Origin of the sequence: Streptomyces sp. NBC_01314 (genome assembly GCF_041435215.1) — a bacterium.
In the GTDB taxonomy this organism is placed as follows: domain Bacteria; phylum Actinomycetota; class Actinomycetes; order Streptomycetales; family Streptomycetaceae; genus Streptomyces.
This window is the reverse complement of record NZ_CP108394.1, coordinates 4484480-4597666: the sequence shown is the minus strand read 5'-3', so window position 1 is coordinate 4597666 and position 113187 is coordinate 4484480. Positions and strand designations below refer to the sequence as shown.

113 protein-coding genes, 4 tRNA genes and 1 pseudogene (2 of these 118 only partly in view) are annotated in these 113187 nt (G+C 69.1%); 86 read left to right on the top strand and 32 right to left on the bottom strand.

Translation table 11 applies throughout. From position 1 onward, the window contains the following. From OG622_RS20165 to OG622_RS20140, 6 genes are all read right to left on the bottom strand, one after another. A protein-coding gene (locus tag OG622_RS20165; protein WP_371577817.1) for an SCO6880 family protein crosses the window boundary here: on the bottom strand, positions 1-676 show its 5' end (the start). The gene continues 818 nt to the left of window position 1, outside the view; the window shows 676 of its 1494 coding nt (coding positions 1-676); it begins with the start codon at positions 674-676; its stop codon lies beyond the left edge, outside the window. 103 nt (positions 677-779) lie between these two features. Next, the gene (locus tag OG622_RS20160; protein ID WP_371577816.1) at positions 780-1967 is read right to left on the bottom strand and encodes a hypothetical protein; all 1188 of its coding nucleotides are present in this window, start codon (positions 1965-1967) and stop codon (positions 780-782) included. Position 1968: 1 nt separating this feature from the next. Continuing rightward, complete coding sequence (locus OG622_RS20155; RefSeq protein WP_371577815.1) at positions 1969-2742, bottom strand: hypothetical protein; 774 nt, start codon at positions 2740-2742, stop codon at positions 1969-1971. A 23-nt stretch (positions 2743-2765) separates the two neighbouring features. Continuing rightward, on the bottom strand, positions 2766-3059 hold the full coding sequence (locus tag OG622_RS20150) for a hypothetical protein (RefSeq protein ID WP_371577813.1): 294 nt from the start codon (positions 3057-3059) through the stop codon (positions 2766-2768). Between the two features lie 216 nt (positions 3060-3275). Beyond that, positions 3276-3548 (bottom strand): hypothetical protein, encoded by a 273-nt coding sequence (locus OG622_RS20145; RefSeq protein ID WP_371577811.1) that lies wholly within the window; start codon positions 3546-3548, stop codon positions 3276-3278. A 13-nt stretch (positions 3549-3561) separates the two neighbouring features. Beyond that, the gene (locus OG622_RS20140; protein WP_371577809.1) at positions 3562-4098 is read right to left on the bottom strand and encodes a DUF6668 family protein; all 537 of its coding nucleotides are present in this window, start codon (positions 4096-4098) and stop codon (positions 3562-3564) included. Positions 4099-4331: 233 nt separating this feature from the next. Here OG622_RS20140 and OG622_RS20135 point away from each other — a divergent pair, with 233 nt between their 5' ends. The 5 genes from OG622_RS20135 to OG622_RS20115 all read left to right on the top strand — a co-directional run bounded on the left by OG622_RS20135 (position 4332) and on the right by OG622_RS20115 (position 10441). Next, the gene (locus OG622_RS20135) at positions 4332-5318 is read left to right on the top strand and encodes a peptidoglycan DD-metalloendopeptidase family protein (RefSeq protein ID WP_371584154.1); all 987 of its coding nucleotides are present in this window, start codon (positions 4332-4334) and stop codon (positions 5316-5318) included. A 74-nt stretch (positions 5319-5392) separates the two neighbouring features. After that, complete coding sequence (locus OG622_RS20130; RefSeq protein ID WP_371577807.1) at positions 5393-6154, top strand: hypothetical protein; 762 nt, start codon at positions 5393-5395, stop codon at positions 6152-6154. Between the two features lie 8 nt (positions 6155-6162). Continuing rightward, positions 6163-7242 carry a tetratricopeptide repeat protein gene (locus OG622_RS20125; protein ID WP_371577806.1) on the top strand — a complete coding sequence of 360 codons (1080 nt, stop codon included), beginning with the start codon at positions 6163-6165 and terminating at the stop codon, positions 7240-7242. A 522-nt stretch (positions 7243-7764) separates the two neighbouring features. Beyond that, positions 7765-9816 (top strand): hypothetical protein, encoded by a 2052-nt coding sequence (locus OG622_RS20120; protein WP_371577804.1) that lies wholly within the window; start codon positions 7765-7767, stop codon positions 9814-9816. Continuing rightward, the gene (locus OG622_RS20115) at positions 9806-10441 is read left to right on the top strand and encodes a hypothetical protein (protein ID WP_371577802.1); all 636 of its coding nucleotides are present in this window, start codon (positions 9806-9808) and stop codon (positions 10439-10441) included. The genes OG622_RS20120 and OG622_RS20115 overlap by 11 nt, the downstream gene beginning before the upstream one ends. Before the next feature lie 51 nt (positions 10442-10492). On the opposite strand, the gene OG622_RS20110 is transcribed toward OG622_RS20115, so the two are convergent. From OG622_RS20110 to OG622_RS20100, 3 genes are all read right to left on the bottom strand, one after another. Then, positions 10493-11449 carry a M28 family metallopeptidase gene (locus OG622_RS20110; protein WP_371577800.1) on the bottom strand — a complete coding sequence of 319 codons (957 nt, stop codon included), beginning with the start codon at positions 11447-11449 and terminating at the stop codon, positions 10493-10495. A gap of 118 nt (positions 11450-11567) precedes the next feature. After that, the gene (rarD, locus tag OG622_RS20105; RefSeq protein ID WP_371577798.1) at positions 11568-12527 is read right to left on the bottom strand and encodes an EamA family transporter RarD; all 960 of its coding nucleotides are present in this window, start codon (positions 12525-12527) and stop codon (positions 11568-11570) included. 270 nt (positions 12528-12797) lie between these two features. Beyond that, positions 12798-13652: an SDR family oxidoreductase gene (locus OG622_RS20100; protein ID WP_371577796.1), complete on the bottom strand. Its 855-nt coding sequence runs from the start codon at positions 13650-13652 to the stop codon at positions 12798-12800. 91 nt (positions 13653-13743) lie between these two features. On the opposite strand from OG622_RS20100, the gene OG622_RS20095 reads away from it, so the two are divergent. Beyond that, a complete protein-coding gene (locus OG622_RS20095) occupies positions 13744-14160 on the top strand; it encodes a winged helix-turn-helix transcriptional regulator (protein ID WP_371577794.1) in 417 nt (138 codons plus the stop codon). Between the two features lie 126 nt (positions 14161-14286). Here OG622_RS20095 and OG622_RS20090 read toward each other — a convergent pair whose 3' ends face one another. The 5 genes from OG622_RS20090 to OG622_RS20070 form a co-directional block, all read right to left on the bottom strand. Continuing rightward, on the bottom strand, positions 14287-15411 hold the full coding sequence (locus OG622_RS20090; protein ID WP_371577793.1) for a 2-oxoacid:ferredoxin oxidoreductase subunit beta: 1125 nt from the start codon (positions 15409-15411) through the stop codon (positions 14287-14289). Beyond that, on the bottom strand, positions 15404-17341 hold the full coding sequence (locus OG622_RS20085; protein WP_371577792.1) for a 2-oxoacid:acceptor oxidoreductase subunit alpha: 1938 nt from the start codon (positions 17339-17341) through the stop codon (positions 15404-15406). Before OG622_RS20085 ends, OG622_RS20090 begins: the two co-directional genes overlap by 8 nt. A 384-nt stretch (positions 17342-17725) precedes the next feature. Next, the gene (locus tag OG622_RS20080) at positions 17726-18385 is read right to left on the bottom strand and encodes a response regulator transcription factor (RefSeq protein WP_319066409.1); all 660 of its coding nucleotides are present in this window, start codon (positions 18383-18385) and stop codon (positions 17726-17728) included. 549 nt (positions 18386-18934) lie between these two features. After that, positions 18935-20266, bottom strand: a complete 1332-nt coding sequence (locus tag OG622_RS20075; protein WP_371584153.1) for a sensor histidine kinase — start codon at positions 20264-20266, stop codon at positions 18935-18937. A 420-nt stretch (positions 20267-20686) separates the two neighbouring features. Beyond that, on the bottom strand, positions 20687-21928 hold the full coding sequence (locus OG622_RS20070; protein ID WP_371577790.1) for a sensor histidine kinase: 1242 nt from the start codon (positions 21926-21928) through the stop codon (positions 20687-20689). A 288-nt stretch (positions 21929-22216) separates the two neighbouring features. Here OG622_RS20070 and OG622_RS20065 point away from each other — a divergent pair, with 288 nt between their 5' ends. The 12 genes and pseudogenes from OG622_RS20065 to OG622_RS20010 all read left to right on the top strand — a co-directional run bounded on the left by OG622_RS20065 (position 22217) and on the right by OG622_RS20010 (position 34639). Further along, positions 22217-22612 (top strand): NADH-quinone oxidoreductase subunit A, encoded by a 396-nt coding sequence (locus OG622_RS20065; RefSeq protein ID WP_371577789.1) that lies wholly within the window; start codon positions 22217-22219, stop codon positions 22610-22612. Beyond that, the gene (locus OG622_RS20060; RefSeq protein WP_371577787.1) at positions 22603-23364 is read left to right on the top strand and encodes an NADH-quinone oxidoreductase subunit B; all 762 of its coding nucleotides are present in this window, start codon (positions 22603-22605) and stop codon (positions 23362-23364) included. Before OG622_RS20065 ends, OG622_RS20060 begins: the two co-directional genes overlap by 10 nt. Then, positions 23361-24863 (top strand): NADH-quinone oxidoreductase subunit C, encoded by a 1503-nt coding sequence (locus OG622_RS20055; RefSeq protein WP_371577785.1) that lies wholly within the window; start codon positions 23361-23363, stop codon positions 24861-24863. Before OG622_RS20060 ends, OG622_RS20055 begins: the two co-directional genes overlap by 4 nt. Further along, entirely contained in the window at positions 24860-25828 is a 969-nt protein-coding gene (locus tag OG622_RS20050) for an NADH-quinone oxidoreductase subunit H (RefSeq protein WP_371577784.1), read from the top strand. The genes OG622_RS20055 and OG622_RS20050 overlap by 4 nt, the downstream gene beginning before the upstream one ends. Before the next feature lie 116 nt (positions 25829-25944). After that, complete coding sequence (locus OG622_RS20045) at positions 25945-26613, top strand: NADH-quinone oxidoreductase subunit I (protein ID WP_371584152.1); 669 nt, start codon at positions 25945-25947, stop codon at positions 26611-26613. Beyond that, positions 26610-27201, top strand: a pseudogene (locus tag OG622_RS20040) (NADH-quinone oxidoreductase subunit J); the annotation flags it as partial. The gene OG622_RS20045 and the pseudogene OG622_RS20040, both read left to right, overlap by 4 nt. A 376-nt stretch (positions 27202-27577) precedes the next feature. Continuing rightward, a complete protein-coding gene (gene nuoK / locus OG622_RS20035) occupies positions 27578-27994 on the top strand; it encodes an NADH-quinone oxidoreductase subunit NuoK (protein ID WP_371577782.1) in 417 nt (138 codons plus the stop codon). Beyond that, positions 27991-30036, top strand: coding sequence for an NADH-quinone oxidoreductase subunit L (locus OG622_RS20030; protein WP_371577780.1), 2046 nt, complete (start codon positions 27991-27993; stop codon positions 30034-30036). Before nuoK ends, OG622_RS20030 begins: the two co-directional genes overlap by 4 nt. Before the next feature lie 6 nt (positions 30037-30042). Next, complete coding sequence (locus OG622_RS20025; protein WP_371577778.1) at positions 30043-31617, top strand: NuoM family protein; 1575 nt, start codon at positions 30043-30045, stop codon at positions 31615-31617. Further along, positions 31614-33230, top strand: a complete 1617-nt coding sequence (locus OG622_RS20020) for an NADH-quinone oxidoreductase subunit N (protein ID WP_371577776.1) — start codon at positions 31614-31616, stop codon at positions 33228-33230. Before OG622_RS20025 ends, OG622_RS20020 begins: the two co-directional genes overlap by 4 nt. A 162-nt stretch (positions 33231-33392) precedes the next feature. Then, a complete protein-coding gene (gene htpX / locus OG622_RS20015) occupies positions 33393-34256 on the top strand; it encodes a zinc metalloprotease HtpX (RefSeq protein ID WP_371577775.1) in 864 nt (287 codons plus the stop codon). Next, positions 34253-34639 (top strand): YccF domain-containing protein, encoded by a 387-nt coding sequence (locus tag OG622_RS20010; protein ID WP_371577773.1) that lies wholly within the window; start codon positions 34253-34255, stop codon positions 34637-34639. Before htpX ends, OG622_RS20010 begins: the two co-directional genes overlap by 4 nt. A 28-nt stretch (positions 34640-34667) precedes the next feature. Here the strand turns inward: OG622_RS20010 and OG622_RS20005 are convergent, their stop codons facing one another. Then, positions 34668-35924, bottom strand: a complete 1257-nt coding sequence (locus tag OG622_RS20005) for an APC family permease (RefSeq protein ID WP_371577771.1) — start codon at positions 35922-35924, stop codon at positions 34668-34670. A 228-nt stretch (positions 35925-36152) separates the two neighbouring features. On the opposite strand from OG622_RS20005, the gene OG622_RS20000 reads away from it, so the two are divergent. After that, the gene (locus tag OG622_RS20000; protein WP_371577770.1) at positions 36153-36419 is read left to right on the top strand and encodes a GlsB/YeaQ/YmgE family stress response membrane protein; all 267 of its coding nucleotides are present in this window, start codon (positions 36153-36155) and stop codon (positions 36417-36419) included. Between the two features lie 153 nt (positions 36420-36572). Here OG622_RS20000 and OG622_RS19995 read toward each other — a convergent pair whose 3' ends face one another. Then, positions 36573-37061 (bottom strand): YajQ family cyclic di-GMP-binding protein, encoded by a 489-nt coding sequence (locus OG622_RS19995; protein ID WP_371577768.1) that lies wholly within the window; start codon positions 37059-37061, stop codon positions 36573-36575. 166 nt (positions 37062-37227) lie between these two features. On the opposite strand from OG622_RS19995, the gene OG622_RS19990 reads away from it, so the two are divergent. Then, a tRNA-Tyr gene (locus OG622_RS19990) sits at positions 37228-37309 on the top strand. A 119-nt stretch (positions 37310-37428) separates the two neighbouring features. Then, positions 37429-37635 (top strand): hypothetical protein, encoded by a 207-nt coding sequence (locus OG622_RS19985; protein WP_371577766.1) that lies wholly within the window; start codon positions 37429-37431, stop codon positions 37633-37635. A gap of 52 nt (positions 37636-37687) precedes the next feature. Here the strand turns inward: OG622_RS19985 and OG622_RS19980 are convergent, their stop codons facing one another. After that, positions 37688-38344 (bottom strand): NAD(P)H-binding protein, encoded by a 657-nt coding sequence (locus tag OG622_RS19980; protein ID WP_371577764.1) that lies wholly within the window; start codon positions 38342-38344, stop codon positions 37688-37690. Positions 38345-38466: 122 nt separating this feature from the next. Here OG622_RS19980 and OG622_RS19975 point away from each other — a divergent pair, with 122 nt between their 5' ends. Beyond that, positions 38467-39546 (top strand): hypothetical protein, encoded by a 1080-nt coding sequence (locus tag OG622_RS19975; protein WP_371577763.1) that lies wholly within the window; start codon positions 38467-38469, stop codon positions 39544-39546. A gap of 560 nt (positions 39547-40106) precedes the next feature. On the opposite strand, the gene OG622_RS19970 is transcribed toward OG622_RS19975, so the two are convergent. Further along, positions 40107-41375, bottom strand: a complete 1269-nt coding sequence (locus tag OG622_RS19970) for an amidohydrolase family protein (RefSeq protein ID WP_371577761.1) — start codon at positions 41373-41375, stop codon at positions 40107-40109. A 351-nt stretch (positions 41376-41726) separates the two neighbouring features. On the opposite strand from OG622_RS19970, the gene OG622_RS19965 reads away from it, so the two are divergent. From OG622_RS19965 to OG622_RS19940, 6 genes are all read left to right on the top strand, one after another. Next, positions 41727-41799, top strand: a tRNA-Thr gene (locus OG622_RS19965). A gap of 46 nt (positions 41800-41845) precedes the next feature. Then, a tRNA-Met gene (locus OG622_RS19960) sits at positions 41846-41918 on the top strand. A 91-nt stretch (positions 41919-42009) separates the two neighbouring features. Continuing rightward, the gene (gene rpmG, locus OG622_RS19955) at positions 42010-42174 is read left to right on the top strand and encodes a 50S ribosomal protein L33 (protein WP_046706212.1); all 165 of its coding nucleotides are present in this window, start codon (positions 42010-42012) and stop codon (positions 42172-42174) included. A 115-nt stretch (positions 42175-42289) separates the two neighbouring features. Then, positions 42290-42742: a MaoC family dehydratase N-terminal domain-containing protein gene (locus tag OG622_RS19950; protein ID WP_371577760.1), complete on the top strand. Its 453-nt coding sequence runs from the start codon at positions 42290-42292 to the stop codon at positions 42740-42742. A gap of 7 nt (positions 42743-42749) precedes the next feature. After that, positions 42750-43178 (top strand): MaoC family dehydratase, encoded by a 429-nt coding sequence (locus tag OG622_RS19945; RefSeq protein ID WP_371577759.1) that lies wholly within the window; start codon positions 42750-42752, stop codon positions 43176-43178. Between the two features lie 76 nt (positions 43179-43254). Then, entirely contained in the window at positions 43255-44310 is a 1056-nt protein-coding gene (locus tag OG622_RS19940; protein WP_371577757.1) for a UDP-N-acetylmuramate dehydrogenase, read from the top strand. Here the strand turns inward: OG622_RS19940 and OG622_RS19935 are convergent. Next, entirely contained in the window at positions 44300-45358 is a 1059-nt protein-coding gene (locus OG622_RS19935) for an adenosine deaminase (protein ID WP_371577755.1), read from the bottom strand. The genes OG622_RS19940 and OG622_RS19935 overlap by 11 nt on opposite strands. A 136-nt stretch (positions 45359-45494) precedes the next feature. Continuing rightward, complete coding sequence (locus OG622_RS19930) at positions 45495-46721, bottom strand: pyridoxal phosphate-dependent aminotransferase (protein ID WP_371577753.1); 1227 nt, start codon at positions 46719-46721, stop codon at positions 45495-45497. A 251-nt stretch (positions 46722-46972) separates the two neighbouring features. Between OG622_RS19930 and OG622_RS19925 the strand changes: the two genes are divergently transcribed. The 19 genes from OG622_RS19925 to OG622_RS19835 all read left to right on the top strand — a co-directional run bounded on the left by OG622_RS19925 (position 46973) and on the right by OG622_RS19835 (position 71745). Further along, a tRNA-Trp gene (locus OG622_RS19925) sits at positions 46973-47045 on the top strand. A 114-nt stretch (positions 47046-47159) separates the two neighbouring features. After that, positions 47160-47447, top strand: a complete 288-nt coding sequence (gene secE / locus OG622_RS19920) for a preprotein translocase subunit SecE (protein ID WP_371577751.1) — start codon at positions 47160-47162, stop codon at positions 47445-47447. A gap of 77 nt (positions 47448-47524) precedes the next feature. Continuing rightward, on the top strand, positions 47525-48376 hold the full coding sequence (gene nusG, locus OG622_RS19915; RefSeq protein WP_371577749.1) for a transcription termination/antitermination protein NusG: 852 nt from the start codon (positions 47525-47527) through the stop codon (positions 48374-48376). A 180-nt stretch (positions 48377-48556) separates the two neighbouring features. Continuing rightward, on the top strand, positions 48557-48991 hold the full coding sequence (rplK, locus tag OG622_RS19910) for a 50S ribosomal protein L11 (protein ID WP_006383482.1): 435 nt from the start codon (positions 48557-48559) through the stop codon (positions 48989-48991). 103 nt (positions 48992-49094) lie between these two features. Beyond that, the gene (gene rplA, locus OG622_RS19905; protein ID WP_371577746.1) at positions 49095-49820 is read left to right on the top strand and encodes a 50S ribosomal protein L1; all 726 of its coding nucleotides are present in this window, start codon (positions 49095-49097) and stop codon (positions 49818-49820) included. A gap of 377 nt (positions 49821-50197) precedes the next feature. Next, on the top strand, positions 50198-51094 hold the full coding sequence (locus OG622_RS19900; protein WP_371577744.1) for a hypothetical protein: 897 nt from the start codon (positions 50198-50200) through the stop codon (positions 51092-51094). Positions 51095-51386: 292 nt separating this feature from the next. Next, positions 51387-51917 carry a 50S ribosomal protein L10 gene (rplJ, locus tag OG622_RS19895; protein WP_371577742.1) on the top strand — a complete coding sequence of 177 codons (531 nt, stop codon included), beginning with the start codon at positions 51387-51389 and terminating at the stop codon, positions 51915-51917. A 126-nt stretch (positions 51918-52043) separates the two neighbouring features. Further along, positions 52044-52427: a 50S ribosomal protein L7/L12 gene (gene rplL, locus OG622_RS19890; RefSeq protein WP_037694059.1), complete on the top strand. Its 384-nt coding sequence runs from the start codon at positions 52044-52046 to the stop codon at positions 52425-52427. A gap of 648 nt (positions 52428-53075) precedes the next feature. After that, positions 53076-56561 carry a DNA-directed RNA polymerase subunit beta gene (gene rpoB / locus OG622_RS19885; RefSeq protein ID WP_371577740.1) on the top strand — a complete coding sequence of 1162 codons (3486 nt, stop codon included), beginning with the start codon at positions 53076-53078 and terminating at the stop codon, positions 56559-56561. Between the two features lie 94 nt (positions 56562-56655). Beyond that, positions 56656-60555, top strand: a complete 3900-nt coding sequence (locus OG622_RS19880; RefSeq protein WP_371577738.1) for a DNA-directed RNA polymerase subunit beta' — start codon at positions 56656-56658, stop codon at positions 60553-60555. A gap of 176 nt (positions 60556-60731) precedes the next feature. Further along, entirely contained in the window at positions 60732-61277 is a 546-nt protein-coding gene (locus OG622_RS19875) for a DUF1707 and DUF4190 domain-containing protein (RefSeq protein ID WP_371577736.1), read from the top strand. A 288-nt stretch (positions 61278-61565) separates the two neighbouring features. Next, entirely contained in the window at positions 61566-61937 is a 372-nt protein-coding gene (gene rpsL, locus OG622_RS19870; RefSeq protein ID WP_003948652.1) for a 30S ribosomal protein S12, read from the top strand. Positions 61938-61939: 2 nt separating this feature from the next. Then, on the top strand, positions 61940-62410 hold the full coding sequence (rpsG, locus tag OG622_RS19865; RefSeq protein WP_005481264.1) for a 30S ribosomal protein S7: 471 nt from the start codon (positions 61940-61942) through the stop codon (positions 62408-62410). A 39-nt stretch (positions 62411-62449) separates the two neighbouring features. Next, positions 62450-64579 (top strand): elongation factor G, encoded by a 2130-nt coding sequence (gene fusA / locus OG622_RS19860; protein WP_371577734.1) that lies wholly within the window; start codon positions 62450-62452, stop codon positions 64577-64579. A 143-nt stretch (positions 64580-64722) separates the two neighbouring features. After that, positions 64723-65916 carry an elongation factor Tu gene (tuf, locus tag OG622_RS19855; protein WP_371577731.1) on the top strand — a complete coding sequence of 398 codons (1194 nt, stop codon included), beginning with the start codon at positions 64723-64725 and terminating at the stop codon, positions 65914-65916. A 195-nt stretch (positions 65917-66111) separates the two neighbouring features. Beyond that, entirely contained in the window at positions 66112-66663 is a 552-nt protein-coding gene (locus OG622_RS19850) for an RNA polymerase sigma factor (RefSeq protein ID WP_371577729.1), read from the top strand. Then, positions 66660-67265, top strand: coding sequence for a hypothetical protein (locus tag OG622_RS19845; RefSeq protein WP_371577727.1), 606 nt, complete (start codon positions 66660-66662; stop codon positions 67263-67265). Before OG622_RS19850 ends, OG622_RS19845 begins: the two co-directional genes overlap by 4 nt. Before the next feature lie 168 nt (positions 67266-67433). Next, on the top strand, positions 67434-70574 hold the full coding sequence (locus OG622_RS19840; RefSeq protein WP_371577725.1) for a glycosyl hydrolase 115 family protein: 3141 nt from the start codon (positions 67434-67436) through the stop codon (positions 70572-70574). 25 nt (positions 70575-70599) lie between these two features. Beyond that, positions 70600-71745 carry an endo-1,4-beta-xylanase gene (locus tag OG622_RS19835; protein WP_371577724.1) on the top strand — a complete coding sequence of 382 codons (1146 nt, stop codon included), beginning with the start codon at positions 70600-70602 and terminating at the stop codon, positions 71743-71745. Between the two features lie 12 nt (positions 71746-71757). Here OG622_RS19835 and OG622_RS19830 read toward each other — a convergent pair whose 3' ends face one another. From OG622_RS19830 to OG622_RS19820, 3 genes are all read right to left on the bottom strand, one after another. Further along, a complete protein-coding gene (locus OG622_RS19830) occupies positions 71758-72357 on the bottom strand; it encodes a Uma2 family endonuclease (RefSeq protein ID WP_371577722.1) in 600 nt (199 codons plus the stop codon). A 49-nt stretch (positions 72358-72406) separates the two neighbouring features. Beyond that, on the bottom strand, positions 72407-73300 hold the full coding sequence (locus tag OG622_RS19825) for a helix-turn-helix domain-containing protein (protein WP_371577720.1): 894 nt from the start codon (positions 73298-73300) through the stop codon (positions 72407-72409). A gap of 165 nt (positions 73301-73465) precedes the next feature. Beyond that, positions 73466-74026, bottom strand: coding sequence for an ATP-binding protein (locus tag OG622_RS19820; RefSeq protein WP_371577718.1), 561 nt, complete (start codon positions 74024-74026; stop codon positions 73466-73468). Positions 74027-74181: 155 nt separating this feature from the next. On the opposite strand from OG622_RS19820, the gene OG622_RS19815 reads away from it, so the two are divergent. Next, a complete protein-coding gene (locus OG622_RS19815) occupies positions 74182-75057 on the top strand; it encodes a helix-turn-helix domain-containing protein (RefSeq protein ID WP_371584151.1) in 876 nt (291 codons plus the stop codon). After that, positions 75054-75263: a DUF397 domain-containing protein gene (locus tag OG622_RS19810; RefSeq protein WP_371577716.1), complete on the top strand. Its 210-nt coding sequence runs from the start codon at positions 75054-75056 to the stop codon at positions 75261-75263. Before OG622_RS19815 ends, OG622_RS19810 begins: the two co-directional genes overlap by 4 nt. Here OG622_RS19810 and OG622_RS19805 read toward each other — a convergent pair. Continuing rightward, positions 75203-77227 carry an ATP-binding protein gene (locus tag OG622_RS19805; protein WP_371577714.1) on the bottom strand — a complete coding sequence of 675 codons (2025 nt, stop codon included), beginning with the start codon at positions 77225-77227 and terminating at the stop codon, positions 75203-75205. The two genes, OG622_RS19810 and OG622_RS19805, sit on opposite strands and share 61 nt — an antisense overlap. Before the next feature lie 162 nt (positions 77228-77389). On the opposite strand from OG622_RS19805, the gene OG622_RS19800 reads away from it, so the two are divergent. Beyond that, positions 77390-78220 (top strand): hypothetical protein, encoded by an 831-nt coding sequence (locus OG622_RS19800; protein WP_371577712.1) that lies wholly within the window; start codon positions 77390-77392, stop codon positions 78218-78220. Positions 78221-78225: 5 nt separating this feature from the next. Here the strand turns inward: OG622_RS19800 and OG622_RS19795 are convergent, their stop codons facing one another. Beyond that, complete coding sequence (locus OG622_RS19795; protein WP_371577711.1) at positions 78226-81012, bottom strand: poly(A) polymerase; 2787 nt, start codon at positions 81010-81012, stop codon at positions 78226-78228. Positions 81013-81018: 6 nt separating this feature from the next. After that, positions 81019-82761, bottom strand: a complete 1743-nt coding sequence (locus tag OG622_RS19790; RefSeq protein WP_371577709.1) for an RNA ligase family protein — start codon at positions 82759-82761, stop codon at positions 81019-81021. 951 nt (positions 82762-83712) lie between these two features. Between OG622_RS19790 and rpsJ the strand changes: the two genes are divergently transcribed. From rpsJ to truA, 31 genes are all read left to right on the top strand, one after another. Continuing rightward, positions 83713-84021, top strand: coding sequence for a 30S ribosomal protein S10 (rpsJ, locus tag OG622_RS19785; RefSeq protein WP_003948644.1), 309 nt, complete (start codon positions 83713-83715; stop codon positions 84019-84021). A gap of 17 nt (positions 84022-84038) precedes the next feature. Further along, on the top strand, positions 84039-84683 hold the full coding sequence (gene rplC / locus OG622_RS19780) for a 50S ribosomal protein L3 (protein ID WP_020118531.1): 645 nt from the start codon (positions 84039-84041) through the stop codon (positions 84681-84683). Positions 84684-84690: 7 nt separating this feature from the next. Continuing rightward, positions 84691-85350 (top strand): 50S ribosomal protein L4, encoded by a 660-nt coding sequence (gene rplD / locus OG622_RS19775; protein ID WP_371577707.1) that lies wholly within the window; start codon positions 84691-84693, stop codon positions 85348-85350. Further along, complete coding sequence (rplW, locus tag OG622_RS19770) at positions 85350-85769, top strand: 50S ribosomal protein L23 (RefSeq protein WP_371577705.1); 420 nt, start codon at positions 85350-85352, stop codon at positions 85767-85769. Before rplD ends, rplW begins: the two co-directional genes overlap by 1 nt. Before the next feature lie 49 nt (positions 85770-85818). Continuing rightward, positions 85819-86655, top strand: a complete 837-nt coding sequence (gene rplB, locus OG622_RS19765) for a 50S ribosomal protein L2 (RefSeq protein WP_037694116.1) — start codon at positions 85819-85821, stop codon at positions 86653-86655. Between the two features lie 12 nt (positions 86656-86667). Beyond that, a complete protein-coding gene (gene rpsS / locus OG622_RS19760) occupies positions 86668-86949 on the top strand; it encodes a 30S ribosomal protein S19 (RefSeq protein WP_013001415.1) in 282 nt (93 codons plus the stop codon). 41 nt (positions 86950-86990) lie between these two features. Continuing rightward, positions 86991-87338 (top strand): 50S ribosomal protein L22, encoded by a 348-nt coding sequence (gene rplV, locus OG622_RS19755; protein ID WP_004571827.1) that lies wholly within the window; start codon positions 86991-86993, stop codon positions 87336-87338. Beyond that, positions 87338-88174, top strand: a complete 837-nt coding sequence (gene rpsC, locus OG622_RS19750; protein WP_046704426.1) for a 30S ribosomal protein S3 — start codon at positions 87338-87340, stop codon at positions 88172-88174. The genes rplV and rpsC overlap by 1 nt, the downstream gene beginning before the upstream one ends. A 5-nt stretch (positions 88175-88179) precedes the next feature. Continuing rightward, the gene (rplP, locus tag OG622_RS19745; protein WP_004927269.1) at positions 88180-88599 is read left to right on the top strand and encodes a 50S ribosomal protein L16; all 420 of its coding nucleotides are present in this window, start codon (positions 88180-88182) and stop codon (positions 88597-88599) included. Next, a complete protein-coding gene (rpmC, locus tag OG622_RS19740; protein WP_030831683.1) occupies positions 88599-88823 on the top strand; it encodes a 50S ribosomal protein L29 in 225 nt (74 codons plus the stop codon). The genes rplP and rpmC overlap by 1 nt, the downstream gene beginning before the upstream one ends. Beyond that, a complete protein-coding gene (gene rpsQ, locus OG622_RS19735) occupies positions 88823-89110 on the top strand; it encodes a 30S ribosomal protein S17 (RefSeq protein ID WP_046704425.1) in 288 nt (95 codons plus the stop codon). Before rpmC ends, rpsQ begins: the two co-directional genes overlap by 1 nt. 100 nt (positions 89111-89210) lie before the next feature. Beyond that, entirely contained in the window at positions 89211-89579 is a 369-nt protein-coding gene (gene rplN / locus OG622_RS19730) for a 50S ribosomal protein L14 (RefSeq protein WP_003992364.1), read from the top strand. Positions 89580-89581: 2 nt separating this feature from the next. Continuing rightward, complete coding sequence (rplX, locus tag OG622_RS19725; RefSeq protein WP_371577698.1) at positions 89582-89905, top strand: 50S ribosomal protein L24; 324 nt, start codon at positions 89582-89584, stop codon at positions 89903-89905. Next, the gene (rplE, locus tag OG622_RS19720; protein ID WP_005481216.1) at positions 89905-90462 is read left to right on the top strand and encodes a 50S ribosomal protein L5; all 558 of its coding nucleotides are present in this window, start codon (positions 89905-89907) and stop codon (positions 90460-90462) included. The genes rplX and rplE overlap by 1 nt, the downstream gene beginning before the upstream one ends. A gap of 5 nt (positions 90463-90467) precedes the next feature. Next, a complete protein-coding gene (locus OG622_RS19715; protein WP_003948630.1) occupies positions 90468-90653 on the top strand; it encodes a type Z 30S ribosomal protein S14 in 186 nt (61 codons plus the stop codon). Between the two features lie 214 nt (positions 90654-90867). Then, positions 90868-91266, top strand: coding sequence for a 30S ribosomal protein S8 (gene rpsH, locus OG622_RS19710; RefSeq protein ID WP_371577696.1), 399 nt, complete (start codon positions 90868-90870; stop codon positions 91264-91266). Positions 91267-91290: 24 nt separating this feature from the next. Next, positions 91291-91830, top strand: a complete 540-nt coding sequence (gene rplF / locus OG622_RS19705) for a 50S ribosomal protein L6 (RefSeq protein WP_371577695.1) — start codon at positions 91291-91293, stop codon at positions 91828-91830. Positions 91831-91833: 3 nt separating this feature from the next. After that, positions 91834-92217, top strand: coding sequence for a 50S ribosomal protein L18 (gene rplR / locus OG622_RS19700; RefSeq protein WP_326578659.1), 384 nt, complete (start codon positions 91834-91836; stop codon positions 92215-92217). 39 nt (positions 92218-92256) lie between these two features. Then, complete coding sequence (rpsE, locus tag OG622_RS19695; protein WP_037694140.1) at positions 92257-92862, top strand: 30S ribosomal protein S5; 606 nt, start codon at positions 92257-92259, stop codon at positions 92860-92862. Further along, the gene (rpmD, locus tag OG622_RS19690; protein WP_046704421.1) at positions 92862-93044 is read left to right on the top strand and encodes a 50S ribosomal protein L30; all 183 of its coding nucleotides are present in this window, start codon (positions 92862-92864) and stop codon (positions 93042-93044) included. The genes rpsE and rpmD overlap by 1 nt, the downstream gene beginning before the upstream one ends. A 2-nt stretch (positions 93045-93046) precedes the next feature. Continuing rightward, positions 93047-93502 carry a 50S ribosomal protein L15 gene (gene rplO, locus OG622_RS19685; RefSeq protein ID WP_371577692.1) on the top strand — a complete coding sequence of 152 codons (456 nt, stop codon included), beginning with the start codon at positions 93047-93049 and terminating at the stop codon, positions 93500-93502. 241 nt (positions 93503-93743) lie between these two features. Then, complete coding sequence (gene secY / locus OG622_RS19680) at positions 93744-95057, top strand: preprotein translocase subunit SecY (RefSeq protein WP_371577690.1); 1314 nt, start codon at positions 93744-93746, stop codon at positions 95055-95057. Then, entirely contained in the window at positions 95057-95719 is a 663-nt protein-coding gene (locus OG622_RS19675; RefSeq protein WP_371577689.1) for an adenylate kinase, read from the top strand. Before secY ends, OG622_RS19675 begins: the two co-directional genes overlap by 1 nt. 128 nt (positions 95720-95847) lie before the next feature. Beyond that, a complete protein-coding gene (gene map, locus OG622_RS19670) occupies positions 95848-96684 on the top strand; it encodes a type I methionyl aminopeptidase (RefSeq protein ID WP_371577687.1) in 837 nt (278 codons plus the stop codon). A 287-nt stretch (positions 96685-96971) separates the two neighbouring features. Beyond that, a complete protein-coding gene (infA, locus tag OG622_RS19665) occupies positions 96972-97193 on the top strand; it encodes a translation initiation factor IF-1 (protein WP_003948620.1) in 222 nt (73 codons plus the stop codon). 72 nt (positions 97194-97265) lie between these two features. Then, a complete protein-coding gene (rpmJ, locus tag OG622_RS19660; protein ID WP_003998809.1) occupies positions 97266-97379 on the top strand; it encodes a 50S ribosomal protein L36 in 114 nt (37 codons plus the stop codon). Between the two features lie 213 nt (positions 97380-97592). Further along, positions 97593-97973 carry a 30S ribosomal protein S13 gene (gene rpsM, locus OG622_RS19655; protein WP_371577685.1) on the top strand — a complete coding sequence of 127 codons (381 nt, stop codon included), beginning with the start codon at positions 97593-97595 and terminating at the stop codon, positions 97971-97973. A gap of 68 nt (positions 97974-98041) precedes the next feature. Continuing rightward, positions 98042-98446 carry a 30S ribosomal protein S11 gene (rpsK, locus tag OG622_RS19650; RefSeq protein ID WP_003956432.1) on the top strand — a complete coding sequence of 135 codons (405 nt, stop codon included), beginning with the start codon at positions 98042-98044 and terminating at the stop codon, positions 98444-98446. 134 nt (positions 98447-98580) lie between these two features. Then, positions 98581-99603 (top strand): DNA-directed RNA polymerase subunit alpha, encoded by a 1023-nt coding sequence (locus tag OG622_RS19645; protein WP_371577683.1) that lies wholly within the window; start codon positions 98581-98583, stop codon positions 99601-99603. A gap of 223 nt (positions 99604-99826) precedes the next feature. Next, positions 99827-100333, top strand: a complete 507-nt coding sequence (gene rplQ, locus OG622_RS19640; RefSeq protein ID WP_371577681.1) for a 50S ribosomal protein L17 — start codon at positions 99827-99829, stop codon at positions 100331-100333. A 148-nt stretch (positions 100334-100481) separates the two neighbouring features. Continuing rightward, positions 100482-101345, top strand: a complete 864-nt coding sequence (gene truA, locus OG622_RS19635; protein WP_371577679.1) for a tRNA pseudouridine(38-40) synthase TruA — start codon at positions 100482-100484, stop codon at positions 101343-101345. A gap of 21 nt (positions 101346-101366) precedes the next feature. Here truA and OG622_RS19630 read toward each other — a convergent pair whose 3' ends face one another. Further along, positions 101367-102248 (bottom strand): hypothetical protein, encoded by an 882-nt coding sequence (locus OG622_RS19630; RefSeq protein ID WP_371577677.1) that lies wholly within the window; start codon positions 102246-102248, stop codon positions 101367-101369. Positions 102249-102697: 449 nt separating this feature from the next. On the opposite strand from OG622_RS19630, the gene rplM reads away from it, so the two are divergent. The 3 genes from rplM (at position 102698) to glmM (ending at position 105339) form a co-directional block, all read left to right on the top strand. Then, positions 102698-103141 carry a 50S ribosomal protein L13 gene (gene rplM, locus OG622_RS19625; protein ID WP_371577676.1) on the top strand — a complete coding sequence of 148 codons (444 nt, stop codon included), beginning with the start codon at positions 102698-102700 and terminating at the stop codon, positions 103139-103141. Positions 103142-103184: 43 nt separating this feature from the next. Next, entirely contained in the window at positions 103185-103721 is a 537-nt protein-coding gene (gene rpsI / locus OG622_RS19620; protein ID WP_371577674.1) for a 30S ribosomal protein S9, read from the top strand. 259 nt (positions 103722-103980) lie between these two features. Continuing rightward, on the top strand, positions 103981-105339 hold the full coding sequence (gene glmM / locus OG622_RS19615; protein WP_371577672.1) for a phosphoglucosamine mutase: 1359 nt from the start codon (positions 103981-103983) through the stop codon (positions 105337-105339). A gap of 115 nt (positions 105340-105454) precedes the next feature. Here glmM and OG622_RS19610 read toward each other — a convergent pair whose 3' ends face one another. Both OG622_RS19610 and coaA read right to left on the bottom strand, forming a co-directional pair. Beyond that, positions 105455-106396, bottom strand: coding sequence for a DUF389 domain-containing protein (locus OG622_RS19610; RefSeq protein WP_371577670.1), 942 nt, complete (start codon positions 106394-106396; stop codon positions 105455-105457). Positions 106397-106477: 81 nt separating this feature from the next. Beyond that, positions 106478-107467 (bottom strand): type I pantothenate kinase, encoded by a 990-nt coding sequence (gene coaA, locus OG622_RS19605; RefSeq protein ID WP_037694172.1) that lies wholly within the window; start codon positions 107465-107467, stop codon positions 106478-106480. 272 nt (positions 107468-107739) lie between these two features. Between coaA and OG622_RS19600 the strand changes: the two genes are divergently transcribed. After that, on the top strand, positions 107740-107901 hold the full coding sequence (locus OG622_RS19600) for a hypothetical protein (RefSeq protein ID WP_371577668.1): 162 nt from the start codon (positions 107740-107742) through the stop codon (positions 107899-107901). A 51-nt stretch (positions 107902-107952) separates the two neighbouring features. Here OG622_RS19600 and OG622_RS19595 read toward each other — a convergent pair whose 3' ends face one another. The 3 genes from OG622_RS19595 to glmS form a co-directional block, all read right to left on the bottom strand. Next, complete coding sequence (locus OG622_RS19595) at positions 107953-109395, bottom strand: NAD(P)H-hydrate dehydratase (protein ID WP_371577666.1); 1443 nt, start codon at positions 109393-109395, stop codon at positions 107953-107955. 304 nt (positions 109396-109699) lie between these two features. Then, on the bottom strand, positions 109700-110071 hold the full coding sequence (locus tag OG622_RS19590; protein WP_371577664.1) for a holo-ACP synthase: 372 nt from the start codon (positions 110069-110071) through the stop codon (positions 109700-109702). Positions 110072-110197: 126 nt separating this feature from the next. Further along, positions 110198-112045, bottom strand: coding sequence for a glutamine--fructose-6-phosphate transaminase (isomerizing) (glmS, locus tag OG622_RS19585; protein WP_371577662.1), 1848 nt, complete (start codon positions 112043-112045; stop codon positions 110198-110200). A 399-nt stretch (positions 112046-112444) separates the two neighbouring features. On the opposite strand from glmS, the gene alr reads away from it, so the two are divergent. Further along, on the top strand, positions 112445-113187 hold the 5' portion of the coding sequence (alr, locus tag OG622_RS19580) for an alanine racemase (RefSeq protein ID WP_371577660.1). It continues 418 nt past the right edge of the window; 743 of the gene's 1161 nt are visible here — the first part of the coding sequence; the start codon lies at positions 112445-112447; its stop codon lies beyond the right edge, outside the window.

Below are 113187 nucleotides of genomic sequence, written 5' to 3'. Positions count from 1 at the left end.
GGTAGCGCTCGACGACCTCCTCCATCACGGCGCGGGCCGCGGCGGGGGCGTCGGGCGCGATACGGGGCAGGACCTCCGCGGCGAGCCGGGTGCCGGTGTCCGGGGCTGTCTCGACGACGACCTGGGCGCCGCGCAGACCGGGCTCGTGGGACAGCCGGGCCAGCCAGTCGCCCCAGGCCGCCACCCAGACGTCGACCTGCTCGGGGTCCACCAGCGAGCCGCCGTCGGGCTCACAGGCGAGCACCACGGTGTAGAGGTTGCGGCCCGGGTGGTGGATCACGCCGAACGGGCGGTCGTAGGCGTCCCGGCCTTCGTACATCTTGGTACGGGCGAGCAGGCCGGGCGGCTGGAAGCGGCCTCCGGGGCGGTGGGAGAGCGGTCCGGAGACGTACGTGGTCGAGCCGCTCGCCTTCCGCCTCATCCAGCCGATGCGCACGGCGAGGAGCTGGTAGACGTTGCGGCCGTCCAGTGTGCGCAGAGCGAGAGGAGCGAGGAAGAGCCCCACCGGCACGAGCACGACGACGGCTGCCATGAGGGAGACCAACGAGGCCAGCAGCGCCACCAGGAGTCCGCCGAAGGCGACGACGGTACCGAGGAGGCCCAGTGGACCGAGTCCGGGGCGGCGAGGGCGCCGCCAGTTCCCGTACGTGGGACGCGTCATGGCGTCGCTGGACATGGGTTCTTCCTTCTTCCGCTTGCACGGGCTCATGGCCTGGCAGGTGAGGGACAGCCGGGCCGGGGGGTCCCCCGGCCCGGCCCGGTGTCGGGGGTTCGACGGGTTACTGGTTGTGGCCCTTCATCCCGTCGTTGTCGTCGAGGGAGTTCATGACCTCGGTGGCTGCGGCGAGTTGGGTCTGTGCGGCGACCGCGGCGACTTGCAGACCCACGGCGGCGCCACCCGTGGCGGCCCCCGCAGCGGCTGTTCCGCCTGCGGCTCCGGCGCTTCGGGCTCCCGACCCTCCGGCGGCCCCCGCACCGCCGGCCGGGCTGCCGGCGCCTGCGGACGGGGAGCCCTGCGGACCGGACGAGGCGCTTTTGCCGCCCCCGCCCCCGCCGCCCCCGCCGCCCCCCGCGATGCTGACCGCGCCGCTGGCCACGTTGTTGGCGACGTTGAGGGCGACCGTGCCGCCTGACGTGCCGCCGAGTGCCGCGGTGGCTGGGACGATCAGTTTGAGCAGGGCGGGCAGGGCGAAGACGGCCATGGCCAGCATGGCCATGCCGGCGATGACCTGGCCGAGGTCGTCGGTGTTCTGCGTCATCGAGGTGGCGGAATAGATGATCAGCGCGGCCGCCGGCTTATAGAGCAACCAGGCTGCCAGCCAGCCGACGTGCTTTTTCCACCAGCCCTCCCCCCACCCGGTCATCGAGGACACGGCTGCGAGCGGAAGGGTGCCGATCAGCATGATCATGACGCCGATGCGGATGTACATGAGACAGATCTGCACGATGGTCGAGAGCATGACGAGCAGACCGAAGATGAGCATGAGGCCCGGTTGATCCAGCACCAGGACGCCCAGGATCGTGTTGGCGGTCTCGTCGAGTTTGGCCGCCCTGTAGACGTCTCTGGCATAGGTGTCCGATGCCGCTGTGAGCGCTTGGACCACGGGGACCGCGACCGCGCCGACCAGAAGTACCTTCCACATCCCCATGAACGCGGCCTTCATGGACTGGCCTCGCCGGTCGAGGGCCATCCGGATGCAGGCCACCAGCAAAGAAGCCACGGCCACATAGCCGACCAGCCAGTTGTTCGCCTCCATGATGTTGGTCATGGCGGATCCGGCGTCGGCACCCGCGTCGACGTTGAGCCAGACACTGTTGAGCGATGCGAGAACCGATTCCGTGGCCTCGCCGATGGCCTTGGCGAAGGCCACGACGCCTCCGGCGGCGAGGGCCTCGCCGCCGGAGTTCAGGGCCCACTCCAGGCCCGCCCCGAGGCAGTCGATCACCAATGTCGTGCAGTCCGCCATGTCACGCCTCCCAGGTGACGAAGCCCGTGGTGCCGCTTACCTGTGCCATCCCGGAATAGATCGTGCCGTCCGGCTCGGGGTCGAGCTTCCAGTCGCCGTCCTGCCACCGCACGTTCACCGAAGCGGTGCCGTACACCCCCGCGCTGGGGCCGCGAATCAGGAACATCACCGTCGCCCAATCCTTGTTGTAGGCGAGCACCGAGAATCCGGAGTATCCGCTGGCGTCGGCCTTGCCCGAGGGGGACCGGTCCTTTTCCTGGGTACGGTTGGCGATCAGAGCGTCGCGTCCCTTCCCCGGAACGACCTGCCGTTCCACGACCTCGCGCCAGCCCGCGTAGCCGAGGTGGTCGGTGATGGAGTGGACGGCGAGTACCGCTCCCATCGGGGTGTGCGCGTAGCAGTACCAGACGGGGCCGTCGTATTTCAGCGGGCCCGCGGTCTTCGAGACGGGCACGAGAGTGGTGCCGTCCACCTTCCACCGGAAGTCCTTCGGGGCCTCCGTGGGCTTGTCCTGCTCGCTGTCGTCGGTGCGGCAACCCGCTGGGCGAGCATCCGCTGCTCCGCCTCCGGCCTGTGTGGTGGTCGGGCTCGGGCTCGGGGCCGGGGACGAGTCGTCGTCCACCTGCGTCTGGCTGTTGCCGCCGCCGACAAGAGCCACCGCACCCATGAAGACGAGAACCAGCAGGAAGCCGGCGGATATCATCCATCCCCGCTGCTGCCAGAACGGCTTCTCCCACTCCCCGCTGCCGCCCCGGGATCGGCCGGAGTTCAGCATGATCGAGATTCCTCTCGCTTGCTCTAGAAGACGAAGTTGACGATCGGACCGGCCGTGGCCACCAGGACGCAGCCGCCGAGAACCATGCCGAGGCGGCCCATGTGCTCGGATCCCTCTCCCCTTCGCATGGAGATCGCCATCATGGCCCCGGTGATCAGGACCCCGGCGACTCCGGCCGCGGTGCCCACCCAGGCGACAAGTCCGAGGACGGTGTCGACCTTCGCGGTGAGCTCCGGCGGCGCGTCCTTGGTCGGGTCCGGGACGCCGCCATCCGCCAGGAACACGTTGTGGGCCTTGGTTGCGAGCGAGTTGAGCATGCTTTCTCCCCGATGTGGTCGGCCCCTGTCGGCCGGTGTCTTAACTGGTGACGAAGTGAGCTTGGCGTTCCGGGCGCCGGTTCCCCAAGCGATGTAGGGAACCGGGACCCCTGAATGACATGTTCGTGACATTGCGGCGCATCATCGTCGGACGTGGCTCGGCGTCGCCTGTCGGATTCCGAGTCGACGTGATGTCCCCTCAGTTGGTGGAGCCGTTCAGCCGTTCAGCAAATAGCTGACGACCGGTCCCGCGGTGGCGCCGAGCACGCAGGCACTCATCACCATGAGGAACTCCCGCACGTGTTCGTCCCGATCGCCGTTTCGCACGGCGATCGCCATACGGATCCCGACGATCAGCAGACCCGCGACCCCCGCGGCGGTGACCAGCCAGGCCATGATGTTGAGGACATAGTCGAGGTTGGCGGTCACGCTGGGGCTGATCTCGATGGGCGGGGGTGGACCGTCATCTTTGGGTGGGGGCGTCGGCACTGGTCACTCCTCGTCAAGGCCTTTCCGGTGGACGTGGTGCGTCCGTGAGCAGCCGGCCCAACGCCGCCGTCTCGCGCGGCACGGGAGCGGTCAGGTCGCCGGTCCGCCAGGCGGGCACCCAGGGCACCCGGTGGACGTCGACGGCCGAGCCGATCACCTTGATGCGCTGGAGCAGTTGACGGGGAAGGCGTCCGGGCGCGTCCGCCACCAGGGCCACGGCGACGAGGGTGAGCCCCGGCGGGTGCTCACCGCGCCGGAAGAGGTCGAGTGTCTGTGACACCGCCAGTAGTCCGGCGGCGTGCGTACGGGCCACCAACAGGATGGAGCCCGGCTCCCCTTGATCGGGCCGGGGCCAGGAACGGCCGACGTCGACGCCGCCGAAGACGGCTGCCAGCGTCGACGTGCCCGCTCCACCGTGCACGGCCACCCAGGCCAACCGGTCCGGCACCGGCGGTACTTCCACCACGGGCGGAGATGGTGCTGGTTGCTCAGGCGTGGCGACCGGGCCCCGAAGCCAGATTTCCGGTCCGCCTGGCGTGCTCCCTTGCACCGCCGAATCTCCCCCCGTGCTGGATTAACGGATTACGGTTTGATGATCTCTGATGTCAGAGTGGCAGGTAATACCACGCGATGCCTTGGGACAAGTTCGTGACCCGGTGGTTACTTACGCGAAGGCCGTTACTTGTGAGACTCAACTGAGCGTGTCGCATGCTGACTTGAGCCCGAGGGGAGCGAATGTCGCAGAACGGGGGGAGCCCCACCACGTGGGTGGTGCTGGGCGGAGTGGCCTTGATCATATTTCCCGTGGTCATGATGGTCGGGGTGGGAGGCGACGTCGAAGCCGAGGCTCAGGGGAGCGGCGTAGGCGGCGGCCTCAACGACGGCACGGTGCCTGCCCAGTACGTCCCCTGGGTCCTCAAGGCCGGTGCGATGTGCGACGTGATCAAACCGGCCGTCATCGCGGCCCAGATCGAGGCCGAGTCGGGCTGGAACCCCAACGCCAAGTCACCGGTGGGCGCCGAGGGGCTGTCCCAGTTCATGCCGGGCACCTGGAAGACGTGGGGCAGGGACGACGACGGCAACGGCACTGTGTCGCCGTACGACCCGGGCGACGCCATCATGGCGCAGGGACGCTACGACTGCGCCCTCGCCGAGCAGGTCGAGGGGTACAAGAAGAACGGGAAGGCGTCCGGCGAGACTCTCGACCTGACGCTCGCCGCGTACAACGCCGGCCCGGGAGCCGTCGAGCAGTACGGCGGCATACCGCCGTACACCGAGACGCAGAACTACGTCGTGCGCATCAAGTCGCTCATATCCAAGTACGAGTCGGTCGACGATCCGCCGGGTGAGATCCCCGCCGGCCAGCGGATGGCCGCGCCGCTGCGCGGCAAACTGCTGATCACCTCTCCGTACGGCATGCGCATGCACCCGATCAAGCACGTCTACAAGCTGCACACGGGCATCGACTTCGGGGCACCCGCGGGTACGCCGTTCCTCGCGGCCCTGGGCGGCAAGGTGACCTTCGCCGGCTGGTCCAACGGCTACGGCAACCGTGTGGTCATCTCGCACGGCACGATCAACGGCAAGAAGATCACCACGACGTACAACCACATGTCGGCCATCGCTGTCTCCGTGGGGCAGCAGGTGAAGGTCGGCCAACGGGTCGGAGCGGTCGGCTCCACCGGCTACTCGACCGGTCCGCACGCCCACTTCGAAGTCACGGAGAATGAGAAGTACGTGGATCCGGCACCGTGGCTGGGGCTGAAGTAGTGGAAGAGGGGGACGCCATGGGGACGGCGGAGACGCGAGCGCAGGATCGGGCGTCGGAACCGGCAGGGGCGCGGATGAAGCGGTCCGGCGGACAGGCACGCGCGCAGGCGGACCGGCCGACACGACGGGCACGTTCCGGCCGCACGCTGCGCGTCGCCGTGGCCGGGCTGCTCACGTCCGCCACCGCGCTCGCCCTGCTGTCGGGATGCGGACTGCCCGATCACCGCCGGGCCGACACCGGACAGAGCGGCGGGCCGTCGGCATCGGCGCAGCCCTCGATCGCCCCCAAGGCGCCGGTGCCGTCCGGAAAACCGCTGGGCCTCGACGCGCATGTGCCCGTCCAGAGAGCCGTGGACGACAACGACGCCACCGCGGTCTCCCAGGCGTGGGCCGAGCTGGCGTACGGCTACGACACCAAGTACGACGCGAGTCCTCACGACGCCGTGCTGCGCGCGACCCGCTGGAGCACGAAGCGCAGGGCCACGATCGAGCGGTCCTACCGGGCGGCGAGCGGACCTGGGGACGACTGGATCATTTGGGCGCGGCATCAGGCCTGGACCACTGTGACGGTGAGCGTCGAGTTGGAGGACGACGCACCCAAGGACAGTGCGAAGGTCGCCTACCGCAACCTCGTCGTGGAGGGGAAGGCGCAGGGCCGGGACGGCTGGAACGGTCGCGGCCCACGGCTCAACGCCTATCTCAAGCTGGTACGTTCTGCTTCGGGCAAGGCGTGGCGTGTGGATGATGTGAACGTGGTCGAGGCTGTGGACCCACCGAGCCCGGAGAGTCCGTCGGCCTCCGCCACCGGCACCTCCACCGCCTCCTCCGCCCAGTGAGGGAAGCGATGTCCAGATTCGGTCGCGGCGAGAAGCAGCGCCACGGGAGCCGGCCCGAGTCCGGGCGGGACTCCGCGTCGGGCCTCACCCCCATCGAGGTGTACGTGCCCGCGCACGGGCAGGTCACCGTGGGGGGTCTGCCCGTCGTCGCGGGTCCCGGCGAGAGCGTTCAGGACGCGGTGCTCAACTATCTGCATCGGCTCGTCCTCGCCACGGGGCACGCGGTGAACGCGACGGTCCACGACCAGCGCATCGGGTTCAGCACTCCGCTGAGGGTCGTGGCGGACGGGTCGAGCCATTTCGCTGGCGAGCCGGTGCCGTTGGCCGGGGGCGCGGTCACGGCAGCCGTGGGGACAGCCGAAGGCCCGGGTCGGAGCGCCGCGCCGCACCAGGTGGCGGAGGTGCCGGCCCCCGCTGCGATACCCGAGCCGGGTGCTGGGCAGGCTCCCGCGGGTGTGCCCGCACCGGCTCCGCAGCCCGCTGTTCCTGTTGCTCCTGTGCTCTTTGTTCCCGTTCCCGTTGATCCCGTTGATCCCGCTGTTCCCGTCGCTCCTGAGCCCGTCACCGCACCCGCGGCCCCCGCGACACCCCACACGGCTCCAGATGCCACCACTGAATCGGTCGCCCCGTCGCTCCTCGCCGAGCCCGTGCTGCGGATCAACGAGGCCGTGCGGAGGGGCAGGATCGAGTCGGCGGCGGCGATGGCGGAGCAGAGCATCACGTCGGCGACGAAGACCCTGGGAGAAGAGCATCCCGAGGTGCTGCAGCTGCGTGAACTGGCCGCCTACATCGCGTACTTGGCGGGCGACGCGCAGCGCTCGTTCGCCTTGTCCATGGATCTCGCCAGGATACGCAGACGGCAGGGGGACGTAGGGGCCTATGTCAACGTGCAGAGCGCGGCCGCCGCGTGGCGAGCCGTGCGTGACCCGTCGCGGGGGCTGGCCATCGGCCGTGAACTGATCGACCTGTGGGGCGAGTTGGCAGCTGACGGCGGCCCGGCGGCAGCCGAGATCCAGCAACTCGAGGCAGCCCGCGCCCGCATGGGCCGCCTCACCGAACGCGTACGCGTCCGCCGGACAAGCCAATGACGCGCTGGTGAGTTGAGGCTGTGGCGTTTTCCAGACCGCTGTCTTCGCCATCCTGCCGGTCCGGGACGGAGGACAACGGCACCGCCGAGTAGAGATGAGCAGAGAAGGTGGACATGGGTGAGAGCCGTGACGACGAACCCATCTTCCGAGAGGACATCCGAGCCGAGTGGCGTGCTCTCGTCGAGTCCGGGGGAGCCCTTCCGGGATCGGGCTTGGACGCACTGAGTGCCCGTATACGGGCCACCGGAAACTGGCCGGAGGACCTCCGCTCGGCGCCGGTGATCATCGATACTCGGCAGGACCCCCGGCGCCGCGCCCTGGCGAGTACCCCGACAACCCGGGCCACCACCGCCGGGAACGAACAACTCAGGGCCGAAGCGCTGAACCGTTCGCACCGGGCCGAGCCGTGGCCGGACTTCTGGGACGTGTCTGTGACGCCATGGTGACGTTGAACCGTGAGCGAGCCGAGAGACTTGGCATCAAGCGTGGCCGGTTCCCCGGCACAGCAGAGTGAGGGAACAGATGCGTCGACCCAGCCGAGAGAAGAAGCGGGAACAGAAGCGCTCGGCGTCCTCGGCCGCCCCGGTGGCGGTACCGGTCGACGTCCACGTCCCCGCGGCCGGCCCGGGTGCGGGCGCTGCCTGGATCGGAGGCGTACCGGTCGTCGCGGCCCACGGCCAGGAGATTCAGGACGCCGTCCTTCGGCACCTCCACCGCATCGCCCTCGCGGCCGGTCACCCCGTACACGCCACGGTCCACGATGAGCGGATCGGGTACGTGGTGCCGTTGCGGGTGTGCGTGGACGGGGCCAGCCAGTACGCCGGTCAGCCGGTGCGGGTAGGAGAACCGTGGGGCGCCGCCGGGGCGGCTGCCGAGCGACAGACGGGGACCGCGGTCGCGCCCGAGGTTGTCGCCGAGCGGCCCTCGGAGCCTCCCGTCGCACCTGCGCGTCCGGAGGTCCCGCACGCACCGCGTCGCGACAGGTCGACCCATGTACTGCGTGCCGTACCGGAGTCGGCGGTGCCGGAACGAGCGGCCGAGCCCGAGGCGGCGCCTGCTCCGTGGGCCGCTGACGGGCCGCGGCACGAGTACGAGGCGCGGCACGAGTACGAGGCGCGGCACGAGTACGAGGCGCCGCCCGTGGCGAGCCCGGTAGCCGAGACGTCCGTCTCGGCCGGGATGGCCTCGCCGGAACCCGCCCCCGCTGTGCCGCCCGCACCGGAGGCGGTACCACCGGCCGTGCCGGCGGTGGCTTCCGAAGCCCCGCACGCGCAGGCGCAGTGGGGCGAATCCGAACGGGTCGCCGCCCCCGCCCCTCGGACGAGGCGGGAGCCGAGCACGATGCGGCTCTCGGCGGTGGAGCCGGTGGCCGCGGCGGAGTCCATCGCTCCCGCGGCACCTGAGCGGCCGAATCGAGAGCCCCGGACCATGCCTCTCACCGCGGCGGAACAAAGGCAGTCGGAGCCGGCGACCGGTGGTGTCGAGCCGTCGACGTTCGTCCTGCGTGCGATTCCGGAACCGAAGGGTGCCCCGCTCGCGCAGTCGCCCGGGACCCCGAGCCTCCCCCTGGACCCGCCGGGCATCACGGCAGGCGCCGACAGGACGACTCCGCCATCGTTCGGAAACCAGGACGAAGCCCCGGCATTCGGTACCGCCGCACCCCCTACGGGCGAGTTCGGCCCGCTCACCGAACCCACCTCCACCCCCGGCCCCGCGTCGGATCCCCAGCCGTGGCCGCCGAGCCAGGGTCATGGGCAGGGTGAGGGGGAGGCCGCGGTGTACGGCGGGCCTTCGGAGTCACCAGAGTCACCGGAGTCACCGGAGCCGAAGCCTTTCTCGCTGGATCCCCAGCCGTGGCCGCCGAGCCACAACCAGCCCGCCGACCCGATGCCCGCCGACCCGATGCCCGTAGTCGTCCACCCCTCGGGCCCGGCCCCCCTGCTCGCCCCTCCGGAGGAGTCCGCAACGGACTCCTACCTCGCGCCCGAATGGAGGGTCGAGGAAGAGGACCCCGGCCCCAAACCCGCTCCGGTGCGGGAGTTCGACGCGGTCGCCGAAGCCGTGCTGGAGCCGGAGGAGACGAGCGGAGGCTCGGCCTCCCTCTTCGCGGAGCCCCTGTCCCGCATCAACGAGGCCGTGAAACTCGGCCGTATCCAGGAGGCCGCGGAGATGGCCGAGGAGACGGTCGCCCGGGCGAAGACCACGCTGGGCCCGCAGCACCCCGAGGTACTGAGGCTCCGCGAACTGACCGCCTACATCGCCTACCTGGCCGGCGACGCCCTCCGTTCCTTCCACCTCTCCCTCGACCTGGCCGTCCTCCGCCACCGCCTGCGCGACCAGCGTGCCGCGTACGGCAACATCCAGAGCGCGGCGGCTGCCTGGCGCGCGGTCCGCGACCCGCTCCAGGGCCTGCACCTGGGCCGCGACCTGATCGCTGTCTGGACCGACCTCGCAGCCGACGCCGGCCCGGCCGCCGACGACCTGGAACAGCTGGAAAAGGCCCGCACCCGCATGACCCGCCTCACCGACCGGGCCCGCGCCCTCGACTCCACCCCCTACGCCCATGGCCAGTGACCATCACGGACCACGAGAACTGGAAGCCCGGCGGCTCGTCGGAGCCGGGCAGAGCGCCGAGCCCGGGTCGGCCGCCGGAGCCGCCCGCCGCCGCTCCCTGGGCTCGCCCGTCGACACCGCCCGCCGTCCACGGGTCGAGGTCTACGTCAACGAGCTCACCGGCACGATGAGTTGGCGCACCGTCGAGCAGCCGATGAGTGGCGGGGGCCGGCGGCAGCACCAAGGAGCCGACCGCCGTGTCCCGGAAGCGGCCCCTTGGAACGCCCGCGCAGCAGCCCTGCGTTCCGCCGGCCTGGACCCCTCCCGTGCACCCGCGCAGGGCGCCGCCCCGATTCCGACGCACCCCGCGGCCGTACGGGCCGCTCTGGGTGCCGACGTCGCCTCGCTCAGCCCGGAACAGCGGCAGAGCCACCTGGCCCGGCTCGGCGCCCTCCGTTCCGGAGCGGCCGCCGATCTCGCCCACGGCACCCGGATGCCCACCTCGGTCGCGTCCCGCCTCAGGTCGACGAGCGTGACCCCGGCCCACGCCCATGCCCTCGCGGCGGACCGCACCTCGGTGATCACCCGCACGCGGGTGCCCGCCGTACCGCAGGGGCCGGGACCGGCCGCGGGCCCACGCCGCTGACCGATCCCGGAACCCCACCACCTGAAGCTCTGCCTACGAGAGGCGCCGCTCCTACTCCGACAACTCCCACACCGCGTACGCCAGCGCATCCCCGTTCCGGTCGAGCGCCGTGTCGTTGATGTTGGACGTGGTGTCGCAGGAGGAGTGGTAGCAGCGGTCGAAGGCCTGGCCGGACGTGCCGCCCCACTTCGCGACCTGCGCGGCCGTCTTCGCGCGGCTCGCGCCCGTGAAGAGGCCGCCGACGGGGACGCCCGCGCTCTTGAAGGGCGCGTGGTCGGAGCGGCCGTCGCCCTCGGTCTCGATCTCGGTCGCGACACCGATCCCCGTGAAGTAGTCCTTGAAGGTCTGCTCGATGACCGGGTCGTCGTCGTAGACGAAGTACCCGGGGTTCGGCGAACCGATCATGTCGAAGTTGAGGTACCCGCTGATGCGGGCCCGGTTCGCGGTGGACAGGTTGTTGACGTAGTAGCGGGAGCCGACGAGGCCCAGCTCCTCCGCGCCCCACCAGGCGAACCGCAGGTGCTTGGTGGGCTGGTAGTTCGTGCGGGAGACGGTCAGCGCCGCCTCCAGTACGGCGGCGGAACCCGAGCCGTTGTCGTTGATGCCGGCACCCGAGGTGACACTGTCCAGATGTGAACCGGCCATGACAACCTGATTCGTGTCGCCGCCGGGCCAGTCCGCGATCAGGTTGTAGCCGGTGCGGCCGCCGGACGTGAAGGACTGGGTGGTGGTGACGAAGCCCGCCGCGTCGAGCTTGCCCTTCACGTAGTTCAGGGACGCGGTGTACCCGGCGCGGCCGTGGGCTCTGTTGCCGCCGTTGGCCGTGGCGATGGACTGCAACTGGGTCAGATGGGCCTTGACGTTGGCCACGGGGAGATCGGGCGCGGCGGCGATCGTCGCGTCGGGGGCGGGGGCCGCCCCGGCTATGGACCCGGTGGTGAACAGCGTGGCCACCGCGACGGCGGCGGCGACGGCGGTGCGTCCCGCGGCTGGAACAGAGAGCTTCATAGTGGGGGCTCCGAATTCCATGGGGTCCCCCTGGACGACACTGTTGATGTGTCCATGGCAAACCCGGTGAATGAGGTGCCTGGATGGTGCTGGCGGGACTGACTCTCCGTCAAGGGCGCTATTTGGTCAGCGGGGTTCGCGCCTCGGAGATCTCGGTGACGGTGGTCAGCTCCTCCAGCCGCCTCCGCGCCACCCGTGCCGTCCGCAGCGCGTCCCAGGTCAGCAGCGACAGCGCCAGCCACACCAGCGCGAACCCGGCCCACCGCTCGGGCGGCATGGCCTCACCGAAGTAGAGAACCCCCAGCAGGAACTGGAACACCGGCGCCAGGTACTGCAACAGCCCCAGCGTGGACAGCGGCACCCGGATCGCGGCCGCCCCGAAGCAGACCAGCGGCAGCGCGGTCACCAGTCCGGTCGCCGCGAGGAGCAGGACGTGCCCCGTCCCGTGCGCGCCGAAGGTGGCGTCCCCCCGCGACCCCAGCCACAGCAGATAGGCCAGCGCGGGCAGGAACTGGATCGCGGTCTCCGCGGCGAGCGACTCGACGCCGCCCAGGTTGACCTTCTTCTTCACGAGCCCGTACGTGGCGAAGGAGAAGGCGAGGCAGAGGGAGATCCACGGCGGCCGCCCGTACCCGATCGTGAGGACGAGAACGGCCGCGAAACCGACGCCGACCGCCGTCCACTGGACGGGCCGCAGCCGTTCCTTCAGCAGCAGGACACCCATGGCGATGGTGACGAGCGGGTTGATGAAGTACCCGAGGGAGGCCTCGACCACCTGGTGGGCGTTCACGGCCCAGATGTACACGCCCCAGTTGACGGTGATCACCGCCGCCGCGACCGTGACCAGGGCGAGCCTGCGCGGCTGCCGCAGCAGTTCACCGGCCCAGGACCAGCGCCGCAGCACCAACAGTGCGACGCCGACGACCGCGAGGGACCAGACCATGCGGTGGGCGAGTATCTCCATCGCACCGGAGGGCTTCAGCAGGGGCCAGAAGAGCGGGACGATCCCCCACATCCCGTACGCGGCGAAACCGTTCAGCAGCCCTATCCGGTGTTCGCCCCTCGGCTGCGCCGCCACGGCCTCTCCTTCTCGCCCGGCCGCGCCACCGCGACCCCCGAACCCTCAGCCCTCCCGAAGGTAATGCCGAGCACCCCCGGCTGTCATGCCCGTATCGGGATACGGTCATGACGGCCGGGGGTGGCCCCGTCGAGGGGGTTCGGGGTCGGGGTCCGGGGCGCGCGGCCCCGAGGCTCAGGAATGCGACCCGACGGATCAGTCCTTCGGTGCCGACGTGCTTCGGCTCGGCGGATCAGCCCTTTCGCCGCCACCGTGATCGAGTCCGGCGGGTCAGCTCTTCAGTGCCACCGCGATCGAGTCCGCGATCGGCGTGGTCGGGCGGCCGATGAGGCGGGAGAGGTCGCCGGAGGCGACGACCAGCTCGCCCTTCTCGGCGGACGCGTCCACGCCCGCGAGGATCGCGGCCAGCGGCTCGGGGAGCCCGACGCCGGCCAGGATGCCGGTGAGGACCTCGACGGAGACGGCGTTGTTCGCTATCTCCTTGCCGGTCTGCTTGCTCAGCTCGGCCGCGTACTCGGCGAAGCTCCAGGCGACGTCGCCGCCGAGCTCGTACGTCTTGTTCTCGTGGCCCTCACCGGTCAGCACGGCGACCGCGGCGGCCGCGTAGTCCGCGCGGGTCGCGGAGGAGACCCGACCCTCGCCGGCGGCGTGCGTGACGGCGCTGTACTCCAGCACCGGCGCGAGCTGCTCGGTGTAGTTCTCGTGGTACCAGCCGTTGCGCAGCAGGGCGTACGGCAGACCGGAGGCGAGCAGCGCCTCCTCCGTGCCCCGGTGGGCGTTCGCGAGCGCGGCCGTCAGGCTGCCCGGCGCGCTGGTGTACGCGAGGAGCGCGACCCCGGCCGCCTTGGCGGCGTCGATCACGACCCGGTGCTGGCCCACTCGGTCGGCACCGACCTCGCTGCTGGAGATCAGCAGCACCTTGTCACCGGCGGCCAGGACGCCGTCGAAGGTCTCGGGGGTGTTGTAGTCGGCGACGGCGATCTTCACACCGCGCGCGGCGAACCCGGCGGCCTTCTCCTCGCTGCGGACGACGGCCGTGATCTGCTCGGCCGGGACCTTCTCCAGCAGCCCCTCGATGACGAACTTGCCGAGGTGTCCGGTCGCTCCGGTGACGATGATGCTCATGGTGAAACTCCTCCAGGGGGGCGGGTGCGCCACTAACCCTAGGGTGTGCACTAACTCTGCGAAAGTACCCACTTTGAAGTAAGGTACTGGCATGGCCGTAAGTAAGGTGTCGACGCAGCCCGACAGCAAGTACGACATGAACGGCGAGGGCATGTGCCCCCACCGCCTCATCCTTGAGCACGTCACCAGCCGCTGGGGTGTCCTCGTCCTGATCGCGCTGCTGGAGCGGCCGTACCGCTTCAGCGAGCTGCGCCGGGCCATCGGCCGCGTCAGCGAGAAGATGCTCACCCAGACCCTCCAGACCCTGGAGCGCGACGGCCTCGTCCACCGCGACGCCAAGCCCGTCATCCCGCCCCGCGTCGACTACTCCCTGACCGACCTCGGCCGCGAGGCGGCCGAACAGGTACGCGCCCTGGCGAGCTGGACCAAGGACCGCATGGACGACGTACAGGAGGCCCGGCAGGCGTACGACGCGGCCCGGCAGGCGTACGACGAGGCCCGGGCCTGAATCAGACCCGGGCCCCGAGGGACAGCCATACGCACCAGACCGCTGTCGAACCCTCAGCCGTCCGTTCTCAGTCGTCCGTTCTCAGTTGTCCGTCCTCAGTCGGCCGCTGTGTCGAACCGTCCGCCCTCAGCCGACGACCGTCCACGTGTCCCCGCCCGCCAGCAGCGCAGACAGGTCGCCCTTGCCGAACTGCTCGATGGCGGAGTCGAGTTGGTCGGCCATCTGGGTGTCGTAGACGGGCCGTCGGACGGACCGCAGGACACCGATCGGGGTGTGATGCAGGGTGTCCGGGTCGGCAAGCCGCGACAGCGCGAACGCGGTGGTCGGGGACGCGGCATGCGCGTCGTGGACCAGGACCCGCGACTCGTTCTCGGGCGTGACGGTGACGACCCGCAGATCACCCGTCGCCTCGTCCCGTACGACCCCCCGCGCGCCTCCCCCACTCTCGGCTGCGCTCGAGCGGGAGGTGCCCCCAGCCCCGAACCGGATCTGCTCGCCGTGCTCCAGCCGGATCACGGCCTCCTCCGCCTGCTGCCGGTCCTTGAGGACCTCGAAGGCGTTGTCGTTGAAGATGTTGCAGTTCTGGTAGATCTCCACCAGGGCCGTACCGGGGTGGGCCGCGGCCTGCCGCAGCACCTCCGTCAGGTGCTTGCGGTCGGAGTCGACGGTCCGCGCCACGAACGACGCCTCCGCCCCGATCGCCAGCGACACCGGGTTGAAGGGCGCGTCCAGCGACCCCATGGGCGTCGACTTGGTGATCTTCCCGACCTCGGAGGTGGGGCTGTACTGGCCCTTCGTCAGACCATAGATGCGGTTGTTGAAGAGCAGGATCTTCAGGTTCACATTGCGCCGCAGGGCGTGGATCAGGTGATTCCCGCCGATGGACAGCGCGTCGCCGTCACCGGTCACCACCCACACGGACAGGTCGCGCCGCGAGGTGGCGAGCCCGGTCGCGATGGCCGGCGCCCGTCCGTGGATCGAATGCATCCCGTACGTGTCCATGTAGTACGGGAAGCGGGACGAACAGCCGATGCCCGAGACGAAGACGATGTTCTCCTTCGCCAGGCCCAGTTCGGGCATGAAGCCCTGGACGGCGGCGAGGATCGCGTAGTCACCGCAGCCGGGGCACCAGCGCACTTCCTGGTCGGACTTGAAGTCCTTCATGGACTGCCGGGCCGTGGCCTTGGGCACGAGGGAGAGCGCCTCGATCGTGCTGCCCGCACCCGAGCCTTCCGTGGACCTCTCAGCCATCGATGGCCTCCTTGAGAGCCGTGGCGAGCTGCTCCGCCTTGAACGGCATGCCGTTCACCTGGTTGTACGAGTGGGCGTCGACCAGGTACTTCGCCCGGATGAGCATGGCGAGCTGCCCGAGGTTCATCTCGGGGACCACCACCTTGTCGTAACGCCTCAGCACCGCACCCAGATTTCGAGGGAAGGGGTTGAGGTGCCGCAGATGGGCCTGCGCGATGGACTCCCCGGCCGTACGCAGCCGCCGTACCGCCGCAGTGATCGGCCCGTACGTCGAGCCCCAGCCCAGCACCAGGGTCCGGGCCTCGTGCGGGTCGTCGACCTCGACATCGGGTACGTCGATGCCGTCGATCTTCGCCTGCCGGGTCCGCACCATGAAGTCGTGGTTGGCCGGGTCGTACGAGATGTTGCCCGTGCCGTCCTGCTTCTCGATGCCACCGATCCGGTGTTCGAGCCCCGGAGTGCCCGGGATCGCCCAGGGGCGGGCGAGGGTCTCCGGGTCGCGCTTGTAGGGCCAGAAGACCTCGGTGCCGTCGTCGAGGGTGTGGTTGGGTCCCTGGGTGAACTGCACGGTCAGATCCGGTAGTTCGTCGGTCTCCGGGATGCGCCAGGGCTCACTGCCGTTGGCCAGATAACCGTCCGACAGCAGGAAGACGGGCGTGCGATACGTCAGCGCGATCCGCGCTGCCTCGATGGCCGCGTCGAAACAGTCGGCCGGAGTGCGCGGCGCGACGACCGGCACCGGTGCCTCTCCGTTCCTGCCGAACATCGCCTGGAGCAGATCCGCCTGCTCGGTCTTGGTGGGCAGGCCGGTGGACGGCCCGCCGCGCTGGATGTCGATGACGAGCAGCGGCAGTTCGAGCGAGACGGCGAGCCCGATGGTCTCCGACTTGAGCGCCACACCCGGACCGGAGGTCGTCGTGACCGCGAGAGACCCCCCGAACGCGGCCCCCAACGCGGCCCCGATGCCCGCGATCTCGTCCTCGGCCTGGAAGGTCCGCACACCGAAGTTCTTGTGCCGGCTCAGCTCGTGCAGGATGTCCGAGGCCGGCGTGATCGGGTACGAGCCCAGGTAGAGCGGCAGATCCGCCTGCCGGGAGGCCGCGATCAGCCCGTACGACAGCGCCAGGTTCCCGGAGATGTTCCGGTACGTACCGACGGGAAAGGCGGCGGAGGCCGGCGCGACCTCATAGCTGACCGCGAAGTCCTCGGTCGTCTCACCGAAGTTCCACCCGGCGCGGAAGGCGGCGAGGTTGGCGGCCGCGATCTCGGGCTTCTTGGCGAACTTGGCCGCCAGGAACTTCTCGGTGCCCTCGGTCGGCCGGTGGTACATCCACGACAGGAGACCGAGCGCGAACATGTTCTTGCTTCGCTCGGCCTCCTTGCGACTGAGGTCGAATTCCTTGAGGGCCTCGACGGTGAGGGTGGTCAGCGGCACCGGATGGACGCTGTATCCGTCCAGCGACCCGTCCTCCAGCGGGTTGGTCGCGTAACCGACCTTCTGCATCGCCCGTTTGGTGAACTCGTCCGTGTTGACGATGATCTCCGCGCCGCGCGGCACGTCACCGATGTTCGCCTTCAGCGCGGCCGGGTTCATGGCGACGAGCACGTTGGGCGCGTCACCCGGGGTGAGGATGTCGTGGTCGGCGAAGTGCAGCTGGAAGCTGGACACACCCGGGAGGGTGCCGGCGGGGGCGCGGATCTCGGCGGGGAAGTTCGGCAGGGTGGAGAGGTCGTTACCGAAGGACGCGGTCTCGGACGTGAAGCGGTCGCCGGTGAGCTGCATCCCGTCACCGGAGTCCCCGGCGAACCGAATGATCACCCGATCGAGCCGGCGGACGTCCTTCGTCCCCGCCGGTTTGCGCTGTTCCCTCAGTTCTCCCAGAGCGGCCTCGTCGGCCTGCTCCGCTGGGCTGCTGACCTGGCTGGTCACTGAACTGGACCTCCCTTTGGGCGGCTGTCCGGGAACGGCCGTCCCGCCGGCCCTCCCAAGACCAACCCTACGTCGGCGAGGGTGGCCTTCCCTCGACCTTTCGCCTGATGGACATTGCTTCGAGACTCCCACTCACCCTGACTTGTCATGATTTACCAGCCCCTGTCGCTTCCTTCGAGGCCGCACACCGCCGACCGACGGTTCTCGGCCGGACGAACGATGACGGGGGTGAAGGGGAAGCGGGTGGGCCTGTGGGTGAGAGCGGGAGTGGAGTGGCAGTGGAGTGGCGGCGGAGTGGCGTGGAGTAGGAGCGGAGTGGTGTGGAGTGGTAGCGGAAGGTGAACGACCGATCGATCGACCGCTTACTGACACCGTGTCAGATGGTCATGAATTGAGGTAGGTGAGCACCGCCAGAACACGCCGGTGGTCCCCGTCGCTCGGGGACAGCCCGAGCTTCAGGAAGATATTGCTGACGTGCTTCTCGACGGCCCCGTCGCTGACGACGAGCTGCCGGGCGATCGCCGAGTTGGTCCGCCCCTCCGCCATCAGCCCCAGCACCTCACGCTCCCGCGGGGTGAGCCCCGCGACCACGTCCTGCTTCCGGCTCCGCCCGAGCAGCTGCGCGACCACCTCCGGGTCCAGCGCCGTACCGCCCCGCGCCACCCGCACCACCGCGTCCACGAACTCCCGCACCTCGGCCACCCGGTCCTTCAGCAGGTACCCGACGCCGCGACTGGACCCCGCGAGCAGTTCGGTGGCGTAGCGCTCCTCCACGTACTGCGACAGCACGAGCACCCCCAGCTCCGGATACTGCTTCCGCAGCTGTACGGCAGCCCGCACGCCTTCGTCCGTGTGCGTCGGAGGCATCCGCACATCCGCCACGACCACGTCCGGGAGATCTCCCTGCGCGGCGAACTCCGTGATCGTCTTGATCAGGGCGTTCCCGTCCCCGACCCCCGCCACGACGTCATGCCCCCGGTCGGTCAGCAGCCGCGTCAGTCCCTCCCGCAGCAGCACCGAATCCTCGGCGATGACCACCCGCACCCTGTCCTCCACGCCCTGTCCCCCCACGACACGCCCCCGACCGGCCCGCGCTCCGGGCCCGGCCCGTACAACAGCCCCCAGCATTCCAGCATCGGAACGCCCGAGCGCCGCGCCCACCAAAAAAAGAGGGGCAGGAACAACCCATGAACTGGCCGAATGCCGCCCCCGCCCGGCCTGACAGGGGGTTCATCGCCGGGTGCTCCGCTTGGAGGGGGGGGCGGGGCCGGGGGCTGTCACGGGGTGTGGGCGGGAACGTGGGGGAGGGGCCGAGGGGAGGGGAGTCGGGCGAGTTCAGAGGGGAAACACGGGAGCGCGCCCAAGGGCGACAACCCCTGGACGCGCCCACCGCCACACCCTCGGCGCAACCCCTGCACGGTTTCGACCGCCACCCCGGGCGCGACTCCGACGCGCCACGCACAGCCCCGGACCCTCGTCGGCCGTCCTCAGGTGATCATCGCCAGTCCGTGCCGCCCTTCATGCCACGTGTCATGCGGACCGTCACGTCCCCCTGACGTTCCCCTTCACGTCCCCCGTCCCTTTCCCCGTCAGTCACGCCGCCCGCCAGGGCAGTTCCGCAGTCACCCGGGTCGGCCCCCCGGCCGGCGAGTCGACGACGAGGATGCCGTCGACCGCCCCGATCCGCTCGGCGAGCCCCGCCAGGCCGGAGCCGTGTCCGGTGTCGGCGCCGCCCACGCCGTCGTCGCTCACCTGGAGCATCAGGCGGTTCTCCACCTTCCACACATCCACGGTCGCCCGTGAGGCCCCCGCGTGCTTGCTGACGTTCTGCAGCAGCTCGGAGACGGTGAAGTAGGCGATGCCCTCGATCGCCGGCACCGGCCGGGTCGGCAGGTCCACGTCCACCACCACCGTCACCGCACACCGCGAGGCGACCGCGGACAGCGCCGCGTCGAGCCCCCGGTCGGTCAGCACGGCCGGATGGATGCCCCGCGCGAGATCCCGCAGCTCCTGCAGCGCCGTCTTCACCTCACCGTGCGCCGAGTCGACCATCACCGCCGCCGCCCGCGGGTCCTCCGCCAGCTTCTCCTTCGCCAGCCCCAGATCCATGGCCAACGCCACCAGCCGCGCCTGCGCCCCGTCGTGCAGATCCCGCTCGATCCGCCGCAGATCAGCGGCGGCGGTGTCGATCACGACCCCCCGGTCGGACTCCAGCTCGACGACCCGCGCCCCCAGCCGGGACGGCCCGAGCAGCGCACCCACCATCACCCGGTCGACCATCGTCAGCCCCCGCACGATCCACGGCGTGGCCATGGTGAAGAGCAGCCCCACCAGCGCGGTCACGGTCACCTCGAACGGGTTGTCCAGATACACGGCGTGCGTCTCGTCCCCGTACAACTGCAATCCGTCCTGCCCGGCCCACACGGGGAAGACCCAGAACCACAGCGGATACGTCAGCAGCGCCCACCCGTACGTCCAGAAGGTCACCGCCACCACGAACGAGAACACCGACCACGGGAACTGCACGACCGCGTACAACAGCTGCCGCCACGACGACCCGCTGCGCAGCACGGCGCCCATCCACGCCATCGCCCCGCGCCCCTTCATCCGCAACGGTTCCGGCGCGGAAACCTCCACCCCGAGCAACGCCCGCGCCCGCACCCGCTCCAGCGCGCCGAACCCCCGGCACCCGGCCAGCCCCGCCGCCAGCACCGGCACCCCGAGGAAGGTGACCAAGAGCCCCGCGCCGACCGACACCATCGTCACGGCATACGTGAACAGCAGGATTCCGATCGGCAGCCCCAGCATGACGTATCCGAACTCCCGCCAGCTGCGTGCCTCGAACGGCGCCCGCAACCCGGCCGGCATCCGAGGCCGCCGCTCCTCGCCCCAACTCCCGTACCTGTCCCCGTACTCCGTGGCCATCACCGTCGCCGCCTCCACTCGTCCCCGCACTCCCGATGTCGTACTCCCACAGTGCTCGCCCCCGGCCCGCCCGGACCATGGAGCGGGTCGGCGTCTCGATACGGGGGTTTTCCCCACCCCGCGACGCCCGGCGGAGTCCGGACGGTGGGCAGGCCGCGGCCCCGACCCACAACGCACCCGCGGCACCCGTTCACAGCCGCGACCGCGCCCCGAAAGGGGCGCGGGGAACCGCGCGAGCAACCACCACGAACCAGCCCCCGCCCACGAGGCGACACCCTCACGGCGAAAAGGCGAACAGGCCCCACAGCGAAGAACCCCACACCCCAGGAAGCCCAGGAAGCCCAGGAAGCCGAGGAACCCCGCACCCCGAGGCCCCCGCCCCGCACGCACCCCGGTGGTCAACCGCCGCACGCACCCCGGTCAACCGCCGGAGGCCCCCCGGCCACGCCAGGGCAACTCCGCGGTGACAGTCGTGGGCCCACCCACCGGAGACTCGATGACGAACAGCCCGTCGACCGCGTCGAGCCGCTCCGCGAGCCCGGCGATCCCGGTGCCCCCGTCAAGACGCGCACCCCCACGCCCGTCGTCCCACACCTGAATCAGCAGCCGGTCGTCGGAACGCCAGACATCGACCGAGGCGGCCCTGGCCCCACTGTGCTTACTGATGTTCTGCAGCAGCTCGGACACGGTGAAGTACGCGATGCCCTCGATGGCGGCGGCAGGCCGCGCCGCGAGGTCGACGGTCACCTTCACCGGCGCGACGCACCGCGCCGCGACCGACGACAGCGCCGCGTCGAGTCCTCGGTCCGTGAGCACCGCCGGATGGATCCCCCGCGCCAGATCCCGCAGCTCCTGCAACGCCAGTTTCACCTCACCGTGCGCCTCGTCCACCATCGTGGCGGCGGCGTCGGGATCCTCCAGCAGTTTCTCCTTGGCCAGCCCGAGCCCCATCGCCAGATTCACCAGCCGTGCCTGCGCCCCGTCGTGCAGATCCCGCTCGATCCGCCGCATATCGGCCGCCGCCGTGTCGACGACGACCCCCCGGTCGGACTCCAGCTCCGCGATCCGCCGCTCCAGCTCGTCGGACGGCGACAACAGCGACCGCACCATCACCCGGTCCACGTTCGTCAGCCCTCGCACGATGTAGGGCAGCACCGGCCACGCCACGAACAGCCCCGTGAGGGTGATGACGAACGTCGCGATGGCCCACGGCATCCGGATCAGCTCGTACAGCATCGAACGCCAGCCCACGGGATCCTTCACGCTCATCCACACCTGCGCGAAGAACCCCTCGTCCGCCCGCCGCCCGGAGCCCCGGAACGGCAGCGGACTCGGCTCGTCCACCCGCACCCGCAGCAGCGCCCGCGCCCGTATCCGCTCCAGCCGCCCCAGTTGCCGCGCCCCCATCAAGGCCGCCGCGAGCAGCGGAAAACCGATCACCGTCAATGTCAGGAAGGCACTGGTGAACAGCACTGTCGTCACGTACACGAACCCGAGCAGCGCGGCCGGCAGGTTCGCCAGCAGATGCGCGATCTCCCGCCATGTCTGCCCACCGAACGCGAATTGCGCGGGCGGCAGCGGATCGGAGGGCGTCTGACTGGAGGGCAGCGGACGACCGTACGGCCGCCCGGAGCCGGTCGGGGAGGAGAGGGATTCGGTCATGCCCACCACCCTGCCCGCCCGCCCCCGCCCCGCGCCATGAGGCGGACCGCCCCGGCCACCCTGGGGAAAACCCCACCCCACCCGGTCCCGCCCCATCCCGGCCCCGCTCCCCTCGCCCGTCCCGGCCCGGACACGACAGCACTCGGGAGTGCCGACCTGTGACGGGCTGCTTACGGTCTCTTTAGCAGGGCCTAGACTCCCGTGCGTACAGATCGTCGAACAGCGAAGCACGTACGGCGTCCGCATCACGTACGTACGAATCGCCAGGCCAGGGAGCGAGGGACGGACGTGCCGGAACCGACCGTCGCCATAGCGGCGGACTACTTCCAGTCCTACTCGGTGGTCGGACTGCTCGCCGCCGTGGGCGTGCTCTTCGTCGCCGTCGCCTTCGGCGCGGGACGCCTGCTGCGGCCGGAGGTCCCCACCCGGGAGAAGCTCCTGACGTACGAGTGCGGCGTCGACCCCGTAGGCGAGGGCTGGGCCCACACCCAGGTCCGCTACTACGTCTACGCCTTCCTCTACGTCATCTTCGCCATCGACTCGATCTTCCTCTTCCCCTGGGCGACGGTCTTCGCCGATCCCGGCTACGGCGCGACGACCCTCGTCGAGATGTTCGTCTTTCTCGGGTTCCTCGCCGTGGGTCTGCTCTACGCATACAAGAAGGGCGTCCTGGCATGGACGTGACGCCAGAAACGAACTCGCCGGGGCCGGGCGCCCCACAGCCGGGCGCCGCACAGCCCGCCGCCCCACAGCCCGTCGCCCCACAGCCCGTCCTCCTCCCGGAGCCGAAACGGCTGGGCGTCCTCTCCCGTCTCGCCCCCGAGCCGATGAAGGTGATCCTCAACTGGGGTCGCCGGTATTCCCTCTGGGTCTTCAACTTCGGTCTCGCCTGCTGCGCGATCGAGTTCATCGCCGCGTCGATGGCCCGCCACGACTTCATCCGCCTCGGTGTCATCCCGTTCGCGCCCGGCCCGCGCCAGGCCGACCTGATGGTGGTGTCGGGCACGGTCACGGACAAGATGGCCCCGGCGGTGAAGCGCCTGTACGAACAGATGCCGGAACCGAAGTACGTCATCTCCTTCGGCGCGTGCAGCAACTGCGGCGGCCCCTACTGGGACTCCTACTCCGTCACCAAGGGCGTCGACCAGATCATCCCCGTCGACGTCTACGTCCCCGGCTGCCCGCCCCGCCCCGAGGCCCTCCTCCAGGGCATCCTGAAACTCCAGGAGAAGATCGCCCGGGAGTCCCTGGGGGAGCGCTACGGCTACGGCAACGGCACCGGCGGCGACCCCGGCACGACGGCACGCGTCGCGGCAGGACCCCGCCCGTCGACGGCGGCCCTGCAGAGCGGCTTGGTCAAACCACCGGCGACGGATGCCGACGCCGACGCTCCTGGCACGGCCACCGGCGGTGGCGCTGAAGTGGGGGACAAGTGACCGGCTGGCTGCCTGCCCCCGCCGAGGAACTCTTCGGCCCCGGGGCCACGGCCGAGGAGTCGTACGACGTCCTCACCGTGGACGTCCCGTCCGCCTCCTGGACCGAGGCGCTGCGCACGGCCCGCTCCACCCTGGGCTGCACCTATTTCGACTGGCTGAGCGCGGTCGACGAACCGGGCACGGGCTTCCGCGTGGCGGCCCATGTGGTGGCCCTGGCCCCGGTCCGCCGCCTCCTCGTGCGCACGACGGTCTCCCACGAGTCCCCGGTCCTGCCGACCGCCGTCGGCATCTACGCCGGCGCGGCCTGGCACGAACGCGAGACCCACGAAATGTTCGGGGTCCACTTCGAGGGTCACCCAGCCCTGGACCACCTCCTCCTCCCCGAGACCTTCGAGGGCCACCCCCTCCGCAAGGACTTCGTGCTCGCGGCCCGCGTGGCCAAGGCCTGGCCGGGCGCCAAGGAGCCGGGGGAGCCTGCGGCGGGTGCGGCGCACGGCGCCCCCAGACGCCGCCAGATGCTCCCGCCCGGCGTCCCCGACCCCAACGAGTGGGGCCCCCTCAAGGGCCAGCTCCCCCCGGCCCCGGCCCGCCCGGCCCGAGGCGCGGCCGCCCGCCCGGCCGGCGACCGCCCGGCCCGCCGAACACGCACATCAGACCAGGGCTCAGCCGGCCAGCCGACCCCCAGCACACCGACCGACACCCCAACCACCCCGCGCCGCGCCCGCACGGCAGCCGAGGGTTCGGCGAGCGGGCCGACGCCTGCTCCGGCACCGGACGCGTCGGGCCCTTCGGCTTCCCCGCGCCGCGCGCGTTCGGCGGCCGAGGGTTCGGCAAGCGGGCCGACTGCCGGCCCGGCCCCCGACGCGGGTGGCAGCCCTACGGCCCCGCGCCGCGCCCGCAGTGCGTCGGGAGGCTCGGCGAGCCAGCACGTGACCCCCGCCGAGGCCTCCGTTACCGGCGAGCCCCCGGCTCGGCCGAGCCCCACCCGCCCCGCCGCCCGCAGCGCGGACGCGCCCTGGCACCAAGCCCGCCCGGCCTTCGACGAGCCCGAGCCCGAGCCCGAGCGTGAGCCCCAGCCGAAGGCCGAGCCCGCGACCCAGCCCGAGCCCCCCATCAGCTCCGCAGCCCCCCAGCCGGACGCCGCACCTGGTGTAAAAGCGGAACCCGCTCCGGCCGAAGCCGAAGCCGAAGCCGAGGCCCAAGACGCAGCCGCGGCCGAAGCCGAGGCCCAAAACGCAGCCGAGGCCGAAGCCAAAGCCGCAGCCGAAAACGACGCGCAGCCCAACTCCGCCCCGGCAACCACTGACGAGCGCACCCCACCCCCGAACACTCCGCCGCGGCAACCCGAGTCACCCGGCACGCCCCCGGACAAGGCCCCGCCGAGCGAGGCTCCCGCCGTCGGAGCACCCGACGACAACGGCGGCCACGTCGACGTCACGCCCGACGCAGCCCCCGAAGACGCCCCCAACCCCAACCCCCCCACGGGAGGCTCGCAGTGAACGACGCTCTGGACGTCGCCCTGCGACTCCTCATCGTCTTCGTCGTCTTCCTGACCTTCCCCTTGATCATCGGCCAGACCGAGCACAAGGTGATGGCCCACATGCAGGGCCGCCTCGGCCCCATGTACGCCGGCGGCTTCCACGGCTGGGCCCAACTCGTCGCGGACGGCGTGAAGTTCGCCCAGAAGGAAGACATCGTCCCGGCCGGAGCCGACCGCCGTATCTTCCAGCTCGCCCCGGCCGTCGCCCTCCTCCCGTACCTCCTCGTCCTCCTCGCCATCCCGATCGGCCCCGGCGAGGGCGCGGTCGGCGAGGTCATCGACGCCGGTATCTTCTTCGTCCTCGCGGTGATGGGCGTGGGCGTCCTCGGCTCACTCATGGCCGGCTGGGCCTCCGCCAACAAGTTCTCCCTCCTCGGCGGCCTCCGCACCGCCGCCCAGCTCCTCGCCTACGAGCTTCCGATGCTGCTCACCGCCGCCTCCGTGGCGATGGCGGCCGGCACGGTCTCCCTCGTCGGCATCCTCGACGCGTTCGAGTGGTGGTGGCTCCCCTGGCAGATCGTCGGCGCGATCGTCTTCTTCGTCGCCGGCCTCGCCGAACTCCAGCGCCCGCCCTTCGACATGCCCGTCGCCGACTCGGAGATCATCTTCGGCGCCTACACCGAGTACACCGGCCTCCGCTTCGCCCTGTTCCTGCTCGCCGAGTACGCCGGAATCGTCGTCCTCTGCGGCCTGACCACCGTCCTCTTCCTCGGCGGCTGGCACGGCCCGTGGGGGGCCGACGGCCTGGGCTGGGTCTGGACCCTCCTGAAGACCGCGGCCCTCGCCTTCGTCGTCATCTGGGTCCGCGTGACGTACCCCCGCCTGCGCGAGGACCAGCTCCAGAAGCTGTCCTGGACCCTCCTCGTCCCCCTCTCCCTCGCCCAGATCGCCCTCACCGGCGTCGTCAAGGTGGTGATCCAGTAGCCATGTCCCGCCCGTCACCCGACCACCACCACCCCTCAACGGCGCCCTCCGGGCGGCCCCGCCTGTCGATCCCCGGAAGCGGCCTCGCCAAAGGCCTGGCCGTCACCCTCCGCACGATGACGAAGAAGACCGTCACCGAGCAGTACCCGGACGTCCAGCCCGACCTCCCTCCCCGCACCCGTGGCGTCATCGGGCTCTTCGAGGAGAACTGCACGGTCTGCATGCTGTGCGCCCGCGAGTGCCCGGACTGGTGCATCTACATCGACTCCCACAAGGAGACCATCCCGCCCGCCGCCCCCGGCGGCCGCGAACGCAGTCGTAACGTCCTCGACCGCTTCGCCATCGACTTCTCCCTCTGCATGTACTGCGGCATCTGCATCGAGGTCTGCCCCTTCGACGCGCTCTTCTGGTCCCCGGAGTTCGAGTACGCCGAGACCGACATCCACGAACTCACCCACGAGCGCGACAAGCTCCGTGAGTGGATGTGGACCGTCCCGTCTCCACCGGCCCTCGACCCCTCGGCCGAGGAACCCAAGGAACTGGCCGCCGCCCGCAAGTCCGCCGAGAAACTGGCGACAGCCCAGGCCACCGAGGCGGCCCAAGCCGCCCAGACCGAGAACACCACCCCGGCCGAGCCGCCGACGACCTCGGCCGAGCCGCCGACAACCCCGGCCGAGCCGCCGACCGAGCCGACCAAGCCGCCGACCACTCAGGCCAAGCCCCCGACCACCCAGGCCAACAAGCCGCCGACCGACCCGGCCGAGCCACCGGAGGGAGACGCGTGAGCCTCGCCGCAGCCGCTGCCGTCACCACGACGCACCCCGCCCTGGCGCCTTCCCTGGCCGCCGTCGAGACGCGGGGCTTTCTCTCCCCGACCGGCGTCGAGATCGCCTTCGTCCTCGTCGGTCTCGTCACCTTCGGCGCCGCGATCGTCACCGTCACCACCCGGCAGCTCGTGCACGCCGCCCTGTGGCTGGTGGTGGCGCTCGGCGGGCTCGCCGTCGAGTACCTCCTACTCACCGCCGAGTTCATCGCCTGGGTGCAGGTCCTCATCTACGTCGGTTCCGTCGTCGTCCTCCTCCTCTTCGGCCTGATGCTCACCAAGGCCCCCATCGGCCACTCCCCGGACGCCGACTCCGGCAACCGCTGGGCCGCCCTCACCGTGGCCGTCGCCTCGGCCGTCGCCCTTGTTTGGGTTGTGGTCGACGCCTTCCGCACCATCTGGATCGACCTCGACGGTCCCGCCGCCGGCTCCACCGAGGCCACCGGCAAGAGCCTCTTCCAGAACTGGGTCCTCCCCTTCGAGGCCCTCTCCGTCCTCCTCCTCGCCGCCCTGGTCGGCGCGATCGTCCTCTCCCGCAAGGCGAAGCCGGACACACCGACCCCCGCGACCACCCCCCGCCCCCGCAACGGCACCCCACCCGAGCCGCCGCCCGGAACCCGAACCGCAGCCGACTCCGCAGCCGAGACCGGCACCGGCACCGCCTCCGGCACCGCCTCCGGCACCGGCACCGCCTCCGGCACCGCCTCCGGCACCGGCACCGCCTCCGGCACCGGCACCGCCTCCGGCACCGGCACCGCCTCCGGCACCGGCACCGCCTCCGGCACCGGCACCGCCTCCGGCACCGGCACCGCCTCCGGCACCGCCTCCGGCACCGGCACCGCCTCCGGCACCGCCTCCGGCACCGCCTCCGGCACCGCCTCCGGCACCGCCTCCGGCACCGGCACCGCCAAGGGGGGTGTCCGCTGATGCACCTCGCCTACCCCGTCGTGCTCTCCGCCCTCCTCTTCTGCACAGGCCTCTACGGCGTCCTCGCCCGCCGCAACGCGATCCTCGTCCTGATGTCCGTCGAGCTGATGCTCAACGCCGTCAACCTCAACCTCGTCGCCTTCGACGTCTGGCTCAGCAAGGCCGCCGAGGAGACCCTGCACTCCGGCCAGGCCCTCACTCTGTTCACCATCACCATCGCCGCCGCCGAGATCGGCATCGGCCTGGCGATCATCCTCGCCGTCCACCGCAACCGGGGCACCGCGGACATCGACAAGCTCCGCGACACCGCCGAGGGCCACGAATCCGACGACCCCGACGACCCCGACGGCTCCGACGAGGCCACCGGCCCGGCCGACCCCTCCGGCCGGACCGAGAAGGCTGAGGCCACCGCGTGACCACGACCACCCTCGCCGTCCTCGTCCCCCTCCTCCCCTTCCTCGGCGCCGCGACCGGCCTCCTCCTCGGCCGCACCGCCCCCGGCTTCGTCCGCCCCCTCGCCGTACTGCCCACCCTCACGGCCTTCGCCCTGGCCGTACTGGTCGCCGTACGCCAGGGCGGCGACACCGCCCTCCACGCGGCCACCGAACTGACCCCCACCGGGTCGGTGCCCATCGAACTCGCCCTGTACATCGACGGTTTCGCCGCGCTCGTCGCCGTCCTGGTGGGCCTGGTCGCCACCTGCGTGCAGATCTACTCGACGGGCTATCTGCGCGACGACCCGCGCTACCCCTCGTACGCCGCTCTCGTCTCCCTCTTCACCTCCGCGATGCTCCTCGTCGTCTACTCCGGCGACCTGATGGTGCTCCTGGTCGGCTGGGAGATCATGGGCATCTGCTCGTACTTCCTGGTCGGCCACTACTGGGAGACCCCGGAGGCCCGCGCCGCCTCCCTCAAGGCCTTCCTGGTCACCAAGCTCGGTGACGTCCCCTTCCTGATCGGTCTGTTCGCCCTCGCCACGGACGCCGGGTCGTTCCGCATCACCCGGATCCTCGACACGGTCGCCGAAGGCGGCCTGGACCATCCGACGCTGATCGCCCTGCTGCTCCTCGCCGGAGTCGCCGGCAAGTCCGCCCAGTTCCCCCTCCACACCTGGCTCCCCGACGCGATGGCGGGCCCGACGCCCGTCTCCGCGCTGATCCACGCCGCGACGATGGTCGCCGCCGGTGTCTACTTCGTCGCGCGCCTCCTCCCGGTCTTCGCCGCCTCCTCGGCGGCCCTGGTCGTCCTCGCCGTCATGGCCGCGGTGACGATGGTCGGCTCGGCCCTCGCCGCGCTCGCCCAGGACGACATCAAGCGTGTCCTCGCCTACTCGACGATCGGCCAGCTCGGCTACATGACCGGCGCCCTCGCCGTCGGCGACCGCGGTGCCGCCGTCTTCCACCTCATCTCGCACGGCGCCTTCAAGGCGCTGCTGTTCCTCGCGGCCGGCGTGATCATCCACGCCGCCGGCACCAACTCCCTGGCCGCCATGTCCCGCATGAGCCACCTCCGCGCCCGCGTCCCCGACGCCTTCTGGACGATGACCGTGGCGCTGCTCGCCCTCGCCGCGATCCCGCCCTTCAGCGGGTTCTTCTCCAAGGAGTCCGTGCTCGGAGCCGCCGAGCACGCGGCCACCGGACACGCCCAGCCCGTGCCCGGCGCCGCCGGCTGGACCGTCCTCGTCGCCGGCGTCCTCACGGCCCTGCTCACCGCCGCGTACGCCACCCGCCTGTGGCTGCTCACCTTCCACGGCAAGGGCGCCGAGGCCCCCGACCACGGCCGCCAGCCGCGCACCATGACGGTGGTGCTGTGGGTGCTCGCCGTCCCGTCCCTCGCCCTCGGCGGGCTCGCCTACGGCAGGCTCCCCGACTGGTTCGACGGCGACGACCTGGCCCCCACCCTCACCACATCCGTCCTCGGCACGGGCGCCGCCCTGACCGGAGCCCTGGTGACATACGCGGCCTGGCGCTCCGTCAGGGCCAGGGCGGCCCGCGTCCCCCTGGGAGCGGTCGCGGCCCACCCCGAAGCGGACGCCGCCACGGTCGAGGCGGAGGCCATCTCCCGCCCGTCGCCCGACCACCACCCCTCAACGAGCCGCTCCGCGGCGCCCCTTTCGATGACCCCCGCCTACGGGGACGTGGCCTCGGCACCCGACCCGGCGGACCCGGGCCGTCTCCTGCTCGGCCCGCTGCACCGCCACGCCGCCGCGGGCTTCCACCTCGACGCCGTGTACTCGGTGCTCTTCGTCCGCCCCGTCCAGGCCGCCGCGAGTCTCGTCCGGTTCCTCGACCGTGAGGTCGTCGACACCTACGTCCACGGCGCGGGCGCCCTGCCCCGCCTGCTGGGCGCGGCCGTACGCCGGGCGCAGACCGGCAACGTCCAGACCTATGTGAGCGCGCTGCTCGCCGGCACCGTCGTCCTGGTGGTCGCCGCCCTCGTCGTCGCCACGGGAGCGTGAGCAGGCGTGATCGATATCAACGAGTCCGTGATGCAGGTCCTTCTGGCGTTGATCGTCGTCGGCCCGCTCATCGGCGCCGCCACCGCTCTCCTGCCGGCCCCGCCGGGGCTGAAGGGGAAGTCACCCGACCAGGCCGTGCTCCGCCACGGCATCACCGTGACCGGCGTGGTCCTCATCGCCGCGATCGTCCTCGCGCTCGGCTTCGACCACGACCAGCCGTCGAAGATGCAGGCCAGTACGGACATCAGCTGGATCCCCGCACTCGACGTGCGCATCCACCTCGGCGTCGACGGCATCTCCCTCCCCCTTCTGGTCCTGACCGCGCTGCTGACCTTCCTCTGCGCGCTCTACTCCTACTCCAAGATGCCCGCGGGCCCGTCCCCGAAGGGCTTCGTCGCCCTGCTGCTCGTCCTCGAGTCCGGCACCCTCGCGACCTTCGCCGTCCTCGATCTGCTGCTGTTCTTCCTCGCGTTCGAGATGGTGCTCATCCCGATGTACTTCCTCATCGCCCGCTGGGGCGGTGAGCAACGCACACAAGCCGCTTGGAAGTTCATCCTCTACACCCTGCTCGGTTCCGTGGTCATGCTGCTCGGCCTGCTCCTGATCGGACTCAGGGCGGGCACATTCGACATGGTGGCACTGGCCACTGACAATCACCCCGAGCTGACCACATCCGTGCAGGTCATCGCCGCTTTGTCGATCGGTGTCGGGCTCGCGGTGAAGACCCCGATGTGGCCGCTGCACAGCTGGCTGCCGGACGCCCACACCGCCGCCCCGACCGTCGGCTCGGTCCTGCTGGCCGGCGTCCTGCTGAAGATGGGCACCTACGGGTTCGTCCGTATCCTGCTGCCGATCACACCCGACGGGTTCCGCACCTTCGCGCCGTACCTCGCGGCCTTCGCGGTCGTCGGCATCATCTACGGATCGCTCGCCTGCCTCGCGCTCGCCAAACAGGGCGCGAAGGGCGACCTCAAGCGCCTCATCGCGTACTCCTCCGTCGGCCACATGGGCTTCGTGCTCCTCGGCATCGCCACGATGACCCCGACCGGCGTGAACGGCGCGCTGTTCGCCAACATCGCCCACGGCCTCATCACCGGCCTGCTGTTCTTCCTGGTCGGCGCCCTCAAGGACCGCACCGGCAGCACCGACCTGGACACCCTCGCGCGGGAGACCGGTGCCGCCCTCTACGGCAGGGCCCCGCGCCTGGGCGGCCTGCTCGCCTTCGCCGCCGTCGCCTCCCTCGGCCTGCCCGGCCTCGCCGGGTTCTGGGGCGAGATGCTGGCGCTGTTCGGCGCCTTCGAGCCCGCCGAGGGCCTCAGCCGCCCGGCCTTCCTCACCTTCATGACGATCGCCGCGTTCGGCACGCTCCTCACCGCCGCGTACCTGCTGATCGTGGTCCGCCGTGTCTGCATGGGCGCGGCCCCGCAGGAGGAACCGCGGCTCGCGGACGTACAGACGTACGAGTTCGCGGCCTGGACCCCGCTCGTCGTCCTCACCGTCCTCGCCGGCCTCTGGCCCGCGGCCCTCCTCGGTCTGACCGATCCGGCCGTGCAGCAGCTCCTCGCAGGAGGCACCCGTTGAGCCCCTTGGCCCAGCCGCCGGTTCAGGTCCAGGCCCAGACCCTGGCCGAGTCCGTCGTCCAGTCCGTCGACTGGCTCGCGATCGCGCCGCCCACGATCGCCGCGGTCGTCGGCCTCGCCGTGCTCGTCGCCGACCTCTTCGTGGGTGAAGCGAGGAAGGCGCTGCTCGGCTGGGCCTCCGTGGCGGGCCTCGCGGTCTCCCTGCTGGCCCTCCTGCCCCTCCTGGACGGCGACCGCGCCACCTTCTGCCTGACCGGCGACCCGGACGTCTGCAGCTACACCGCGGACCGCTTCACCCTCGTCCTCCAGTTCCTCGTCCTCGGTGGCGCCCTCCTCACCGCCCTGCTGTCGATGACGGCCCTGAACGACGAGAAGAAGCAACTCCCCGCGGGGGAGTTCTGGTTCCTGCTGCTGTCGTCCGCCGCGGGCGCCGCCCTCCTGCCCGCCTCCCGCGACCTCGCGACCCTCGTCGTCGCCCTGGAGGTCGCCTCCCTGCCCGCCTTCGCCCTCGTCGGCATCCGGCTCGGCGACAGGCGGTCCTCCGAGGCCGCCCTGAAGTTCTTCCTGTCGTCCGTCACCGCCACCGCCGTCAGCCTGCTCGGCATCAGCTTCATCTACGCCACGACAGGCACCCTGTACCTCACCGAGATCGCCGACCGGATCCAGAACGTCGACGGCCAGCTCCACACCGTCACCCAGGCCGGTGTCGTCCTCACCCTCATCGGCTTCGCCTTCAAGACGGCGGCCGTACCGTTCCACTTCTGGGTCCCCGACACCTATGTCGGCGCCCCCCTGCCGGTGGCGGCCTACCTGTCGGTCGTCGGCAAGGCGGTCGGCTTCTCCGGGCTGATCCTCATCACCGTCGTCGCCCTCCCGTCGTACGCCGACGTCTGGGGTCCCGCCCTCGCCGCCCTGGCCGCCCTCACGATGACCGTCGGCAACCTCGGCGCCCTCAAACAGCGGTCCACGCGCGCGTACAGCGCGGTCCGGCTGCTCGCCTGGTCCTCCGTCGGCCAGGCCGGCTACCTCCTCGTACCGATCGCGGCGGCCGCGTACGCCGACAACACCGACGACGCCGAGAGGGCCGTCGGCTCCACCGTCGCGTACGCCCTGATGTACGCCGCCGTGAACCTCGGCGCCTTCGCCGTGGCCGCCCTCGTCGGCCGTACGAAGACCCTGAACCGCGTCAGCGACTACCGCGGCCTCTACGCGTCGAACCCCCTCTCCGCCCTGCTCCTGGCGTTCTTCCTGCTCTGTCTCGCCGGGCTGCCGCCGGGCATCATCGGCCTGTTCGCCAAGGTCACCGTCTTCTCGGCGGCCGTCGACGCGGGACTCGGCTGGCTCGCCGTCGTCATGGCCGTCAACGTGGTGGTCGCCCTCTTCTACTACCTCCAGTGGACGGCCCTGCTGTTCCGCGCGCGCGAGGACGTAACGGAAGGCGAAACAGAAGGCGAAACAGAAGGCGAAACGGGAGGCGAAACCGTCGGCGAACCGGGACCGCACCGCGTCCCGGCCCCCCTGACCGCCGCCCTCGTCCTCACCGGAATCGTCGGCATCGCCCTGTCCGGCGCACCCCAGCTCGTCCTGCGCTTCGCCGGCATCGGCCTCTTCTAGCGAGCCGCCTTCACCCGGACGGCCCACCGCCCGGGCCGCGCGCACAAGGGAACTAGTACCTCTCGCCTGGCGTTGACCAGTACGGGAAGGTCCACTGAGAGGTGGAGTCGACAGCAACAGCAAGCAAAGGGTTCCCCTGCCGCACGACTTGGAGGGCGTACCGTGCACCGCCGGCACAACGGGCTCAGGACCGCCGTACTCCTCGGGGGACTGTCCGCACTCATCATCGTCATCGGAAGCCTTTTCGGCCGCACGGGCCTCATCATCGCGGTCGTCGTCGCCCTCGGCACGAACGCGTACGCGTACTGGAACAGCGACAAGCTGGCTCTACGCGCGATGCGTGCCCGCCCGGTCAGCGAGTTCGAGGCCCCGGCGCTGTACCGCATGGTCCGCGAGCTCTCCATGCAGGCCCGTCAGCCCATGCCGCGCCTGTACATCTCCCCGACGGACGCCCCGAACGCCTTCGCGACCGGCCGCAACCCGCGCAACGCGGCCGTGTGCTGCACCGACGGCATCCTCCGTCTGCTCGACGAGCGCGAGCTGCGCGGCGTCATCGGCCACGAACTGAGCCATGTCTACAACCGGGACATCCTCATCTCGTCGGTCGCCGGCGCCCTCGCCTCCGTGATCATGTTCCTGGTGAACTTCGCCTGGCTGATTCCCATCGGCCGCTCGGACGACGACGACGGCCCCGGCCTCCTCGGCATGCTGCTGGTCATGATCCTGGGCCCGCTCGCCGCGTCCCTCATCCAGCTCGCGATCAGCCGCTCCCGGGAGTACGACGCGGACGCCTCCGGAGCCCAGCTCACCGGTGATCCACTTGCCCTCGCCAGCGCCCTTCGCAAACTGGAAACAGGCACCAAACAGCTGCCGCTGCCCCCGGAGCCCCGGATCGAGACCGCGAGCCACATGATGATCGCGAACCCCTTCCGGCCGGGCCGGGGATTCTCCAAAATGTTCTCGACACATCCGCCGATGGCGGAACGCATCGCCCGACTCGAGAAGATGGCAGGTCGCCCCCAGTGAAGACCATTCTGAACATCATCTGGCTGATCCTCAGTGGCTTCTGGCTCTTCCTCGGCTACCTGTTCGCAGGCTTGCTCCTGTGCATCACGATCATCGGCATCCCGTTCGGCATCGCCTCGTTCCGCATCGGCATCTACGCCCTGTGGCCCTTCGGGTACAGCGCCGTCGAGCGCCGTGACGCGGGCGCGCCCTCCTGCCTCGGCAACATCCTGTGGCTGGTCCTGGCGGGCTGGTGGCTGGCGCTGACGCACATCTTCACGGGCCTCGTGCTCTGCGTCACGATCATCGGCATCCCCTTCGGCATCGCCAACTTCAAGCTCGTCCCGGTCTCGCTGATGCCCCTGGGCCGAGAGATCGTCCGCTCGAACCAGCCGTTCGCATAGCAGCGCCGGTAGCGCGCCCGGGACCCGTTCAGCCGCTCCGGCCCGCCCACCACCGCCGTACGGCGTACGCCGTCGCTCCCGCGCCCAGCACGGCGGCGCCCACGCCCACCGACAGCGCGGGCAGCGCGCACGCCAGGACCGCGCACCCGGCGAGCCCGACGACCGGCACCACTCGGGACGCGGGCGCCGAACTCAGCGTCCAGGCGGACGCGTTGGCGACCGCGTAGTACGTGAGGACTCCGAAGGAGGAGAACCCGATCGCGCCCCGCACGTCGACGGTGGCGGCCAGCACGGCGACCACGGCACCGACAGCGAGCTCCGCCCGGTGCGGTACCCGGAAGCGAGGGTGCACGGCGGCCAGGGCGCCCGGGAGGTGCCGGTCCCGGGCCATGGCGAGGGTGGTGCGGGAGACACCCAGGATGAGCGCCAGCAGGGACCCGAGCGCGGCCACGGCGGCCCCCACCCGCACCACGGGCACCAGCCCCGGCACACCGGCCGCCCGCACCGCGTCGGCCAGCGGAGCCGAGGCCCGCCCCAGCCCATCAGCACCCAGCACCGAGAGAACCGCGACGGCGACGGCCGCGTACACGACCAGCGCGATGCCCAGCGCGAGCGGGATCGCCCGCGGGATGGTGCGCGCCGGATCCCGTACCTCCTCACCCAGGGTCGCGATCCGCGCGTACCCCGCGAACGCGAAGAACAGCAGCCCGGCCGCCTGCAGCACCCCGCCCGCGCCCCCAGAGGCCCCGCTGCCCAGCCGCCCCGCGGCCGCCTCCGCGGAGCCCAGGCACACGACCACCACGGCGGCGAGGATCGCCAGCACCACGGCCACGATCGCCCGCGTCAGCCACGCCGACTTCTGGACGCCGCCGTAGTTCACGGCGGTCAGCGCCACCACGGCCGCCACCGCCACGGCGTGCGCCTGCCCCGGCCACACGTACGCCCCCACGGTGAGCGCCATCGCCGCGCACGAGGCCGTCTTGCCGACGACGAACGACCAGCCCGCCAGATATCCCCAGAAGTCGCCGAGCCGCTCACGCCCGTACACGTAGGTGCCGCCCGACGCCGGATACAGAACTGCCAGCCGCGCCGACGACATCGCGTTGCAGTACGCCACCACGGCGGCGATCGCGAGCCCGAGCAGCAGCCCCGACCCGGCCGCGCGCGCGGCCGGGCCCAGGGCGGCGAAGATCCCCGCGCCGACCATCGACCCGAGCCCGACGACCACCGCGTCCCCGACCCCGAGCGTGCGGCGCAACCGGGCGTCCGATCCGGTCCGTGTCATGCGCCGCACCCTACTGATCGCAGCAACCACCGGACGTCATCCGGGCGTCCTCCCCGACAACAGAGCGAGAACAAGCAAGCAGAACCAGCAAGCAGGACAAACAGGCGGGACAAACAGGCGGGACAAACAGGCGGGACAAACAGGCGGGACAACAGGGCACCTGGCCTCTGTGGGGGGAAACACAGCGCGGGTAGGCGCAGGTACGGCACGAAAGGGCAGGTTCACGGCATGAGCATCATCGGCTGGATCATTCTGGGGCTGTTGGCCGGCGCCATCGCCAAATTCCTGCTGCCGGGCCGGGACCCGGGCGGCTTCATCGGCACGACCCTCATCGGCGTCGCCGGCGCCTTCATCGGCGGCTGGATCTCCGCCCGCTGGCTGGGCCACCCGATCTCCGAGAACTTCTACGACGGCGCCACCTGGGCGGCCGCGATCGGCGGCTCCCTGGTCCTGCTGATCGCCTACCGCCTCCTGTTCGGCCACTCCCGCCGCTGAGCGCGTACGCAAGCACCACCCGGAACCGCGGCCGGTGGGCGAGAAGGGTGGGCACCCCGGTCGAACCGGCGTGCCCACCCTTCTCCGTCTTCTCCGTTACGACCTCAACCACGTGGCCGACACGACCTCAACCACGGGGCCGAATCCGGATGATCACCGATAGTTGACGAACTGCACCGCGAAGTCGAAGTCCTGGCCCTTGAGGAGGGCGATCACGGTCTGCAGGTCGTCGCGGCTCTTGGAACTGACACGCAGTTCCTCGCCCTGGACCTGAGCCTTGATCCCCTTGGGGCCCTCGTCGCGAATGATCTTCGCCACCTTCTTGGCGTTCTCCTGGGAGATGCCCTCCTCGATCGACGCGAAGAGCTTGTACTCCTTGCCGGACAGCTGGGGCTCACCCGCGTCCAGCGACTTCAGGGAGATCCCGCGCTTGATCAGCTTGGACTGGAAGACGTCGAGGATGGCCTTCACCCGGTCCTCGGAGTTCGCCTCCATCAGGATCTTCTCGCCGGACCACGAGATCGAGGCACCGACGCCCTTGAAGTCGTAGCGCTGCGAGATCTCCTTGGCGGTCTGGTTGAGGGCGTTGTCGACCTCCTGCCGCTCGACCTTCGAGACGATGTCGAAACTGGAGTCGGCCATGTCCTGTGGCTCCTTGCATAGGGGTATCCGGGGGCGACAAGCCTAGCCACCCCAGCCCCTGCGAGTACTGATCAATCAGGTGGCGGAGCACCCCCGGGCATCAGGTATCGTTTACGTCGTTGCCACGGAGCACCGCCGAAAAGCGGTTCGAAGGGCAGCAATCCCAGGCGGTGTGCCCGAGTGGCCAATGGGAACGGACTGTAAATCCGTCGGCTTAGCCTACCCAGGTTCGAATCCTGGCGCCGCCACGTGGAGGGAAGCCCCTTCCGGACTGTGAGAACGGTCCGGGAGGGGCTTCTTCGTGTGCGGGCACGGCCCCCAAGGCGACGGACCAGGGGAGCGACGCGTCGCGAGGCACACTGACTGCATGTCATCGCGTCGTAGGAACTGCCCCGAATGCCGTCGTGAGATCGCCGTCGTGGCAGGGCGGTTCGCGCGGCACGATCCGCCGGGGGCGAGCGGGGAACTGGTGTCGTGTCCCGGGTCGCGCAGCCCGGCCCGGATCGGGGCGGCCCAGCCCGCGCTCGACGGCTTCGTCGTACCCGAGTTCCCCGGTCAGTTGGCGCTGTTCTGAGCCCCCGGGCCGGCTGCCGCTGGTTCTCGGCGAGGCCCCCGGCCCACCGTTCTCAGTTGCCCGCCACCGACTTCACGGCCACGGACACGGGCGTCGAGCCGCTGATGACTTCCAGGGTCAGACCGGCGGTGGCCGGGGTGTCCAGGAGTTCGGCGAGCGTCGCGGCCACGTCGTCGCGGGGGATCGGGCCGCGGCCCGTGGACGCCTCCAGCCGTACGAGACCGGTGCCGGCGTCGTCGGTCAGCATGCCGGGGCGCAGGATCGTCCAGTCCAGCGCGTCCAGGCCGCGCACATACGCGTCGGCCTCGCCCTTCGCCCGCTGGTAGGTGTCGAAGATGTCGTCGCCCCGGTGCGCGGGGTCCGCGCCCATGGACGAGACGACGATGTGGCGACGTACGCCCGTCCGCACCGCGGCGTCGGCGAACAGGACCGCGGCCGCGCGGTCGACCGTGTCCTTGCGGGCCGCCCCGCTGCCCGGTCCGGCGCCCGCCGCGAACACGGCGGCGTCCGCGCCCACCAGATGCGCGGCGACCTCCTCGACCGACGCCGACTCCAGGTCGCACAGCACCGGTTCGGCACCGGCCGCACGCAGATCGTCCGTCTGTTCAACGCGGCGGATGAGCCCCGCGACCTCGTGACCGCGCGCGGCGAGCAGTCGCTCCAGCCGCAGCGCGATCTGACCATGACCTCCAGCGATGACAATGCGCATGGTTCCGACCGTACGCCCGAGCGGATGCGTTTGCCGCGCAACCATCCGGCCGTCCCATGTGTCTCCACAGTGTTCGCCGCGTCGGCGAGCGCCGGAATCACGGGGGGAACACCATCACCGCCATGCGTACAGCCACGCGCAAGACCGTCGTACGTACGTCCATGGAGCGCGCGTCCCCCGCCGGGGCGCCCGTACTCCGCCGTGCCTTCACCGGAGTCGGCTGCGCCGCGGCCGTGCTCGTCACGGTGGCCGCGTGCGGGACCGTCGAGAACCTCACCGCGGGCCAGAAGGTCGACAGCGCCGTCGAGCGGCTGGGCGAGCAGAAGTCGCTGGCCTTCGGGATGCGACTCGATGCCGACCCGGACGACCTCGTCGCGCTGATGGGCGAGGACAGCGAGGAAGTGCCGCCGGAGATGGCGGAGTTCTTCACCGGGCTGCGCGTCGACGTGTCGGTCAAGTCGAAGAAGCCGCTGGCCGAGTCCGGTGAGAAGGACATCGCCGGCATGGGCATGAAGATCTCGGGCGACGAGGGTGTGCTCGTCGAGTACCGGCTCGTCGGCGACTACACGTACTACCGCGCCGACCTGGAGACCCTGGGCGACACGATGGGCATACCGTTCCCGTCGGCCGACGAACTCCCCGAGGACGCGAAGCACTTGCGGCCGGCCCTTGAGGGTAAATGGGTCAAGATCAATACCGCTGACCTGCAGGAGCTCGGCGAGGACGCGAGGGCCGAATCCGGCTCGGGCGGCTCCGACGAGCTCGACGCCAAGACCCAGAAGAAGATCCTCGGCGCCGTGCGCGGTGTTGTCGCCCGCGAGGTCGGTTTCAAGACCAAGGACGGCAAGGACGGCACCGAGGTCATCACGGCCAAGGCCAACTTCCGTGAGCTGCTCACCGGCATCATCGACAAGCTCCAGCCCCTCAAGGGCGATCTGCCGCCGGGGGCCGAACTCCCCACGGCCAAGGACATGAAGGAAGCCCCGAACAAGGACGTCGCGGTCGACTTCACTCTCAAGAACGGTGACTTGACCCGGATCGAGACCGACCTCGCCGTCCTTGCCGACGACCCGAAGGGCGCCAAGGCCCCCCTGGTCCTCACCTTCGGCAAGGCCGGTGACATCAGCGCGCCCAAGGGCGCCGCCGAGATCCCGGTCGACGAGTTCGCCGACCCGATCGGCAGCGGAATGTTCGGCGTCTGACCGCAACGGGAAGCCCCGGCCCCTGACCGGCAACGGGATGCCCGGCATCCGACCGCCCCGGCCGGCGGGGTGCCGACCTCACTTGTAGTCCACGCGCGCGTGAGACACGAAACCCCCCACGCGCGCGTGCCCGGACGCTCCTGCCTGAACGCCACACGCGGCTCCCACACACCGTTCCTGTGGACTGAGCGGGAGTGAGTCCGTTCAGCCGCGCGCCCCGAACGGTCCTGGGCGAGATGGTCCCCGGCGTAATCGACCCCCGGGTGGCGACACGCATCCTGTGCGTGGTCCGGGCCCGGGAGGCCCCGCGGCCGGAGGCCGCTGACGGACACAGCCCTGCGCGACCCGGCCAATGGGGTACGGCCAGAGGCGACGGGCAGGCCCTGAAACATCACACCGGTGAAACAGGGGCCCCGCACGATGACGCCGTACCCGGCGTCCCAGATCGCACGATCACGCTGACCCGAACGGCCCAGGACACCGCAAGCCCGGAAACCGACCATCACACCATCGAGCCAACTCGACCTCGTACGCACTCCTTGGCAGGCAGCTCCCACCCCTCAAGACGGTTCCCCCCGCCCCTGCCGAGGAAGGTCCAGCGCCGCGCTGGTCGCCGAGCCGCAGTACTCGCGCACGGCGCTGGTGCGTGCCACCACGCGCCCCCGGTGCACGACGATCCGGCTGTACGCGAGAGACAGCACCCCCGCGAGCCGGGCGCCGCGTACGGCCAGCAGCTCGGCGGGAAAGTCGGCCTCGACGCGCACCTCGGGCAGGCCGAGCCCGGCGCGCGCCGCCCCGCTGACGGTGTCGTACGCCTCCTCGGGCCGCAGCCCGTACCGGGAGGCGAGCAGAAAGGCCGCCTCCAGGGGGTCCCCGCGCCCGACGGGGTTCGACACGTCCCGCAGTGCTCCGCTGCCCGCCGCGACGCGCACGCCGGCCGCCCGCAGGAGCCGTACGGGGGCGGTGCCCCGGCGGTCCACGGTGCCGCAGCCGCCCTGCGGAAGGCAGACGACGGTCACGCCGGCCGCCCCGAGCTGGTCGGCGGCGCGGGAGGCGGCCTGCGAGGGGAGGCGGGCGAGGCCGCCGCACGGGCCGAGAGTGACGCCGGGCCGCAGGCCGCCCACCATGGCCGCGAGCCGGGCGAGGCGGGCCGGGTCGTCGCCGTCGGTGTGCAGGTCGACCGGGCAGCCGTGCTCGGAGGCGATCTCCAGGACCGCCTCCACGTACCCGGTGGGATCGGGGTCCAGATCCGGACAGCCACCGACCACCGAGGCGCCCATCTTCACCGCGTCCCGCAGGATCGCGAGCCCGTCCGCCCCGGCCACGCCGGTCAGCACCCGGGGCATCGCCACCGTCGTCAGCTCGACGAGCCCGCGCAGCGCCCGCCGCGCCTGGAGCACCGCCGCCAGCGCCTCCAGGCCCTGTACGTCGCCCACATGGACGTGTGAGCGCACCGCCGTGGCGCCGTGCCCGAGCTGCAGCAGCGCGGCCTCGGTGGCCCGCCGCTGGACGTCCTGACCGTCGTACGGGGCCGGGCCCTCGAAGTCCGCCGACAGGGCCGTGTCGCCGTGGGCGTGCGGCTCCGCGGGGGCGGGCAGGAGCAGATGGCCGCCGAGGTCCACCCGGGTGGCGGGCACCCCGCACGCGGCTGGCCCCCCGCCCAGGCTGCCCGCCGTGCCGACCGCCTCGATACGTCCGCCGCCCAGCCGTACGTCCACCACCCGGCCGTCGGTCAGTCGTGCCCCGCACAGCAGCAGGGCGCCTGCCTCGTCCGGGCCCGAGTTCGGGCCGGAGGAGGAGTGGGACGGCTGCGGCTGACTGTCGGGCATCTCACTCCCGGGGCTCGACGACGGCTGCACGGTGACGCGTGTGGGGGATGTGGTGGAGGACACAAGATCACGCAGAGTGAGACGAGCCTAGGCGGGCCGCCCGTCCTCGTTGCGGAGGAGCGCAATAGTCGTACCGGTGTGGTTCACCTGCCGGGGGACCGCCGGGAGAACCGATGGCGATGGTGCGCGTGGGGCCCGTGCGGCCTGGGGAAACGGGACGGATCACGGCTTCGGGCGGCCCGGTGCCGACTCCCTCCGGGACCCGTGGACGGCCCATGGGCGGCTCATGGATGGGGGCGGAGAAACGGATTTGGGCGATCGGCGGTGGGGCGTGTAATGTCTTCATCGCTCGCCCCAATAGCTCAGTCGGTAGAGCGTCTCCATGGTAAGGAGAAGGTCTACGGTTCGATTCCGTATTGGGGCTCTGGTGTGAAAGGTTCCCGTCGCAAGACGGGAACCGATCGCATCACAGCGGTGTAGCTCAGTCGGTAGAGCAAGCGGCTCATAATCGCTGTGTCACCGGTTCAAGTCCGGTCACCGCTACTGACAGTAGCCGATTGCGGGGTCGGTCCTTCGATCGGCTACTCTTCTGTGCGTTGAACCCTGTCCCATCCGTTCGTCAAGGAGCACTCACGTGGCTGCCACCGACGTCCGCCCGAAGATCACGCTGGCCTGCGTGGAGTGCAAGGAGCGGAACTACATCACCAAGAAGAACCGGCGTAACAACCCGGACCGAATGGAGATGAAGAAGCACTGCCCGCGTTGCAAGGCGCACACCGCGCACCGCGAAACGCGATAAATCAGGCTCGTACACGAGGCCGTCCCCGAGAGATCGGGGGCGGCCTCGCGTCGTTGAGGGACCCTTACCGGCCAGTACCGCCGTATCCGCCGATCAACCAGGAGGTGCCGAGCCCATGGCGCTCGACCAGTCCTTCGTGGGGCGTTCCTACCCGCCCACCGACCCCTACGAGGTCGGCCGGGAGAAGATCCGCGAGTTCGCGGAGGCCGTGGGGGACACCAACCCCGTCTACACCGACCCGGAGGCCGCCAAGGCGCACGGGTACGCCGATGTGATCGCCCCGCCGACCTTCGTGTTCTCGATCACCTTCAAGGCGGCGGGACAGGTCGTCCAGGACCCCCAGCTGGGCCTCGACTACAGCCGGGTGGTGCACGGCGACCAGAAGTTCGCCCATCGGCGCCCGGTGCGCGCCGGTGACCGTCTCACGGTCACCTCCACCATCGAGGCGATCAAGTCCCTGGCGGGCAACGACATCCTGGACATCCGCGGCGAGGTCCACGACGAGTCCGGCGAGCACGTCGTGACCGCCTGGACCAAGCTCGTGGCCCGCGCGGCCGAGAAGGCGTGAGGATCCGATGACCGCGAAGATCTCCTACGACGACGTCGAGGTCGGCACCGAACTGCCCGCGCAGACCTTCGGCGTGACCCGCGCCACCCTCGTCCGGTACGCGGGTGCCTCCGGCGACTTCAACCCGATCCACTGGAACGAGAAGTTCGCCAAGGAGGTCGGCCTCCCGGACGTCATCGCCCACGGCATGTTCACCATGGCCGAGGCGATCCGTGTCGTCACCGACTGGACCGGCGACCCGGGCTCCGTCATCGAGTACGGCGTCCGCTTCACCAGGCCCGTCGTCGTCCCCAACGACGACCAGGGCGCCACCATCGAGGTCAGCGCCAAGGTCGGCGCCAAGCTCGACGACAACACCGTCCGCGTGGACCTCACGGCGATGAGCGCCGGCCAGAAGGTCCTGGGCATGTCCCGGGCGGTCGTACGACTGGCCTGACGGCCCACGCGGCGCGGCCGTCCACGGCACGGTCCCCCGCCCCTCCCGGGTGCGGGGGTCTCGTACTCTTGAGCCCGTGCAGGAACTCCACGACGCCCCCCTCGCCCCGCTGACCACCTTCCGGCTGGGCGGGCCCGCGCACCGGCTGATCACCGCGACCACCGACGACGAGGTGATCGCCGCCGTCCGCGAGGCCGACGACGCCGGTACGCCGCTGCTGCTCATCGGGGGCGGGTCCAACCTGGTCGTCGGTGACAAGGGGTTCGCCGGGACCGCGCTGGTCATCGCGACCAAGGGTTACGCACTGGACGGAACGCGGCTGGAGCTGGCCGCCGGTGAGGTGTGGACCGACGTGGTCGCCCGGACCGTCGAGGCCGGACTCGCCGGAATCGAATGCCTGGCCGGAATCCCCGGCTCCGCGGGCGCCACGCCGATCCAGAACGTCGGGGCGTACGGCCAGGAGGTCGCCTCCACCATCACCGAGGTCGTCGCCTACGACCGCCTCACCCGCGAGACGGTCACCGTCCCGAACGCCGAATGCGCCTTCACATACCGCCACAGCCGCTTCAAGGACGAACCGGAGCGGTATGTCGTGCTGCGGGTCCGGTTCGAACTGGAGGACGCCGACGGCCTGTCGGGCCCGATCAAGTACGCCGAGACGGCCCGCACGCTCGGCGTCGGACCCGGAGACCGCGTCCCCCTCGCGGACGCGCGCGAGACCGTGCTGAAGCTGCGGGCAGGGAAGGGCATGGTGCTCGACCCCGAGGACCACGACACCTGGTCCGCCGGCTCGTTCTTCACCAACCCGATCCTCACGGACGAGGAGTTCGCCGCGTTCCACGCGCGCGTGCGGGAGCGGCTCGGGGACGACGCCACCCCGCCCGCGTACGCCGCGGGCGACGGCCACACCAAGACCTCCGCGGCCTGGCTGATCGACAAGGCGGGCTTCACCAAGGGGTACGGCACCGGCCCCGCCCGGATCTCCACCAAGCACACCCTGGCCCTCACCAACCGGGGCGCGGCCACCACCGAGGACCTGCTCGCGCTGGCCCGCGAGGTCGTTTCCGGAGTCCGGGACGCCTTCGGCGTCACCCTGGTCAACGAGCCGGTGACGGTGGGCGTCAGCCTTTAGGGGCGTCCTGGTCGGCCGGGAGGGCGAGCCACTCGTCCACGCCGGCCAGCAGCTTCGTCCGCTCCTGCTCCGGCGCCGCCGACGCCCTGATCGACTGCCGGGCCAGCTCCGCCAGCTCCTGGTCCGTGAACCCGTGGTGATGGCGGGCGATCTCGTACTGGGCCGCCAGACGGGAGCCGAACAGCAGCGGGTCGTCGGCGCCGAGAGCCATAGGCACACCGGCCTCGAACAGAGTCCTTAGGGGAACGTCCTGGGGTTTCTCGTAGACACCCAGCGCCACGTTCGAGGCCGGGCAGACCTCGCACGTCACGCCCCGGTCCGCGAGCCGCTTCAGCAGACGCGGGTCCTCCGCCGCGCGCACCCCGTGCCCGATCCGTGAGGCGTGCAGATCGTCCAGGCAGTCACGCACCGACGACGGGCCGGTCAGCTCGCCGCCGTGCGGCGCCGACAGCAGGCCCCCCTCACGGGCGATCGCGAAGGCCCGGTCGAAGTCCCTCGCCATGCCCCGGCGTTCGTCGTTGGAGAGCCCGAAGCCCACCACACCCCGGTCCGCGTACCGCACCGCCAGCCGGGCCAGCGTGCGCGCGTCCAGCGGGTGCTTCATCCGGTTCGCGGCCACCACCACCCGCATCCCGAGCCCGGTCTCCCGCACGGTCGTGTCCACCGCGTCGAGGATGACCTCCAGCGCCGGGATCAGCCCGCCCAGCCGGGGCGCGTACGACGTCGGGTCCACCTGGATCTCCAGCCAGCCCGAGCCGTCCCGCACGTCCTCCTCCGCGGCCTCCCGCACCAGCCGCTGGATGTCCTCGGGCCCTCTGACACACGAGCGCGCCGCGTCGTACAGCCGCTGGAACCGGAACCACCCCCGCTCGTCCGTCGCCCGCAGCTTCGGCGGCTCCCCGCTGATCAGCGCCTCGCTGAGCGCTTCGGGCAGCCGCACCCCGTACTTGTCGGCCAGCTCCAGCACGGTCGTGGGCCGCATCGACCCGGTGAAGTGCAGATGCAGATGGGCCTTGGGCAGTTCAGCGAGATCACGTACACGCTCCATCGCCCGATCCTGCCGTACGCCCGCGCCGTCCCGGTAGCGGAATCCTCGAACGTGGTCTTGCTCGCACATACGAAAGGGCGGGACCCCATACGAAAACTCGTACGTGGTCCCGCCCTCGGGGCGGTGGCTCGGGACGTCAGTCCGTCGCCTCCGCCAGCAGCTTCTGGAGGCGGGAGACGCCCTCGAGGAGATCCTCGTCACCCAGGGCGTACGACAGGCGCAGATAGCCGGGGGTGCCGAAGGCCTCGCCCGGGACGACCGCGACCTCCGCCTCCTCCAGGATCAGCGCGGCCAGCTCGACCGTGTTCTGCGGACGCTTGCCGCGGATCTCCTTGCCGACCAGGTCCTTCACCGAGGGGTAGGCGTAGAACGCGCCCTCGGGCTCCGGGCAGAGAACGCCGTCGATCTCGTTGAGCATCCGCACGATCGTCTTGCGGCGCCGGTCGAAGGCCTCCTTCATCTTCTCGACGGCCGCCAGGTCACCCGAGACGGCGGCCAGCGCGGCGACCTGGGCCACGTTGGAGACGTTGGACGTGGCGTGCGACTGGAGGTTGGTCGCGGCCTTCACGACGTCCTTCGGGCCGATGACCCAGCCCACACGCCAGCCCGTCATCGCGTACGTCTTCGCGACCCCGTTGACCACGATGGTCCGGTCGGCCAGCTCGGGCACGACCACCGGGAGGGAGTGGAACTCCGCGTCGCCGTAGACCAGATGCTCGTAGATCTCGTCGGTCAGGACCCACAGGCCCTTCTCGGCGGCCCAGCGGCCGATCTCCTCGATCTGCGCGCGCGTGTAGACCGCGCCGGTCGGGTTGGAGGGCGAGACGAAGAGCAGCACCTTGGTGTTCTCCGTGCGGGCCGCCTCCAACTGCTCGACGGAGACGCGGTAGCCCGTGGTCTCGTCGGCGACGACGTCGACCGGGACACCACCGGCGAGACGGATCGACTCCGGGTAGGTCGTCCAGTACGGCGCGGGGACGATCACCTCGTCGCCCGGGTCGAGGATCGCGGCGAAGGCCTCGTAGATCGCCTGCTTGCCGCCGTTGGTCACGAGGACCTGCGACGGGTCGACCTCGTAACCGGAGTCGCGCAGGGTCTTCGCGGCGATCGCGGCCTTCAGCTCGGGCAGACCGCCGGCCGGCGTGTAGCGGTGGTACTTCGGGTTCTTGCAGGCCTCGACGGCCGCCTCGACGATGTAGTCAGGGGTCGGGAAGTCGGGCTCACCGGCGCCGAAGCCGATCACCGGACGCCCCGCGGCCTTGAGGGCCTTGGCCTTGGCGTCCACGGCGAGGGTGGCGGACTCGGAGATCGCGCCGATACGCGCGGAGACCCGGCGCTCGGTGGGAGGGGTTGCAGCGCTCATGGGCCCCATCGTTTCAGACAGGAAACGCGCCGGGCACGCGGGTTTCACAGACTGAACAGCGACAGAACAACCATTCGTATCCCCGGCCGGAAACAGTCGATCTTCGACGAGCAACGCCCCTACGGACGCTTTCTGTTCGACGACAGGCCTCGGACCACGTATGCTCTCTCCTCGTTGGCCTTCACCGGCCGCGCCCCTCAGGTGCACACCGAGCACCCGGTCGGATGCGGTACGTTGGGGGAGAACCGCAAAGGGTCGTAGCTCAATTGGTAGAGCACTGGTCTCCAAAACCAGCGGTTGGGGGTTCAAGTCCCTCCGGCCCTGCTACACACTCCTCACGCCAGGATGTGTGCGCATGTACGTTCAGCAATGTTCCGCCGTGCGGCTCATACCGGGCGCGGCACGGCCACGACCCGGACCGGAATCAGGTGAGGATGAATGACGGACGCCGTGGGCTCCATCGACACGCCTGATGCCCAGGACGAAGTACCCGAGGACAAGAAGAAGACCCGCAAGGGCGGCAAGCGTGCCAAGAAGGGCCCGCTGAAGCGCCTCGCGGTCTTCTATCGCCAGATCGTCGCGGAGCTGCGCAAGGTCGTCTGGCCGACCCGCTCCCAGCTGACGACCTACACCTCGGTGGTCATCGTCTTCGTAGTCATCATGATCGGTCTTGTAACTGTGATTGACTTCGGCCTCGACAAGGCCGCCAAGTACGTCTTCGGCTGAGCCGAAAGCGAAGGGCGCCGTAACCTGGCGCCCCTTTCGCGTGTTCCACCCCCATGTATCCAGGAAGAAGCAGCCACGTGTCTGACCCGAACCTGAACGACGCCATCGAGCCGGACGAGTCCGTGGATGATGAGCTCGACATCGTCGAGGGAGCGGACGAGGCCGACGAGGTCGAGGCTGCCGAGGCCGAGGCGGGGGAGCCGGCCGAGGAAGAGGCCGTGCACGTCGAGGACGACTCCGAAGACGAGGACTCCGGCGAATCCGAGGACGAGGACGCAGCCGAAGAGGCCGTCGAGGAGGAGACCGAGCCGGTCGACCCCGTCGAGGCCCTGCGTGAGGAACTGCGCGCCCTGCCCGGTGAGTGGTACGTCATCCACACGTACGCCGGCTACGAGAACCGCGTGAAGACCAACCTCGAACAGCGCGCCGTCTCGCTGAACGTCGAGGACTTCATCTTCCAGGCCGAGGTGCCGCAGGAAGAGGTCGCGCAGATCAAGAACGGCGAGCGCAAGACGATTCGCCAGAACAAGCTTCCCGGGTACGTTCTCGTCCGCATGGACCTGACGAACGAGTCCTGGGGCGTCGTCCGCAACACCCCCGGCGTCACCGGCTTCGTGGGCAACGCCTACGACCCGTATCCGCTGACCCTGGACGAGATCGTCAAGATGCTCGCGCCGGAGGCGGAGGAGAAGGCGGCCCGCGAGGCGGCCGAGGCCGAGGGCAAGCCGGCTCCCGCCCGCAAGCTCGAGGTCCAGGTGCTCGACTTCGAGGTCGGCGACTCGGTCACCGTCACCGACGGCCCGTTCGCCACGCTGCAGGCGACCATCAACGAGATCAACGCGGACTCGAAGAAGGTCAAGGGTCTCGTCGAGATCTTCGGCCGCGAGACCCCGGTCGAGCTGTCGTTCGACCAGATCCAGAAGAACTAGGCCAGTACCGGCTCCTTCTGGACCCACCGCTTCCGACCAGGTCAGACGGGCTGTCAAAAGCTTGTCTGACCTGCTCGGTTTTTGGCCGCGCATCCATACCCGTTATCGTTGTGCGGTATGCCTTCATCCGGGACGCGACCTGGGTGGAGGTGCACTCGAATCGAAAGGACCCGGAGAGCAATGCCTCCCAAGAAGAAGAAGGTCACGGGGCTCATCAAGCTCCAGATCAACGCCGGTGCGGCGAACCCCGCCCCGCCGGTCGGCCCCGCGCTCGGTCAGCACGGCGTCAACATCATGGAGTTCTGCAAGGCCTACAACGCCGCGACCGAGTCGCAGCGTGGCTGGGTGATCCCGGTGGAGATCACGGTCTACGAGGACCGCTCCTTCACCTTCATCACCAAGACGCCGCCGGCCGCGAAGATGATCCTCAAGGCCGCGGGTGTCGAGAAGGGCTCCGGCGAGCCGCACAAGACCAAGGTCGCCAAGATCACCCAGGCGCAGGTCCGTGAGATCGCCACGACCAAGCTTCCCGACCTGAACGCCAACGACCTGGACGCCGCGTCGAAGATCATCGCCGGCACCGCCCGTTCCATGGGCATCACGGTCGAGGGCTGAGCCCCACCTTCGTAGAACCCTGCGGCTGCCGTACGCGCAGCCGTGCGTGGCAGGGCCTGCTCGGCCCGTACCACGACTCCTTTCAGAACACACAGGAGCAGTTGTGAGCAAGCGCAGCAAGGCTCTCCGCGCTGCGGACGCCAAGATCGACCGGGACAAGTTCTACGCCCCGCTCGAGGCCGTCCGTCTCGCCAAGGAGACCTCCACGTCCAAGTTCGACGGCACCGTCGAGGTCGCCTTCCGTCTGGGTGTCGACCCGCGCAAGGCCGACCAGATGGTCCGTGGCACCGTGAACCTCCCGCACGGCACCGGTAAGACCGCCCGGGTCCTGGTCTTCGCGACCGGTGACCGTGCCGAGGCCGCGACCGCCGCCGGCGCCGACATCGTCGGCTCCGACGAACTGATCGACGAGGTGGCGAAGGGCCGTCTGGACTTCGACGCCGTCGTCGCCACCCCGGACCTCATGGGCAAGGTCGGCCGCCTCGGCCGCGTGCTCGGTCCCCGTGGTCTGATGCCGAACCCCAAGACCGGCACCGTGACCCCGGACGTCGTGAAGGCCGTCAACGACATCAAGGGCGGCAAGATCGAGTTCCGCGTCGACAAGCACTCGAACCTGCACTTCATCATCGGCAAGACGTCGTTCGACGACACCAAGCTGGTGGAGAACTACGCCGCGGCGCTGGAGGAGATCCTCCGTCTGAAGCCGTCGGCCGCCAAGGGGCGCTACATCCGGAAGGCCGCGCTCAGCACCACGATCGGCCCCGGCATCCCGCTGGACTCGAACCGCACGCGCAACCTCCTTGTCGAGGAGGACCCGGCCGCCGTCTGAGCCCCGAGCTCACCGGCAGCCGCGTCGCGGACGCACAGCCCGAGGACGAGCCCCGCACCTTTCGAGGTGCGGGGCTCGTCCCTTTTCGGCATACGGGCCGTTCCGGCACACGGGTGGGCCCGCGCGCGAGTCGGCCGCGCCGACCGGGGTGACGCCTGTGGGCACCCGGAGCCGGGCGAGGACGGCGGAGGCGACCCCTTCGCGGTCCTGAAGCGCACGGACAGGTCCACCGAGGAGCCGCCGGCCGACCGGACCGTCGACCACAGGGACCTGATGAGCTCCCTGTCGGCGAGCTGAAATCGGACGACAAGCGCGACCCGGCGGCGCTAGTGTCCTGCCGTCCCACAGATGTGGGGCGTGAGGTTCCAGGGGGACACATGAGGTTGGCCGCGCGCGGCTCCGTACGTCGTCGTAGAGCCGTCGGCATCGCCGTCGTCGCCGCGCTGCTGGGCGCTGCCACCGCCTGCGGCACGGAAGCGGAGGCGGAGGCGGCACCGAGGACGCCCGCCGAGGCTGTGGCACGGGCCGCGGGAAGGACGGCGGAGGTCGAATCCCTGCGCTACCGGGTGACCGGGACGCTGCCCGAGCACGGGAAGGTGCGGGCCGAGGCGTCCATGACCGTGCGGCCGTCCGCCATGAGCATGGAGCTGACGGGGCTGGGCGAGAGCGAGGACAAGCCCATGCAGGTGCGCTACGCCGACGATGTGCTGTACGCCGAGGGCGACACCGCCGCCATCGGCGCTCCGGCGGACAAGGAGTGGGTCAGCGCCGGGCCGGCCGTGTGGGGCCGTGGCGCTGCCGACAACAACACCTACGGCGTCCTGCCCGGCCCGTTGCAGGTGAGCCCGCTGCCGCAGTCCACGATCCTGACCGGGTCGAAGGACGTGCGGGAGGTGGGTGCGGAGACCGTCGACGGCAGCGAGACCACGCACTACCGGGGAACGGTCACGACGAAGGGCCTGCGGGCCGCCCAGACGGCCGCCGGGGACAAGGCCACCCGGGACCTGCGGACGGACAGCCTCGACCAGTTCATGGCGCTGGGTGTCGACGACACGCTCACCGTGGACCTGTGGGTCGACGGCGACGGCCGCGCCAAGCAGTACCGCCTCCGGGGCGAGACCCTCGCCCTGAAGGAGGGGCGCATGGTCGACGGCGGCCCGCTCGATATGACCGTCACCCTTATGGAGGTGGACCGGCCGGTGACCGTCGAGACCCCGGCGGCCGAGGACACCGTGGACCTCGGGGAGCTGGTGGACAGGGCCCAAGAGGGCTGAGCGGCCGCCCTCGGGACCGGATTTGCTTGACAGGGATACGGTCCCGTACTCTTCCGAAGAAGCCAAAGACCGCTGGTCGTCGCCGTGTGCTTGTGAGAGGGCACGGTGACCGAAGGATCCGCTGAACTGCGGACGACCCGCGCAGGTGTCTGTGGAAGTTGCTCCCGGTCCGGTTCCGTCTTCGTACGGGATTCGTCCGGTCGAGCCACGCCCCGAGCGCCTGCGCCGGGGCGTTTCGTTTTCCCAGCCCCTTCCGAGCGGTCCTCATCACCCGGAAGGAGGCCGACGCTCTATGGCAAGGCCCGACAAGGCTGCCGCGGTGGCCGAGCTCACGGAGCAGTTCCGTAGCTCGAATGCCGCCGTGCTGACCGAGTACCGGGGTCTCACCGTGGCGCAGCTCAAGACGCTGCGTCGTTCGCTCGGTGAGAACGCCCAGTACGCCGTGGTGAAGAACACGCTGACCAAGATTGCGGCCAACGAGGCCGGGATCTCGACGCTCGACGACCTGTTCAACGGTCCGACGGCAGTCGCCTTCATCACCGGTGACCCGGTGACGTCGGCGAAGGGTCTTCGTGACTTCGCCAAGGACAACCCGAACCTCGTCATCAAGGGCGGTGTCCTTGACGGCAAGGCGCTGTCCGCCGACGAGATCAAGAAGCTTGCGGACCTCGAGTCCCGCGAGGTTCTGCTCTCCAAGCTGGCGGGTGCCTTCAAGGGCAAGCAGTCCCAGACTGCATCCCTCTTCAAGGCGCTTCCCTCGAAGCTCGTCCGCACCGTGGACGCCCTTCGCGCCAAGCAGGACGAGCAGGGCGGTGCCGAGTAACTCGGCTCGCGAAATGACCGCCGCCTGAGGCTTCGCGCCTGAGGCAACGGTCGTAGCGGGCCGATCGTACGCCCGCCAGACATGTACATACCGGCACCAGCCGAATTAGTGGAAGGATCGCCCATCATGGCGAAGCTCAGCCAGGAAGACCTGCTCGCGCAGTTCGAGGAGATGACCCTCATCGAGCTCTCCGAGTTCGTGAAGGCGTTCGAGGACAAGTTCGACGTCACCGCTGCCGCCGCTGTCGCCGTCGCCGCCCCGGGTGCCCCCGGCGCCCCGGTCGACGCGGTCGAGGAGCAGGACGAGTTCGACGTCATCCTCACGGGTGCCGGCGAGAAGAAGATCCAGGTCATCAAGGTCGTGCGTGAGCTGACCTCCCTGGGCCTGAAGGAGGCCAAGGACCTCGTGGACGGCGCCCCGAAGGCCGTTCTCGAGAAGGTCGCCAAGGAGGCCGCCGAGAAGGCTGCCGAGTCCCTCAAGGGCGCCGGCGCCTCCGTCGAGGTCAAGTAAGGCCTCGCTGGTCCGCCAGCACTCCTGGATCCGCGAGGATCCTGCGAGACAGTTTCGGGACGAGTGTCAAAAACTCGTTCGAGGCTGTAACGCGAACGTACCGAAGGGCGATCACCCAACTGGGTGGTCGCCTTTCGGCGTTCCGGGACGTCGAGGGACGGCTGCCTTGCACTGCCGGTGGCGACGAGTATGGTGATCTTCGTTGTGCCTCCGAACGCCCCAGGTGACGAGCCGCGAGTGACGATCGCGGCACCCGGATCGGGCATGAGGGGCCTTGACGAACGGCACGCAGCGCGCAATTCTCAGGACGCGTCGTCACACCGATCCGGACTCCGAGGCATGGATCGACGGCGAAGAGGGCAGTATCAACGTGCATTGAGGGCGTGGGCTTGCGTAGGTGTCGAGAACAACGAGGGTCTCAAAAAACCCGCACTGGACATCAGTGTGCCAAGTGGCTACACTGACCCTTTGCGCTGCCTGTTAGCTGTCCCCTGCCCGTCACCAGGGGCATGCCCTCACTTGAGCATCGACGAACAGACCATTCCCGACCTGGCCTTTCGGTCAGATCAGGAACAGCCTGCTCTCTTTGCGCAGGATTGAGGGGCCGGTACGCGCGTAGTGAGTCCGAGCCCTCGGAAGGACCCCCTCTTGGCCGCCTCGCGCAACGCCTCGACCTCGAATACGAACCCCGCCGCCAGCACTGCCCCGCTGCGCATCTCTTTTGCAAAGATCAAGGAGCCTCTCGAGGTTCCCAACCTGCTCGCGCTGCAGACCGAGAGCTTCGACTGGCTGCTCGGGAACGCCGCCTGGCAGAGTCGGGTCGAGGAGGCTCTGGAGAACGGACAGGACGTCCCCACCAAGTCCGGTCTGGAGGAGATCTTCGAGGAGATCTCCCCGATCGAGGACTTCTCCGGGTCGATGTCACTGACGTTCCGCGACCACCGTTTCGAGCCGCCGAAGAACAGCATCGACGAGTGCAAGGACCGCGACTTCACGTACGCGGCCCCGCTCTTCGTCACGGCCGAGTTCACCAACAACGAGACCGGTGAGATCAAGTCCCAGACGGTCTTCATGGGCGACTTCCCGCTCATGACCCACAAGGGCACCTTCGTGATCAACGGCACCGAGCGTGTCGTGGTGTCCCAGCTGGTCCGTTCGCCCGGTGTCTACTTCGACTCCTCCATCGACAAGACGTCCGACAAGGACATCTTCTCCGCCAAGATCATCCCTTCCCGGGGTGCCTGGCTGGAGATGGAGATCGACAAGCGCGACATGGTCGGTGTACGTATCGACCGCAAGCGCAAGCAGTCCGTGACCGTCCTTCTCAAGGCACTCGGCTGGACCACCGAGCAGATCCTGGAGGAGTTCGGCGAGTACGAGTCCATGCGCGCCACCCTGGAGAAGGATCACACCCAGGGGCAGGACGACGCGCTGCTCGACATCTACCGCAAGCTGCGTCCGGGCGAGCCCCCCACGCGTGAGGCCGCGCAGACGCTTCTGGAGAACCTGTACTTCAACCCGAAGCGCTACGACCTCGCGAAGGTCGGCCGTTACAAGGTCAACAAGAAGCTGGGTGGGGAGGCTCCGCTCAACGCGGGCGTCCTGACCGTCGAGGACGTCATCGCGACGATCAGGTACCTGGTCAAGCTGCACGCCGGCGAGACCGAGACGACCTCCGACAACGGCACGTCGATCGTCGTCGAGACCGACGACATCGACCACTTCGGCAACCGTCGTCTGCGCAGTGTCGGCGAGCTCATCCAGAACCAGGTCCGTACGGGTCTGGCGCGTATGGAGCGTGTCGTCCGCGAGCGCATGACGACCCAGGACGTCGAGGCGATCACGCCGCAGACCCTGATCAACATCCGGCCGGTCGTCGCCTCCATCAAGGAGTTCTTCGGTACCAGCCAGCTGTCGCAGTTCATGGACCAGAACAACCCGCTGTCGGGTCTCACCCACAAGCGCCGTCTGTCGGCTCTTGGCCCGGGTGGTCTCTCCCGTGAGCGGGCCGGCTTCGAGGTCCGTGACGTGCACCCGTCCCACTACGGGCGCATGTGTCCGATCGAGACGCCCGAAGGCCCGAACATCGGTCTGATCGGTTCGCTCGCCTCCTACGGCCGCGTCAACGCGTTCGGTTTCGTGGAGACGCCTTACCGCAAGGTCGACGGCGACGTCGTCACAGACGAGGTCGACTACCTGACGGCCGACGAAGAGGACCGCTTCGTCATCGCGCAGGCCAACGCCACGCTCGACGACGACATGCGCTTCACCGAGAACCGCGTCCTGGTCCGCCGTCGTGGCGGCGAGGTCGACTACGTCCCCGGTGACGACGTGGACTACATGGACGTCTCGCCGCGCCAGATGGTGTCGGTCGCGACCGCGATGATCCCGTTCCTGGAGCACGACGACGCCAACCGTGCCCTCATGGGCGCGAACATGATGCGTCAGGCCGTGCCGCTCATCAAGAGCGAGGCCCCGCTCGTCGGCACCGGCATGGAGTACCGCTCCGCCGTCGACGCCGGCGACGTGGTCAAGGCCGAGAAGGCGGGTGTGGTCCAGGAGGTCTCCGCGGACTACATCACCACCACCAACGACGACGGCACGTACATCACGTACCGCCTGGCCAAGTTCGCCCGTTCCAACCAGGGCACCTCGGTCAACCAGAAGGTCATCGTCAACGAGGGCGACCGGATCATCGAGGGCCAGGTCCTGGCCGACGGTCCGGCCACCGAGAACGGCGAGATGGCGCTGGGCAAGAACCTGCTCGTGGCGTTCATGCCGTGGGAGGGTCACAACTACGAGGACGCGATCATCCTGTCGCAGCGCCTCGTGCAGGACGACGTCCTCTCCTCGATCCACATCGAGGAGCACGAGGTCGACGCCCGTGACACCAAGCTCGGCCCCGAGGAGATCACCCGGGACATCCCGAACGTCTCCGAGGAGGTCCTCGCCGACCTCGACGAGCGCGGCATCATCCGTATCGGTGCCGAGGTCGTCGCCGGTGACATCCTCGTCGGCAAGGTCACGCCCAAGGGTGAGACCGAGCTGACCCCCGAGGAGCGTCTGCTCCGCGCGATCTTCGGCGAGAAGGCCCGTGAGGTCCGTGACACCTCGCTGAAGGTGCCGCACGGCGAGATCGGCAAGGTCATCGGCGTCCGCGTCTTCGACCGCGAGGAGGGCGACGAGCTTCCCCCCGGTGTGAACCAGCTGGTGCGCGTGTACGTGGCGCAGAAGCGCAAGATCACCGACGGTGACAAGCTCGCCGGCCGTCACGGCAACAAGGGTGTCATCTCCAAGATCCTGCCGATCGAGGACATGCCGTTCCTGGAGGACGGCACCCCGGTCGACATCATCCTCAACCCGCTGGGTGTGCCGTCCCGAATGAACCCGGGACAGGTTCTGGAGATCCACCTCGGCTGGCTCGCCAGCCGCGGCTGGGACGTCTCCGGCCTCGGCGAGGACTGGGCGAAGCGCCTGCAGGTCATCGGCGCCGACCAGGTCGACCCGGGCACGAACGTCGCCACCCCCGTCTTCGACGGTGCGCGTGAGGACGAGCTCGCGGGTCTGCTGAACCACACCATCCCGAACCGCGACGGCGAGCGCATGGTGCAGCCGACCGGTAAGGCGAGGATGTTCGACGGCCGCTCCGGCGAGCCGTTCCCGGAGCCGATCTCCATCGGTTACATGTACATCCTCAAGCTCCACCACCTGGTCGACGACAAGCTGCACGCCCGGTCGACCGGTCCGTACTCGATGATCACCCAGCAGCCGCTGGGTGGTAAGGCCCAGTTCGGTGGCCAGCGCTTCGGTGAGATGGAGGTGTGGGCGCTGGAGGCTTATGGCGCCGCGTACGCCCTCCAGGAGCTGCTGACCATCAAGTCCGACGACGTGACCGGCCGCGTGAAGGTCTACGAGGCCATCGTCAAGGGCGAGAACATCCCCGAGCCCGGCATCCCCGAGTCCTTCAAGGTTCTCATCAAGGAGATGCAGTCCCTGTGCCTCAACGTGGAGGTGCTGTCCTCGGACGGCATGTCCATCGAGATGCGCGACACCGACGAGGACGTCTTCCGCGCTGCGGAGGAGCTTGGCATCGACCTGTCCCGGCGTGAGCCGAGCAGCGTCGAAGAGGTCTGACGGGAGTTCGGAGGCCTTCGCGATGAAGGCCTCCGGCCCCAGGACCCCCGTATCAGACCCCATGACTTACAACCCTGAGAGGGATTGACGCATAGTGCTCGACGTCAACTTCTTCGACGAGCTCCGGATCGGTCTGGCCACCGCTGACGACATCCGTCAGTGGAGCCACGGCGAGGTCAAGAAGCCCGAGACGATCAACTACCGCACGCTCAAGCCTGAAAAGGACGGACTCTTCTGCGAGAAGATCTTCGGTCCGACCCGGGACTGGGAGTGCTACTGCGGCAAGTACAAGCGTGTCCGCTTCAAGGGCATCATCTGTGAGCGCTGTGGCGTCGAGGTCACTCGCGCCAAGGTGCGCCGTGAGCGGATGGGCCACATCGAACTGGCCGCTCCTGTCACACACATCTGGTACTTCAAGGGCGTTCCGTCGCGGCTGGGCTACCTGCTCGACCTCGCCCCGAAGGACCTTGAGAAGGTCATCTACTTCGCGGCGTACATGATCACGTACGTCGACGAAGAGCGCCGTACGCGTGACCTGCCCTCCCTGGAGGCGCACGTCTCCGTCGAGCGGCAGCAGGTCGAGAACCGTCGCGACTCCGACCTGGAGGCCCGCGCCAAGAAGCTCGAGACCGACCTGGCCGAGCTCGAGGCCGAGGGTGCCAAGGCCGACGTGCGCCGCAAGGTGCGCGAGGGCGCCGAGCGTGAGATGAAGCAGCTGCGCGACCGTACGCAGCGCGAGATCGACCGTCTCGACGAGGTGTGGACCCGGTTCAAGAACCTCAAGGTCCAGGACCTGGAGGGCGACGAGCTCCTCTACCGCGAGCTGCGTGACCGCTTCGGCACGTACTTCGACGGTTCGATGGGTGCCGCGGCGCTGCAGAAGCGCCTGGAGTCCTTCGACCTGGACGAGGAGGCCGAGCGCCTCCGCGAGATCATCCGCACCGGCAAGGGCCAGAAGAAGACCCGTGCGCTCAAGCGCCTCAAGGTCGTCTCCGCGTTCCTGCAGACCAGCAACAGCCCCAAGGGCATGGTGCTGGACTGCGTGCCGGTCATCCCGCCGGACCTCCGCCCGATGGTGCAGCTGGACGGTGGCCGCTTCGCGACCTCCGACCTGAACGACCTGTACCGCCGTGTGATCAACCGGAACAACCGACTGAAGCGGCTTCTCGACCTCGGCGCGCCCGAGATCATCGTGAACAACGAGAAGCGCATGCTCCAGGAGGCCGTCGACGCGCTGTTCGACAACGGCCGTCGTGGTCGCCCGGTCACGGGACCCGGCAACCGCCCGCTGAAGTCCCTCAGCGACATGCTGAAGGGCAAGCAGGGTCGATTCCGTCAGAACCTGCTCGGCAAGCGTGTGGACTACTCCGCGCGTTCCGTGATCGTCGTCGGTCCGCAGCTGAAGCTGCACCAGTGCGGTCTGCCGAAGGCGATGGCGCTGGAGCTCTTCAAGCCGTTCGTGATGAAGCGGCTCGTGGACCTCAACCACGCGCAGAACATCAAGAGCGCCAAGCGCATGGTGGAGCGCGGCCGCACCGTCGTGTACGACGTCCTCGAAGAGGTCATCGCCGAGCACCCGGTGCTGCTGAACCGTGCGCCCACCCTGCACCGCCTCGGCATCCAGGCCTTCGAGCCGCAGCTGGTCGAGGGCAAGGCCATCCAGATCCACCCGCTCGTCTGCACCGCGTTCAACGCGGACTTCGACGGTGACCAGATGGCCGTGCACCTGCCGCTCTCCGCGGAGGCGCAGGCCGAGGCCCGCATCCTGATGCTGTCCTCGAACAACATCCTCAAGCCCGCCGACGGCCGTCCGGTGACGATGCCGACCCAGGACATGGTCCTCGGTCTGTTCTTCCTCACCACCGACGGCGAGCTCCGTGACACCAAGGGCGAGGGGCGTTCGTTCGCCTCCACGGCCGAGGCGATCATGGCGTTCGACGCCGGCGAGCTCGCGCTGCAGTCCGCGGTGGACATCCGCTTCCCGGTGGGCACCATCCCGCCGCGCGGCTGGATGCCTCCGGCGCGCGAGGAGGGCGAGCCGGAGTGGCAGCAGGGTGACAGCTTCCGTCTGAAGACCACGCTGGGCCGTGCGCTCTTCAACGAGCTGCTGCCCGAGGACTACCCGTTCGTCGACTACTCGGTGGGCAAGAAGCAGCTCTCCGAGATCGTCAACGACCTGGCCGAGCGTTACCCCAAGGTCATCGTGGCGGCGACGCTCGACAACCTGAAGGCGTCCGGCTTCTTCTGGGCGACCCGTTCCGGTGTCACCGTGGCCATCTCCGACGTCGTCGTTCCCGAGGCGAAGAAGGAGATCGTCAAGGGCTACGAGGCGCAGGACGAGAAGGTCCAGAAGCAGTACGAGCGCGGTCTGATCACCAAGGAAGAGCGCACGCAGGAGCTCATCGCGATCTGGACCAAGGCGACCAACGAGGTCGCCGAGGCGATGAACGCGAACTTCCCCAAGACCAACCCCATCTTCATGATGGTTGACTCGGGTGCCCGAGGAAACATGATGCAGATGCGGCAGATCGCCGGTATGCGTGGTCTGGTGTCGAACGCGAAGAACGAGACCATCCCGCGTCCCATCAAGGCCTCGTTCCGTGAGGGTCTGTCGGTGCTGGAGTACTTCATCTCCACGCACGGTGCCCGTAAGGGTCTGGCGGACACCGCCCTGCGTACCGCCGACTCGGGTTACCTGACCCGTCGTCTGGTGGACGTCTCGCAGGACGTCATCATCCGCGAGGAGGACTGCGGCACCGAGCGCGGTCTGAAGCTGCGGATCGCCTCGAAGGACGAGACCGGGGTCCTGCGCAAGGCCGAGGACGTCGAGACCAGCGTCTACGCCCGCATGCTCGCCGAGGACGTCGTCATCGACGGCAAGGTGATCGCGCCGGCCAACGTGGACCTGGGCGACGTGCTCATCGACCAGCTCGTGCACCACGGTGTCGAGGAGGTCAAGACCCGCTCGATCCTGACCTGTGAGTCCAAGGTCGGCACGTGCGCCATGTGCTACGGCCGCTCCCTGGCCACCGGCAAGCTGGTCGACATCGGTGAGGCGGTCGGCATCATCGCCGCCCAGTCCATCGGTGAGCCCGGTACCCAGCTGACGATGCGTACCTTCCACACCGGTGGTGTGGCCGGTGACGACATCACGCAGGGTCTGCCGCGTGTCGTCGAGCTCTTCGAGGCCCGTACGCCGAAGGGTGTCGCCCCGATCTCCGAGGCGGCCGGTCGCGTCCGCATCGAGGAGACCGAGAAGACCAAGAAGATCGTCATCACGCCGGACGACGGCAGCGACGAGACGGCGTTCCCGATCTCGAAGCGTGCCCGTCTGCTGGTGAGCGAGGGCGAGCACGTCGAGGTGGGCCAGAAGCTCACCGTGGGTGCCACCAACCCGCACGACGTGCTGCGCATCCTGGGTCAGCGTGCCGTCCAGGTCCACCTGGTCGGCGAGGTCCAGAGGGTCTACAACTCGCAGGGTGTGTCGATCCACGACAAGCACATCGAGATCATCATCCGGCAGATGCTCCGCCGCGTGACGATCATCGAGTCCGGCGACGCCGAGCTGCTGCCCGGTGAGCTGGTCGAGCGCTCGAAGTTCGAGACCGAGAACCGTCGTGTGGTCCAGGAGGGCGGTCACCCGGCCTCCGGTCGTCCGCAGCTGATGGGTATCACCAAGGCCTCGCTGGCGACGGAATCCTGGCTGTCGGCCGCCTCCTTCCAGGAGACGACCCGAGTGCTGACGGACGCGGCGATCAACGCCAAGTCCGACAGCCTCATCGGCCTCAAGGAGAACGTCATCATCGGTAAGCTCATCCCGGCCGGTACGGGTCTGTCCCGCTACCGCAACATCCGGGTCGAGCCGACCGAGGAGGCCAAGGCCGCGATGTACTCGGCCGTCGGCTACGACGACATCGACTACTCGCCGTTCGGCACGGGCTCCGGCCAGGCCGTCCCGCTGGAGGACTACGACTACGGTCCGTACAACCAGTAGGCGAGCGGCTGCGGTTGCTTGAGTTGAGGGGCGGTCACCTCCGGGTGGCCGCCCTTCGGCGTGGGCGCGGGCGTCCGGTGTGGCAGAACCGAGACGAAAGTGGGGCGGGGAACCGGTGCCGTGGGGCGTGCGTTGGAGCATCATGGACGAACAACCAGTCCGGGGGAGTGTTTCTCGTGTCGAACCCGTCGTGGCAGCCGATTCCGTGGCAGCAGGGGCAGGGCAATAGTCCTTCGCTGCTCGCCGCACATGCCGACCGTGAGCGTGCTGTGGATGTACTGAAGGCGGGCTTCAGCGAGGGCCGCCTTCCGATGGACGAGTACGAGAGGCGCGTGGAGAGGGCCTACAAGGCGCGCACAGTGGGGGAGCTGTCCCTTCTGGTCGCCGACCTGCCCCAGGGCCCCTCAGGGATGCAGCCGACCGCCATGGCTCCCATGGTTCCGAGAACCTTCATGCCGGCGCCCGTGCTGCCCCCACCGACCAACGGCAAGGCCGTCGGCTCCATGGTGTGCGGTGTCCTCACCACCATGACGCTGGGGCTCACCGGCATTCCGGCGGTCATTCTCGGCCACTCCGCCCGCTCCGAGATCAAGCGCACGGGCGAGGGCGGCGAGGGCTTCGCCCTGGCCGGGATCATCCTCGGCTGGCTTTCCGTGGCGGGCTGGGTCTTCTTCATCATGCTCATGATGATCGCGGGGGCGTCGTCGAGCAGCGGAATCTGAGGCCCGCGGCAGTGCCTGTCGGTACTGAAGCGGCCCACCCCTAAACCCCCGCCCGCCCATTTGTTTTGACCATAGCCAATGAGGTAGGTACGCTCAGACCTTGTGCCTGGGGTGTGCCCTGGTTCTCGTGCGTGCCTTCAACCGCACAGGGGGAGCCGCAGCGGCCACCGCAATCTGCGCCCTTTCTGCCTCGCGGCGGGAGTCTGCAGTTTCGACACACCCGACCGCGTGGGTCGGCGAGTGTTCCAGGTTAGCTTCACCATTCGGCACACAGAAACCGGAGAAGTAGTGCCTACGATCCAGCAGCTGGTCCGGAAGGGCCGGCAGGACAAGGTCGAGAAGAACAAGACGCCCGCACTCGAGGGTTCGCCCCAGCGTCGCGGCGTCTGCACGCGTGTGTTCACGACCACCCCGAAGAAGCCGAACTCGGCCCTGCGTAAGGTCGCGCGTGTGCGTCTGACCAGCGGGATCGAGGTCACTGCTTACATTCCGGGTGAGGGACACAACCTGCAGGAGCACTCCATCGTGCTCGTGCGCGGCGGCCGTGTGAAGGACCTGCCCGGTGTTCGCTACAAGATCATCCGCGGTTCGCTTGACACCCAGGGTGTCAAGAACCGCAAGCAGGCCCGCAGCCGCTACGGCGCCAAGAAGGAGAAGTAAGAATGCCTCGTAAGGGCCCCGCCCCGAAGCGCCCGGTCATCATCGACCCGGTCTACGGTTCTCCTCTTGTCACGTCGCTGATCAACAAGGTGCTGCTGAACGGCAAGCGCTCCACCGCCGAGCGCATCGTGTACGGCGCCATGGAGGGCCTGCGCGAGAAGACCAGCAACGACCCGGTCATCACGCTGAAGCGCGCTCTGGAGAACATCAAGCCGACCCTCGAGGTCAAGTCCCGCCGTGTCGGTGGTGCGACGTACCAGGTTCCGATCGAGGTCAAGCCCGGTCGTGCCAACACGCTCGCGCTGCGCTGGCTGGTCGGTTACTCCCGCGCCCGTCGCGAGAAGACCATGACCGAGCGTCTGCTCAACGAGCTTCTCGATGCGTCCAACGGCCTCGGTGCCGCTGTGAAGAAGCGCGAGGACACCCACAAGATGGCCGAGTCCAACAAGGCCTTCGCGCACTACCGCTGGTAGTCGCTACCCCCATCGAGACCGAGAGAAGACCGAAGCCTTATGGCTACCACTTCACTTGACCTGGCCAGGGTCCGCAACATCGGGATCATGGCCCACATCGACGCGGGCAAGACGACCACCACCGAGCGGATCCTCTTCTACACCGGCGTCAGCTACAAGATCGGTGAGGTCCACGACGGCGCTGCCACCATGGACTGGATGGAGCAGGAGCAGGAGCGTGGCATCACGATCACCTCTGCTGCCACCACCTGTCACTGGCCGCTCGAGGACAACGACTACACGATCAACATCATCGACACCCCGGGCCACGTCGACTTCACGGTCGAGGTGGAGCGTTCGCTCCGCGTGCTCGACGGTGCCGTCACGGTGTTCGACGGTGTCGCCGGCGTGGAGCCGCAGTCCGAGACGGTGTGGCGTCAGGCCGACCGTTACGGCGTGCCGCGCATCTGCTTCGTGAACAAGCTCGACCGGACCGGCGCGGAGTTCCACCGCTGCGTCGACATGATCAAGGACCGGCTTGGCGCCGTTCCGATCATCATGCAGCTGCCGATCGGTGCCGAGATGGACTTCAAGGGCGTTGTGGACCTGGTCCGCATGAAGGCGCTCGTGTGGTCCGCCGAGGCGGCGAAGGGCGAGATGTACGACGTCGTCGACATCCCCGCCACGCACGCCGAGGCTGCCGAGGAGTACCGCGGCAAGCTGGTCGAGACCGTCGCGGAGAACGACGACGAGATCATGGAGCTGTTCCTGGAGGGCCAGGAGCCCACCGAGGAGCAGCTGTACGCCGCGATCCGTCGCATCACCATCGCGTCCGGCAAGAGTGACGGCATCACGGTCACCCCGGTGTTCTGTGGCACCGCGTTCAAGAACAAGGGCGTTCAGCCCCTGCTCGACGCGGTCGTGCGCTACCTGCCGACCCCGCTTGACGTCGAGGCCATCGAGGGCCACGACGTGAAGGACCCCGAGGTCGTGGTCAAGCGCAAGCCGTCCGTGGACGAGCCGCTGTCGGCGCTGGCGTTCAAGATCATGAGCGACCCGCACCTGGGCAAGCTCACCTTCGTCCGGATCTACTCCGGTCGCCTGGAGTCCGGCAGCGCCGTGCTGAACTCCGTCAAGGGCAAGAAGGAGCGCATCGGCAAGATCTACCGTATGCACGCGAACAAGCGTGAGGAGATCGAGGCGGTGGGCGCCGGCGACATCGTCGCCGTGATGGGTCTGAAGCAGACCACGACCGGTGAGACGCTGTGCGACGACAAGCAGCCGGTGATCCTGGAGTCCATGGACTTCCCGGCGCCGGTCATCCAGGTCGCCATCGAGCCCAAGTCCAAGGGTGACCAGGAGAAGCTGGGTGTCGCCATCCAGCGTCTCGCGGAGGAGGACCCCTCCTTCCAGGTTCACTCCGACGAGGAGACGGGCCAGACCATCATCGGTGGTATGGGCGAGCTGCACCTCGAGGTGCTGGTCGACCGTATGCGCCGTGAGTTCAAGGTCGAGGCCAACGTCGGCAAGCCGCAGGTCGCCTACCGCGAGACGATCCGCAAGACCGTCGAGCGCGTGGACTACACCCACAAGAAGCAGACCGGTGGTACCGGTCAGTTCGCCAAGGTGCAGATCGCGATCGAGCCCATCACCGAGACCGATGGTCCGGCGTACGAGTTCGTGAACAAGGTCACCGGTGGCCGCATCCCGCGGGAGTACATCCCTTCGGTGGACGCCGGTGCGCAGGAGGCCATGCAGTTCGGCATCCTTGCGGGCTACGAGATGACGGGCGTCCGCGTCACGCTTCTCGACGGTGGCTACCACGAGGTCGACTCCTCGGAGCTCGCGTTCAAGATCGCCGGTTCGCAGGCCTTCAAGGAGGCCGCGCGCAAGGCCAGCCCCGTGCTGCTCGAGCCGATGATGGCCGTCGAGGTCACCACGCCCGAGGAGTCGATGGGCGATGTGATCGGCGACCTCAACTCCCGCCGTGGCCAGATCCAGGCCATGGAGGAGCGCAGCGGCGCCCGCGTCGTGAAGGGCCTCGTGCCCCTCTCGGAGATGTTCGGCTACGTCGGAGACCTCCGCAGCAAGACCTCGGGTCGCGCAAGCTACTCGATGCAGTTCGACTCCTACGCCGAGGTTCCGCGGAACGTCGCCGAGGAGATCATCGCGAAGGCCAAGGGCGAGTAACACACACCGTTTGCACGCTTTAGGCTTGAAACCGACCGGCGGGGCTCACCCGGCAAGGGAAAACCCCGGCGGGCGGCAACCCAGCAAAGATCACCTGGCGCCGATGAGTAAGGCGTACCAGAACCACTCCACAGGAGGACCAAGTGGCGAAGGCGAAGTTCGAGCGGACTAAGCCCCACGTCAACATCGGCACCATCGGTCACATCGACCACGGTAAGACGACCCTCACGGCCGCCATTACCAAGGTGCTGCACGACGCGTTCCCGGACCTGAACGAGGCCTCGGCCTTCGACCAGATCGACAAGGCTCCTGAGGAGCGCCAGCGCGGTATCACGATCTCGATCGCGCACGTCGAGTACCAGACCGAGACGCGTCACTACGCCCACGTCGACTGCCCCGGTCACGCGGACTACATCAAGAACATGATCACGGGTGCGGCGCAGATGGACGGCGCCATCCTCGTTGTCGCCGCCACCGACGGCCCGATGCCGCAGACCAAGGAGCACGTGCTCCTGGCCCGCCAGGTCGGTGTTCCGTACATCGTCGTCGCCCTGAACAAGGCCGACATGGTGGACGACGAGGAGATCCTGGAGCTCGTCGAGCTCGAGGTTCGTGAGCTGCTCTCCGAGTACGAGTTCCCGGGCGACGACCTGCCGGTCGTCAAGGTCTCGGCGCTCAAGGCCCTTGAGGGCGACAAGGAGTGGGGCCAGTCCGTCCTCGACCTGATGAAGGCCGTCGACGAGAACATCCCGCAGCCCGAGCGTGACGTCGACAAGCCGTTCCTGATGCCGATCGAGGACGTCTTCACGATCACCGGTCGTGGCACCGTCGTCACCGGTCGTATCGAGCGTGGCATCCTCAAGGTCAACGAGACCGTCGACATCGTCGGTATCAAGACCGAGAAGACCACCACCACGGTCACCGGCATCGAGATGTTCCGCAAGCTGCTCGACGAGGGCCAGGCCGGTGAGAACGTCGGTCTGCTGCTTCGTGGCATCAAGCGCGAGGACGTCGAGCGCGGCCAGGTCATCATCAAGCCCGGCTCGGTCACCCCGCACACCGGGTTCGAGGCCCAGGCGTACATCCTGTCCAAGGACGAGGGTGGCCGTCACACGCCGTTCTTCAACAACTACCGTCCCCAGTTCTACTTCCGTACGACGGACGTGACCGGCGTCGTGACCCTCCCCGAGGGCACCGAGATGGTCATGCCCGGCGACAACACGGAGATGACGGTTGAGCTCATTCAGCCCATCGCCATGGAAGAGGGCCTGAAGTTCGCCATCCGTGAGGGTGGCCGGACCGTGGGCGCCGGCCAGGTCATCAAGATCACGAAGTGATCTTGAACTGACCCGGTAGGTCTCTGACCCGGTAGGTCTGGAGAGGCCCGTACGACTTCGGTCGTACGGGCCTCTTCTGTCTTTCCCGTAACGCCTTTCCCGCCCCGGTCCAAGTACGAGTGACAGCACGACCGACCACGGGAGGTACGTACCTTGGCACCGGACAGCAGAAGCCGCGGCGGTCCGCCGGGAGGCATGTACGATCCGGCGGCCTTCGAGGTCTTCTATCGCCGTCATGTCGACGCCGTCACCCGCTTCATGGCCCGGCGGGTCGCCGATCCGCACACCGTCGCCGATCTCACCGCCGAGACCTTCCTCGCGGTGATCGACTCCGCCCGCGCCTACCGGCCCGAGCTCGGAAGCGAAACGGCCTGGCTGTACGGCATCGCGCGCAACGTGGTGGCGGCGGAGGCGCGGCGCAGTGCGCGGCAGAGCGCGCTCGGCGGCCGGATCGCCGGGCGACGGCTGCTGGAGGCCGACGACATCGGCCGGCTGGAGGACAAGCTCGACGCCGAGGCGGCCGGACGCCGGGCGCTGGCCGCGCTGGACGGGCTGCCCGACGGGGAGCGCGCGGTCGTCGAACTCGTCGCCGTCGACCAGTTGAGCGTCACCGAGGCCGCCACGGCGCTGGGGATACGCAAGGTCACGGCGCGCGTACGGCTGCACCGGGCCCGCCGGGCGCTTCGCTCGGCGGCGGTGGGCAGCGACCATCCGGCAGGGCTCAGCTACGCAGGGGGAGAGGCATGACCACGAAGACGACGAAGACCTTCGAGGACCGGCTGCTGGACGAGCTCCAGCGGGAGATCGCGCTACGGGCAGAGGACGCGCCCGAGCCCGTGATCCGCCGCACGATCACGACGCGGCGTGCGCTCGTCGCCCTCGCGGCGTGTGTCGCCGCGGCGGGAGTCGTGGTCGCGCTGCCGTCGTCGACCGGCGGGTCCAGCGCGTACGCCGTCGAACGGCACGAGGACGGCAGTGTCACGGTCAGCATGGAGGACATCGTGCTGAGCGGCGACGACCAGAAGGAGCTGAGTGAGCGGCTGCGTGCCGAAGGCATCAGCGTGACTGTCGACAAGCCGAGGAACGGTCATGTCTGCGCGAGGCGTCGTGGTGAGGCCTATCAGCCGGGCTGGGTGGTGGGGTCGTCGCGTGGCACCGGTGAGGTGATGCCCAGCCACGCGTTCACTCTGCGCCCTGGTGATTCCCTGGTGTTCGAGGTGCCGCAATGGGGGGCGGGCGACCGCGCTCCCGCCTCGACCGTGTTCGGGTACAAGGGGCGGGCCGAGCCCTGCCGGGAAGTGCCCTGGGACGGGAGCGGCGTCCGTAGGGACTCCTTCGAGGAGAAGTAGGCCGAGCGGCCCGTACGGCGTCGACCGTACGGGCCCTCCGGCTACAAGCGGCAGGCTTCGAAACTATTCGGCGCGTACGACCCGTTGTCCCCTCGCTTCACTCCCTCCACCATTTGTCATGGCGCTGAGCAAATTCAGCCTTCGGGATGACCGGTGGAGGGGTGGGGCATGTCCGCGGACGTCAGCCGTAGAACCGTTCTGGGAGCGGGTGCAGGTCTCGCCGTGGTGCCCGCTCTGCCGGGTGTGGCGCGGGCGGAGGAGGCGTCGGCGGGTGGTGCGCCGGGCGGGCCGCGTGTCACCGATCCCGGCGCGTACATCTCCTTCACCGGCGGGGCGTTCTCGCTGGTCGGGGCGCCGGTCGTGGTCGGTCCCGAGGATCACCCCGGAGTCGTACGGGTCGCGGGGGATCTGCGGGACGACATCGAGCGGGTGACGGGGGTGCGGCCGGGGAGCGGGATGGCGGCCGAGGTCGTGCTGGTGGGGACCATCGGGCGGAGTCCGCTGATCGACGGGCTGATCGCCGCCGGGAAGCTGGACGTCGGCGGGGTGCGGGGTGAGTGGGAGACCTCGTTGCAGACGGTCGTCGAGCGGCCGATGCCCGGGGTGGAGCGGGCCTTCGTCATCGCGGGCAGCGATCCGCGCGGCACGATCTTCGGGGTGTACGACGTCTCGTACGGCCTCGGTGTCTCGCCCTGGTACTGGTGGGACGACGTGCCGCCGGTCCACCGGGACGCGGTGTACGTGCGGCCGGGCCGCTTCAGTCAGGGGACGCCGGCCGTGAAGTACCGGGGCGTCTTCGTCAACGACGAGAACCCGGCGCTCGGGACGTGGGCGCCGGCGTTCTTCGGACCCGGGAAGGCGCCGGGGCATCCCGGGGGCTTCAACGCGGACTTCTGGGCGAAGGTCTTCGAGGTGTTGTTGAGGCTGAAGGGGAACTACGTCTGGCCGGCGGTGTGGGGGCGGGCCTTCGCCGAGGACGATCCGGAGAACCACGCGCGGGCGAAGGCCTATGGGGTTGTCATGGGCACGTCTCATGAGGCGCCCATGATGCGGGGGATCGAGGAGTGGAACCGGCACGCGGTGCCGGCGGTGCGGGACAGCTCGGGCAAGGTGGTGACCCCTGGGCGCGACCCCTACGGCGGCACCGGCGAGTGGTCGTACCGCCGGAACGCGGAAGCCATCCGGGCGTACTGGCGGGACGGCATCCGGCGCATGGTCGACGAGGACTTCGAGGGCGTCGTCACGCTGGGGATGCGGGGCAACGGCGACACGAGCCTCCCGGACGGCGACGGCATCGAGCTGATGCGGGAGATCATCGAGACCCAGCGGGGGATCATCGCCGAGGTGACCGGCCGGCCGGTGGAGGAGACCCCGCAGGTGTGGACCCTCTACAAGGAGGTCCAGCGGTACTGGGACCGAGGGCTGCGGGCGCCGGACGACGTGACGGTCGTCCTCACGGACGACAACTGGGGGAACATCCGTAAGCATCCGGACCCGGGGGGCCCCGTACGACCTGGGGGTTACGGGTTGTACTACCACTTCGACTACGTCGGTGTCGGGCGCAACTACAAGTGGGTCGACACGGCGAACCTCGCGAATCTGTGGGAGCAGCTGCACGAGGCGAGTTCCTTCGGGAACCGTGGGCTGTGGGTGGTCAACGTCGGCGACCTGAAGGGGAACGAGCTGCCGACCGAGTTCTTCCTGAACTACGCCTGGAATCCGGGACGTTGGGACCTGAAGAACCTGGAGGAGTGGGAGCGGGGGTTCGCGCGCCAGAACTTCGGGGCGGTGGTGGCGGCGGAGATCGCCGAGGTGCTGGGTGCGTACGGGCAGCTCCAGGCGCGACGTAAGCCCGAGCTGCTGAACCGCCGGATCACCCTCGATGAGACGAAGGACCCCACCAAGGACGAGCGGGCGATCGTCTACGACGACCAGGAGACGCCCTTCTTCTTCGGCCATCGTGAGCTGGAGCGGGTCACGGAGGAGTGGCGGGCGCTGGCGAAGCGGGCGGAACGGGTGGGGAGACGGCTTCCTGCCGCCGTTCAGGACGCCTGGTTCGAGCTGGTCGGGTACGCGGTGGCGGCTACGGCGAACCTGTACGGGCTGCGGGCGGCCGAGTTCGAGAACCTGCTGTACGCGGGGCAGGGGCGGGCGGCGACGAACGGCCGGGCGGCGGCTGCCGAGGCGGGGCTGGCACGGGACTTCGCGTTGGCCGACCGCTTCAACTCCGGGGTGGCGGGCGGGAAGTGGCGGGGCTTCCAGACGCAGCCGCACATCGGGTACGGGGACGTGGAGCGCTACGGCCCGAACGCCGGGTGGCAGCAGCCGGAGAAGAACAACGTGGCGCTGCCGGACGAGATCTTCCCCAAGGTGCGGCGGATCGAGGTGCCGGAGGCGGCGGACCTGGGGGTGGCGGTCGACGGGGCGGACGACTCGGGGCAGTGGTGGCCCCGGTCGGCGACGGAGGCGGTTCTGCCGGTCTTCAGCCCGTATCAGACGCGGCCTCAGCAGTACGTGGAGATCTTCAACCGGGGGCGTACGCCCTTCTCGTACCGGATCGAGTCGTCGGTGCCGTGGCTGGTGGTGGAGCGGTCGCGGGGGCGGGTCGAGGAGCAGGTGCGGGTGGGGGTACGGGTGGACTGGGGGCGGGTGCCGGCGGGGGGTGCGGAAGCCGCGCTGACGGTGTCCGGGGCCGGGGCCTCGGTCAGGGTGAAGGCCGTCGCGGAGAAGCCGACGGCGCGGGAGGCGCGGGGGCTGCGGGGGTTCGTCGAGGCGGGCGGGTATGTGGCGATCGACGCGGAGCACCACGCGCGGGCGGTGGGGTCGCCCGACGGGCGGGTGCGCTGGCGCCGGATCGAGCGGATCGGGCGTACGGGCGCGGGGGTGACGCCGTGGCCGGTGACGGCTGCCCGGCAGACGCCGGGGGGTACCGGGCCGCGCCTGGAGTACGAGGTCAGTGTTCTGTCGGCCGTGGACGAGGTGACGGTCCGGGCGTACGTCTCACCTCGGAACCCCACGCTGGCGACGGGCGGGCTGCGGTACGCCGTGTCCTTCGGCGCCGGTGCTCCCCAGGTCGTCGACATCAACGCCGTCACCGGGGCCGACGACGGGCTCATGAACAAGCAGTGGGCGCGCAACACCTCGGACAACGTGAACGTGACGGCGACCCGGCACGCGATCGCCGGGCCAGGGGTGCACCGGCTGACGTTCTGGATGGTCGACCCGACGGTGGTGCTGCAGCGGCTGGTGATCGACACGGGCGGACTGACGCCGACGTATCTGGGGCCGCTGGAGAGCCAGCGTGTCTGAGGCCGGATCTGAGAGAGGACCACGGATGACGCACACGAACCGTTTCCGCTGCCACTTCCGCTACCGCTGCCGCACGCCCGTGCTCGCGCTGGTCGCCGGGGCACTGCTGTCCACGGCGGTGGCCGTGCAGCCGGCCTCGGCGCACGACCCGTCCGGTCCTTCGGGTCCGTCCGGCCAGTCCGGCCAGTCCGGCCAGTCCGGCCAGTCCTTGAGGAAGCTCGCCGACCGGGCCGGTGTCCGCATCGGTACCGCTGTGGACATGAACGCGCTGGCCGAGGACCGTACCTACCGCAGGACGACCGCGCGCGAGTTCGACTCGGTGACCGCCGAGAACGCCATGAAGTGGGAGTCGGTGGAGCCGCGGCGGGGCGTCCACGACTGGAAGCCCGCCGACGACCTCGTCCGGTACGCCCGCGCCCATGGGCAGGTCGTCCGCGGCCACACCCTCGTCTGGCACAGCCAGCTGCCGGGCTGGCTGACCTCCGGGGTGGAGGACGGGTCGATCGGCTCGACGGAGCTGCGGGGCATTCTGCGGAACCACATCACGACGGAGGTGAAGCGCTACAAGGGGAAGATCCAGCAGTGGGACGTGGTGAACGAGGTCTTCGAGGAGGACGGCAGCCTGCGGAACTCGATCTGGCTGCGTGAGCTGGGTCCGTCCTACATCGCGGACGCCTTCCGCTGGGCCCATGCCGCCGACCCGAAGGCGAAGCTCTTCCTCAACGACTACAACGTGGAGGGCGTCAACGCGAAGTCCACGGCGTACTACGAACTGGCGAAGCGGTTGCGGGCGGAGGGCGTGCCGGTGCAGGGCTTCGGCGCTCAGGGCCACCTCGCGATCCAGTACGGCTTCCCGGGGCAGGTCGCCGAGAACCTCGCCCGCTTCGAGGCGCTGGGGATGCGGACGGCGTTCACGGAGGTGGACGTGCGGATGATCCTGCCGGTGGACGAGACGAAGTCGGCGACCCAGGCGAGTTACTTCCGGAGGCTGCTGGATGCCTGCCTGGGGGCGCGGAGCTGCACGTCGTTCACGGTGTGGGGCTTCACGGACAGGTACTCGTGGGTGCCGGGGGTCTTCGGCGGTCAGGGGGCGGCGACGCCGATGGACGAGGAGTACGGGCGGAAGCCGGCGTACGGGGCGCTGCGGGAGGGGCTGGCGGCCGGGAGGTGACCGGCGTCGCCCTCAGCCCTTGTCCGGGTAGCGGGGCAGGTTCTCCGTGGAGATGGTCCAGTCGGCGATGGTGACGTCCTCGCCGTACACGAAGTCCTTGCGGGTGGCGTAGCGGGGCCCGTCGGGGGTGGGATGGATGTCGGTGAGGACGGCGCCGGTGCCGGTGCGTGGGTCGAAGACGGCGTAGACGGGGATGCCGAGCAGGGGGTAGTCGCGCATCTTGCCGACCCAGTCGTTCTCGGGGTTGGAGCGAGAGACCACCTCAATGGCGGCGACGAGTGTCCGGGGGTCGATGGAGCCCTCGACATTCAGGTCGTCCCACGCGATCACCATCACATCAGGGTGACGCATGATGCCTTCTGGCTCGTCCTCCACGTCGGGCGTGCCATTGTGGGCCAGCAGCTCTTCCGGCATGAGTTTCTCCAGACGGCGGCTGACGTGCGCTGCCGTCACCTCGTGAGGGCCTCCCGGAGACATCATGTCGTGAACGATTCCTTCCTTGGTGATCTCGAATTTGCCGGGGAGTGTGTCGTCCATCGACTGAACGAAGTCCCGCATGGCTCGGTAGATGTGGGGGGCGCCGTGCTGCGCGTCGTCCGGGGCGATGGTCATGGCGCTCGCTCCTCGTCTGGGCCCGTGGGCAAGGATCGTCACGTTCATGCTAGGGGGCCTCCATGAGGTCAGGCGTGGTGTGGTCGGGCCCGCAGTCGCGGCAGCGGCTCCCCTGCGGCCCCCGGAAGCCGCGGTCGCAGCCGTCGCAGTTCGTCATCTCGTAGTGAACGGATGGCGGTGACGCCGGGGCACGGAACGGTGGCAGGGGCGGCAGCTGGGCCGTGAGCCGGTGGGCCAGGAAGGCGGCCGGGCGGTGGAGCGGTTCGTTCGGGAGGTCGCCGGTCAGGGCGTGGCGTACGGCGGTGGGGGTGAGGTCGCGCTCCAGCCAGGCGGCCACGCCCGGCGCGAGGTGGGCGGTGTCGCAGGCCGAGAGGAGAAGGCGGGGGTCCGTGCGGCGCAGGTCGGCGAGGAGGTCGGTGGCGGTCCGGAGGAGGGTGGGGGAGCGGTAGGCGGGCTGGGGGACGGCGGGGAGGGGCTTGCGGGGCGCCTTCTTCTTCCGGGGCGCGCTGTTACGGCGTACGTCGTCCCGGCCTACGGGCTCGTCCTCCGAGTGGGTGCGGCCGGGCTGGTTGCAGGAGATCGTGCGGGTGATGATCCGGCCGCCGGGGATGCGTACGCGCTCCCGGCGCAGGTACCCGTGGTCCTGCAACTCGTGCAGGGCGGCGGCGATCCGGGTCGCGCCCTCCTTGAAGCGGGCGGTGAGGCTCTTGATGTCGACGTGGGCGCCTTTCGGCAGCGACTGGATGTGAGCTCCCAGCCCGATCGCGAGGAGTGACAGCTCCGGGTGCTGGGCCAGGTGGTTGCCGATCACCGTGAAACGGGCGGTGTGGCGGGTGTGCTCGTGGATCAGACCGCCGCCGGAGTGGCTCTGCCGGTTCGGGTGGTTGTTGTCGCCAACCCGGGCGTGGGCGCGCGAGGGCGCGCTAGGGTTCTGCGTATCCATCGGGAAGCTGTTCTCTTCCTGGGTGGTCAGGCCCTCGCACTGGGATTGCCGTCCCGGCGGGGGCCGTCGTATGTCCGCGGTTGTTCTGCGGTTGTGTGGTGCCTGTGCTGCTGCGCTGAGCGTAGGGCAGGCGACCGCTCCCGAATCCAGCCGAGCGGGCGATGTTCACCCGCGTGGGTGACGCGGCCTGCCGGGCGGGAGGAGGGGTGGGGTTTGGTGGGGTTCTTTCTCTCCCAGGTTCTTTGGGGAAAGACCGCCCGTGGCACCGAAGCTCACATATCCGGGTGCCGGTTCCGGTGCCTGGCGGAGGGTGACCTCGGCCCAGACCGTCTTGCGCGGCGGCCTCCCCGGGGGGGTGCCCCAGCGGTCGGCGAGTGCCTCGACAAGGAGGAGGCCTCGGCCGGACTCGGCGTCGGGGGAAGCGTGTTGGGCTCTGGGCAGTCGTTCACCACGCGTGTCCGTGACCTCGATACGGAGCGTGGCGCCGATGACGTAGAGCGTCAGGTCGAAGTCGCGGCCCTGAATCCGTCCGTGCGTCGCGGCGTTGGCCGCCAGTTCGGCGACGATGTGGTCCGCCGGGTGCAACGGCAGCCCCCACTCGCGCAGTTGCTCGGTGGCGAGGAGACGGGCGAGTCGGGCTCCGCGTGGCGTGGGTGACAGCCGCACGCTGAAGTTGCGGATGCAGCTGCCGAGTTCGGCGTCGGGGGCGACGGTTTCCTGATTCACATCACTCAGCGTGGCGGTGCGCGCCTACTGTGACCAGTGACTATGCCGATACGTACGGTTACTGTCCGGAGCTTGTCCGCTCGTGTCGGGCCTGTCCGGAACGGTCGTAGGGGTAGGGGGCGGTGAGGCGCATCGGTACGGCGGAGAGGTGCGCGATGCACGTGGACGGCGACGCGGGTCGGCTCAAGGAGAAGACGGAGGAGCCGGGTTGGGAGGTGGATCCCAACGACGACTGGGGTGTCGCGGTCGTCGAGACCGTGGGGCGGCAGCTGAAGCTGCGGCGCGAGGCCATGGGGATGCGGGCGGCCGACTTCGCGGCGGCGGTCGGGTACGGGGAGGACCTGGTCTACAAGATCGAGGGAGGGAAGCGGATTCCCCGCCAGGAGTTTCTGGACAAGGCCGACGAGGCGTTGGGGGCGGGTGGGCTAATTTCCGCGACCTGGGAGGACGTGAAGAGGGTCCGGTACCCGAAGAAGGTGCGGGCGCTGGGGCAGATGGAGGCGAAGGCGGTCGAGATCGGGGGGTACGAGTGCAACATCATCGCTGGGCTGTTGCAGACGCCTGAGCATGCCAGGGCGGCCATCGAGGCGGCCCAGCCTCCCTACTCCCAGGACGATGTGGACCGAATGGTGGCCGGTCGCATGGCCCGGCAGTCCATCTTTGAGCGTGACCCTGGGCCCGCGATCAGTTTCGTGCTGGAAGAGGCGCCGCTAAGGAGGCCTCTCGGGGGCACAATGGTGTGGCGGCGGCAGCTCGAACGCCTATTGGAGGTGGGTCGGTTGAGGAATGTCACGCTTCAGATGATGCCGACGCACCGCGAGGTCCACTCCGGCCTGGATGGACGTATCGAGCTGTTGAAGTTCGCGGACGGCACAGCGGTGGGACGTTGCGACGGCGTGTTCAACGGCCGCCCCGTCACTGACCCCAAGCAGCTGCGCATCCTTGAGCTGCAGTATGGAACCATCCGAGCGCAGGCCCTCCCGCCTGGGGAGTCGCTGGCCTTCATCGAGCAACTGCTGGGAGAGACATGATGCGCAAGGCCCTCGCCGGGGACGCATCCGAGCCGGTGTGGTTCAAGAGCAGCTACAGCGGTGGCAATAACGGCGAGTCCTGCGTCGAGGTCGCCGTAACCCCCGGCACCGTCCACGTCCGTGACTCCAAGAACCTACGGGGCCCTCAGCTCACGCTCACGTCGACCGCCTGGGCGGACTTCGTGTCGTACGCGGTCGAAGGCTGACCGTCCCTGCGGGATGCGGGAATCGTCCCGTCGGCAACCAGTTCCGCCACGGTGTCGCCGTGGTTGCGGACCAGGTAGTCCATCGCGTGTTCGGTGGAGGACTGGTATTCCAGCTGCGCACTGTGGAACCGCAGGCGTTCCTGGCAGTCCTCGATGATCTCGCCCCAGGTCTTCACCATGATCCGGAAGCGTGGGTTGGAGACGGCGCATCCCGGGACACGGTCCATCTGGTGGGCCATCTGCCGAAGCGTTCTGTCCATGGCGTTGCCCACGAGCCAGAAGTCCCACGTCACCGCCGGTTCACAGAAGCGGTCGTCGGACATCACCGCCTCCGCGTAGCTGTTGATCTGGCCGAACTCCGTCACCCCCAGGACGACGTTGGGGCGCTTCAACTCGACGACCAGATGGTGCCGTTCGCTTTTTCGATGGCGAGCGGCACGGGACAGCATCAGATCGACCCGGCCGCGTCGCCCGTCCTCACGCAGGACCGGTTCCGGTGTGGGGTTGTCACGGCCGAGGAGCCGGCAGTGCTCCGCGAGGACGACGTTGAGACTGCGGTCGCTGACATGGAGTGCGTACTCTTCGCCGAACACCCAGCACTGATCCTCCAGGATCCGGTGGAGTTCGTCCCGCTCGGTCACGCGTTGCTTCGCTTCCGGTGCGAAGACGAGGTGCTCCAGCGCCGCCAGGAAGTCGATGCGGTTCGCTGCCGCCGTGGAAGCCTTGATCAGAGCTGAGAGCGTGGTGCGCCGCAGAAGCCGGTTGAGTTCCTCTCGTTCCTGCTTGGAGAGTGAGAACAAGTCGTCGGCGATGCGCAGCACGTCCGAGGGCTCGTGGGCGAGGACGGATCGAAGCAGCGCGAAGGTGGTGCGGCGTGTGCCCTGAGACCTCGGCAGATGCCGGAAGACGGTGGTGGCGACGGCGTCGAAGGTCTCGCGCTCCGCTCGTTCTTTCTCGTTCGCGGCGTCATCCGCGTACGGGTAGATGCCTTCCCGACGCCATTCCGTGACCTGTTCCCGCCGTCGTTCGTCCACGCGTGCCCGGAAATGGGCCTTGAGCTGGTCACGGGCCGCCGCGAGCACTTCGGCGAGCGGTCCGTGCGACGCCCAGTCGGTGAAGGCGAGATCCTCGGAGTCGACATCGTCGAAGCCGGACCAGCTGAGATGCGCCGTGAACTCGAAGCCCGGCGCCTGGATGCCCGGCTTGAGCTGCGCTCGCGACATGCCTTCCCCGTCGCACAGGAAGAGCGCGCGGGTGACGGACCTGCGCCATTCGACGACCTTCAGTCGGGCCGGGTCGCCGCTCCAGTCGGCGGGGGAGGGCAGGACGTAGTCGCGCACGTGCGACTGCTCGGCGGCCGGGTCGAGGTCATGGCCGTCGTACTCGATGCGTACGTCCGGGTATTTCTCCAAGTACGTGGCGAAGGCCGTGGTGAGTGATGACCTGGCGCGCTCGTCAGCCAGGACGTTCAGTTGCTCGTCACCGCCGAACGCCTCGAACAGTGTGCCGGTCGGGTCGTCCGTGGGTTCCGGTTCGCCGATGTCGAACTCGTCCATGGAACGCCGGTCCGCCTCTATCACCAACTGCTGTCGGCCTCCGACGGCGTCGCTGACGCTGGTCCAGCGCACCTGGGTGCCGAGTGCGAAGGCGCGCACCCGGCCGCGTCCGTTCTTCCCGTGCAGGGCACGCTTCTTCACCGGACTTCCCTGCGAACGCTTCTTCCAGGAGGCACCGATCGGCCGGAAGTACTCCTCGCAGTGCTCGGCAGGCATCCCGCTGCCGTCGTCCTGGACGCGAACCCTGTCCACGCCGCCCAGGTCGTTGCGCTCCAGCGTGACGACGACGTGCCCGGCGTCGGCGTCGACGCTGTTCCAGATCAGTTCCTCGACCGCGCCGACGGGATCCCGCAGCCGCGCCAGCTCGGCGACGTGCTCCCGGCTGGTCTCCAACCTCACCTTCACCATGGCGTGGGCTTCTCCCTGTTGCTGTCGTGCGTCTGCTGTCGTGAGTCCCTGACCGGGAGCACAGTTTGCCCGCTCCGGGGGATCTGACGTGCGGAATCGCCGTGAGATCACCCTTGGTAGCCTGCCGCCTTCTGGATAGGCATCTTTACTGAAGAGGTGTGAATGAAGTCAGGCAGACGAACCGTCGCGGTGGCCACGCTCGTGGCGGCGCTGGGGTTCTCCGTGCTGAACGCGCCGGCGGCCCACGCGGCGGACACCGGGATCACCGTGTCGGACATCGTCATCAACAACGGCAAGCCGATCGTTGTGGGAACGGCGAAGGAGGTGGAGCCGCCCATCACGTTCAACCTGGCGCTGCCGGCCGGGTACAGCGTCGAGGGACCGGCGGGCATGTGGAGCGCATACCCCTTCCTCTATCGAGGTGATCTCAAGACGGCCGCCGACACCGGAGAGAACTTCATCCAACCGGGCAGCTACACCTGCTACGAGATCGACCCCAGGCATGCTCGCTGTGAGGGCAACCTCTACATCGATCCGCATCAGGCTCAGGAACACGTCGACTCCAACAGCGATGCCACCACGTGGAAGGTCGCCGTGTCGCTTCGCCTCTTCAAGGCCAGCGGGGGTCTGAAAGCCGGGGAGACCGAGAAGCGGTCCAAGACCGTCCAGCTCAGGCGCGCTGCCAAGGCCACCGTCAACGCCACGCCCGAGCCGGTCACCGAGGGCAAGAAGATCACCGTCACGGGCAAACTGACCCGGGCGAACTGGAGCACGAAGAAGTACGGCGGCTACAGCGGTCGTACCGTGAGCCTCCAGTTCAAGGCCAAGGGCGCCGACACCTTCAAGACGGTCAAGAAGGCCACCACCAGCAGTACGGGGGCGCTGAAGAGCACGGTCACGGCCTCCGCCGACGGCTCGTACCGCTGGGTGTACTACGGGAACAGCACGACCGGCGTCGCCACCAGCGCGTCGGACTACGTCGACGTGCGCTGACCCCCTCAGGACAGGGTCGGCACCTCTCCGCCCTCGGCCCTCATGAGCGTGACCCCCGCCAGACCGCGCAGCCGACGTTCAGCCACGGCGGTCACATCGGTCGCGGTCGGTGGGGTCCGGCCCAGGCCGATGGCGTAGCGGGCGGGGGCCGTAGTGAAGGGGCGGGGCCAGGCGTGGCAGTCGGGAGCCGCCTCGGCGAGGTCGGTGATCAGCGCCCGCATCCTGCCCCGTACCCGGCCCTCGTCCGCGACGCCGTCCGCGCCCCCGTCCACCGTCACGATCGCCCAGGCGGCGTGGCGGCGGTGGAGCGGGGGAGGGGTGAGGAGGCCCGAGAACGCGGTGCCCTCCTCCAGCAGTTCCCAGGCCCGGAACAGCTCTTGGGTGATGAGGTCGCGCATGCCCGTCGTGACCTGGTCCGTGCAGGGGCGGACCGGGGCCGAGGGGGTCGCGATGGTGAGGGGGAGCCCGCCGGAGGTGCCTGCGAGGTCTCCCACCGGCTCGCGCCAGTCCCACGCCGCCCACGTCGCGAAGAAGTGCCGTAGGAGATCGGCCGACGGAAGGCCGCCCGCCTCGCTCGCCGTGCGGGCCGCCAGGACGGACCAGGCCAGGCCCGGCAGGCCGCCGAACGGTGCCGAGTCCAGGCCCCGCGCCTTCGCCCATGCCTTGACCTGACTGGCCAGCCGGGCGAAGGCCGGCCCGTGGGTGCCCGCCGAGGCGAGTACCGCGTCGGCGTCACTCACCGCGCTGAGCGCGACCGCCGCCGCTTCGCCCAACTCGGCCCGCCGGTCCACCGCCTCCGAGGGGTCCAGCGATCCGGTGGCCACGACGGCCAGGTCCACGTCCAGGCCGTCGAGCCGCAGCCGCAGACCGGGTACGCGTGCTCCGACCACCTCGCGCACATCACCGGCCCCGCGCGTCGCTTCGCTCAACTTCGCCCGGACGATGGACAGTTCGACCGTCCCGGGCAGTGCCGCCACCAGGTCCAGGTCGGCGCCCGGCAGCGCGCAGCCCATGCGCCGGGAGCCGACGACGTGTACGACGCCGGCCGGGAACGCGGCCGCGATGAGGCGGGTGACCCGGTCGGCCACGGCGCCCGTGCCGGACGAGGCGGCCTCGCCGCCATCCCGCGCGGCCTCCTCCCGCCAGCGCACCTCTCCCGTCCCCAGACTCACCGTCCCCCGCACCCGCATCGGCTCGTCCCCCCGTCGCGACAACAGAGCCAGCTCGCCGACCTCGGCCCGCATGGGGGCGAGCCGGGCCGCGCAGGCGGCGGCCAGGCTGTTCGGGTCGGTGGCGCGGCCCAGGCTCAGATGCGGGGTGAAGCCCTCGTGACGGCCGCGGCAGCGCGGGAAGTGGCGTACGAGGGTGCTGTGCAGCTCGGCCCAGGGCTCCTCGCCGTCCGCCGCCGGGTCGAGCCACACGGTCGCGTCGTCCCGGTGACCGAACCAGTGCACGCCCTCCAGCCGGGCGTCGAACGGAGCCGTGGTGGCCGTCGCGAGCACCGAGGCCGCCTGCTCGAAGGCGTGTTCCGGTACGAAGCCGAAGAGCAGGTTCACATGCGGGGGCCAGCGGTGGATCTGCGGGTCGTGCTGCCGGCGGATGTCCTGCAGCGGCGGCCACAACTCCTCGGGAGGGAGCCACGCCAGGGCCGTACGGGCGGTCGGCCGGATGTCGAGGCAGGCGAAGGCGGTGTCCGGGGCGTCAGGGCCCACCTCCGCCCGTACGCCGTAGTGGTCCGAGATGTACAGCCCGTCCGGCGAGGGCGCGTCCCCGTACAGCTCGGCCGACCGCACCCCCAGACTCCGTCCGCGCACCAGCACCCGGTCCAGCCGTGACACCCGCCCCGTCAGGGACGACACCGCCGCCAGCGGGTTGGTGCCGGGGTCGAAGGTCGGCGTCCTGTCGTCCGGGCCGTGCGTCTCGCTCCACGCGTCCCGCATGCCGAGCGTCACCTGGGGTGTGTCGCCGCCGTCGTTGAAGTCGCCCAGCAGGACGAGATCGGCGTCCAGGGCCGCCAAACCCTCGGCGATCCGGGCCAGTTCGGCGGCGCGGCGACCGGCGCCGTCGGCGGAGTGGTCACTGCTCAGATGCGTCGCCGCGACCACGAGGGGGTGCCCGCCGGTCTCCACCACCACCGCGGTCACCGCCTTGTGCGGGCCCAGCGAGTGGAACGCGGCCTCGCGGACCGGCAACCGGCTCAGGAGCAGCAGACCGCACGCGTCCACGTCCCGTCCGTGCGGGTCCGTGCCCAGCGTCCAGTCCGCCCGCACCCACGGTTCGCGCAGCAGCATCGCCAGCAGTTCCGCCTCGACCTCCTGCAACGCGATCACGTCCACATCGGCCTCGCGCAGGGCCCGCAGCAGCAACGGCCTGCGTCCGGCGCTGTCGATGAGGTCGGCGTCGTACCGGTCCCAGAGAGTGTTCCAGGTCAGCACCCGTACGCCTGCGGAGCCAGTACTTCCCGGGGAGCGCGCGGGCACCCACTCCTCCCCGCCCCACGCGTACGGCGTGCGCGCCGTGAAGAACGGCGCCCGGAGCAGCCGGGCCTCCCGTACGCGCCCCGCCTCCGTCGCGTCGATCCGGTCCGCCCCCGTGGCCCGGTCCCAGACCATCTCCCCGTCGGCCTCGAAGAACAGCACCCGGTGCCACGGGATCTCGCCGCCGGGCACGAAGGCGGGCAGCGGGACCCGCTTGGGCTCGGCGTTCCGCTGAAGGACGCCGAGCACGAAGCGGGCCGGGTCGAAGCGCGCGTCCCAGCGCACCCGGTGATAGATCTCCTCGCTCGTACGCACGGTTCCTCAGACCTCTTCCTCTACGGTCCCGCTCGCCCCGATGTACCAGGTGCGGTGCGCGTCGCCCGGATACGGCGGGGCGAAGCGGCGCAGCTGGTGGGTGAGCACCCCGGGCGGTACCGGGTGTTCGCGGCGGGTGTTGCGTCGTATCAGCTCGTCCTCGTCGACCAGGACCACGGCGTGGGTGAGCAGGGCGTTGCGGCGGCGGGCGACCGCGTGCACCAGCGAGCGCTGCTGATGGTTGAGCGAGGTGGCGTCCCACACCACCGTCCCACCGGCGGCCAGCGCCCCGTCCAGCCGGTCGAGCCCGGCGCGCAGTACGTCCGGGTTGGCGCGCTGGTCGGCGCGTGCGCCGCGCGCCTCGCGCAGCTCGTCCAGCGAGACATACCTGTCCACGCCCGTGAGCCCCCGCGCGAAGGTGCTCTTGCCGCTGCCCGCCGGACCCACCAGCTGGATCAGCCTCGGGAAGGCCCCCGACCGCCACCGCCACGTCGCGGCGACGGCCTCGGCGGCAGCGCCGGAGCCGCCCCCGCCTATGCGCCCCCGCGCGTACGCCTCCCGCGCCTCTGCCCGGCACCGGACGGCCGCCTCGGCCGGCAGCCCGGTGAACGCCTCCCCCAGGGCACCCTCATCCAAGCCCGGCACCTCCTCGGCGTGCAGCGCCGACCACTCCACCTGCTCGGACGCCGCGTCCGTCGCCGCCGTGGCCCGGGCGACCGCGTGCAGCAGACCGAGGTCTGCGGCGAGGGACAGCCGGGCCAGGCCGTTCCGGCGGTCCTCGTCCGGATACGGCCGGTGCAGCGCGGGGTGCAGCCCCACGACATCGGCGACCCGCCGCGCGAGCGGCATGCCCACGGCCCCGGCCAGCCGCGCCGCGATCCGGGCCCGCCAACCGCCCCGCTTGGTGCCCCGGTTGCGGTCCTGCTTGTCGTCGGGTCCGTCCTCGGGTTCGTCCTCGTCGCCGTGCAACAGCGCGGCCAGCACGCCGACGAGCCGGTCGTCACCGGTCCGCCCCGCCGCGTCGAAGCGGGCGACGGCCTCCCGGTCCCCCTCGCCCGGCAGCCCGACGGCCCGCGCCAGCGCGTCGGCGTCCACGGGCGCCCCCGATCGCACCGCCCACAGCGGGGCCCGCGCGCCCAGCCCGTTCTCGACGACGGCCGCGTGCATCCAGTGCGTGTCCGTCCGTACGTGCCCGGACCGCACCCACTTCGCGACGCGGGCGCCGAACTCCTCCGCGCCGAAGCCGTCCACGACCCGGACGACGTACCCCTCCTGCCGTCCGGGATCCAGCCGCAGCGCGCGCAGCGCCCGCTCGTCGAACACGCCCCGCCACAGCACGCGCGGCACGGGGACCCCGAGTCCGCGCAGAAATGCCACCGACCGGTCCCAGTCCAGACAGCGCCCGTCCCCGTCCCACACCGAGAACCCGTAGAACCAACTGTCCAGGTCGTCGTACGGGAGGGAATGGCGGGCGAACATGTTCTCCCCGCACACCCGCCATCCCTCCGGAACGGCGTGGCCGATACGGGCCTGGAGCGCCTTGACCCAGGTGCGGGAGGGGTGGTGCGCGGAGTCGAGTGAGCGGGCGTGCAGGCCGTCGGCGTACAGCGTGGTGTTCTCGCCGTCGAGCTTCTCGGTCACCACGACCTCGCGTCCGCGCAGGCCGGACAGGTCGGTGACCCGGAGATCATCGGCGGTCGCGCCGGGGGACCAGGGCAGATGCCTGGTCCGCGGATAGTGCGTGCGCATGAACGTTCCCCCGAGCCGATCGACGTACCTGATCAGCGTAGGAGCGCGGACCGGGGCGGGCGAGCGGATTACCCGCGGCTCAGTGTTTCGATATGAACCAGGCCCGGGTGAAGCCGGTCCCGTTGTGAAGCCGGTCCCGTCGTGAGGCAGGTCCCGGTGTGCGGCCGGTCCCGTAGGGCGCCAGGCCACCCCATGGACCCTGGACGGTGGACGGTGGACGGTGGACGGCGCGATCCTTCCCGCCTCGGGACTGTGAGCCGCGCCGCGCACGATGGCGGCGTCGCTGAGACTGGTCACCGAGCGCACCTTGGGGGCCCCGCGCCTTCCTGGCAGTGGACCGGGCAGCTGACCTGGCACAACGGAGCCGTACGCGCCTACTCCGTCTTCGCCGGGGCCCTTCCGGACGGGCGCCGCCTCCTCATGCAACCGCCTCCACGGCTCGCACGCCGAGACGGACGACGCGGCAGTCCGGTGGCTCAAGACGCGAGGACGGTGGGAGGAATGGCGACGACCCCGGACGGCGACAGCGGCTCCCCGGGTTTGACCTGCGTCACTCTCGGGGTAATCTCTCCGGCTCGATTGGCGGAGGTGCTGGGCCGTATGGCAGACTAGCGGGGTTGCTCGGTCGAGTGTTGATGCTGCGCGCCTCCCGCCGGGAGGACCGGAAGCGAGTCCCACAGTACTCGTCGCCCCAACTGCCTTACGGCAGCGCTGGAGCGGACGTACGGGAATCTTTCGGGAAGTGTCAGTGCGGCGCCGGCCAGGCACCCGGTGGGCTTCTGCTCCCGGCCTGCGGTTCCGGAAGGGCCGTGTTTCCCGACAAGGGATGCTCGAACAAGGGGCATCTGTGTCAGTGGAAGCGCGACACACCCGACCGCGTGGGTCGGAGGAGCGGGTGAGGGAACATCGGGTTCCAGAGCGTTAAACCAGACAAAGGACTACTGAGTAGCCATGGCGGGACAGAAGATCCGCATCCGGCTCAAGGCCTACGACCACGAGGTCATCGACAGCTCGGCGAAGAAGATCGTCGAGACGGTGACCCGCACTGGTGCGTCGGTCGCGGGCCCGGTGCCGCTGCCCACTGAGAAGAACGTGTACTGCGTCATCAAGTCGCCGCACAAGTACAAGGACTCGCGCGAGCACTTCGAGATGCGCACGCACAAGCGCCTGATCGACATTCTCGACCCGACCCCCAAGACCGTTGACTCTCTGATGCGACTCGACCTCCCGGCCGGTGTCGACATCGAGATCAAGCTCTGAAGGCCGGTGATCTGAGAATGGCTAAGCAGATCAAGGGCATCCTGGGCGAGAAGCTCGGCATGACGCAGGTGTGGGACGAGAACAACCGCGTTGTTCCGGTCACCGTCGTCAAGGCCAGCCCCAACGTCGTGACCCAGGTCCGTACGAACGATGTCGACGGCTACGAGTCGGTCCAGATCGCCTTCGGCGAGATCGACCCTCGCAAGGTGAACAAGCCCCTCAAGGGTCACTTCGCCAAGGCCGACGTCACCCCCCGCCGTCACCTCGTCGAGATCCGCACCGCGGACGCCTCCGAGTACACGCTGGGCCAGGAGATCTCCGCCGAGGTCTTCGAGGCCGGCGTCAAGGTGGACGTGACCGGCAAGAGCAAGGGCAAGGGCTTCGCCGGTGTCATGAAGCGTCACAACTTCAAGGGCCTCGGCGCCGGTCACGGCACCCAGCGCAAGCACCGCTCCCCCGGCTCCATCGGTGGCTGCGCCACCCCGGGCCGTGTGTTCAAGGGCCTCCGCATGGCGGGTCGCATGGGCAACGAGCGGGTCACCACCCAGAACCTGACCGTCCACGCCGTTGACGCGGAGAAGGGTCTGCTGCTCATCAAGGGCGCTGTCCCCGGTCCGAACGGCGGCCTCGTCCTGGTCCGCACTGCGGCCAAGGGGGCCTGAGGTACCGATGAGCACTGTTGACATCCTTTCGCCTGCGGGCGAGAAGACCGGAAGCGTCGAGCTCCCCGCGGAGATCTTCGGCGTGGAGAAGATCAGCATCCCGCTGATCCACCAGGTCGTCGTCGCGCAGAACGCCGCTGCCCGCCAGGGCACGCACAAGACCAAGCGTCGCGGTGAAGTCCGTGGTGGCGGCAAGAAGCCGTACCGCCAGAAGGGCACCGGCCGCGCCCGTCAGGGCTCGACCCGTGCGCCGCAGTTCGCCGGTGGTGGCGTCGTCCACGGCCCGCAGCCGCGTGACTACTCGCAGCGGACCCCGAAGAAGATGAAGGCCGCGGCCCTGCGCCACGCCCTCACCGACCGGGCCCGCCACAACCGCATCCACGTCGTCTCCGGCGTCATCGAGGGTGAGAACCCGTCGACGAAGGCCGCCCGGACGCTGTTCGGCAAGATCTCGGAGCGCAAGAACCTGCTCCTGGTCGTCGACCGCGCCGACGAGGCCGCGTGGCTCTCCGCCCGCAACCTGCCCCAGGTGCACATCCTGGAGCCGGGCCAGCTGAACACGTACGACGTGATCGTCTCGGACGATGTGGTCTTCACTCAGGCCGCCCTTGAGTCCTTCGTGTCCGGCCCGAACACGGCCAACGACACCGAAGGGAGCGAGGCCTGATGGCTACGCGTCACCCGAGCATTGCCTCCAAGGCTGCCAAGGCTGCCAAGGCCGCGCGCGTCGCCAAGGCGAAGCGCCACGCGACCGAAGGCAAGAACACCGTCGTCACCGCGCCCAGCAAGGCGTTCACGGACCACCGTGACGTGCTGCTGAAGCCGGTCGTGTCGGAGAAGAGCTACGCGCTGCTCGATGAGGGCAAGTACACCTTCATCGTCGCGCCGGGCGCCAACAAGACCCAGATCAAGCAGGCCGTCCAGGCGGTCTTCTCGGTCAAGGTCACCGGGGTCAACACGATCAACCGCATCGGCAAGCGCAAGCGCACCAAGACCGGTTTCGGTCAGCGTGCCGGCTCCAAGCGCGCCATCGTGACCCTTGCCGAGGGCGACCGCATCGACATCTTCGGCGGTCCGACCGCGTAAGCGGGTCGGAGCGTCCAGATAATCGGAAACTTCCGAGGACTGAGAGACAATGGGTATCCGCAAGTACAAGCCGACTACGCCGGGCCGTCGTGGCTCCAGCGTCGCCGACTTCGTCGAGATCACGCGGTCCACGCCGGAGAAGTCGCTGGTCCGCCCGCTGCACAGCAAGGGCGGCCGTAACAACGCCGGTCGTGTGACCGTTCGCCACCAGGGTGGCGGACACAAGCGCGCCTACCGAGTGATCGACTTCCGTCGTCACGACAAGGACGGCGTGCCGGCGAAGGTCGCGCACATCGAGTACGACCCCAACCGCACCGCGCGCATCGCGCTGCTGCACTACGCCGACGGCGAGAAGCGCTACATCCTCGCCCCGCGCAACCTGCAGCAGGGCGACCGTGTGGAGAACGGTCCCGGGGCCGACATCAAGCCGGGCAACAACCTGGCGCTCCGCAACATCCCGGTCGGTACCACGATCCACGCGATCGAGCTCCGTCCCGGTGGCGGCGCCAAGTTCGCCCGCTCCGCCGGTACCTCCGTGCAGCTGCTCGCGAAGGAGGGCTCGATGGCCCACCTCCGCATGCCGTCCGGTGAGATCCGCCTGGTCGACGCGCGCTGCCGCGCCACCGTCGGTGAGGTCGGCAACGCCGAGCAGAGCAACATCAACTGGGGCAAGGCCGGCCGTAAGCGCTGGCTGGGCGTCCGCCCGACCGTCCGCGGTGTGGCGATGAACCCGGTTGACCACCCCCACGGTGGTGGTGAGGGCAAGACCTCCGGTGGTCGCCACCCGGTCAGCCCCTGGGGTCAGAAGGAGGGTCGTACTCGCTCGCCGAAGAAGGCTTCGAGCAAGTACATCGTCCGCCGCCGCAAGACGAACAAGAAGCGCTAGGAGCGGGTTTAGATGCCGCGCAGTCTCAAGAAGGGGCCCTTCGTCGACGGACACCTCATCAAGAAGGTGGACGTACAGAACGAAGCCGGCACCAAGAACGTCATCAAGACCTGGTCCCGTCGCTCGATGATCATCCCGGCCATGCTCGGCCACACGATCGCGGTGCACAACGGCAAGACCCACATTCCGGTGTTCGTCACCGAGTCGATGGTCGGCCACAAGCTCGGCGAGTTCTCGCCGACGCGCACCTTCCGGGGTCACGTCAAGGACGACCGGAAGTCGAAGCGCCGCTAACGCGGGGTGGAATGACCATGACAGACACTGGAAGGACAACCATGGAAGCCAGGGCCCAGGCGCGGTACATCCGCGTTACGCCCATGAAGGCCCGCCGTGTGGTGGACCTCATCCGTGGCATGGATGCCACGGAGGCTCAGGCGGTCCTGCGTTTCGCCCCGCAGGCCGCGAGCGTGCCGGTCGGCAAGGTGCTGGACAGCGCCATTGCCAACGCCGCGCACAACTACGACCACACGGACGCCTCTTCGCTGGTCATCAGCGAGGCGTACGTCGACGAGGGTCCGACCCTGAAGCGGTTCCGTCCGCGTGCCCAGGGCCGTGCCTACCGGATCCGCAAGCGGACCAGCCACATCACCGTGGTCGTCAGCAGCAAGGAAGGAACCCGGTAATGGGCCAGAAGGTAAACCCGCATGGGTTCCGGCTCGGCATCACCACGGACTTCAAGTCGCGGTGGTACGCCGACAAGCTGTACAAGGACTACGTCGGTGAAGACGTCGCCATCCGTCGGATGATGACGTCCGGCATGGAGCGCGCCGGCATCTCGAAGGTGGAGATCGAGCGCACCCGTGACAGGGTCCGCGTCGACATCCACACCGCGCGTCCGGGCATCGTCATCGGCCGCCGCGGCGCCGAGGCCGACCGTATCCGCGGCGACCTGGAGAAGCTGACCAAGAAGCAGGTCCAGCTCAACATCCTCGAGGTCAAGAACCCGGAGACGGACGCTCAGCTGGTGGCCCAGGCCGTCGCCGAGCAGCTCTCCTCCCGCGTCTCCTTCCGTCGCGCCATGCGTAAGAGCATGCAGGGCACGATGAAGGCCGGCGCCAAGGGCATCAAGATCCAGTGCGGTGGCCGCCTCGGTGGCGCCGAGATGTCCCGCTCGGAGTTCTACCGCGAGGGCCGTGTGCCCCTGCACACGCTCCGCGCGAACGTGGACTACGGCTTCTTCGAGGCCAAGACGACCTTCGGCCGCATCGGTGTGAAGGTCTGGATCTACAAGGGCGATGTCAAGAACATCGCCGAGGTCCGCGCCGAGAACGCCGCAGCCCGTGCCGGCAACCGCCCGGCCCGTGGTGGCGGCGGCGCCGACCGCCCGGCCCGTGGTGGCCGTGGTGGCGAGCGTGGCGGTCGCGGTCGTAAGCCGCAGCAGGCTGCAGGCGCCGAGGCCCCCAAGGCCGAGGCTCCCGCCGCCGCCGCTCCGGCTGAGAGCACCGGAACGGAGGCCTGAGGGACATGCTGATCCCCCGTAGGGTCAAGCACCGCAAGCAGCACCACCCGAAGCGCCGTGGCCAGGCCAAGGGTGGTACGACGGTCGCGTTCGGCGAGTACGGCATTCAGGCCCTCACGCCGGCGTACGTGACCAACCGCCAGATCGAGGCGGCCCGTATTGCCATGACCCGCCACATCAAGCGTGGCGGCAAGGTCTGGATCAACATCTACCCGGACCGCCCGCTCACGAAGAAGCCTGCCGAGACCCGCATGGGTTCCGGTAAGGGCTCGCCGGAGTGGTGGATCGCGAACGTGCACCCGGGCCGGGTCATGTTCGAACTGTCCTACCCCAACGAGAAGATCGCCCGTGAGGCCCTCACTCGCGCAGCCCACAAGCTGCCGATGAAGTGCCGGATCGTCAAGCGCGAGGCAGGTGAAGCGTGATGTCGGCCGGTACCAAGGCGTCCGAGCTGCGCGAGCTGGGTGACGAGGAGCTTCTGGCGAAGCTTCGCGAAGCCAAGGAAGAGCTGTTCAATCTCCGCTTCCAGGCGGCGACCGGACAGCTTGAGAACCATGGCCGTCTCAAGGCGGTCCGCAAGGACATCGCGCGGATCTACACCCTGATGCGCGAGCGTGAGCTGGGCATCGAAACGGTGGAGAACGCCTGATGAGCGAGAACAACGTGACTGAGACGAACGACGAGACGCGCGGCTTCCGCAAGACTCGTGAGGGCATCGTCGTCGCCGACAAGATGGACAAGACCGTCGTCGTCGCCGTCGAGGACCGTAAGAAGCACGCCCTGTACGGCAAGGTCATCCGTAGCACGAGCAAGCTCAAGGCGCACGACGAGCAGAACGCCGCCGGCGTCGGCGACCGTGTCCTCCTCATGGAGACCCGGCCGCTGTCCGCCACGAAGCACTGGCGCGTCGTCGAGATCCTCGAGAAGGCCAAGTAATTCCTGCGGGGTAAATCCGCAGGTCAGTTCCGCCAGGCTCGGCAGGGGCCCGCTGTATTGAGGCCCCTGCCGGGAACCGGCAGACAATCAGGAGATAGACGTGATCCAGCAGGAGTCGCGACTGCGTGTCGCCGACAACACTGGTGCGAAGGAAATCCTTTGCATCCGTGTGCTCGGTGGCTCCGGTCGCCGCTACGCGGGCATCGGTGACGTCATCGTCGCCACCGTCAAGGACGCGATCCCCGGCGGCAACGTGAAGAAGGGTGACGTCATCAAGGCGGTCATCGTTCGCACCGTCAAGGAGCGCCGCCGTCCGGACGGCTCGTACATCCGCTTCGACGAGAACGCCGCTGTCATTCTGAAGAACGACGGCGACCCTCGTGGCACCCGTATCTTCGGCCCGGTCGGCCGGGAGCTGCGCGAGAAGAAGTTCATGAAGATCATCTCGCTCGCGCCGGAGGTGCTGTAAGCATGAAGATCAAGAAGGGCGACCTGGTCCAGGTCATCACCGGTAAGGACAAGGGCAAGCAGGGCAAGGTCATCACGGCCTTCCCCCGCGAGGACCGCGTCCTGGTCGAGGGTGTCAACCGGGTCAAGAAGCACACCAAGGCCGGCCCGACAACCAAGGGTTCGCAGGCCGGTGGCATCATCACGACCGAGGCGCCGATCCACGTCTCCAACGTCCAGCTGGTCGTTGAGAAGGACGGCAAGAAGGTCGTCACGCGAGTCGGTTACCGCTTCGACGACGAGGGCAACAAGGTTCGCGTTGCCAAGCGGACGGGTGAGGACATCTGATGGCTACCACCACGACTCCGCGTCTCAAGACGAAGTACCGCGAGGAGATCGCGGGCAAGCTGCAGGAAGAGTTCTCGTACGAGAACGTCATGCAGACCCCGGGTCTCGTCAAGATCGTGGTCAACATGGGTGTGGGCGACGCCGCCCGCGACTCCAAGCTGATCGAGGGCGCCATCCGCGACCTCACCACGATCACCGGTCAGAAGCCGGCCGTCACCAAGGCCCGTAAGTCCATCGCGCAGTTCAAGCTGCGTGAGGGTCAGCCTATCGGTGCCCACGTCACGCTTCGTGGCGACCGCATGTGGGAGTTCCTGGACCGCACCCTGTCGCTCGCGCTGCCGCGCATCCGCGACTTCCGTGGTCTGTCCCCCAAGCAGTTCGACGGCCGTGGCAACTACACCTTCGGTCTCACGGAGCAGGTCATGTTCCACGAGATCGACCAGGACAAGATCGACCGCACCCGGGGTATGGACATCACCGTGGTGACCACGGCGACCAACGACGCTGAGGGCCGCGCGCTCCTCCGTCACCTCGGCTTCCCCTTCAAGGAGGCGTGAGCGAGATGGCGAAGAAGGCTCTGATCGCGAAGGCTGCTCGCAAGCCCAAGTTCGGCGTGCGTGGCTACACGCGCTGCCAGCGCTGTGGCCGTCCCCACTCCGTGTACCGCAAGTTCGGCCTGTGCCGCGTGTGCCTTCGTGAGATGGCTCACCGTGGCGAGCTGCCGGGCGTGACCAAGAGCTCCTGGTAGTCCCTTCTTTTAGGGACTCCCGAAGCTCTCGGTAAGCACTGGGCGTGTCAGGCGCCCACCCATCCATGGCTTAGGCTTGGAGGGTTGGGCGCCTGACGGTAGCCCGTACGACTTACTACGCCGTAGGTCCCCGCACCGCACCCGTCCCGCCACCGAGTGGGGAGAGGGATGGCGCATACAGGAAACCCCGGCGAGAGAGGCCGAAGGCCAATTCATGACCATGACTGATCCGATCGCAGACATGCTTACGCGTCTGCGGAACGCGAACTCGGCATACCACGACTCCGTGACGATGCCGGCATCGAAGATCAAGTCTCACATCGCGGAGATCCTCCAGCAGGAGGGCTTCATCACGGGCTGGAAGGTCGAGGACGCCGAGGTCGGCAAGAACCTCGTCCTCGAGCTGAAGTTCGGCCCGAACCGTGAGCGCTCCATCGCGGGCATCAAGCGGATCTCCAAGCCCGGTCTCCGGGTTTACGCGAAGTCCACCTCCCTGCCCAAGGTGCTGGGTGGCCTCGGCGTGGCGATCATCTCCACGTCGCACGGTCTCCTCACCGGACAGCAGGCCGGCAAGAAGGGCGTAGGCGGAGAAGTCCTCGCCTACGTCTGGTAGCGGAAGGGAACGGAGGAAACAGCTATGTCGCGTATTGGCAAGCTCCCCATCACGGTTCCCGCCGGCGTGGACGTCACCATCGACGGCCGTACGGTTTTGGTCAAGGGCCCCAAGGGCTCGCTGACCCACACCGTCGCTTCGCCGATCGACATCGCGAAGGGTGAGGACGGCGTTCTCAACGTCACCCGCCCCAACGACGAGCGTCAGAACAAGGCCCTGCACGGCCTGTCCCGCACGCTGGTGGCGAACATGATCACCGGCGTGACCCAGGGTTACGTGAAGAAGCTCGAAATCAGCGGTGTCGGTTACCGAGTGCAGGCCAAGGGTTCGAACCTTGAGTTCGCGCTCGGCTACAGCCACCCGATCACCGTCGAGGCGCCCGAGGGCATCAGCTTCAAGGTCGAGAACCCGACGCGGTTCTCGGTCGAGGGCATCGACAAGCAGAAGGTCGGCGAGGTTGCGGCCAACATCCGCAAGCTGCGCAAGCCCGACCCGTACAAGGCCAAGGGCGTCAAGTACGAGGGCGAAGTCATCCGGCGCAAGGTCGGAAAGGCGGGTAAGTAAGCCATGGCATACGGTACGAAGATCGCTAAGGGCGATGCTTACAAGCGTGCTGCCATCAAGCGGCGCCAGATCCGGATCCGTAAGAAGGTCAACGGTACGGCTGAGCGTCCCCGCCTGGTCGTGACCCGCTCGAACCGTCACATCGTGGCCCAGGTGATCGACGACCTCAAGGGTCACACCCTTGCGTCGGCGTCCACCCTGGACTCGTCGATTCGTGGCGCGTCGGAGGACAAGTCGGCGCTGGCCGGCAAGGTCGGCGCACTGGTCGCCGAGCGTGCCAAGGCCGCCGGTGTCGAGGCCGTCGTGTTCGACCGTGGTGGTAACCGGTACGCGGGTCGCATTGCGGCCCTGGCCGACGCCGCCCGCGAGGCCGGGCTCAAGTTCTGAGCTCGCTGCGTAGCTAGCGGAAAGAGAGAGGTAAATCCAATGGCTGGACCCCAGCGCCGCGGTGGCGGTGCCGGTGGCGGCGAGCGGCGGGACCGGAAGGGCCGTGACGGCGGCGCAGCTGCCGCCGAGAAGACCGCGTACGTTGAGCGCGTTGTCGCGATCAACCGCGTCGCCAAGGTTGTGAAGGGTGGTCGTCGCTTCAGCTTCACTGCGCTCGTCGTAGTGGGCGATGGTGACGGCACCGTCGGTGTCGGTTACGGCAAGGCCAAGGAGGTGCCGGCCGCGATCGCCAAGGGTGTTGAAGAGGCCAAGAAGCACTTCTTCAAGGTCCCCCGTATCCAGGGCACCATCCCGCACCCGATCACGGGCGAGAAGGCCGCGGGCGTCGTCCTGCTCAAGCCTGCTTCCCCCGGTACCGGCGTCATCGCCGGTGGCCCGGTGCGTGCCGTGCTCGAGTGCGCCGGTGTGCACGACATCCTGTCGAAGTCGCTCGGCTCGTCCAACGCGATCAACATCGTGCACGCGACCGTGGCGGCCCTCAAGGGCCTGCAGCGTCCCGAGGAGATCGCGGCTCGCCGTGGTCTGCCCCTCGAGGACGTCGCCCCCGCGGCTCTGCTCCGTGCGCGTGCGGGAGCGGGTGCGTAATGGCTCGCCTCAAGGTCACGCAGACGAAGTCGTACATCGGCAGCAAGCAGAACCACCGTGACACCCTGCGGTCCCTTGGTCTCAAGGGGATCAACACCGTGGTCGTCAAGGAGGACCGCCCCGAGTTCCGCGGAATGGTTCACACCGTCCGCCACCTCGTGTCGGTTGAGGAGGTCGACTGATCATGGCGGAGAACAACCCGCTCAAGATCCACAACCTCCGTCCTGCCCCGGGCGCCAAGACCGCCAAGACCCGTGTGGGTCGTGGTGAGGCGTCGAAGGGTAAGACGGCTGGACGTGGTACCAAGGGCACGAAGGCCCGTTACCAGGTTCCGGAGCGCTTCGAGGGTGGCCAGATGCCCCTCCACATGCGTCTTCCGAAGCTGAAGGGCTTCAAGAACCCGTTCAAGGTCGAGTTCCAGGTCGTGAACCTGGACAAGCTCGCCGCCCTCTACCCCGAGGGTGGGGAGGTCACCGTTGCCGACCTGGTCGACAAGGGTGCCGTCCGCAAGAACAGCCTCGTCAAGGTCCTCGGCCAGGGCGAGATCTCCGTGGCGCTGCAGGTGACGGTCGACGCCGTCTCCGGCTCCGCCAAGGAGAAGATCACCGCCGTCGGCGGTACGGTCACCGAGCTCGTCTGAACACATCAGGTGTCTCGATGACTTGAGCGATCCCGACCGGGGATACCCCACAAATGGGGTATCCCCGGTTGGTCGTTCCTAGGGAGGCGGTCCCGCCGGTAAGGTGGCCTGCACTGTGCGTTTTCACAGGGGACCCCTAACCGGGCACTCGCCGCGGCAGTTAAACGTTACGTAAGTCGTCCTCATCAGATCTCAAAACCGTCACCCTTGACGCAGTAGCGCGGGGGTCGCAGGAGGCACCGTGCTCACCGCGTTCGCCCGGGCGTTCAAGACGCCCGACCTGCGCAAGAAGCTGCTCTTCACGCTCGGCATCATCGTGATCTATCGGATCGGCACGCATGTGCCGATCCCTGGTGTCGACTACACCGCCGTCCAGTTCTGCATCGACCAGGCCCAGACCAACAAGGGGCTCTTCGGGCTGGTCAACATGTTCAGCGGTGGCGCGTTGCTGCAGATCACGATCTTCGCGCTCGGCATCATGCCGTACATCACGGCGAGCATCATTCTGCAGCTGCTGACCGTGGTGATCCCGCGTCTGGAAGCCCTGAAGAAGGAGGGGGCGGCCGGTACGTCGAAGATCACGCAGTACACGCGTTATCTGACGGTCGCCCTCGCCATCCTCCAGGGCACCGGCCTCGTCGCCACCGCGCGCAGCGGCACGCTGTTCAACGGCTGCGCGCAGGCCACTGGGATCGTGCCCGACCGATCGATCTACACCACCATGGTCATGGTCGTCACCATGACCGCCGGTACGGCCGTCGTCATGTGGCTCGGTGAGCTGATCACCGACCGCGGCATCGGCAACGGCATGTCGATCCTGATGTTCATCTCGATCGCCGCCACCTTCCCGTCCGCGCTGTGGGCCATCAAGGAGCAGGGCGACCTGGCGGGCGGCTGGATCGAGTTCGGTACCGTCATCGCCGTCGGCCTGGTCATGGTCGCGCTCGTGGTCTTCGTCGAGCAGGCCCAGCGCCGTATCCCGGTCCAGTACGCGAAGCGCATGATCGGTCGCCGGTCCTACGGCGGCACGTCGACGTACATTCCGCTGAAGGTCAACCAGGCGGGCATCATCCCTGTGATCTTCGCTTCGTCGCTGCTCTACATCCCGGCACTGGTCGTGCAGTTCTCCGGCTCCACCGCGGGTTGGGCGAGCTGGGTCACCAAGAATCTCGCGGACACCGCAGCGCCGGCGCACATCACGGTCTACTTCTTCCTGATCATCTTCTTCGCCTTCTTCTACGTGGCCATCTCGTTCAACCCCGAGGAAGTCGCGGACAACATGAAGAAGTATGGTGGCTTCATCCCGGGCATCCGGGCTGGCCGACCGACCGCTGAGTACCTGAGCTACGTACTCAACCGGATCACGTGGCCAGGTTCGCTGTACCTGGGTCTGATTGCTCTCGTCCCGACGATGGCGTTGGCTGGTTTCGGCGCAAACCAGAACTTCCCGTTCGGTGGTACCAGCATCCTGATCATCGTGGGTGTGGGTCTGGAGACGGTGAAGCAGATCGAGAGCCAGCTCCAGCAGCGCAATTACGAAGGGTTCCTCCGCTGATGCGTATCGTCCTCGTCGGGCCGCCGGGTGCCGGTAAGGGAACGCAGGCCGCGTTCCTGGCCATGAACCTGTCGATCCCGCACATCTCCACGGGCGACCTGTTCCGGGCCAACATCAGCAAGCAGACGGAGCTCGGCAAACTCGCGAAGTCCTACATGGACAAGGGCGAGCTGGTGCCGGACGAGGTCACCATCGCGATGGCCAAGGACCGCATGGAGCAGCCGGACGCCGAGAACGGCTTCCTGCTCGACGGCTTCCCGCGCAACGTCTCGCAGGCCGAGGCGCTCGACGTGACGCTCCAGGACGAGTCCATGAACCTGGACGCGGTGCTGGACCTGGAGGTCCCCGAGGACGAGGTCGTCAAGCGGATCGCCGGTCGGCGCGTCTGCCGGAACGACTCCGCCCACGTCTTCCACGTCACGTACAAGAAGCCGAAGCAGGAAGGCGTCTGCGACGCCTGCGGCGGCGAGCTGTACCAGCGTGACGACGACTCCGAGGAGACCGTCCGCAAGCGTCTGGAGGTCTACCACACCCAGACCGAGCCGATCATCGACTACTACAAGGCCCAGGGCCTCGTGGTGACGATCTCGGCCCTCGGTCCGGTGGAGGAAGTCACCCAGCGCGCCATGGAGGCGCTCAAGAGCGAGGACGACGACAAGTAGGTCGTCGGTCAGTACGCCGGCCGCGGTGCCCGAGAGGGGCGCCGCGGCCGTACTGTTGTGTAGGCGAAACCCGAGAACGCGGTTTCGCCGTTCGTAGGCAAGAAGGAAGACGGAGAGCGCAGGCCCCCATGGTGCAGATCAAGAGTCCCGAGCAGATCGCCAAGATGCGCGAGGCGGGGCTGGTCGTCGCCGCCATTCACGCGGCCACTCGGGAGGCGGCCGTGCCGGGCGCCTCCACGAAGGATCTCGACGACGTGGCCCGCAAGGTGCTCGCGGAGCACGGGGCCAAGTCGAACTTCCTCGGGTACGGCGGCTTCCCGGCGACGATCTGCACGTCGGTGAACGAGGTCGTGGTGCACGGGATTCCGAGCGACGAGGTCGTTCTGAAGGACGGCGACATCATCTCCATCGACTGCGGCGCGATCGTCGACGGCTGGCACGGCGATGCGGCCTACACCGCGTTCGTGGGGTCCGGGCACGCCCCGGAGCTGATCGAGCTGTCGCGGGTGACCGAGGAGTCCATGTGGGCCGGGATCGCCGCGATGAAGCTGGGGAACCGGCTCGTGGACGTCTCCCGGGCCATCGAGACGTACATCCGCCGGCAGCCGAAGCCGGGCGGGGGCAAGTACGGGATCGTCGAGGACTACGGGGGCCATGGCATCGGGACCGAGATGCACATGGACCCGCATCTGCTGAACTACGTCGAGCGGCGGCGGGGGAAGGGGCCGAAGCTCGTCCCCGGGTTCTGCCTCGCGATCGAGCCGATGGTGGCGCTGGGTACGCCGAAGACCGAGGTTCTCGCGGACGACTGGACCGTGGTGAGCACGGACGGCACGTGGTCCTCGCACTGGGAGCACTCGGTGGCGTTGACGGAGGACGGGCCGCTGGTGCTGACCGCGCCCGACGGGGGCAGGGCGAAGCTGGCGGAGTACGGGATCACCGCGGCTCCTGATCCGTTGGGCTGAGCGCGTCGGCCGACTGCGGGCCGTGTGCGGCTGGTGGCACCTCGCGGCGGAGCCGCATATCGACACAGTCCCGCGATATCGACACAGCCGTGCGCCTGTTCCGGGCCCTCGGCCCGTCGAGAGGCGCCGCAGCCGGCCTGAGTAATGATCTTCTGCGGTGGGCAGCCTTACCCGAATTCGTGTTTCTCGGGGGCCTGGCGTAGACTGACTCGTCGGCTCTCGTGTTTCCGTGTGTCTTCATTCGGTTACGCCGAGTCGATCAAGGTAGTCGATTCGAAGGGCGAAGCGTGGCCAAGAAGCAAGGTGCCATCGAGATCGAGGGCACTGTCGTCGAGTCTCTTCCGAACGCCATGTTCAAGGTTGAGCTCCAGAACGGCCACCAGGTCCTGGCACACATCAGCGGCAAGATGCGTATGCACTACATCCGTATCCTCCCTGACGACCGGGTCGTGGTGGAGTTGTCTCCGTACGACCTGACGCGTGGCCGGATCGTCTACCGCTACAAGTAGATCTTGCCTCCGCTCTCCGTGCCCCGGTCCCCGGGACGCGCGTGGTGGCACTGACCCGGAGAACCTCACCCCATGAAGGTCAAGCCGAGCGTCAAGAAGATCTGCGACAAGTGCAGGGTGATCCGCCGTCACGGTCGGGTCATGGTCATCTGCGAGAACCCGCGCCACAAGCAGCGCCAGGGCTGACGCACGTTCGACCTTTCCCTCTGCATCGACATCGCAGGGATTCGCGCGACGCGAGCTGAATTGTTCATACGCAGGACCCAGGCATGCTCAGTGCCTGACACCCCCGGCTCGGAGGCCGGGGACCCGGGTCGTACCCACTCTTCGACATGTAAGAGGCCGGCGGCCGGGATCTGGTCCTGCGGAAGACCTCCGACAATCACCAGGAGCCATTGAATGGCACGCGTTTCCGGTGTTGACATTCCGCGCGAAAAGCGCGTGGAGGTCGCCCTCACCTATGTGTTCGGCATCGGCCGGACCCTCTCCCAGGAGACGCTGGCAGCGACCGGCGTCAACCCCGACACCCGGGTCCGCGACCTCTCCGAGGAGCAGCTCGTCGCGATCCGCGAGTACGTGGACAGCAACATCAAGACCGAGGGTGACCTCCGTCGCGAGGTCCAGGCCGACATCCGCCGCAAGGTGGAGATCGGCTGCTACCAGGGTCTGCGTCACCGTCGCGGTCTGCCCGTCCGCGGTCAGCGCACCAGCACGAACGCCCGCACCCGCAAGGGCCCGCGTCGCGCCATCGCCGGTAAGAAGAAGCCGGGCAAGAAGTAGTCCTCAGCGGACAACGCTTCATCAGCGGTCTTCGCTGTAGGACCGACCACCTCCCGTAGGAGTTATAGATGCCCCCCAAGGGTCGTCAGGGCGCTGCCAAGAAGGTGCGCCGCAAGGAAAAGAAGAACGTCGCTCACGGCCACGCGCACATCAAGAGCACGTTCAACAACACGATCGTCTCGATCACGGACCCCTCGGGCAACGTGATCTCCTGGGCCTCCGCCGGCCACGTCGGCTTCAAGGGCTCCCGCAAGTCCACGCCGTTCGCCGCGCAGATGGCCGCCGAGTCGGCCGCCCGTCGCGCGCAGGAGCACGGCATGCGCAAGGTCGACGTGTTCGTCAAGGGCCCGGGTTCGGGTCGTGAGACGGCCATCCGTTCGCTGCAGGCGACCGGTCTCGAGGTCGGCTCCATCCAGGACGTCACGCCCACCCCGCACAACGGCTGCCGTCCGCCCAAGCGTCGCCGCGTCTGACCCTTCGGGGCGGATGCACGGCTGCTTGGTCTGAGGTTTTCGGGCGGTATGGCTCTCCATGGCCATATCGCCCGTACCCTTGTAGTTCTCAAGGGCATCAAATAGCGGGTGCCCATGACTGAAGGATTCACTTCATGCTGATCGCTCAGCGTCCCTCGCTGACCGAAGAGGTCGTCGACGAATTCCGCTCCCGGTTCGTGATCGAGCCGCTGGAGCCGGGCTTCGGCTACACCCTCGGCAACAGCCTCCGCCGTACGCTCCTCTCCTCGATCCCGGGTGCGGCGGTCACGTCCATCCGTATCGACGGTGTCCTGCACGAGTTCACCACCGTGCCGGGCGTCAAGGAGGACGTCACCGACCTGATCCTCAACATCAAGCAGCTGGTCGCCTCCTCGGAGCACGACGAGCCCGTTGTGATGTACCTGCGCAAGCAGGGCCCGGGTCTGGTCACCGCCGCCGACATCGCGCCCCCGGCCGGTGTCGAGGTACACAACCCCGACCTCGTCCTCGCCACGCTCAACGGCAAGGGCAAGCTGGAGATGGAGCTGACGGTCGAGCGTGGCCGCGGTTACGTCTCCGCCGTGCAGAACAAGCAGGTGGGCCAGGAGATCGGCCGTATCCCGGTCGACTCCATCTACTCGCCGGTTCTCAAGGTCACGTACAAGGTCGAGGCGACCCGTGTCGAGCAGCGCACCGACTTCGACAAGCTGATCGTCGACGTCGAGACCAAGCAGTCCATGCGTCCCCGTGACGCCATGGCCTCCGCCGGTAAGACCCTGGTCGAGCTGTTCGGTCTCGCCCGTGAGCTGAACATCGACGCCGAAGGCATCGACATGGGCCCGTCCCCGACGGACGCCGCCCTCGCCGCCGACCTGGCGCTGCCGATCGAGGAGCTGGAGCTCACCGTTCGGTCGTACAACTGCCTCAAGCGCGAGGGCATCCACTCCGTGGGTGAGCTCGTGGCCCGTTCCGAGGCGGACCTGCTCGACATCCGTAACTTCGGTGCGAAGTCGATCGACGAGGTCAAGGCGAAGCTGGCGGGTATGGGCCTGGCGCTCAAGGACTCCCCGCCCGGATTCGACCCCACCGCCGCGGCCGACGCCTTCGGCGCGGACGACGACGCGGATGCGGGCTTTGTGGAGACCGAGCAGTACTAAGAGCTCGGGCTCGACGGTTCGTACTCGGGTGCGGGTGCGGGTGCGGGTGCGGGTGCGCTGTGGCTTGTCGCGCCCACGCGACGGAGTCGCATATCGACACCGCCCGCGCCCCTTCCGGGAGCGCCCCTTCGGGGCTGCTTCCGGATCTTCGACGGGCAGCCGCCCGCTCGGATACTGACCTCGGTACCTGATACGGCCGGGGCAGACACCTAGGAGAAACATCATGCCGAAGCCCACCAAGGGTGCCCGTCTGGGCGGCAGTGCCGCGCACGAGAAGCTGCTGCTCGCGAACCTCGCGAAGAGCCTCTTCGAGCACGGTCGCATCACCACCACCGAGGCGAAGGCCCGCCGTCTGCGGCCGTACGCCGAGCGTCTGGTCACCAAGGCGAAGAAGGGCGACCTTCACAACCGCCGTCAGGTGCTCCAGGTCATCACGGACAAGAGCATCGTGCACACGCTCTTCACCGAGATCGGCCCGCGGTACGAGAACCGTCCGGGTGGCTACACCCGTATCACCAAGATCGGTAACCGCCGTGGCGACAACGCGCCCATGGCTGTCATCGAGCTGGTCGAGGCGCTGACGGTCGCGCAGGCGGCCACGGGCGAGGCCGAGGCCGCCACCAAGCGTGCCGCCAAGGACGCGGAGGCGCCTGCCGCTGAGGCCAAGGTGGACACGACCAAGGCCGACGAGGCCGCGGACGAGGCTGCCGAGGAGTCGAAGGACGCGTAAGCGTTCTGCGGGGGCTGTGCGTCGGCGGCTGCGGGTTCGTTGTGGTTGTTCGCGCAGTTCCCCGCGTCCCTGAAGACGGGGCGTGTGTGAGCGGGCCCGTTCCTTTCGAGGAACGGGCCCGTTTTTCTGTACCTGAGAGGATCCAGGGGTGAGTGACGAAGTACAGCCCGGCCATGTCCGTATCCGGTTGGACCTGTCGTACGACGGGAGCGCGTTCTCCGGGTGGGCCAAGCAGGCGCGGGGGCAGCGGACCGTGCAAGGAGAGATCGAGGACGCTCTGCGGACCGTGACGCGGGCCGGGGAGACGTACGAGCTGACCGTGGCCGGGCGAACGGATGCCGGGGTGCACGCGCGGGGGCAGGTGGCCCATGTGGACCTGCCGCGATGGCTGTGGGAGGAGCATCGCGAGAAGCTGCTCAAACGGCTCGCCGGGCGCCTGTCGCGGGACGTGCGGGTCTGGGCCCTCACCGAGGCCCCCGAGGGCTTCAACGCCCGGTTCTCGGCCGTCTGGCGGCGGTACGCGTACCGCGTCACCGACCATCCCGGGGGCGTCGACCCGCTGCTGCGCGGTCACGTGCTGTGGCACGACTGGCCGCTGGACGTGGACGCCATGAACGAGGCCGCGTCGCGGCTGCTGGGGGAGCACGACTTCGCGGCCTACTGCAAGCGGCGGGAGGGTGCGACCACCATTCGCACGCTGCAGCGGCTGAGCCTGGTGCGGGGGGACGACGGGGTCATCACGGCGACCGTGCGGGCCGACGCCTTCTGCCACAACATGGTGCGGTCGCTGATCGGGGCGCTGCTGTTCGTGGGGGACGGGCACCGGGGGGCCGAATGGCCCGGGAAGGTGCTGGCGGCCGGGGTGCGGGACTCCGCCGTGCATGTCGTACGGCCGCACGGGCTGACGCTGGAGGAGGTCGGGTATCCGGCCGACGAGCTGCTGGCCGCGCGGAACAAGGAGGCGCGGAACCGCCGGACCCTGCCGGGGGCGCCCGGGGCCGGCTGCTGCTGACCCTGGGCGGCGGGGTGCGGGCTACTGCCCGCTGGCCGCGGCGGCCGCCTGGGTCTCGCCCCGGCGGTGGATCTGGTTGAAGGTGGACCTGCTGAGGTCGTCGCCGGCGGCGAAGACGGCCTTGTCCTTCTCCGTCACGTCCTTGCCGTCGGTGAAGCCGGAAAGGGTGAAGTGGGCGTAGCGGCCGTAGGAGTTTGCGGTCGTACGGCAGACCGTCGTACGGCAGAAGGCGGGGACGCCGTCGCCGGAGAGGGAGATGAGGGTGCTCTTCTTGTCCCAGTCCGCCTTGACCTTGGTCGCTTTGGCCTCGGTGTCGAACAGGGCGACGCCGACCGTGACCGCGATCTTGTCCCGGTAGTAGGTCACGCGCATGAAGCGCGTGCAGTCGTTGCTGGTCAGCAGCTTGCCGAGGGAGCCCTGGACGGCCGAGGCGCAGTTGGTCGTCGAGGCCGTGGCGCCCTTGCGGTAGACGACGTTGTCGCGCTTGGTCAGCTGGGCACCCGGGAAGAGGATGTCCGGGCTGATCGGCGCCTTGTCCTTGCCCGAGCTGGAGATGAACTCCTTCGGGTCCAGCGGGGGCGGGGCCGAGGTCGGTGCGAACGACGGGTCCGCCTTGGCGCTGGCGCTCGGGATGTCCGCGGTGGTCGGCAGCTCGTTCGGGCCGTTCGCCGTGGTGGTGCCGTTGTCGTTGACGACGGCGACGGCCACGGCGACGCCTATGCCGACCGTGGCGAGGGCGCCGCCGACGATCATCAGGAGTCTGCGGCGTCTGTTGCGTATTTCGGACCGTTCGGCGAGTGACGCCCAGTCCGGGGTCTGGTTACTGGTGGAATTCCGCTGATTGTCCCACGGATTGTGGGAACCCCCAGGGCTCCACTGAGACCCCCCCTGCCCAAAGCTCATGGGCCGCAGTTTAGACGGGCGAGGGGAGGTCTTCTTCAGTTATGGGTTACGCCTCGGAAGTCGATCTGGAGCTTGTGCCTGTTTGTGAGTTTCATGGTGGACCGACCGCCACGATCGGACCCCCGGTATTCGCGGATCGATCGTCCGAGTCATGTGCCTCGCAGCGCGTGGGGCCGGATCGTATCGGACCCGTGGGCGAAGTGGATCAAGGAGCCGCGCGGACCCCGGCCCGGGGCCGTTTTGACCCGTCCGGGTGCGCCCGGCTAAGCTGCGTGTTCGTTATGTGTATTGGCGCTCATTCTCACGTGAGGCGGCCCTTACACCGGTCCACCGGGCCGATGACCAGCGAGCCAGCACGCGGTATGCGTCACCGCAGTGCGGCAAGGGCTGTCGTGATCGTCTTCGGTGACCTGTCAGGAACCTCACTGAAGAAGCGAAGGCTACGAACCGTGCGTACGTACAGCCCCAAGCCGGGCGACATCACTCGCCAGTGGCATGTCATCGACGCCCAGGACATCGTCCTGGGTCGTCTGGCGACCACTGCTGCCACCCTTCTGCGCGGCAAGCACAAGCCGATCTACGCGCCCCACGTCGACGCTGGTGACTTCGTCATCATCATCAACGCGGCCAAGGTGCACCTGTCCGGCAACAAGCGGACTCAGAAGATGGCCTACCGCCACTCCGGTTACCCGGGTGGTCTGCGCTCGGTCCGTTACGACGAGCTGCTGGAGAAGAACCCCGAGAAGGCCGTCGAGAAGGCCATCAAGGGCATGCTCCCCAAGAACACCCTGGGCCGTCAGATGCTCTCCAAGCTGAAGGTCTACTCGGGCGACCAGCACCCGCACGCTGCCCAGCAGCCGGTGCCGTTCGAGATCACCCAGGTCGCGCAGTAAGTCCGGCCACACCCCCTAGCCTGAAGAAAATCTGAGGAGAATCGTGGCCGAGACCACCGTTGAGCAGCCGGTCGAAGAGACCGAGAGTGAGCTCGTCGACATCGAGAGCTACACCACCGAGTCCGAGGTGCCCGTCGAGGGCGAGTACAGCACTGAGACCTCGGAGGACCTCGCCGGCCGCTTCGGCGACCCGCAGCCGGCCGCCGGCCTGGGCCGTCGCAAGAACGCCATCGCCCGCGTCCGGATCGTCCCGGGCTCCGGCAAGTGGAAGATCAACGGGCGTACGCTCGAGGACTACTTCCCGAACAAGGTGCACCAGCAGGAGGTCAACGAGCCGTTCAAGGTTCTTGAGCTCGAAGGCCGCTACGACGTCATCGCCCGTATCTCCGGTGGCGGTGTCTCCGGTCAGGCCGGTGCGCTCCGTCTCGGTGTCGCCCGCGCGCTGAACGAGGCCGACGTCGACAACAACCGTGGCGCCCTCAAGAAGGCCGGCTTCCTCCGTCGCGACGACCGTGCGGTCGAGCGCAAGAAGGCCGGTCTGAAGAAGGCCCGCAAGGCTCCGCAGTACAGCAAGCGCTAAATCGCGCTCGCGCCGTATCGCGCGTATCGCCCCGGTGGCACGTACCTGTGCCGCCGGGGCGGTTTGCGTAGCAGGGGAGATCGTTCATCGCGGGCATATCCGCAGACTGTCGTACAACCCCGAAAGGGGGAGGACAGTCTCAGGGGATGTACTTGGTCCGGGGAATGCCGGGACACTCGGGGACAGCCGGTGCGGGACCGCCCGGTAGGGGACCATCAGGTACGAGCCGCACATTCTCAGCAATTCGGAGGACACCACTGTGGGACGACTCTTCGGCACGGACGGCGTGCGCGGTGTCGCCAACGCGGATCTGACGGCCGAGCTCGCGCTCGGACTCTCCGTCGCGGCGGCACATGTACTCGCCGAGGCGGGAACGTTCGAGGGCCACAAGCCGGTGGCGGTGGTCGGGCGGGATCCGCGAGCGTCCGGAGAGTTCCTGGAGGCGGCCGTAGTGGCCGGCCTCGCCAGCGCCGGCGTCGACGTGCTGTGCGTCGGCGTGCTGCCCACCCCCGCTGTGGCGTTCCTCACCGGCGAGCTGGGCGCCGACCTCGGCGTGATGCTCTCCGCCAGCCACAACGCCATGCCTGACAACGGCATCAAGTTCTTCGCCCGCGGTGGCCACAAGCTCGCCGACGATCTGGAGGGCCGGATCGAGGGCGTGTACGAGGACCACCGCACCGGGGCGCCCTGGGACCGGCCGACGGGTGCGGGTGTCGGGCGTATCCGGTCGTACGACGAGGGCTCCGCGCGGTATGTCGAGCATCTGCTCTCTGTCCTCCCCAACCGTCTCGAAGGGCTGAAGGTCGTCCTCGACGAGGCGCACGGTGCCGCGGCCGGGGTCTCGCCGGAGGTGTTCACGCGCGCCGGCGCCGAGATCGTCACCATCGGGGCCGAGCCGAACGGGCTCAACATCAACGACGGGTGCGGGTCGACGCACCTCGGGAAGCTGCGGGCCGCCGTCGTCGAGCACGGGGCGGACCTCGGCATCGCGCACGACGGGGACGCGGACCGGTGCCTCGCCGTGGACCACGAGGGCAACGAGGTCGACGGGGACCAGATCCTCGCGGTGCTCGCGCTGGACATGCGGGAGCGCGGGGTGCTCCGGTCGGAGACCGTGGTCGCCACCGTGATGTCCAACCTCGGCTTCAAGCTGGCGCTGGAGCGGGAGGGGCTCAAGCTGGTGCAGACCGGGGTCGGGGACCGGTATGTGCTGGAGGAGATGAAGCGGCACGGATACGCCCTCGGGGGCGAGCAGTCCGGGCATGTGATCATCTCCGACCATGCGACGACCGGCGACGGGACGCTGACCGGGCTGCTGCTGGCCGCCCGGATCGCGCGGACCGGGCGTACGCTCCAGGACCTCGCGGGCGTGATGGAGCGGCTGCCGCAGGTGCTCATCAATGTGCCGGACGTGGATCGGTCGCGGGTGGGGACGTCGGCGGAGCTGGCGGCGGCGGTGGGCGAGGCGGAGCGGGAACTCGGGGCGACGGGGCGGGTGTTGCTGCGGCCTTCGGGGACGGAGCCGCTGGTTCGAGTGATGGTCGAGGCGGCGGATATCGAGCAGGCTCGGTCTGTGGCTGGGCGGCTTGCTGATGCGGTGAAGTCCGCGCTCGGGTAGTTCTGCTGTTCCGGGTACGGGGTGGGGGAGCTGTGGGTTGCGGGCTGCGGGTTCGTTGTGGCTTGTCGCGCAGTTCCCCGCGCCCCTGAACAGCAGGGGCTGCGCCCCTTGCTGTTCAGGGGCGCTGTCGTGCTCCTTGGGGCTTCGTCGACCACAGCCACTTCTGGAGCAGCAGGGTGAGGGTGCCTGCGAGGACGATGCCCAGGAGGTTCAGGAGGAGTTGGTTCGTCGAGCCCAGCGTCTGCTTCGTGTCGCCGTAGGCCAGGGCCACCGCCGCGTTCGCGGCGGCCGGGACCGTGGTGACGGAGATGGCCACGCCCACCAGGGCTCCGGACTTGGCCGAGGTCAGGGAGAGGGTGCCCGCGATGCCTGCCAGGACCGCCACGATGAAGGAGAAGGCATCGGGGGCGTAGACGAAGGCGGTGTTGGGACGTTCGGCCTCCAGTTCGGCTTCGGTGAAGTAGCCGAGCGTGTCCATGAAGAGGCTGAAGCCCACCGTCACCGTCATCGCCACGGCGAAGCCCACCAGCAGGGCGACGAGTGAGCGTACGGCCAGGCGCGGATGGCGTTGGACGAGAGAGGTGCTGATCCCCGCCAGCGGGCCGAACTCCGGGCCTACCGCCATCGCGCCGACGATCAGGATCGCGTTGTCGAGGACCACACCGCAGGCCGCGATCATCGTGGCGAGGGTGAGGAAGGCGACGTAGGTGATGGAGAGCGTCGACTCCTCGTGGGTCGCGTCCGTCAGGTGTTCCCACAGGACCGCGTCCGCGCCCTCGCCCGGCGCGTCCCTCTCCGCCCTGTCGGCGCGCTCGGAGAGCGACAGGTCGATGTTCTCCACGGCGATGGAGCCGGTCCTGTCGAGATCCAACGCCCGCAGCGCGCCGATCAGTTCGTCACCCGCCTCGCGGGCCACGTCGCACATCACGACGTCTCCGGCGGGGTTGCGGGCGGCGCCCGGTACGACGACGAGGTGGGTGGCCCCGACCGTTTCCTCGATCAGGCGCACCACCTCGTCGGTCCTGTCGGACGGGGTGATCAGGCGCAGATGCAGCATGCGCCCTTTCTAACAGGCCGTGGTTACGGTCGTGCGCCACGGCCGTGGTTACGGTCGTGGGCCCACGCGATGCCCACCGCTTCACAGTTTGCGCAGGCTGAGGCGGCGCACCTTGTGGTCGGGGCCCTTGCGGATGATGAGGGTGGCGCGGCCCCGGGTGGGGGCGATGTTCTCGACCAGGTTGGGCTTGTTGATGGTGCGCCAGAGGGTGCGGGCGTAGTCGACGGCGTCGTCCTCGGAGACCTGGGTGTACTTGCGGAAGTACGAGTCGGGCTTTTGGAAGGCGGTCTGACGGAGCTTCTTGAAACGGTTGAGGTACCAGCGCTCGATGTCGTCGGCGCCGGCGTCGACGTACACGCTGAAGTCGAAGTAGTCGGCGAGACCGACGCGGGTGCGGCCGTCGCTGCCGGGGAGGGCGGGCTGGAGGACGTTGAGGCCCTCGACGATGAGGATGTCGGGGCGGCGGACCGTGAGCCGCTGGTCGGGGACGATGTCGTAGATGAGGTGGGAGTAGACGGGGGCCGTCACCTCGTCCTTGCCGGCCTTGATGTCGGCGACGAAACGGGTCAGGGCCCGGCGGTCGTACGACTCGGGGAAGCCCTTGCGGGAGACCAGGCCGCGTTCCTGGAGGTCCTTCATGGGCAGCAGGAAGCCGTCGGTGGTGACCAGCTCCACGCGCGGGTGTTCGGGCCAGCGGGCGAGGAGGGCCTGGAGGAGACGGGCGACGGTCGACTTGCCGACGGCCACGGAGCCGGCGACTCCTATGACGAACGGGGTGCCGGACTGGGAGCCCTGTTCACCCAGGAAGGTGTTGAGGGCGCCGCGCAGGCCGTCGGTGGCGCCGATGTAGAGGTTGAGGAGCCGGGACAGCGGCAGGTAGATGTCCCGTACCTCGTCGAGGTCGATGACATCGCCCAGGCCGCGCAGCTTCTCGACCTCCTCGGCGTTCAGCGGGAGCGGCGTCTTTTCGCGCAGCGCGCTCCACTCGGCACGGGTGAGGTCGACGTAGGGAGTCGCCTCCGGCCTGGGCCGGTGGGCGCTCCGCGGCAACGAGGAGACCGGTGAGATCACAGTCCATTGTTAACGGAGTTTGAACGGCGTGGCGGGTGGGGTCCGTCACGCCGGGGGCACAGTAGAGGATTTGCCCCTTGCTGTGCGGGAACTGTGACGAAGGTATGGACCTGAAATGGGGGGAGGACTAGCGTCCGGGCGGTCGGGAGGGAGCCGCCTCCCGGCGGGGCAGGGGGAATTGGGGGATTCACATGGCTTTTGGTGTGCGTCTGCGGTTCCGGGGCGCCGTTCGGAGTGGGTCTACGCGCGGTGATGCGGAGTTCGCCGGGCGGGTGTGCAGCGAACTCTCGGCCGATCTGCCTGATGAGGATCTGGGCGAGTGTCTCTCCGACGCGATGGACATGTACCGGATGGGGAGCAAGCCCCGGTGCGAGGAGGTCGAGTACCTCGGGATGGTGCGGGAGGCGATCGACCGGATAGAGGAGGGGGAGTGAGGGCCCGGAGAAGGGAAGGGAGTTGGGCGAGCCGGGCCGACGGCGTGGGCGTCAGGTCGTGATGTCCCGCCAGGCCGCCGGGATCGCCTCCGCCACGTCGTGGGCGCCCGCCGGGGCTCCGTCGGCGGCGTAGCGGCCCGCCAGGCCGTGGACGTACGCCGCCACGCTCGCCGCGTCCAGGGCGCAGAGGCCGGCCGCCAGGAGCGAGCCCGCCAGGCCCGAGAGGACGTCGCCGCTGCCGGCGGTGGCGAGCCAGGGGGTGCCGGTGGCGTTGACGCGGACCGGGGTGTCGGGGTCCGGGGCGGCGATCAGCGTGGTGGAGCCCTTGAGGAGGACCGTCGCGTCGTAGGCGCGGGCCAGGTCGCGTACGGCGGTGAGGCGGGAGGCCTCGACCTCCTCGCGGGAGATGCCCAGGAGGGCCGCGGCCTCGCCCGCGTGCGGGGTCAGCAGGGTCGGGGCCCGGCGGGTGCGTACTGTCTCGCGGTCGGCGAGGCGCAGGCCGTCGGCGTCGAGGAGGACGGGGACGTCGGTGGAGAGGGCCTCGGCGACGGGGGCCGGGTCGTCGCCCGCTCCGGGACCGGCGACCCAGGCCTGAACCCGTCCCGCCTTCTTCGGGCCCGTGTTCGAAACCAGAGTCTCCGGGAAGCGGGCGAGGACCGCGTCGGTGGCCGCGCCGACGTAGCGGACCGCGCCCGCTCCGCCGCGCAGGGCGCCCGCGACCGCGAGGACCGCCGCGCCCGGGTAGCGGGTCGAGCCGGCCGCGATGCCTACGACTCCTCGGCGGTACTTGTCGCTCTCCTGGGACGGGCGGGGGAGCAGGGCTGCCACGTCGGCGTGCTGGAGGGACTCCAGGGCGGGGGTGGCCGGGAGGGTGCTCGCCAGGCCGATGTCGATCAGACGGACCGAGCCGGCGTACTCGCGGGCCGGGTCGATGAGGAGGCCCGGCTTGTGGGTGCCGAAGGTGACGGTGAGGTCGGCGCGGACGGCCGCGCCGCGCACCTCGCCGGTGTCCGGTTCGATGCCGCTCGGGAGGTCCACGGCGACGACCGTGGCGGGGGAGGCGGCCACGAGGTCGGCGAGGCGGGCGGCTTCGGGGCGGAGGCCGCCCTTGCCGCCGATGCCGACGACGCCGTCCAGGACGAGGTCGGCGTGGTGGATGTGGGCGGCGGCGGTCGAGGGGGTGGCTGTGGTGCCGCCCGCGCGGAGGAGGGCTTTGAGACCGGCCGCGTGGGTGCGGTCCGGGGCGAGGAGGACGGCTGTCACTCCCGCGCCTCGCTTCGCCAGGCGGGCGCCGGCGTAGAGGGCGTCGCCGCCGTTGTCTCCGCTGCCGGTGAGGAGGACCACTCGGCTGCCGTAGACGCGGCGGCGGAGGGCGTCGGCGCAGGCCGCGGCCAGGCCTGCGGCCGCGCGTTGCATCAGGGCGCCGTCGGGGAGGCGGTCCATGAGGGTGCGTTCGGCTGTGCGGACGGTTTCAACGCGGTGGGCTGAGCGCATGGGGATGAGTCTGCCTTGGGGTGGGAGGTGGGTGCAGCTGGGCGGGGGTGCGGGTGCGTGCGCTTGGCTGTCGCTCGGCGGGGGCGGTTTGCTCGCCGGCGCCGACCGGGTGCCGCTGCGCCCACTGTGCCGCCCCAGCGGCACGATTGCCCGCAGTTGGGGAGGGGTGGCAGGGTTTGCCCGCGGCCATGAGGGGGTGGGCGGTCGTGCCCTTTCAGGGGCGCGGGGAACCGCGCGATCGGCCACGTACGACCCGTAGCCGCCCTGGTGTGCGTACCCCCGAGCTGTCAGGCGCCCCCGCCACTCACCCCTCGGCGATCACCACCGCCGAAGCCACCCCCGCGTCGTGGCTCAGGGAGATGTGCCAGGACTTGACGCCGAGTTCGGAGGCGCGGGACGCGACCGTGCCGGTGACCCGGAGGCGGGGTTGGCCGGAGGATTCGACGTAGACCTCGGCGTCGGTCCAGCGGAGGCCGCTGGGGGCGCCGAGGGCCTTGGCGAGGGCCTCCTTCGCGGCGAAGCGGGCCGCGAGGGAGGCGATGCCCCGGCGCTCCCCGCTGGGGAGCGTGAGTTCCTCGGGGAGGAAGAGGCGGTCGGCCATGCTGGGTGTGCGTTCCAGCGAGGCGCGGAAACGGTCGATCTCGGCGACGTCGATGCCGACTCCGATGATGGGCATGATCCGCACCCTACGGTGACCTCGACGAGCGGAGGACGAGCGGAGGACGAGCGGACGCGTGGCCAAGTCCCGCCCCCGGCCCGTCGGCTCACTCCACCGTCACCGTCTTACTCCACCGCCACCGTCTCACTCCACCGTCACCGACTTCGCCAGGTTTCGTGGCTGGTCCACCTCGTTCCCCCTGGCCGTCGCGAGTTCGCAGGCGAAGACCTGGAGGGGGACCGTGGCGACCAGGGGCTGGAGCAGGGTCGGGGTGGCCGGGATGCGGATCAGGTGGTCGGCGTACGGGACCACCGCCTCGTCGCCCTCCTCTGCGATGACGATGGTGCGTGCACCGCGCGCGCGGATCTCCTGGATGTTGGAGACGATCTTGTCGTGGAGGAGGGAGCGGCCCGCCGGGGAGGGGACCACCACGACCACCGGGAGGTCCTCCTCGATCAGGGCGATCGGACCGTGTTTCAGCTCGCCCGCCGCGAAGCCCTCCGCGTGCATGTAGGCCAACTCCTTGAGCTTCAGGGCGCCTTCCAGGGCCACCGGGTAGCCCACGTGGCGGCCCAGGAACAGCACCGTGTTCTTGTCGGCGAGGGTGCGCGCCAACTCCCGTACCGGCTCCATCGTTTCGAGGACCCGCTCCACCTCGCGGGAGATGCGGGAGAGGTCGCGGACGACCGCCCGGATCTCGTCGCCCCACTTGGTGCCGCGTACCTGGCCGAGATAGAGGGCGACGAGGTAGCAGGCCACCAGCTGCGTCAGGAACGCCTTCGTGGAGGCGACCGCCACCTCCGGGCCCGCGTGGGTGTAGAGGACCGCGTCGGACTCGCGGGGGATCGTCGAGCCGTTGGTGTTGCAGATGGCGAGGACTCGGGCGCCCTGTTCACGTGCGTGCCGCAGGGCCATCAGCGTGTCCATGGTCTCGCCGGACTGGGAGATGGCGATGACCAGGGTGTGCGGGCCGAGGATCGGGTCCCGATAGCGGAACTCGCTCGCCAGCTCGACCTCACAGGGGATACGGGTCCAGTGCTCGATGGCGTACTTGGCGATCATGCCCGCGTGAAACGCCGTGCCGCACGCGACGATGACCACCTTGTCCAGCTCACGCAGCTCCGGGTCGGGAATCCGGACCTCGTCCAGGGACAGGGAGCCCGCCGCGTCGATACGGCCGAGGAGCGTGTCCGCCACCGCCTTGGGCTGCTCGGCGATCTCCTTGAGCATGAAGTAGTCGTAGCCGCCCTTCTCCGCCGCCGACACGTCCCAGTCGACGTGGTACGAGCGGACCTCGGCGGGGCGGCCGTCGAAGGTCGTCACCATGACGCCGTCGCGGCGCAGTTCGACCACCTGGTCCTGGCCCAGTTCGATCGCCGACCGCGTGTGGGCGATGAACGCGGCCACGTCCGAGGCGAGGAAGGCCTCACCCTCGCCGACGCCGACCACCAGGGGTGAGTTCCGGCGGGCGCCCACGACCACGCCCGGCGCGTCCGCGTGCACCGCGACCAGCGTGAACGCCCCCTCCAGTCGACGGCACACCAGCCGCATCGCCTCCGCGAGGTCGTCGCACGACGAGAACTCCTCGGCGAGCAGGTGGGCGACGACCTCGGTGTCCGTCTCGGAGGTCAGAACGTGGCCCCGCTCGGCCAGTTCGGCGCGCAGCGCGGCGAAGTTCTCGATGATGCCGTTGTGGACGACGGCGACCCGGCCCGCGTTGTCGAGGTGCGGATGGGCGTTGACGTCCGTGGGGCCGCCGTGGGTGGCCCAGCGGGTGTGGCCGACACCGGTCGAACCGTTCGGCAGCGGGCGTCCGACCAGCTCCTTCTCCAGATTGACCAGCTTCCCGGCCTTCTTCGCGGCGGCCAGGCCCCCGTCGGCCAGTACCGCCACGCCCGCGGAGTCGTACCCCCGGTACTCCAGCCGCTTCAGCCCGGCCAGGACCACGTCGATCGCGGACTGCGAGCCGACGTATCCCACGATTCCGCACATATCAACCCCTGTGTCGTACCGTTCGCGACCTGTCGTGTGCCCTGTGTGACTGTACGTGACACCGGTGGCGTCGGTGAGCCCTCAGATCGGGTGACTTCCCACGCGGCTATCGGGTGACCGTACGCGCGGCGCCCTCACACGCGCGTGTGCGGCACGTATCGCTGATCACGTGACGAGCAGGCAAATGACGAGCAGACAAATGACGAGCAGGCTCGGGTCCATGGGGTGCGTGGATCTCGGGTTAGGGGTGGGGGTTCTCGTGCGTGGCGGGCTGCCGGTCCGTCGTGGCTTGTCGCGCCCACGCGGCGGAGCCGCGGAGTGATGGAGTCCCGCGCCCTTGGACGGACGGGCTGCGCCCGTTCGAAGGGCTGTCGTGGGCTCTGAGACACTGGGGCTGACATGAGTGAGACAGCACCTCTGCGGAGCGCGCCCCTGCGGGCCCGTGCCGACATCGATCTGGATGCCCTGCGGGCCAATGTGCGGACGTTGCGCGCCTTGGCCGCGGGCGCCGAACTGATGGCCGTGGTCAAGTCGGACGCGTACGGCCATGGGGCGGTGCGGTGTGCGCGGGCGGCGGTCGAGGCGGGGGCGACCTGGCTGGGGACGGCCACGCCCGAGGAGGCGCTGGCGCTGCGGGCGGCGGGGCTGTCGGGGCGGCTGATGTGCTGGCTGTGGGCGCCGGGCGGGCCCTGGCGCGAGGCGGTCGAGGCGGATCTCGATGTCGCCGTCAGCGGGATGTGGGCGCTGCGGGAGGTCACCGAGGCCGCCCGTGCCGTGGGTCTGCGCGCGCGCGTGCAGCTCAAGGCCGACACCGGGCTCGGGCGGAACGGCTGCCTGCCCGACGACTGGCCGGAGCTCGTCGCCGGGGCGCTGCGCGCGGAGGCCGAGGGGCTGGTGAAGGTCACCGGACTGTGGTCGCACCTCGCCTGCGCCGACGAGCCGGGGCACCCCTCCATCGAGGCCCAGCTCACCCGCTTCCGCGAGATGGTCGCCTACGCGGAGGAGCAGGGGGTCCGCCCCGAGGTGCGGCACATCGCCAACTCGCCGGCCACCCTCACCCGCCCGGACACGCACTTCGATCTCGTACGGACGGGAATCGCGGTCTACGGCATCTCGCCCAGCCCGGAGCTGGGCAGCTCGGC

Coding starts and splice junctions, on each gene's coding strand:
- OG622_RS20160 (WP_371577816.1), bottom strand. CDS start 1,967: ATGGCGGACTGCACGACATTGGTGATCGACTGCCTCGGGGCGGGCCTG.
- OG622_RS20155 (WP_371577815.1), bottom strand. CDS start 2,742: ATGCTGAACTCCGGCCGATCCCGGGGCGGCAGCGGGGAGTGGGAGAAG.
- OG622_RS20150 (WP_371577813.1), bottom strand. CDS start 3,059: ATGCTCAACTCGCTCGCAACCAAGGCCCACAACGTGTTCCTGGCGGAT.
- OG622_RS20130 (WP_371577807.1), top strand. CDS start 5,393: ATGAAGCGGTCCGGCGGACAGGCACGCGCGCAGGCGGACCGGCCGACA.
- OG622_RS20125 (WP_371577806.1), top strand. CDS start 6,163: ATGTCCAGATTCGGTCGCGGCGAGAAGCAGCGCCACGGGAGCCGGCCC.
- OG622_RS20120 (WP_371577804.1), top strand. CDS start 7,765: ATGCGTCGACCCAGCCGAGAGAAGAAGCGGGAACAGAAGCGCTCGGCG.
- OG622_RS20115 (WP_371577802.1), top strand. CDS start 9,806: ATGGCCAGTGACCATCACGGACCACGAGAACTGGAAGCCCGGCGGCTC.
- OG622_RS20110 (WP_371577800.1), bottom strand. CDS start 11,449: ATGAAGCTCTCTGTTCCAGCCGCGGGACGCACCGCCGTCGCCGCCGCC.
- OG622_RS20100 (WP_371577796.1), bottom strand. CDS start 13,652: ATGAGCATCATCGTCACCGGAGCGACCGGACACCTCGGCAAGTTCGTC.
- OG622_RS20095 (WP_371577794.1), top strand. CDS start 13,744: ATGGCCGTAAGTAAGGTGTCGACGCAGCCCGACAGCAAGTACGACATG.
- OG622_RS20090 (WP_371577793.1), bottom strand. CDS start 15,411: ATGGCTGAGAGGTCCACGGAAGGCTCGGGTGCGGGCAGCACGATCGAG.
- OG622_RS20075 (WP_371584153.1), bottom strand. CDS start 20,266: ATGGCCACGGAGTACGGGGACAGGTACGGGAGTTGGGGCGAGGAGCGG.
- OG622_RS20070 (WP_371577790.1), bottom strand. CDS start 21,928: ATGACCGAATCCCTCTCCTCCCCGACCGGCTCCGGGCGGCCGTACGGT.
- OG622_RS20060 (WP_371577787.1), top strand. CDS start 22,603: ATGGACGTGACGCCAGAAACGAACTCGCCGGGGCCGGGCGCCCCACAG.
- OG622_RS20045 (WP_371584152.1), top strand. CDS start 25,945: ATGACGAAGAAGACCGTCACCGAGCAGTACCCGGACGTCCAGCCCGAC.
- nuoK (WP_371577782.1), top strand. CDS start 27,578: ATGCACCTCGCCTACCCCGTCGTGCTCTCCGCCCTCCTCTTCTGCACA.
- OG622_RS20005 (WP_371577771.1), bottom strand. CDS start 35,924: ATGACACGGACCGGATCGGACGCCCGGTTGCGCCGCACGCTCGGGGTC.
- OG622_RS20000 (WP_371577770.1), top strand. CDS start 36,153: ATGAGCATCATCGGCTGGATCATTCTGGGGCTGTTGGCCGGCGCCATC.
- OG622_RS19995 (WP_371577768.1), bottom strand. CDS start 37,061: ATGGCCGACTCCAGTTTCGACATCGTCTCGAAGGTCGAGCGGCAGGAG.
- OG622_RS19985 (WP_371577766.1), top strand. CDS start 37,429: ATGTCATCGCGTCGTAGGAACTGCCCCGAATGCCGTCGTGAGATCGCC.
- OG622_RS19980 (WP_371577764.1), bottom strand. CDS start 38,344: ATGCGCATTGTCATCGCTGGAGGTCATGGTCAGATCGCGCTGCGGCTG.
- OG622_RS19975 (WP_371577763.1), top strand. CDS start 38,467: ATGCGTACAGCCACGCGCAAGACCGTCGTACGTACGTCCATGGAGCGC.
- OG622_RS19970 (WP_371577761.1), bottom strand. CDS start 41,375: ATGCCCGACAGTCAGCCGCAGCCGTCCCACTCCTCCTCCGGCCCGAAC.
- OG622_RS19950 (WP_371577760.1), top strand. CDS start 42,290: ATGGCGCTCGACCAGTCCTTCGTGGGGCGTTCCTACCCGCCCACCGAC.
- OG622_RS19945 (WP_371577759.1), top strand. CDS start 42,750: ATGACCGCGAAGATCTCCTACGACGACGTCGAGGTCGGCACCGAACTG.
- OG622_RS19935 (WP_371577755.1), bottom strand. CDS start 45,358: ATGGAGCGTGTACGTGATCTCGCTGAACTGCCCAAGGCCCATCTGCAT.
- OG622_RS19930 (WP_371577753.1), bottom strand. CDS start 46,721: ATGAGCGCTGCAACCCCTCCCACCGAGCGCCGGGTCTCCGCGCGTATC.
- secE (WP_371577751.1), top strand. CDS start 47,160: ATGACGGACGCCGTGGGCTCCATCGACACGCCTGATGCCCAGGACGAA.
- rplK (WP_006383482.1), top strand. CDS start 48,557: ATGCCTCCCAAGAAGAAGAAGGTCACGGGGCTCATCAAGCTCCAGATC.
- OG622_RS19900 (WP_371577744.1), top strand. CDS start 50,198: ATGAGGTTGGCCGCGCGCGGCTCCGTACGTCGTCGTAGAGCCGTCGGC.
- rplJ (WP_371577742.1), top strand. CDS start 51,387: ATGGCAAGGCCCGACAAGGCTGCCGCGGTGGCCGAGCTCACGGAGCAG.
- rplL (WP_037694059.1), top strand. CDS start 52,044: ATGGCGAAGCTCAGCCAGGAAGACCTGCTCGCGCAGTTCGAGGAGATG.
- rpsG (WP_005481264.1), top strand. CDS start 61,940: ATGCCTCGTAAGGGCCCCGCCCCGAAGCGCCCGGTCATCATCGACCCG.
- fusA (WP_371577734.1), top strand. CDS start 62,450: ATGGCTACCACTTCACTTGACCTGGCCAGGGTCCGCAACATCGGGATC.
- OG622_RS19850 (WP_371577729.1), top strand. CDS start 66,112: ATGTACGATCCGGCGGCCTTCGAGGTCTTCTATCGCCGTCATGTCGAC.
- OG622_RS19845 (WP_371577727.1), top strand. CDS start 66,660: ATGACCACGAAGACGACGAAGACCTTCGAGGACCGGCTGCTGGACGAG.
- OG622_RS19840 (WP_371577725.1), top strand. CDS start 67,434: ATGTCCGCGGACGTCAGCCGTAGAACCGTTCTGGGAGCGGGTGCAGGT.
- OG622_RS19835 (WP_371577724.1), top strand. CDS start 70,600: ATGACGCACACGAACCGTTTCCGCTGCCACTTCCGCTACCGCTGCCGC.
- OG622_RS19830 (WP_371577722.1), bottom strand. CDS start 72,357: ATGACCATCGCCCCGGACGACGCGCAGCACGGCGCCCCCCACATCTAC.
- OG622_RS19825 (WP_371577720.1), bottom strand. CDS start 73,300: ATGGATACGCAGAACCCTAGCGCGCCCTCGCGCGCCCACGCCCGGGTT.
- OG622_RS19815 (WP_371584151.1), top strand. CDS start 74,182: ATGCACGTGGACGGCGACGCGGGTCGGCTCAAGGAGAAGACGGAGGAG.
- OG622_RS19810 (WP_371577716.1), top strand. CDS start 75,054: ATGATGCGCAAGGCCCTCGCCGGGGACGCATCCGAGCCGGTGTGGTTC.
- OG622_RS19805 (WP_371577714.1), bottom strand. CDS start 77,227: ATGGTGAAGGTGAGGTTGGAGACCAGCCGGGAGCACGTCGCCGAGCTG.
- OG622_RS19800 (WP_371577712.1), top strand. CDS start 77,390: ATGAAGTCAGGCAGACGAACCGTCGCGGTGGCCACGCTCGTGGCGGCG.
- OG622_RS19790 (WP_371577709.1), bottom strand. CDS start 82,761: ATGCGCACGCACTATCCGCGGACCAGGCATCTGCCCTGGTCCCCCGGC.
- rpsJ (WP_003948644.1), top strand. CDS start 83,713: ATGGCGGGACAGAAGATCCGCATCCGGCTCAAGGCCTACGACCACGAG.
- rplC (WP_020118531.1), top strand. CDS start 84,039: ATGGCTAAGCAGATCAAGGGCATCCTGGGCGAGAAGCTCGGCATGACG.
- rplD (WP_371577707.1), top strand. CDS start 84,691: ATGAGCACTGTTGACATCCTTTCGCCTGCGGGCGAGAAGACCGGAAGC.
- rplW (WP_371577705.1), top strand. CDS start 85,350: ATGGCTACGCGTCACCCGAGCATTGCCTCCAAGGCTGCCAAGGCTGCC.
- rplB (WP_037694116.1), top strand. CDS start 85,819: ATGGGTATCCGCAAGTACAAGCCGACTACGCCGGGCCGTCGTGGCTCC.
- rpsS (WP_013001415.1), top strand. CDS start 86,668: ATGCCGCGCAGTCTCAAGAAGGGGCCCTTCGTCGACGGACACCTCATC.
- rplV (WP_004571827.1), top strand. CDS start 86,991: ATGGAAGCCAGGGCCCAGGCGCGGTACATCCGCGTTACGCCCATGAAG.
- rpsC (WP_046704426.1), top strand. CDS start 87,338: ATGGGCCAGAAGGTAAACCCGCATGGGTTCCGGCTCGGCATCACCACG.
- rplP (WP_004927269.1), top strand. CDS start 88,180: ATGCTGATCCCCCGTAGGGTCAAGCACCGCAAGCAGCACCACCCGAAG.
- rpmC (WP_030831683.1), top strand. CDS start 88,599: ATGTCGGCCGGTACCAAGGCGTCCGAGCTGCGCGAGCTGGGTGACGAG.
- rpsQ (WP_046704425.1), top strand. CDS start 88,823: ATGAGCGAGAACAACGTGACTGAGACGAACGACGAGACGCGCGGCTTC.
- rplX (WP_371577698.1), top strand. CDS start 89,582: ATGAAGATCAAGAAGGGCGACCTGGTCCAGGTCATCACCGGTAAGGAC.
- rplE (WP_005481216.1), top strand. CDS start 89,905: ATGGCTACCACCACGACTCCGCGTCTCAAGACGAAGTACCGCGAGGAG.
- OG622_RS19715 (WP_003948630.1), top strand. CDS start 90,468: ATGGCGAAGAAGGCTCTGATCGCGAAGGCTGCTCGCAAGCCCAAGTTC.
- rpsH (WP_371577696.1), top strand. CDS start 90,868: ATGACCATGACTGATCCGATCGCAGACATGCTTACGCGTCTGCGGAAC.
- rplF (WP_371577695.1), top strand. CDS start 91,291: ATGTCGCGTATTGGCAAGCTCCCCATCACGGTTCCCGCCGGCGTGGAC.
- rplR (WP_326578659.1), top strand. CDS start 91,834: ATGGCATACGGTACGAAGATCGCTAAGGGCGATGCTTACAAGCGTGCT.
- rpsE (WP_037694140.1), top strand. CDS start 92,257: ATGGCTGGACCCCAGCGCCGCGGTGGCGGTGCCGGTGGCGGCGAGCGG.
- rpmD (WP_046704421.1), top strand. CDS start 92,862: ATGGCTCGCCTCAAGGTCACGCAGACGAAGTCGTACATCGGCAGCAAG.
- rplO (WP_371577692.1), top strand. CDS start 93,047: ATGGCGGAGAACAACCCGCTCAAGATCCACAACCTCCGTCCTGCCCCG.
- OG622_RS19675 (WP_371577689.1), top strand. CDS start 95,057: ATGCGTATCGTCCTCGTCGGGCCGCCGGGTGCCGGTAAGGGAACGCAG.
- map (WP_371577687.1), top strand. CDS start 95,848: ATGGTGCAGATCAAGAGTCCCGAGCAGATCGCCAAGATGCGCGAGGCG.
- rpmJ (WP_003998809.1), top strand. CDS start 97,266: ATGAAGGTCAAGCCGAGCGTCAAGAAGATCTGCGACAAGTGCAGGGTG.
- rpsM (WP_371577685.1), top strand. CDS start 97,593: ATGGCACGCGTTTCCGGTGTTGACATTCCGCGCGAAAAGCGCGTGGAG.
- rpsK (WP_003956432.1), top strand. CDS start 98,042: ATGCCCCCCAAGGGTCGTCAGGGCGCTGCCAAGAAGGTGCGCCGCAAG.
- OG622_RS19645 (WP_371577683.1), top strand. CDS start 98,581: ATGCTGATCGCTCAGCGTCCCTCGCTGACCGAAGAGGTCGTCGACGAA.
- rplQ (WP_371577681.1), top strand. CDS start 99,827: ATGCCGAAGCCCACCAAGGGTGCCCGTCTGGGCGGCAGTGCCGCGCAC.
- OG622_RS19630 (WP_371577677.1), bottom strand. CDS start 102,248: ATGAGCTTTGGGCAGGGGGGGTCTCAGTGGAGCCCTGGGGGTTCCCAC.
- OG622_RS19610 (WP_371577670.1), bottom strand. CDS start 106,396: ATGCTGCATCTGCGCCTGATCACCCCGTCCGACAGGACCGACGAGGTG.
- OG622_RS19595 (WP_371577666.1), bottom strand. CDS start 109,395: ATGCGCTCAGCCCACCGCGTTGAAACCGTCCGCACAGCCGAACGCACC.
- OG622_RS19590 (WP_371577664.1), bottom strand. CDS start 110,071: ATGCCCATCATCGGAGTCGGCATCGACGTCGCCGAGATCGACCGTTTC.
- glmS (WP_371577662.1), bottom strand. CDS start 112,045: ATGTGCGGAATCGTGGGATACGTCGGCTCGCAGTCCGCGATCGACGTG.